This is a genomic window from Caballeronia concitans (genome assembly GCF_001544615.1).
GTDB classification, from domain to species: Bacteria; Pseudomonadota; Gammaproteobacteria; order Burkholderiales; family Burkholderiaceae; genus Caballeronia; species Caballeronia concitans.
Map to the genome: position 1 here is coordinate 57,672 of NZ_FCNV02000004.1, position 115,343 is coordinate 173,014.

Consider the following 115,343-nt stretch of genomic DNA (forward strand, 5'->3'; position numbering starts at 1 on the left):
AGAACGGCAATCCGGCGCTCGACCTGCCGGTCAGCGCGCTGCTGTTCCGCCCGAACGGCGTGACTATCGCCACGGTGGACGCGACTGGAAAGACGGCGCTCAAGTCAGTGACCGTGGGGCGCGACTTCGGTACGCACGTCGAGATTCTGACGGGGCTGCAAACCAGCGATCGCGTCATCGACAATCCAGGCGATGCCTTGGCCAGCGGCGAACCGGTGAAAATCGCCAAGGCGGGCCACGCATCGTGAAAGCGAAGACGATGAAGCTTCCATTGCGACGCGCGGCTTGCGCACTGGCTTGCGTATTTGTCGCGGCGTGTTCGACTGTTCCGGATTATCGGCCGCCCGAAGTCGCCGTGCCCGCGCACTTCGCGTCCGCGCCCGGCTGGTCCGTGGCTTCTCCGTCCGATCAGCAGGCGCGCGGCCCGTGGTGGACGCTGTTTCAGGACCCGACGCTCGATGCGCTCGAAGCACGCGTCGACGTATCGAACCAGACGCTCAAGAAAGCCGTCGCTCAGCTTCAACAGGCGCGAGCGATGGTCGACTATCAGCGCGCCGGTTTCTGGCCTACGATTTCGACGAGCCTCAGCCAGAACCGCACGCGGACATCGGCGAATCTGGAAGGGAAATCGCTCGCTGGAAAGACCGTGCCGGACTATGCCGTCGGCCTGTCGGCATCATGGGAACCCGACCTCTTCGGCCGGATCCACGATGCAACGCTCAACGCGCAGGCCAACGCGGACGCAAGCGCGGCGGATGTCGAAGCGGTGCGTCTTTCCGTGACGAGCCAGCTCGCGATCGACTACTTCAACCTGCGCTCCCTCGACACGCAAAAGAAGCTTCTCGACGATTCGATCGACGCGTATTCGGCCGCGCTCAAGCTGCTGGATCAGCAACTCGCGAACGGCGCAATCGACGCCTCGGCGGTCGCGCAGGCACAGGCGCAACTCGAAAGCACGCGCACGCAGGCGACCGAAACCGCATCGCAACGATCGCAACTCGAACACGCGATCGCGACGCTGGTCGGACAGCCCGCTTCGACCTTCTCCATTGCGCCGGTCGTCCAGCCATTTGCGTTGCCGTCGATTCCCGTCGCGCTGCCCTCGCAACTGCTAGAGCGTCGCCCGGACGTCGCCGCAGCCGAACGGCGCGTCTTCGCCGCCAACGCGCAAATCGGCGTGGCGCGCGCGGCCTACTTTCCGAGCCTCGTGCTCGGCGCGAACGTCGGCCTGGAAAGCACGTTCTTCGCGCCCTGGCTCACGGCGCCGAGCCTCTTCTGGTCGCTCGGGCCGCAACTGGCGGCGACGATCTTCGACGGCGGACGCCGGTCCGCGATGCTCGCCGATGCACGCGCGCAATACGAAGGCGCCGCCGCCGACTATCGCCAGACCGTGCTCACCTCGTTCCAGCAGGTAGAGGACGATCTCACTGCACTGACCGCGCTCGCGGACGAAGCCCGAAGCCAGCGGCGCGCATCCGATGCTGCGGCACTGTCGCTCAAGCTCACCAACAACCGGTTTCAGGCAGGCGCGGTCAGCTATCTCGATGTCGTGACGGCGCAGACGATCGCCCTGAGCAACGAAAGAACCGCGGATCAGATCGACGCGCGACGCGCCATCGCTTCCGTCGGTCTGCTCGTCTCACTCGGCGGCGACTGGAACGCGTCCGGCAGACGCGCCGCTGAATGACACATCAACGTCAAATCAAAGCTGGCAGCCATGAATCAACTCGAATCGATGCGAATCTTCGTCACGGTCGCGGAGTGTCTCAACTTCGGCGTCGCCGCGAAACAGCTAGGAATATCCAATTCGGCGGTCACGCGAGGCGTCGGAGCGCTGGAGCATCATTTGAGACTGCGGCTGATAAACAGGACGACGCGTAGCGTTTCGCTCACGCAAGCCGGTCAAAGCTACTTCGAGAGCTGCGCCGACGTGCTCTCGCAAGTCAAACAGATGGAAGAGAAAGTGCGCGCAGAAGCGCAATCCGCGACCGGCCGCGTGAAGATTGCCGTATCCGCGCTCTTCGCGGCAACGGACTTGCCCAGGCTGCTGACCGAGTTCCGCAAGAAGCATCCCCTCATCGCATTCGACGTGACGATCTATGAACAACAGGCGCAGATCTCACCCGAGGATTTCGAATTGTCCTTCATGGTCGAGCGCAAGCTCCGCGATTCATCGCTCGTCTGCAGAACGCTTGGTCGAACGCAGGATGTCATCGTCGCCGCGCCTTGCTATCTGAAGCCTCGCGCGTTGCTGCTCAGTCCGAGAGATTTGCCCAACTACGACATTCTTCTCGATTCCGAATCGTTGATGCGTTACTGGACGTTCAACGACAAGGACGGCGTTCACCGCGTCGCGCTCGTACCGACGATGACCGCCCGGAATACCTGCGCCGTCGTCCGGTCGGCGGTCGCCGGTCTCGGCGTAGCGCGGCTGCCTCGAATGCTGATAGAAAGCGAGCTGGAAAGCGGAAAGCTGCTGCCGCTTCTGGAAGATTTCGATCTCGACGGGAAAGACCGAACCATCAGCATGCTATATGCCGGCCAGCGTTACGCGACACAGGCGATTCGATCGCTCGTCGACTTTGCAATCGAGCGGCAGGCTGATATGTCGTTCGTTGCGCGCGGCGCTCCTGCCTGACGACTCGTGCAAATGTGCAGCAGATTTATTTACAAGCGTAGGCGCTTGCGTTTGCGCCTGGAATTGCATCACGACCGAATGTCCGAGGGACATCGCAGAACGCCGATGTCGACTCGGAACCATACGCTTTGTAGGCCCGAGGCTTTATTGATGAAAGTTGAGCGTCGGCATCGCCGAGCGGCCTGGTTCCCATGTGGCATAAATTGGATAGGCTTGCGAAACGCATTCTCGGTCGAAGATATTATTCACGTTCAAAAATCAGCGAGACGAACACCGACAAAGCCTAACGTCATTTCGTGCGGCCGCTTCCAGAGTGCTCCCGCCATTCGAACGACCGTATTGTGCGATGGGTAAAAGTCCGCAAGTGGCCCGACAAGCGCACGCTCGCCGGCCACCTACCGGCGATCACTCTTCGGTTTGCTCAGCCATTTCAAGTGCATCGTCTACCTCGATCCCGAGGTATCGCACGGTACTTTCAATTTTTGTATGACCCAACAGTAATTGGACCGCGCGCAAGTTCTTGGCGCGTCGATAGATCAACGACGCTTTCGTTCGACGCTTGATCTCTTGATTCAGACGCTCGAGCATGTTGGTCGACTTCAAATGCTTGTGATGCGCGCGCGGCAGCCGGTGGAACGTCAGCGTCTCGGCAATGTTGCCTTCAACCCAATCCACCAGCTTCGGATATTTGCCCTGCCATTTGATACTATCGCGACGATCCTGCCGCGCGTGATCGTGCAGAGCACGGTGGATGAAGGCGTGCTGCGCGCTCACACGATCACATCGCCGCCGATCGTGCGGCACGTCATCCAGGTCACGCATCCAAAGCGGCCGATCGGACCCGCCGCACAGGCGCTCATCCGAGAGTCACTGACGAGATAAAGCGCGTGACGACGGGTGTTTTGCGGAAACGAGGGGCTTAGCGGCCGCGTTCCAACGGTTCGCGCGTACTACTCGGAACGTCGCTGCGCGTGCCAAACAGCGTGTCGCAGATCGGGAATGTGAGGTTGAAGTTTTGTGTCGCCATCACTTCGGGATCGTGGTGTGTGGCGTGCAGGCGCCGCACTGTGTTGACGAGCGGAACCCGGTCGAGGAACGGGCTGTCGGTGAAGTGTGAGAGCGTATGCAGGCCCTCGTACATCAGAAAGTACGCCGCCATCGTGAACAGCGCGATGTAGCCTGCGTTGCGGGAGAAAACGAACCCAATCACGAGGGCGAACGGCACGGCCGCCAGCACAAAGGCAACCGGCGCGAAAGGCGGAAACAGCAGCGCGCGCCAGTGACGGTGGCCCTTGTATTCAAGCGTCATATGCGTGAAGAACCGGTGATGGACCGCGCAATGGCGCTTGTAGATCATGCTGAAATACTTCGTCGGACGATGCAGCACGTAACGGTGCGCCGCCCATTCGGCCCAGTTGCCGAACAGAAAGAGCGGAATGACCGCCAGCCATTCGGCGAGCGTCGGCGCATGAAGCTGCATCAGGCAATACACGATCACGCCGCCGGTGAAGAGCAATGTGAAGCCGAGGTGCATTTCGCCGCGATACCACCATGGCGTGGCATTGACATATTCATCACGGAACTTGTAAGAACGCGCACGAACGTCTTCTTCATATTTCATCGATGTCTCCGGCTGTTGTAAAAGGCGTGCGGCCGGAGCCGCTCGCCGTTATGCCCAATGATTCTGGAGGGAATGCGCGCGGAACCGCGTCTTGAGCTTCGCGAGCGTCTCGGGCAGGACGAATGCGCCCACGATCAAATCAGCGGCAGCGTAAGCAGGTTGTCCGTGAAGCCACATCGCGAAAGTTCATCAGCGTCTCCATGGGTCCCATGCGTTTTTGAGGCCGGAGCGCTGCGGCAAGGGATGAATCTAAGCGTAGCGAGATCGCGATATAAGTTCTAATACTGTTTTATGATGTTTTGAATCATTCACGTTGATATCAGCGTTAGCCCCGATGACACTGGTCTTTCAGATCGATATCGATAAGCCGGCGACGCCTCGACGCATTGCAGAGCATTTCGGGAAATGGCCGGCAAGCCAGGCGGCGGACGCCGACTGATCACGCGGTCGAACGTCATCAGTCGATCGATGCCAATCCGAACGAGAGATGGGGCGCAGTGATCGCACTGACGCACGATCCGAAGCTCGACGACCCAGCGCTGATGGAAGCGCCGAAAACGCCTGCCTACTGTGTGGGTGCGCTCGATTCGCGTCGCACCAATGCGGCACGGCGGAAGCCCTTGAAAAGTTCGTTTTCAACGATGAAGAACTCGCGCGCCTGCACGGACCGGTTGGCATCTACATCGGCAGCCGGACGTTCTCGTCCGTTCGCTGTATCGAACTCGACCGTAGGACAGCAATGCATTGCCGGGCTTCCGAATGGCCAATCAAGACGCACGTTACCGATGGGCCCTACACCGAGTGGAAGGAAGTCGTGGGCGGCCTGTTTGTCATCGAAGCAGATAGCCTCGACGACGGGTTGCGCATCGCGTCCATGCACCCGGCCGCCACGCTGGGCAAAGAAGGCGGATGGGCCGTCGAGCTCATCCCCATGGATTTCTACCTGGCTCGACAAGGGCCGCGACGCCTGTCAAGAATGGGTTCGCGTCTCCACGAACTCCTTCAAGGCTTCGTGAGTCGTCGCGGCGGTGTCCGTTCGATCCCGGCCGGACCTTGCCGGGCGACTGGCCCCGTCGACGCATCCGCGCCGTTCGGCCGAGCGCGCCGGCCTCGGCCGTTCCGAGAGACATTGCGGCCATTCAGACGACGGCCGACGCGCGGAGCTAGCCACCTGCGCGGCCCAACGAGTCATCGGGCTACCCTTCGATGCGTTGGAGAGTACCTTTGACCAGCGACGGAACTGCCCGTTTATACTGCGAAGGAGATTTCGGCGTATCACTTCTGATAACCCGCCTGCATCACAACGCGATTTGCGGCAGCGTTGCCCGCCTTCAACGCCGCGTCGACACTGATTTGCCCAGCGACGACGCCCGCAATTGCTTGTCCCACCACAGTCCCGAAAGACGGGAACTCGGGAATCCCTACGAATTGAATCCCGCTGTACGGCACCTTCTTGAGCGAAGAGTCGTTGGGGTCGGCCGATTCGATGGCTTTCAAGACGAATTCTCCAAATGGAACAGCCTGCTTGTACTCGGGACGGGCAAAGGTCGACCTTCTGCTCGGAGGAATGGATGCCCAACCCTCGTCCCTTCCAACCATCTCGATGTACTTTTTCGACGTTGCCCAAGTAAGGAATTTCTTCGCGGCACCTTGCGACTTCGAGGTCCTGGGGATCGCGAGCGACCACGACCAGAGCCAATGCGCCCCCTTCGGCGTCACCGCAACCGGCGCCGCGGCGAAGCCTATCTTGTCCGCCACTTTCGACTGCGCCTTGTTGTAGAGCGTGCCCGCGGCAGCCGTCGAATCGATCCACATTGCGCACTTCCCGGATGACATCAACGTCAGGTTCTCGTTGAAGCCGTTCGAACTCGCTCCGGGCGGCCCGTTGTTCTTCAAGAGATCTGCATAGAAGCCGATCGCCTTGTGCCACTCCGGCGTATCGATCTGGGCGTTCCAGTTCTCATCGAACCAGCGTCCACCGTAGGTGTTCACCACTGTCGACACGTACGCCATGTTTTCGCCCCAACCTGCCTTCCCGCGCAAACAGATGCCATATTGACCTTTTGACTTATCGGTCAGCGTGTCGGCGAATTGCTTGATCTGGTCGTAAGTCGGCTGATCCGGCATCTCAAGCCCAGCTGCCTGAAATAAATCCTTTCGATAATAGGTCATCGAGCTCTCAACATAGAACGGCAGTGCGTAGAGTTGGCCGTTGTATGAAAGGCCATCTCGCGCCGTTTTCACAACGTCGTCGGGGTCGTAATCGGCCGGCAGATCGGTCATCGGCACCAGCCAGCCGCGCTTTCCCCACAGCGGCGCCTCGTACGTACCGATTGCAACAACGTCGAACTGGCCGCTGTTCGTGGTGATATCAGTCGTTGCGCGCTGACGAAGCACGTTTTCCTCGAGAATCACCCAGTTCAGCTTGATATCGGGGTTCGCCCTCTCGAAGCTCGCGGAAAGCTTCTTGAGTTCCAGCATGGCCGGACCGTTCAGAGTAGCGATGGTGACGTTTCCCGCATTGGAAAGTTGTGCCGCGCAAACCGAAAGGCAAGCAAACGCAACCTTGGGAATCAGCGCGCGACGCATCGAGTTCTTCGTGTTCATGACATTCGCTCGATCATCTTCGCCTTTGTTTCTGGCCGCGATGCAAAGATCAGCCCGCTCGCAACGCAAAGCTCGCAATAGCGTGGCTCAGCCCGCTCGCCGCGCACAGGGGATCGACTCCAAGTATAGTTTTTCGACAGTGAAACGTAAGAAAAACTGTCAACGGTTATGTATAAAGCGCTCACAGACTCAGGAAGAACTGCAACAGTGCACGCCTTTCCTGGACGCCTTTTTTTCGAAGTGCCAACTAAATATTTAGATCGCGGTCGCCCCGACGGTCGCGTCGGCGCGACCTATCTCTGCGGGCTCTGGAGTTCGTAGCCGACGTTCGAATGTCCGTCAGCAAACTCGCGACAGTGGCCGAGCTTGGCCGATCCCGGAAGTAACTGACCAAGCAACCGACCGCGCCGTGACATCGGGTTGTCCGTGCGGGACCGACTCGCTTCCATCGATTCTCAGGTAGAGTCGATGCGCTTCAGCGGCGGCCTCTTCGTCGCGTCGCGCCGTAGTCGAACGATCGGACTTTGATACTAATAGTCACTGTCCCCTTGAGGACACAGGCTGGAATCTCGAGATGCGGCACCTTCTGGTCGTCGTTCAAGCTTCGCCAAGTCGACTCCCGTCGCGCCCATCGCAATCTGGTCCGCCAGTTCGAATGCCGCCCCTGACTGTGAACGTTCGCTTCCGACATTGAGCGCCCGTCGACAAAAAGCTCGCGCCACGTCGAATGAATCGTCTGGGCCATAGCCTGCAACGTGTCCCAGGCTTCCGAACTTGTGCAGGAAAACGACCCCGCATCCGCAATCAACGTCTCTGGGGTTGCGATGCGCGTGCCCTGCCGGTTCACAGCCATTGCCTGAACTCTAACCTGAACGCACACAAGCAAAGCATCTATTCGAAACCCGACATCTCTACTTGGCGGCAACCCCGAAATTTGAACTTAGCGGGGACATTGTGTTGTAGCGGCTATATCCTGATGTCGGGTTCTGGCTATTTACAGATGCCGGATCTTGACTCGCTGGCAAGCTGGCAGTTGAGTGATGCAGCGAGAGTCCACTAAAGAGACACGCCCCACCCGCGCCATCACCCGCCGTACTCAAACACCCCGCGCCCCGACTTACGCCCGAGCCGTCCCGCCGCGACGAATTCCCGCAACAGAATGCACGCGCGGTATTTCGGGTCGCCGAAGTCTTTCAGGAAAACATCCAGCACGGACAGGCACACGTCCAGCCCGACGAGATCGGCGAGCGCGAGCGGTCCTATCGGATGGTTCGCGCCGAGCTTCATCCCCTCGTCGATTTCCGCGGCGCTCGCCACGCCTTCATGCAGCACGAAAAACGCCTCGTTGATCATCGGCACCAGAATGCGATTGACGACGAAGCCCGGCGAATTGCGCACGCCAATCGGCGATTTGTCGAAGCGCTCGGTGAGCGCGCGCACGGCTGCCGCCGTTTCATCGCTGGTTTGCAGGCCGCGAATGATCTCGACGAGCGGCATCATCGGCACCGGATTGAAGAAGTGCATGCCGAGAAAGCGCGACGGTTCCGCGAGTTGCGCGGCGAGCGCGGTGATCGAGATGGACGACGTATTCGTCGCGATGATCGCCTCCGGCCGCGCGGCCGCCTCGATCTGCTTCAGAATGCGTCCCTTCAGCTCGACGTTCTCGGTCGCCGCTTCGATGACGATATCCACCGAAGCCAGCCGCGCATAGTCGGTCGATGTCTCGATGCGCGCAAGCGCCGCTTCCTGCGTCGCCGCGTCGAGCGTGCCCCTCGACACGAGCCGCTCCAGGCTCGACTTGACCGCCGCACGGCCCTTGCCGAGCGCGGCGTCCGTGACGTCGATCATCACCACGCGCAGCCCCGCGACGGCGGCGGTTTGCGCAATGCCGCTGCCCATCGTGCCCGCGCCGATCACCCCAATCGATTCGATGTTCATGTGTCTCCTTGCATTAGTCACTGAAGGTTTTCGAAGATCGCCGCGATTCCCTGACCGCCGCCGATGCACATCGTGACGAGCGCATAACGGCCGCCGATACGCTTCAGTTCATGGAGCGCCTTGACCGCGATCAGCGCGCCGGTCGCACCGACCGGATGGCCGAGCGAAATGCCCGAACCGTTCGGGTTGACCTTGGCGGGGTCCAGTCCCAGTTCGTTCGTCACCGCGCAGGCCTGTGCGGCGAATGCTTCGTTGGCTTCGATCACATCGAGTTGCGCGACGTCGAGACCGGCGCGCGCCAGCGCCTTGCGCGTCGCCGGAACGGGACCGATGCCCATGTAGGCTGGATCGACGCCGGCATGCGCATAGGAGACGAGCCGCGCGAGCGGCTTCGCGCCACTTCGTTCGGCCGCGCCGCGCTCCATCAACAGCACGGCCGCCGCCGCGTCGTTGATGCCCGATGCGTTGCCCGCCGTCACCGTGCCGCCCTCCTTGAGAAACACCGGCTTCAGGGTCGAGAAATCGCTGGAGCTGGCGTCCTGGCGCACATGCTCGTCGGTATCGAAGACGGTATCGCCCTTCTTGCCGGGCACGGTGACCGGCAGGATCTGGTCGACAAAGCGCCCTTCCGCGATCGCCCGCGCCGCGCGCCGATGCGATTCGAGCGCGAGCGCGTCCTGTGCCTCGCGCGTGATGCCGTACTTGCGCGCGACGTTCTCCGCCGTCACCCCCATATGGATGGTCTGGAACGGGTCGTGCAGCGCGCCGAGCATCATGTCGACGAGCCTTCCGTCGCCCATGCGCTGCCCAAACCGCGCGCCCGGCAACGCATACAGGGCGCGGCTCATGCACTCCGCGCCGCCGCCGATAGCGATGTCCGCATCGCCCAGCATGATCGTCTGCGCAGCCGACACGATTGCCTGAAGGCCCGAGCCGCACAGGCGGTTCACGGTCAGCGCCGGCACGTGCTGCGCAACGCCGCCGTTTATCGCCGCGACGCGCGCCAGATACATGTCCTTCGGCTCCGTGTGAACGACATGGCCGAACACCACGTGACCGACGTCATCGCCCGTTACGTTCGCGCGCTTGAGCGTTTCGCGCACGACCATCGCGCCCAGCTCGGTCGGAGAGAAATGCTTCAGGCTGCCGCCGAAGTCGCCGATCGCCGTCCGCACGCCGCTTGCCACCACCACTTCACGCGTTGCTTCGCCCATCGAGTCGCTCCTGTTCACATGTTCGGATAGTTGGGTCCGCCGCCGCCTTCCGGCGTCACCCAGACGATGTTCTGCGTCGGGTCCTTGATATCGCATGTCTTGCAATGCACGCAGTTCTGCGCGTTGATCTGCAAGCGGTCTTCGTCCGCATCGTTCTTGACGAATTCGTACACGCCCGCCGGACAGAAGCGCGCTTCCGGACCCGCATAGGTGCGCAGATTGACGGCGACCGGCACGCTTGCATCCTTGAGCGTCAGATGCGCGGGCTGGTCCTCCGCGTGGTTGGTGTTCGAGATGAAGACGGACGAGAGCCGGTCGAAGCTCAGCTTGCCGTCGGGCTTCGGATACGCGATCGGCGTGCATTGCGCGGCGGGTCTGAGCGTCTCGTGATCCGCGTGCCGGTGATGCAGCGTCCACGGCACCTTTCCGCCCAGCAACTTCTGCTCGAGGCCCACCATCAGCGTGCCGAGGTAGAGGCCCTTACCCATCCATTGCTTGAAGTTGCGCGCCTTGTGCAGCTCTTCGTGCAGCCAGGAACGCCTGAACGATTCCGGATAGGCCGTGAGTTCGTCAGCCTGACGGCCGGCCTGCAATGCGTCGAACGCGGCATCGGCGGCGAGCATGCCGGTCTTGAGCGCCGCGTGCGAACCCTTGATGCGCGATGCGTTGAGAAAGCCGGCGTCGTCGCCCACGAGCGCGCCGCCCGGAAACACGAGTTTCGGCAGCGACATCAACCCGCCTGCCGCGATCGCGCGCGCGCCGTACGACACGCGCTTGCCGCCTTCGAGGAACGTGCGGATCGCCGGATGTGTCTTGTAGCGCTGGAATTCCTCGAACGGCGAGAGATACGGATTCGAGTAGCCCAGGCCCACGACGAAGCCGACCATCACCTGGTTGTCGTCGAGGTGATATAGGAACGAGCCGCCGTACGTGTCGGTATCGAGAGGCCAGCCGGCCGTGTGAATCACGAGACCCGGCTGGTGCTTCGCGGGATCGATCTCCCAGAGTTCCTTGATGCCGAGGCCGTACACCTGCGGATCGACGCCATCGCGCAGGCCGAAGCGCTCGCACAGTTGCCGCGCGAGATGACCGCGCGCGCCTTCGCAGAAGAGCGTGTATTTCGCGTGCAGCTCCATGCCGGGCTGAAACGCATCCGTGGGCCGGCCGTCGCGGCCCACGCCCACGTTGCCCGTCGCGACGCCCTTGACCGAGCCGTCATCGCGATACAGCACTTCGGCTGCCGCAAAGCCCGCGAAGATTTCCACGCCCAGCGCTTCGGCCTGCTGACCCAGCCAGCGCGTCAGATTGGCGAGACTGATCACGTAGTTGCCGTGATTCCTGAAGTTGTCCGGGAGCGCCCAGTCCGGCACGGCCCGCGCGCCTCGTTCCGACAGGAACAGAAAGCGGTCCTCGGTCACGGGAACGTCGAGCGGCGCGCCCAGCGCTTTCCAGTCGGGCAGGAGTTCATCGAGCGCGCGCGGGTCCATGACGGCGCCCGACACGATATGCGCGCCGATCTCCGAGCCCTTCTCCAGCACGCACACGCCGAGTTCCACGCCCTGCTCCGCCGCGCGCTGTTTCAGGCGAATCGCGGCGGCCAATCCGGCGGGCCCGCCGCCGACGATCACCACGTCATACTCCATCGATTCGCGCGGGCCGTATTGCCCGATGCCGTTTTCAGGCGCGAGTGTGCCTGCCGTTTCCGACGTCATGCTGCCTCCGTTGCTCGTCAATACGTGAACACATGAACGTGTGGACGCGTCAGAACTGCGCGTCGCTCAGCGCGAACAGCGGATCATCGCCACGCGCGGACACAATGGCCGTCTCGAGCCCGCGAGCCTGCGTCAGCACGTATTCGGAGAAGCAGTGCGCGGTCGCGATCTTCGCGCCGTGGAACTGCGGGTCATCGGCCCGGTTGCGCTGCGCCACGAGCAGCGCGCGCGCCATCTGCCAGCCCGACAGCACGATGCCCGCGAGCTTCAGGTAAAGCACACTGCCGCCGAACACCGCATGCGGGTCGCGTTTCGCCGTTTCGAGCACGTACGCAATGACGTTCGCGAGCGCCTCGCGGCCTTCGGCGAGACGGCGGTGCATCGCGTCGAAAACGCGCGCGGCTTCGCCCGCATCGGCGGACTGCAACGCGGCGAGCGTCTCGTCGATCTGTTCGAGGATGACACGCGCCGTCGCGCCGCCGTCGCGCATGGTCTTGCGGCCGACGAGATCGTTGGCCTGGATCGCCGTCGTGCCTTCGTAGATGGACAGGATTCGCGCATCGCGGTAGAACTGCGCCGCCCCCGTTTCCTCGATGAAGCCCATCCCGCCGTGCACCTGCACGCCGAGACTCGTGACGTCGATCGACATCTCGGTGCTCCAGCCCTTCACGATGGGCACGAGGAATTCGTTGATCGCCAGATGCCGGGCGCGCGTGCCGGCATCGTCGTGATGATGCGCGATGTCCGCGTGCGCAGCGGCGACATAGGCCAGCGCACGCGCGCCTTCGGTCATCGCGCGCATCGTGCCGAGCATGCGCCGCACATCCGGATGCCGGATGATCGCGACGGCTTCCGCGCCGGAACCATCGACGGGACGGCTCTGGATGCGTTCCTGCGCATAAGCGGCGGCCTTCTGATAGGCCGCGTCGGACAGCGCGATACCCTGCACGCCGACACCGAAACGCGCCGCGTTCATCATGATGAACATGTACTCGAGGCCGCGATTCTCCTCGCCCACGAGGTAACCGGTCGCGCCGCCGTGATCGCCGTACTGGAGCACGGCGGTCGGGCTCGCCTTGATGCCGAGCTTGTGTTCGATCGACACGCACTGCACGTCGTTGCGCGCGCCGAGGCTTCCGTCCTCGTTCACGAGAAACTTGGGCACGATGAAGAGCGAGATGCCCTTCACGCCCGCCGGCGCATCCGGGGTGCGCGCCAGCACGAGATGGACGATGTTCTCGGCCATGTCGTGCTCGCCCCACGTGATGAAAATCTTGGTGCCGAACACCTTGTACGAACCGTCGTCCTGCCGTTCGGCGCGTGAACGCACCAGCGACAGATCGGAGCCCGCCTGCGGCTCCGTCAGGTTCATCGTGCCGGTCCAGGCGCCTTCGATCAGCTTCGGCAGATAGCGCGCCTTCAGTTCGTCCGAGCCTGCCGTCAGCAAGGCTTCGATAGCGCCGTCCGTGAGCAGCGGGCACAGCGCGAACGAGAGATTGGCGGCGTTCAGCATCTCGATGCACGGAGCCGCGATCAGCTTCGCCAGACCTTGTCCGCCGAATGCTTCCGGATGACTGATGCCTTGCCAGCCGCCAGCGATGAACTGCCTGTATGCGTCGCCGAAACCGGGCGTCGCGGTGACCGCTCCGTCGCGCCATTCGCTCGGCCGTTGATCGCCCGCTGCGTTCAACGGCGCGATGACTTCGGCGGCCAGCTTCGCGCCTTCATCGAGAACGGCCTGCGCCGTATCCGCATTCGAATCCGCAAGACCCGGAAGCTGGCTGATGCTTGCAATATCGGCCAGCTCGTTCATCACGAACATCATTTCCTTGACGGGGGGCGTGTAACTCATCGGTGACTCCAGGTGCCCAGCGGTCCGAGATATCTCGCGCTGCAGCGGCAGATGTTGATAGGGTGCAGTCCATACTATCAACGTCACCCCGAATTCCCTGTACCGGAATACGCCCTTTCACTGACAAAACCTGCCAAGGCGAATCGTCCGCATTCAACCGTCGTTTCTATGCCTGTACGCCGTGGGCGTGCTGCCGGTCCAGTGCCGGAACGCCCTATGGAACGCGGTCGGATTGTCGAAGCCGACGTCGTAGGCAATGGCCCCGATGGCATCGTCGGACCGCGTGAGCCGCTGGATCGCAATGTCGCGGCGCACCTCGTCCTTGATCGCCTGGAAGGTCGTTCCCTCCGCTTCGAGCCGCCGGCACAGCGTGCGCACCGAGTAGTTCAGTTCCTGCGCGACGGCATCGACAGTCGGCGTGATCGGCAGTCCCCCGGCGATACACTGCCTCACCCGGTGACACACCATCTCTTCGGTGAGCGACACGAAGATCCAGTCCTCCGGCGCGCGCTGAAGGAAGGCGTCGAGATCCGATTTCCGCTGCCGGATGCGGCGGTCGAGATAGGCTGCATCGAAGGAGATGAACGTGCGATCGCGCCCGAAACGCACCGGGCCCGGAAAGAGGTAAAGCAGATCGCCGGTCTGCGCGGGACGCAAGAACTGGAACGCCGCCTCGACCAATGGGATCTTCTCGCGTATGAGCCACGACGCCACGCCGTGCACCAGCTTCAGCATCATTTCGCGCGCGAGCGGGCTTGCCTGCGGCCCATGCGGGTTCGGAACGAACTCGACGTATGCATAGGGTCCTTCGCGGCGCGACACGAGCTGGAATTCATCGAGTACCAGATGAAAGAACTGCCCGAAGCGGTGGAGCGCGACCTCGAGCCGTGGCGCATCGAGAAGGCTCAGACAGAGGAACTTGAGTGTGCCGTTGCGCAGCGGACGCGCGAAGATGCCGGGCATTTCATCATCGAGTTCCTTCGCGAGCAAGCGGTAGAGCGTCGAGAACTGTTCCTGCGTGACTCGCGCTGCGGGTTTGCTCAAAAGCTCGTGCGAAATGCCGGACAGCGCCGCAAGCCGGACGACCGCCGCACGGTCCGCCCCCGACAGGAAACCGTTGACAACCGAAATGGGAACCGTGGCGGAGGGATGTCTCATAGGGAAACAGTGAAGGAACGAGAAGCACTGGCGACCGCAGAGTCGCATGGCGCCTCCCGTTCATGCAAGCCGAACCGGTCACATGCCGCCAAAGGGCTTCTTGACTGTCAACCCGTTAGTGACCGAAGTGACGCCGGGCACGCCCCTGACGATTTCCGAGACCCTGTTGACCTGAGACGCATCTCCGACCGTGCCGGTCAGCTTCACGGCACCGTCCTTTGCGACGACGCTGATATTCCCGGCATCGATGTCCTTGTTCTTCGCGATGGCGCCGTACACGCGCCGGCGCAGCGCGCGATTCGCCTGCCTGCCTGTCGCGGGTGTCGCAGGTGTCACGGAAGCGGATGCCGAACTCGCTCCCGCCATCGCGGACGCACTCGCCGGCTCGCTCGTCTGTGACCACGCCGTCAGGGACGCGGCGGCGATGATCGCTCCCATCGCCAATATGAACGTCTGCATGTTTTTCATTGGATACCCCTGCGGATAGCGGAATCAGAAAGCGTGGCGAATGCCGAGCATCGCCGCCGTGGTGGACGTGCCGGGGGCGACCGGCGCTCCGTAGATGATCGTCTGATTCATGGTGCCCTTGTTGTCCACGTATCCGACCTGCGCATAAGCCTTGGTCCTCTGCGAGACGTTGTATTCAGCGCCGAGCGAGACTTCGCTCGAGTGATTCGCCGAATGGTTCCGGTCCTTCAGGTAGTAGTAGCCCGAGGTGATCTTGAAGCGCGGATTGAACTGATAACCGAGGCCGCCCGATATCATTTCGAAGTTCGCTGCGCCGCTGTTCGACGGATTCTTGCCTATGCCGTACGATCCCGAGATCGAGAATCCGGCGATCGTGTACATCGCACCGAAGTAGTAGAAGCGGTTGTTGGCGAGGCCTGTTGCGGGGACGGCGGGCGTCGCCGGGTAAGTCAGCGGATACGGATTGGTATCGTGTCCGTTGTAATACACGGCGGCGAGGTTGAGGCCATAGTTCGAATACTTGAGCACCGCGGACTCGCGCGTGCCGCCTTGCGCCTGTCCCGCGACACCGCCCGGCGCGAACTCGAGCGCAAGCGAGGCGCCATAGAATTTCGGCGAGTTGTAGACCAGCGCGTTGCTGTCATAGAGCGCCCCGATCGGTGCATTCGTGCTCGTGCCCGGCCAGCCGGCAGCCTGATTGATGCCCAGCCACGCGGTCAGAATACTGCCGAAATACTGCGCGCCACGGACATCGGTTTCAGACATCGCGTAGATCATCGGGATGATCTGACGGCCGGCGTCGAATGTACCGAACGGGGTCGATGCGCCGATCGTCGCGAACTGGTTGAACACGGCGACCGAGCCGGGCGTATCGGACAGACCGACTCTGCCATTCGCAATGTTGAACGAGCCTTGCAGCTTGAAATTGATCTTGTACCCGCCGCCTATGTCCTCACTCCCCTTCAACCCCCAGATGCTGGAATAGATGCCGCCATCCTTGAGCTGATAGACATGTCCCTGGTTACGCGCGGTCGGCTGGAACGTCGCCGCCGAGGTGCTTTGATACAGCAGCCCGCTGTCGATAACCCCATAAAGCGTCACCGACGATTGGGCCTGGGCGGCAGCGGCGAACGTGACCAGCGCCGCGGCGCCGCTCAACTTCAACTCCAGTTTCATTCTGTCTCCTGCGGCTCGTCGTTTATTCGTGTTGGGTGATGGAAGCGGCGCTGCTGCCGGAGCGTTCCGTCAGGGCAGTCACGTAGTAATTTGCGTATTGTTCTCGCAACCGGTGTTTGAGTACCTTGCCGGTCGCGCCGAGCGGGATCGATTCGACCAACACCACGGCGTCCGGCCGCCACCACTTTGCAATCTTTCCATCCAGGAACGCGAGCAACTCACTGCCGGTGAGCGTGCTGCCCGGCCTCGTGACGATCAGCAGCAACGGCCGTTCGTCCCATTTCGGATGCCGCGCGGCGATGCACGCCGCCATCGTGACTTCGGGATGCCGGCTCGCGACGTTTTCGATATCGGCCGAGCTGATCCACTCGCCGCCGGACTTGATGACGTCCTTGCTGCGATCGGTGATCTGCATGAAGCCGTCCGCATCGATCTTCGCGACATCGCCGGTCGGGAACCAGCCGTCCTGCAACGGCGGCGGGTCGTCGGTGCCGAAATACTGCCGCGCGACCCACGGACCGCGTACGAGCAGGTCGCCGGTCGCGTGGCCGTCCCACGGCACTTCCGCGCCGTCCGGACCCACGATCTTCATGTCGATGCCGAACACGGAGCGGCCCTGCTTTGCCTGCACCGCATAGCGATGCTCCCCCGAAAGCGCCGACTGATGCCCCTTGAAGCTGCAGACCGTGCCGACCGGACTCAACTCGGTCATGCCCCACGCATGCAGCACCTCTACCTGGTAGCACTCCTGAAACTTACTGGTCATCGCCGTGGGACACGCCGCGCCGCCGATCACGGTCCGCCGCATCGAAGAGAAAGTGCCGCCCCGCTCGGCAACGTGCGATAGCAACCCCTGCCAGACCGTCGGCACGCCGGCCGACAGCGTGACCTGCTCGGCTTCGATCAGCTCGTAAAGCGACTTGCCGTCGAGCGCCGGTCCGGGGAACACCAGCTTCGCGCCGACCATGCACGCGATGTACGGCAATCCCCACGCGTTCACATGGAACATCGGCACCACGGGGAGGATCACGTCGCGCGCCGAGCAGTTCAATGAGTCGGGCAGCGCCGCGGCATACGTGTGCAGCACGGTCGAGCGATGGCTGTACAACACGCCCTTCGGATTGCCGGTCGTGCCGGACGTGTAGCAAAGCGACGACGCATCGTTCTCGTCGAGCATCGGCCAGTCGAAGGCATCGTCATGACGGTCGATCAGGTCCTCGTAGCACAGCAGCGCGTCGGCGTGCCCGAGCGCTTTCGGCATGTGCGCGCGATCGGTCATCGCCACGAAGCACTTCGGGCTTTTGACGCGCTTCATGAGACTTTCGATCAGCGGCAAAAAGGACAGATCGAAGAACACGACGCGATCTTCCGCATGTTCGATGATGTAGGACACCTGATCGATATGCAGTCGCGGATTGAGCGTGTGCAATACCGCGCCGGACCCCGAGACGGCGAAGTACAACTCCATGTGGCGATAACCGTTCCACGCCAGAGTCGCCACGCGCTCGCCCGGCGCGATGCCGAGTGCTGCCAGCCCGTTCGCCAGCCGACGCGCGCGTTGCGCCAGATCGCGATATCGATATCGGTGAATATCGCCTTCCACACGCCGCGACACGATCTCCTGTTCACCGTGATGGCGTTCCGCGTGCATGAGCAGCGAAGCCACCAGTAGCGGCTGCTGCATCATCAGACCTTGCATCTTTGTCTCCTCGAATATTCTGTATGGCGCCGTGTAGCGATTGCTTCAGTACGGCCTGTCCCCGACGATCCCCGCACGCTCCATCTTGCGATGACACGGCGGGTAATCCATCACGGCGTAGTGCTGCGTGCTGCGGTTGTCCCAGATCGCGATGCTGTTCGGCTTCCAGCGCCACCGAACCTGATACTCCGGCAGGTACGCCTGGCTGATGAGATACGCGAGCAATTGCCCCGCGCCGGGGTTCGCGTCCTGCCCGAAGCGCACGCGCGCAGGCGTGTGATAGTTGGTGAAGTGCGTCGTGAAGGCGTTCACGAACAGAATCTTTTCGCCGGTCTCGGGATGCGTGCGCACGACCGGGTGTTCCGCATCCGGAAACTGCGCCTTCAATGCGAGGCGCTTGTCGATGGGCATTGCCGCGCCGAAGCTCGCCTCGATGCTGTGGCGTGCGCGCAGATCCGCGATCTGCTCCTTCACATGCGCCGGCAAGTTCTCGTAGGCCAGCACCATGTTCGCCCACATCGTGTCGCCGCCGACGGGCGGGCACTCCACGCATCGCAACACGGCGCCGAATTGCGGCGCTTCGCGCCAGGTCGCGTCCGCGTGCCACGCGTTTTCGTAGCGGTCGTTGGGCTGGTCCGGCGACTTGTAGATGCGCACGAGTCCCGGATGCTCGGGATCGCTGCCTGCGACCGGATGATCTTCGAGCTCGCCGAAGCGTCGCGCGAATGCCACGTGCTCGGCGCGCGTGATGTGCTGATCGCGCAGGAACAGCACGCGGTGCTTGAGCAATGCCGCGCGTATGTCGGCAAAGAGGCTGTCGTCGCGGATCGCATCGGCGAGATTGACGCCCACGAGTTCCGCGCCGATCGAGCAGGTCAATTGTTCAACTTGCATGGCAAGCTCCTCAGATGATGAAAACCGACGAGCCCGTCGTCTTGCGGGATTCGAGATCGCGGTGCGCTTGCCCCGCGTCTTCGAGCGCGTAACGCTGATTGACTTCGATCTCGATGCGCCCCGCCGCGATGTGCCCGAAGAGTTCGTCGGCGAGTTCGCGTTTGTCGGCGGGGTCGGCGATATAGTCCGCGAGCGCCGGACGCGTCAGGAAGAGCGAGCCCTTCATGGCGAGGATCTGCGGATTGAACGGCGGAATGGGACCGGAGGCCGTACCGACGCAGACCATCAGGCCGCGACGCTTGAGCGAATCGAGCGAGCCCTCGAAGGTGCTTTTGCCGACGCTGTCGAACACGACCTGCACGCCCACGCCATCGGTGAGTTCGCGCACGCGTTTGGCCACGTCTTCGCGGCTGTAGTCGATGACGTGATCGCAACCGTGGGCGAGCGCGACAGCGGCTTTCGCATCGGACGACACCGTGCCGATCACGGTGAGGCCCATCAGCCGCGCCCATTGCGACACGATCAGGCCGACGCCGCCGGCAGCCGCATGTAAAAGGATCGTGTCGCCCGCCTTGAACGGATAGATGCGGCGCATCAAATAGGCCGAAGTCAGACCGCGCATGGTCATGCCCGCAGCGGTTTCGAAAGAGATCGCGGCAGGAAGTTTGATGAGCGGCGCGGCGGCGATCACCCGTTCGGTGCTGTATGCGCCGAGCGTGTCGATGAAACCGGTATAGGTGACGCGATCGCCTTCAGCGACGTTCGTCACGCCCTCGCCCACGGCCTCCACCACGCCCGCCGCTTCGACACCCATTCCGGCAGGCAGCGGAACGGGATAAAGACCGCTGCGAAAATAGGTATCGGCGAAATTCAGTCCTACGGCCTCATGGCGCAGGCGGACCTGACCGGGGCCGGGCTTGCCCACGTCGACATTCTCGTAGCGCAAGACTTCGGGTCCACCGGTTTCATGGATGCGCACTGCTTTTGCCATCTTGATCTCCTCGAGCATGGTGTTGCGTTCATGAGCATCGCGCCGATGCTCATGGACAAAATGAAAACGCCTTTCAGCGTGCGGACTGCTGGCGCAGCGCATCGAGACGATTCAGATCGCCGGTGTAGTTGCGCCTGCCGATAAAGAATGCGAACGCCGCGAGCAACGGTGCGAACGGAACGAGCTGCAACGCGCCGACGAGTCCGATCCGATCAGCCAAGACGCCGGTCAGAAACGCTGCGGGCGCGAGTCCCAGCAGGTTGTTCGCGAGTGTGAGCGTGGCGAATGCGGACGAATGGATCGACGGCGGCGTGAGGTTCGCGACCATCGCGCCGGACGGGCCGCTTGCGCCCGCGCTGAAGAACATGCCCGCGCCGATCAGCAGCAGTTGCAGCGGACCTGCGGGCATGCGAAAACCGACCGCGAGCAAGACGAAGCACGCGAGACAAAAGGCAATCGCCGTGCTCCACTTTCTTTCCCGCACATGCTTGCCGAGACGATCGGCCAACATGCCGCACATCACCATGCCGACGCCTGTAATGAGCACGAACAGCGCCGCGCTCATCGCCGCCTTCGCGGTAGACATGCCGTAATAGCGGCTCAGGAAACTCGGCATCCACGCCCATACGGCGGCAGGCACCAGCAGATGGATGCCGCTGCCGATGTAGGCGCACACGACCGACTTCGTCGAAAAGAGACCCTTCATCAGCGCCAGAAAACTCATGCGCACGCCGAGCGTCTGTTTGCGCGTGCTGAACGGTTGCAGCGGCGCGAGACGCTTTTCCGTGACGACGATCCGATACGCAATGACCAGCACGATGCCCATCGCCGCCATCGCGCCGAATGCCGGCCGCCAGCCCATGCGCGCAGCGATCGACCCGCCGAGCGCCATGCCCAGCACCGAGCCGAACGCACCGCCCGCCATGAACGTGCCGGTGAGCGTGGCGCGCAGCCGCGCCGGAAAGATGCTGAGCACGACCGCGATGCCGACACTCCCATACGCCGCCTCACCGATCCCGACGAAAGCGCGCGCCAGCAGCATCTCGCCGTAGTTCGTCGAGATCGCGCATCCGAGTGTCGCGAGACTCCACATCGCCGCCATCAGCACGATGCTCTTCACGCGGCCCCAGCGGTCGGCCAGCACGGACAGCGGAAACGTGAGCAAGCCGACCATCAATGCGACCACGCTGCTCAGCGATCCCAGCCGCGTGTCGGAGAGATTCCACGTCGCCTTGAGCAGCGGAAACACGGCGTTCAACACTTGCCGCGACATGTAGTCGGAGAGCAGCAGGCCGATCGTCAGGGCGAACACCACCCAGGCGTAGCCGCGTACATCGGCTTGTGTCGAAGAAGCATCGTCCGTGGCGGACTCGGCGTGCTGCATGAGCATCATTCATCTCCTTTGCCTGTCTCGATGGCAACTGCGTGCCTCGACAAAAGACGCCCTCTTGCGATTATCCGTCGCTCTCGGAGCGAGGGCCGCAGGCGTGTCAACGTATTGCCGGTCATGTGCGACGCGGCGAAAAATTTCTGAATCGGAACACAGCGTATGCAGGCACAATACGGGCATTGCGCACTGTTCTTTTACGATTTGCCGCCATACTTTTATCTATCGGTGCCACTGGGCGTAAACACGGGTGCCTGTCGATACCCGGTAAAACTCATGGAGGTAGGCGATGGAAACGATGCTGCGTTCGATCGCAATGAGCGGCTATTTCGATACTGCCCGGCGGCTCGGACTGAACCCCATCGATCTGGTGCAACGCCTCGGAATCGATCCCGCCGCGCTCGCGAATCCGGACGAGCGCGTCCCCGCTGCCGCGTGTTGCCGTCTGCTCGAACTCACTGCGGAAATGGCGTCGTGCCCGAGCTTCGCCTTGCGCATGGCCGAGACGCGGCAGAAATTCGGCACGGGCGTGATCAATGTCCTGCTCGCGCATAAACGCACACTGCGCGACGCTTTGCTGGCCGCCGCCGAATTTCGCCATTTGCTTAACGAAGCGCTGGCCGTCTATATCGAAGACGTGGGGGAAACGGTCACGATCCGCGAAGAACTGGTCGTCGATCCGGGCACGCCGACCCGGCAGGCAATCGAACTCGCAGTGGGCGTTCTCGCGCGGCACTCCAGCGCCTTGCTGGGCAACCACTGGAAACCGCGTTCCGTGCATTTCACGCATTGCGGTCCGGCCGATCAGACGTTTCATCGGCGCTTCTTCGCCTGTCCGCTCGAATTCGGCAGCGACTTCAACGGGTTCGTGTGCGCAGCATCCGAGCTGGATTACCCGAACCCGGCCGCCGATCCCGAACTGGTTCGATACGCGGAAAGCCTCGCCAAGCCGCTCAACGCAAGCAACGCAAGCAACGCGGATTCGATCGCGCTGGAAGTGCGCAAGGCGATCTACCTTCTGCTCCCGCTCGAACAGGGTACGGTCGAATACGCCGCGCGCCATCTGCGCCTGAGCGTGCGTACGCTGCAGCGCCGGCTTGCATCGGCTGATACGAGTTTTTCGGAACTGGTGGAAGAGGTGCGAGGCGAACTGGCGGTGCGCTACATGAGCAATGCGCGCTATCCGATCGGAAGGGTGGCCGCATTGCTGGGCTATAACCAGCAGGGCTCGTTCACGAACTGGTTCAACGCGCGGTTCGGCATGACACCGCGCGACTGGCGTAATCGTCAGGGCAAGTGAGACGAGCGGCGCACGGCGCGCCGCTTCGCTCAGCCTTCCCGATATCAGACGGCCTTGCGCAGAAACCCCTGCGTGGCGCCCACGCGATTAGGCGCGAAACCGTTGGCGAGAAGCGTCTCTTCCACCGTGTCGTAGAAGACGCCGATCTTGCAGATATCGCGCGCCTCCTGCGCCGTCGCAACCTTGCGGCCGAACTCGCGTGACATGCGCACGAGTTGTTCGATCTGCTCGACGGTGCTCATGCGTGCCGTGCGCGACTGGTTCCAGATATTGTCTTCGATACCGCAGCGCACATGCAGTCCCGTCGCAATGCCGATCATATTGACGGGCAGTACGTTGCGCATCGAACTTTCCACCGTCAGCACCGCGCCGTCGGGCGTGGCGCGCAGGAAGTTGGACAGGTTGTAGATGTTCGGCGCATCCATGCCGCCGCCGATCGCCACCCAGTTCATGACCAGCGGCCCTTTGTAGATGCCGCGCCGGATCAGACGCTCCACCGACTCCAGGCTGTTGATGTTGTAGCACTGAAACGCACTCTGGATGCCCGCCGCGTTCAGGCGGCGGATATGCTCCTCGGCCCATCCCGGTTGCGCCGGCACGGTCATCTCCTTGTAGGCGTTGTACACGTCGGGGTCTGCCATCGAGGTGCCTTCGACATCGGCATCCTCCCAGTGTTCGACGACGTTCATCTGCGACGTGTTGATGGTCACCGTCACCTGATCGGGCTTGGGATCGAGTTCGGCCAGCATGTGGCGCGTGTCGTCGCTGAGCCATTTGGCGGCGGCGCCTTCGGTCTCGGGGGCGAAGCTGATCGAGCCGCCCACCTGGATGATCATTTCGGGCACGGCATTGCGCACGCCGGCGATCAGCTCGTTGAACTTCGACAGCCGCTTGCTGCCCTTGCCGTCGAGTTCGCGCACATGCAGATGAAGCACGGTGGCGCCGGCGTTATAGCAGTCCACCGCCTTCTGAATCTGCTGCTCCATCGTGACGGGGATATCTTCAGGAAAATCGGAGGGCACCCACGCGGGCGCATAGGGCGCGGCCGTGATGATCAGGGGTTGCTGATTTTCGGTGTAGAGCGAGCCGTCGAGAAAGTTCATGACTTGGTCTCCAGAGAGAGTTGTGGAGAAGAGAACCGGGAGCATCCGGCGGGGAACACGTCGGCGACGAAGGACGCTCCCCGGCATGAACCCGTCTTGTCGCCTGCGCGTCAGGATGACGAGACGCACGGGATGCGACGATGCCGCGAAGATACGGCATCGCGGTCAAAGGCTTTGCGTATTCGATGCCATTCTTTTAGGATTGCGCGCCATCGAACGATGGCTACGGCCCCGGGTTTTCCCCGACGCCACGGATCGCGCGAGACTCCAACGCGCGACCGCGGTGTGATATCTCTCGCGTTCTGACGCCCCTGCTATTTGCTTACTCGTTCAGCTTCGCTTCGACGTGAGAGGACCGCCGTGAATGCGTTCAGAACCGTCATCGCAACATGCCTGACGCTCGTCTTCGACAGCGCGTTCGCCAGTCCAATCGATATCTCGAACGCACTGCCCAACTTCTTCGGCGCGGGAATCGGCTCGACAACCGAGTATGCAGGCGGCAAGGACCGCATCGTCGGCGTGCTTCCGGGCATGCGCTATGTGACCGGCGGCGGCCACCTTTTCGAGTGGTACGGCACTTACGCGCAATACAACTTCGGCGGACTCACCGGCCTGCAATGGGGGCCGGCGCTGGCGCTTCGTCTGGGCCGCCGCAATGTCGACGATGCGGTCGTATCGCAAGTCCACGACGTGTCCACCACGCTCGAAGGCGGCGGGTTCGTCGGCTACGAATACAGCCATATCGGCGACGTGCCGTATCGGCTGCGAGGAGAAGTCACGGTCGTCACCAACGCGGGCGCGGTCTATACGGGCGCACGCGTGTCGCTGAACACGAGCGCGTGGTTCCCGCTGCATTCGCGTGTGTTTATCGGCGCGGGCGCAGGGGCGACATGGGTGAGCGGCGGCTTCAACGAAACGTACTACGGCGTGACGCCCGAGGGCGCGCAAAAGAGCGGCCTTCCCGCATTCAATCCGGGCGGCGGCCTCAATCAGTTGACCGGCTGGGTTGCGGGCATCTACCGGCTGGCCCCGAAGTGGTATGTGGGTGCGATGATCTACTACCAGCGGCTGATGGGCGACGCGGCGGCCAGTCCCATCGTGATGCAACGCGGCACGCGCAATCAATTGACCTACGGCGTGGGACTCGCCTACGCGTTCAAATGAGAAGCACTCGTGCAATGGGCATTTCAGCCGATCACGCGAACTCGTAATATCAACTAAACTGCATGCGTTACGAATGTTTTCCCACTCCGCGCAATGCGCGCCGTGTTTCATTCGATGATGCTTCGATTTCGAAAATATCGGGTTGCCGGCATGGCATGTCTTCTTGTCGCCAACCTCGCTTGCGCCGCTGAACAAGCCCGCTTCGTATTGCCGGAAAGAAGCGGCTCGAGCCTTTTGTTTTTCTCGTACCCCGCCGCCCTCTCGCTCGGCAACGAGACGCCGCTGCGCCGCGTTCGTTCGCATCGGCCCTTCGATAACTTGACGCTCGATGCGAGCGCGAACCGCGTCGCACTCTTCGGGTCCGGCTTCGGCCCGAACGAATCGAAGTATCTGCCGACGCCCGCGCCCAGCGTCATTTCCAGCCGGAGCGCATCGCGCGATGGCTTCGCGAATCAGGACGACGACGAGTGGCACTTCTCCGCCAGTCCCCAACTCGGCGCGAATCACGACCATGAAAAAAGCGTGACGTTCTCCGTGCGGCGCCCTTTCTAGGCGTTCGCGCTGCCCGTTCGAACGTGGGTCCTGCTTGTATTCAGGCGCGTCTATCATAAGCTTCCTCACTGTAAGCGTGCCACAGTGAGGAGAGCGCCATGAGCGAAATCCCTGCACCGGAAGTCGCCGTCGATATTGATCCCGCCGCGAAAGAACAGGCATTCGCACACGACGTCGAACGCAATCTCATCTGCCGTCAGGCGCGTTATCCGGACATCGCCACGCAGCACGACTGGTTCATGGCGCTCGCCTACACCGTGCGCGATCGCATGCTCGCGAACTGGGCCGGATCGATGCAAACCTACTCCGCCCGCGACATCAAGGTAGCGTGTTATTTGTCTGCGGAATTTCTGATCGGCCCGCAACTCGGCAATAGCTTGCTCAACCTCGGACTGGAATCCGAAGCGCGCGAGGCCATGCGCTCGCTCGGTCAGAATCTCGACGAACTGCTCGCCGTCGAAGAAGAGCCCGGTCTCGGCAATGGCGGGCTCGGACGTCTCGCGGCCTGTTATCTGGATTCGCTCGCGACCCTGCAAATTCCGGCTATCGGCTATGGCATCCGTTATGAGTTCGGCATCTTCGATCAGGCGTTGCGCGACGGCTGGCAAGTGGAAGTCACCGATAAGTGGCTACAGAAAGGCAATCCGTGGGAGATCGTGCGTCCCGATGTCAGTTATTACGTCAGCTTCGGCGGACACACGCAATGCACGACCGATGAAGCGGGCAGGCTGCGCGTGCAATGGCATCACACGGGCCAGGTTAAAGGCGTGGCCTGCGATATGCCGATGCAGGGTTACCGCGTGAATACGTGCAACGTGCTTCGCCTGTGGAAGAGCGAAGCCGTCGAGTCGTTCGATTTTCAGGACTTCAACGCCGGCAAATATTATGAGGCGGTGGAAATGAAAGTCGTCTCGGAGACGCTTTCGAAAGTGCTGTATCCGAACGACGAGCCGGATGCCGGCAAGCGGCTGCGCCTCGCGCAACAGTATTTCTTCGTCTCGTGCTCGCTTCAGGACATGCTGCGTTTGAGCGACGCGAAGGGCCTGCCGGTCGAACGTTTCGCGGATCTCTTTGCCGCGCAACTGAACGATACGCATCCGTCGATCGCGGTCGCGGAACTCATGCGCCTGTTGCTGGACGAACGCGGTCTTTCATGGGACGTGGCATGGAATATCACGCAACGCGCGCTGGCTTATACGAATCACACGCTGCTGCCCGAAGCGCTCGAAACGTGGGGCTTGCCGCTGTTTCAGAGCTTGCTGCCGCGTCCGCTCGAAATCATCTATGAAATCAACCGGCGTTTTCTCGACGATGTCCGGCGCATTTATCCCGGTGACGACGCGCGCGTCATGCGCATGTCGTTCATCGACGAAGCCGGCGACAGAAAAGTGCGCATGGCGCATCTCGCGACTGTCGGCAGTCATGCGGTCAACGGTGTAGCCGCGTTGCATTCCGACTTGCTCCGTCAAACCGTCTTGCGCGATTTCGCCGAGATGTTTCCGGAGCGCTTCCTGAACGTGACGAACGGCGTCACCCCGCGCCGCTTTCTGATGCTGAGCAACCCCGCGCTCGCGCGCCTGCTCGACGATACATTGGGCACCGACTGGCGTCACGATCTTGCGCGCCTCGACGCACTCGCCGCTCACGCCGACTCGCCTGCATTGCACGATGCATGGCGCAAGGTCCGCCACGACAACAAGGCGGCGCTCGCGGTGCGCATCCACGCGACGACGGGCATCGAAGTGAATCCGGGCGCGCTCTTCGACATTCAGGTCAAGCGCATTCACGAATACAAGCGCCAGCATTTGAACGCGCTTTACATCATCAGCCTGTGGCGGCGGCTCAGCCGCAATCCCGATCTCGATCTCCCGTCGCGCTGCTTTATCTTCGGCGGCAAGGCCGCGCCGGGCTATGCAATGGCGAAGCTCATCATTCGCCTGATCACGGGCATTGCGGAAACAGTGAACGATGATCCCGCTATCGGCGGGCGCATCAAGGTCGTGTTTTATCCGGACTTCAATGTAAAGAACGGCCACGCGATCTATCCGGCGGCCGATCTCTCGGAGCAGATTTCCACGGCGGGAAAGGAAGCATCCGGCACGGGGAACATGAAGTTCATGATCAACGGCGCGCTGACCATCGGCACGCTGGACGGCGCCAACGTGGAGATACGCGAGGAAGCCGGCGCAGAGAACTTCTTCCTCTTCGGTCTCACTGCCGCGCAAGTGGATGAACTGAAGCGCTCCGATTATCGTCCGGCGGATTACGTGCGCAACGACGACACCCTTCGCGATGCACTCGATCAGATTGCCGAAGGACGCTTCTCGCGCGGCGACCGGGACATGTTCCGCCCGCTGCTCGACAATCTCATGCAGTCGGACCCGTTTCTCGTGCTGGCCGATTTCGCGGACTACGTGCGCTGTCAGGAGCGCGTGAACGAAGCGTGGCGCGATAAAGAGCAATGGACGCGCATGTCGATCATGAACACGGCGCGCTCGGGCAAGTTCTCGTCGGATCGCGCTATCGCGGAATACGCCGAGCGGATCTGGGCGACGCGGCCGGTCAGGATCGACCATGCGCGATCCTGACGCGCAGGCGCAACCTTCGCAACCGCGACCGCATCATCTTCCGTATGCGACGCGGCCCGGATCGCGTTTTCCGCCGGGCGCGTCGGTGCAAGCGGACGGCGTGAATTTCTGCGTGTTTTGCCGTCACGCGACGCACGTCGAACTGCTGCTGTACGACTCCGATGAAAGCGTGCAGCCGCTTCAGGTCGTGGCGCTCGATCGCGAAGAGAACCGCACGTTCTACTTCTGGCATGTGTTCGTCGTAGGGCTCGTGGCGGGATGCCGGTATACATGGCGCGTCTCAGGTCCGCACGGCGTGCCGCAAATGAGCGACGAAGCCGTGAGCCGCAAGGAACTGCTCGACTCGTACGCGCGCGCCGTGAGCGACCGCCTCTACGACCGCATGCAGGCGAGTCTCGCGGATGCCCCCGGCAACCCGTCTCTCCGCGCGATCGTGACGGAGCCGCTTGGCGCATCCGACGATCATGCAGACGTCCGCACGCTCGATGACGCCATCGTCTACGAACTGCATGTCGGCGGCTTCACGCGCGATGCGTCGAGCGGCGTGCGACATCCCGGCACGTTCGCCGGTCTGATCGAGAAGATTCCGTATCTCGTGGAACTGGGCGTGACGCATGTCGAACTGCTGCCCGTCATGGCCTTCGATGAAGCCGATCTGCCCGCGAGCGCCGCCGCGCGCGGCCTGCGCAATTACTGGGGTTACAGCACGCACAGCTTTTTCAGTCCGCATCCGCGTTATTGCGTGGAGCCTGCGCGCGCGCCGCAAGAATTCCGCGCATGCGTGGACGCGCTGCATGCCGCCGGCATCCTCGTGCTGCTCGACGTCGTGTTCAATCACACGTCCGAGGCCGGCATGAACGGCCCGGTGATCCACTTCAAGGCGTTCGCGAACGAGATCTTTTATCTGCTCGATCCCGCCGATGCGCGGCGTTATCGCGATTACACCGGCTGCGGCAATACCGTGAACTGCAATCATCCGCTGGTCTCGGCGTTCATCCTGCGCGCGCTCGAATACTGGGTGCGCGACATCGGCGTGGACGGATTCCGCTTCGATCTCGCCAGCGTGTTCGCGCGCGGCGGACAGGGCGAACTCATGGCGACGCCGCCCCTGCCCTGGGCGATGGAAGCATCGCCCGTACTCGCACGCGTGCCGCTGATCGCGGAAGCGTGGGACGCGGCGGGGCTGTATCACGTCGGTGCATTTCCCGGCATGGCGTGGGCCGAGTGGAACGGACGATATCGCGACGTGATCCGCCGTTTCGTGCGCGGCGAGCCGGGACTCATCGGCCAGGTCTGCACCTGCATGGCGGGCAGCGCCGACCTCTTTCAGGACGATGGCAGACTGCCCGCGAACAGCATCAATTTCGTGACCTGCCATGACGGCTTCACGCTGTTCGATCTCGTCAGTCACGACACGAAGCACAACGAAGCCAACGGTGAGGGCAATCGCGACGGCAGCAATGACAATCTCTCGTGGAACGGCGGCGTCGAAGGCGAAACGTCGGACCCGGCCATCGTCGCGCTGCGGCTGAAACAGGCTCGCAACTTCATGGCAATCCTGCTGCTCAGCCAGGGCGTGCCGATGCTGCTCGCGGGCGATGAAATCCTGCGCACGCAGCGCGGCAACAACAACGCCTTTTGTCAGGATAACGAATGTTCATGGATGAACTGGCGTCTCGCGGACGATGCGCGCGCCATGCTGCATTTCGTGCGCGATCTGATTGCATTGCGCAAGCGTCATGCGTGCCTGCGCCGCCGCCGCTTTCTCACCGGACGCCCCGAAAACGGGCATATGCAGCCGGACGTCGCATGGCACGGCGAGCGTCTGAACGAGCCCGCGTGGAACGATCCCGGCGCGCGCTTCGTCGCGTTCACGCTCGCAGGACATGCGCGCGGCGATGCGATGCTGCACATCCTGCTCAACATGAACGACGATTCCCGCGACGCTGCGATTCCCTTATTCGACGCTGACGCCACGCACAACGCATGGCGTCGCGTGGTCGATACATCGTCGGGATTCGCGCGTGCTCCGGACACGGCCGAACGCGAGCGCGAGCGGTGCCGGATCGACGCGCGCAGTATCGTCGTGCTCGAATCGTGTCGATCGTGATGATAGTGGTAATGGAGGGTTCTCCATGTGCGCATTCGCGCGGCGCATCGAAGCGGGCTGTTTCAGATGGATCGTCGCACTGACGCTCATCGCCGGATGCGCGCCGTTCACGCGCGGCGCACTGGCCGCGCCGCTGCCCGCGACGATGCAAGGCATCGTGTCGCTCACGGGCGCGTCGGGCACGGACGCGGCGTCCGCATCCGCGCCGGTGAACCAGGCGGAAATGGTGCGGTCGCTGAACAGTCTGATTAGCACGCTCGACAACGATGCATCGCGCAGCGCGTTCGTCGCGCAATTGAAGGCGCTTCGCGATGCCGCCGGGAAATCGCCGCCCGCCGCGCCCGCGCCGGCCAAGGGCGATTTGCTCGGCGCAATCGCGTCGGGCATTGCATCGGTGGAAACGAATCTGAATTCGGGGCTCTCGCCGATGCGCCTCTGGGAAGCGCGTCTGAGCGCCGCGTTCGGCGAATTGCGCGCCATCGCCACGGGCGCGAACGGCGTGTCGCCCGGACGGCTCCTGACCGGCATGGGCGCGACGCTGGCGGGCTGGCTGCTATGCGCGTTCGTGCTGGTCCACGTCAATCGCCGCCTGTTCGGCGATATCCCGGACATCGCGGCATCGCCGAATCCGGCTTCGGTGCAACTGCTCGCGTTTCTGTTGCGCCGGTCGGGACCGTGGATCGTCGCGTTCGTCGTCGTGGTGCTGTTCGTGCGCGCCATGCCGGATGCGCCCGGCCGCACGCTCGGGCTCGTCATCGCCTACGCGATTCTCGCCGGCTCCGTCTTTTCGACGCTTTGCGTGATCGTGTTCACGGTGTTCAGCACGGCGCACCGGCGCGTCGCCGTCCGGCAATTGCTGGCCCGCACGCTTTGGCTGCTCTTCGCCATCGGCGCATGCGGCGCGCTCGGCGACGCAGCCGCCAACGCCGACGTCGCGCGTCAGTTCGGGCCGAATCTCGCGGGGCTGGTATCGACCGCGGCCAATCTGGTCACGGCGCTGCTGTGCGGCTATTTCTCGGTGGCGCATCGCAGGCAGATCACGCATCTGATCCGCAATCGCCCGTTCGCAAGCCGGCGCGATCACCGCTTCGCCACGGAAGCGCTCGATATCCTCGCCTCGCTCTGGCATATCCCGATTCTCCTGATCGCCGCCGCCTCCGTGGTGGCGATTCTCGACGGGCGCGGCACGGAAGGCACGGTGCTGAGGCCCTCGCTGCTCAGCGCGGCGCTGCTCGTGCTGACGCTGTTTGCATCCGCATTGCTGATGCACCTCGCGCGCCGCCGCGATACCCGCGCGCAACGGCGCGCACCTCATCTGATGCGGCTCGGGCGTTTCGTCTGCACGCTGCTCGTCTTGCTGCTCTGGCTCGCGTATGCGCGATTCGAACTGGAAGTGTGGAGCGGGCCGCTGGCGCGGCTCATCAGGCACAGCACCCTCACGCCCGCCTTCAGGCAAGGCCTGATTGCGGTGACGGCGACGGTGTTCGGCGCGTGGTTCATCTGGATCGTCATCGATACCGTGATTCTCGAAGCGCTCGGCCCGAACAGTTCGCGCAACAAGGCGCTCAGTCCCGGCGTGCGCGCCCGCACGATGCTGCCGCTCGTGCGCAACGGCATCTTCATGACGGTCGCGAGCCTCGCGGCCATCGTCGCGGCGGCGAGTCTCGGCATCAACCTGACGCCGCTGCTGGCGGGCGCGGGCGTGATCGGCCTCGCGGTCGGTTTCGGCGCGAAATCGCTGGTGACGGATCTGATCACGGGGCTCTTCATCATCGTCGAGGAAACGATTTCGGTCGGCGACTGGATCGATATCGACGGCGGCCACGCGGGCACCGTGATGGACCTGACCATCCGAACGGTGCGCCTGCGCGACGGGCAAGGCGCGGTGCACACCATTCCGTTTTCGCAGATCAGGATCGTCAAGAACCTGTCGCGCGATTTCGCTTACGCGCTGTTCGAAATCCGCGTGCCGTTCGATGCGGATCTGGACGCCATCACGCGGATGATCGTCGATACGGGCGCGCAACTGGCGGCGGATTTCCGCTTTCGCCACGATATTCTCGGGCCGGTCGAAGTGCTGGGGCTCGAGCGTTTCGAGACCAACTGCATCGTCGTGAAAGGGCAAATCAAGACGCGGCCGCTGAAGCAATGGGCGATTGCGCGTGCGCTCAACGCGCGGCTCAAACTCAGCATGGAGGAAGCGGGTCTCGAACTGCGGCTGCCGCAGATGCACGTCTATTCGATGCCGCCGCGTGATGCCGAGAGCGGGCAGCAAGAACAAGAGCGCGTGGCGAATGCCGAACGGACGTAAAGCGCGGCGCTGCTACTGTCGGTTCACGCCTCCTCGCGCGCGATGAGCGCCTGCGTCCACGCGGGCAACGCGCTGCCCGGCATGGCTTCCGGAAACAGAAAGCCCTTCGATTCATCGCATCCGATGCCGCGCAACGTATCCGCCTGATGCGCGCTCTCGACACCCTCCGCGACCACGCGCAGCTTCAGTTCGGAGCGCGCGATCTTCGTTCACAAGTGCCGCTTCCCAGTCCGGCGTGCCCTTGGTTTCGCGGGGCGTGGGCGACGGATTATCATGCGAGCGATGTGTCTTCACAGGACAACGCATGGACTTCGATGCAATCGTATTGGGCGGTGGAATCGTCGGAACGTCGGTCGCCGTGCATCTTCAGCGGTGTGGCGTCAAGGTGGCGCTCGTTGACCGCAGAGCGCCCGGGAACGAGACGTCCCTTGGCAACGCCGGAATCATTCAGCGCGAGGGCGTGTACCCCTACGCCTTTCCTCGCGACCTTGCCAGCCTCGCGAGATATGCAGGTAACCGCGCAACCGACGTCAGGTATCACCCATCGGCCATGCCGAAATTGATGCCGTTTCTTTTCCGCTATTGGCATCACTCGCGCGCCGATCGCCACGCGGACATCGCTAAAACCTACTCCACGCTCATCGAACACAGCGTCTCTGAGCATCGCGAGCTGATCGAGGCCGCCAACGCCCAATCGCTTCTGAGAACAAACGGCTGGCTGAACGCATTTCGAACGAACAGGGCCTTCGAACTGGCGCTAGCGGAAGCTTCGCGTTGGCGGGAAGAGTACGGCATCCCCTTCGAAGCGCTTTCGAATGACGCGCTGCACCGGGCGGAGCCATCGCTCGGTCCGTCGCTACTGGCAGCTATTCGATACACGTCCGCAGACTCCGTGAGCGACCCGTCGGCGCTCGTCGCGGCCTACGCGAAGTTATTCGAAAAGTTGGGCGGCACTGTCTGCATTGGCGATGCATCGACGTTCGGGCCGGGATGGAAAGTCAGCACGGAACTGGGTGTCATTACCGCGAAGCAAGCCGTCCTTGCGTTGGGGCCGTGGTCGGGTGACTTGACTTCGAAGCTCGGTTACAGGTTGCCGCTTGAAGTCAAACGAGGCTACCACATGCATTACGCGTCGAAGTCTGGAGCAACCTTGAATCAGCCCGTTCTCGATGCTGAAATCGGTTACGTCCTGACGCCGATGGCCCGAGGTATCCGATTAACTACTGGCGTCGAGCTGGGCTACAGAGATACGCCGAAAACGCCAGTGCAACTCGACGCGGTCGAGCCTTTTGCTCGCGAAACATTTCCGCTCGGCGAGCGCCTCGATGCTGAGCCTTGGCTCGGGCGCCGTCCTTGCACTCCCGACATGATGCCTGTGATCGGCCCGGCACCCCGCCATGCAAATCTATGGTTCGCGTTCGGTCACGCGCATCACGGGCTTACGCTGGGGCCAATTACCGGACGAATCATTGCCGACCTCATGACCGGCGAGATGCCGCTCGTGGACCCAAGCCCATTCCGGGCAGACCGATTTTGATCGAATGGCGACGTGACATGCGCGCTGAACGATCCGGAATGCGTTTTGCTCTGCGGGAATAGGAGCAACAATAAAGAGGCGAATATGACAGACCAGCATAAGCCCGCGGCGACTAATCGCGAGTAACTATCGTGAGCGCAATACGCAAACACTTACTGATCGCCTTTGCGTCGGCATTCGTGCTCGCCGGTTGCGTGGTCGGCGAGATGCCGCCGCCAGGAAGGTATCTCACTGACGGCGAATGCCGCGACCTGACTGCACTAAAGACCAATGCGAACCCCACGATGGCTGAGCATCAGTCAGAGTTGGCAGCGTTGCGAAAAGCGGGATATGACCCATCCCCCTTCTGGGACGATCCCTACTATCCCGAGGACCTGCAGGCCGCACAGCGCCTCGTCGACTACTGGTTTCAGCACGAATGCACGCCGATACGAACGCAGTGAACCGGTGACCGACCGTCACGCGCCACGGACATGGCTGCTCGATGCGAGTCGATGACGGACGCCCGGAACTAGGCCTGTTCCTTGCACTACCGGTCATTCAACCACGAACGGAGGAAAATCCATGAAATCGCTGCGATGCCTCGCACTCGCTACTGTAATCGGCGCTGCAAGCATGGGCGCACAAGCTCAGGTTGCCGGGACTCAACCGCTGAGCGTCACGGTCGAGCAATCCCAAGCGTTGCTTCAGGGCTGGAGCACGAAGAAGAGCATCCTGGGAAAGGCTGTCTACAACGACAAGAACGAGAAGATCGGTTCGATCAAGGACTTGGTGATCTCGCCGGACGCAACGGTTTCGGCCGCCATCATCTCGACGGGCGGTTTCCTGGGCGTGGCCACGCATGACGTGGCCGTGCCGATCTCTTCTCTGGACATTCGCAACGGCAACTTCTATCTGGCGGGCGCGACCAAAGAGGCGCTGAAGAATACGCCGGAATTCGAGTACAACAAGGTGAAGGCGCCGCCGAAGCCGCATAAACTCAAAGAAGCACAATAGCGCCGGAAAAGACGAAGCCCCGACCGATGATCGGGCCGGGGCTTCGCGTGCCATCTCAGGACAACCACTGCTTCCCCGTAACGGCTAAGAATGCCCAATCGGAGTATCGGAGCGATGAAACACGAGCCGCTACGGCGACGACCGGTGGTCCGGAAAAAGTGTAGGTATGCCGGAATGCTCGGTGACTTTCCGTTGCGACTCGTCGTTTCGTTTCATTGCCACGGAAAGAAGTGTACGGGTCCGGCGAGGAGCGGGAAACGTCGAACAGAGGCAGAAGTAGCACGCTTTCCGCACGAAAGAATCACGCCTTGCGGCCGATGAGGCGGCCGGCAGAGGCAGCGCTTGAGTGAATCGAAGCTCGCGCCGCTCCCCGATTACATGCGATGTCCTGCGCCTGCACCCGCCCTGCACGACGATATGTCCGCGCAACGCGGCGGCATCGCCATCACCGCTGGCGAGCGCATCGACCACCGCCTGATGCTCCTCGAACGATTCGTTCATGCGGCCTTTCACGCGCACCTGCAGACCCCGATAACGACCCAGCAGCTTGATTGACGCAGGACGCCCATTCGTCCGACACCCGGCCTCTCCATTGCTCATTACAAGCTGCAAGAACAAAACCGGGACACAATCTGTCGAATCAGATCGGCTTTCCATTTAGCCGCGTATAGGAGTTGTAATGTCGGTTCGCTCAATACTTTCGCCTTTCACACTTGAGCCGGATTTCCGACTTCTATTCGAGGCCACGCCCGTTCCCTACCTGATTCTGACGCCGGATTTCACCATCGTCGCCGCTAACGAAGCCCGTCTTCGCGCCACCATGTCGACGCGTGCGCTGATTCTGGGAAAGAACGTATTCGAAGTGTTTCCCGATAATCCCGACGATCCCACCGCTACCGGCGTCCGAAATCTCCGCGCTTCCCTGTTGCGAGTACTCAGGAACAAGGCGCCTGATGCAATGGCGGTACAAAGATACGACATTCCCGTGCGTGATTCGGCCGAAGAAGAATTCGAAGTACGTTACTGGAGTCCGCTGAACACGCCGATACTGGATTCGTCGGGAGAGGTCGTCTACATCATTCATCAGGTCGAAGACGTCACCGAACGGGTTCTGAAGCAACAGGCCATTGAAGAAAGCGAAGCCCGCTTTCGGGAAATCGCCAATGCGATGCCTCAAATGGTGTGGTCGACTTCTCCGGAGGGCGATCACTACTACTACAACAAGCAGTATTTCGATTTCACCGGCGTTTCCGCAGATTCGACGACTGGCGAAAGGTGGGGCAACGTACTTCATCCGGACGATCAGCAGCGTGCGGCGCAGGAATGGGGAAAATGTCTCTCCACGGGCGATCCTTACCAGATCGAATATCGTGTGCGGCATCGGTCAGGCGAGTATCGATGGGTGCTTGCGCGGGCACTGCCTATCCGCGACGAATCCGGCAACGTCTTGCGCTGGATCGGATCCAGCACGGACATCCACGAGCAAAGACTGGCTGAAGAGGCGCGTGTCAGATCGGAATCCAAATTTCGGAAGATCGTCGAGTCCGACATCATCGGCATCTACGAATTCGATTCCCTCGGCGGAATAACGGCCGCGAATGAGAAATTCCTGCATATGCTCGGCTACACGCGTGAGGAGCTCGAGCAGCACGGTTTGTCCTGGCGGTCACTCACTCCTGCCGAATGGGAAAAGCCGGACGCATGTGCGTTGGCGGAACTCGAATCGAAAGGAAGAACGAAGCCTTTCGAGAAAGAATATTTCAGGAAAGACGGTGCGCGCTTGCCGGTCTACGTCGGCGCGGCGACGCTTGGAAACACCGACGCGGAAGCGATTGCATACGTTCTCGATATATCGGAACTGAAGAAAGCGCAGTCCGAGGTGCGCGAAAGCGAGATCCGCTTCCGGGCATTGGCTGAAAACATTCCGCAACTGGCCTGGATGGCAGATAGCGACGGGTCGATCTTCTGGTTCAACAATCGCTGGTTCCAATATACGGGCACGACGCTGGAGGAAATGCAGGGCTGGGGCTGGCGCAAAGTGCATCACCCCGACTATGTCGAAGCCGTCACGGCCAAGTATTACGACAGCATCGTAGTCGGCAAACTGACCTGGGAAGATACTTTTCCGCTGCGCAGTGCGGATGGACAGTATCGCTGGTTCTTGTCCCGCGCAGTGCCCATCCGCGATCAGCACGGGAATGTCGTGCGATGGTTCGGTTCCAATACGGACGTAACGGATCAGCGTCAGGCAGAAGAAGCCTTGCAGCAGGAAAACCGCCGCAAGGACGAGTTCCTGGCGATGCTCGCACATGAACTGCGCAATCCGCTCGCACCCATCAGCACTGCCGCTCAACTTCTCGTATTGGGCGAGCGCAATGAACACGACGTCAAACGATCCAGCGACATCATTTTCCGTCAGGTAAAGCATCTCACCGAACTCGTCGATGATCTGCTGGACGTCTCTCGCGTGACGCGCGGCCTGGCCACCATAGAAAAGGAAGAGGTCAGTATCAAGGAGATCATCAACAGTGCGATCGAGCAGGCCCGGCCGTTGATCGAAGCAAGACAGCACGACTTGACGATTCAACTCGCTTCGACCAACGCTGTCGTATTGGGCGATCGCACGCGCCTGATTCAGGTCGTAGCCAATCTATTGAACAACGCTGCGAAATACACGCCGAGAGGAGGCAAGATCGAGCTCGTCATGAAAATGACCGGCTCTCTCGTGTGCATGAGCGTGATAGACAACGGAACGGGTATCGATGCAAAGCTGCTCCCGCATGTCTTCGAGCTATTCACGCAGGCCGAACGTACTCCCGACCGCATTCAGGGCGGACTCGGCCTCGGACTCGCATTGGTCAAAAGCATCATGGAACTGCATGGTGGCACCGTGACCGCGAAGAGCGATGGTCTCGGCAAAGGAAGTGTGTTTCTCGTGACGCTGCCGATTCTTGAGACTAACAGACTAATCGCTGAGCGCCCTTTTGCTTCAGTCGAAGATCATGCAACGACGAATCCGTTGCGCATTCTTATCGTCGACGACAACGAAGATGGTGCGGAATCGCTGGCAACGCTGCTTCGACTGGGAGGCCATGACGTAGCGACGCGCAATACCGCGCTTGCCGGACTCGAAGAAGCGAGTTCTTTTCTTCCGCAGGTTTTCATTCTGGATATCGGGCTTCCGGATATGGACGGATACGAACTCGCGCGGCGCCTGCATCTGGATGCTGAAAACGATCATGCCTTGTTTGTCGCGCTGTCCGGCTACGGGCAGGCGCACGACAAAGTGCTCGCCAAGGGAGCCGGCTTCGATCATTACTTCGTCAAGCCGATCGACATCGGCGCGTTGCAAAAGGCGCTGGCGTCAGTGGATAGCCGCTAGCCCGATACCACTCGCCTCACCACCGTCATGTAATGATCGATCGAAGGCGTCTTGCGTGTGGGCGACTTCGCGAGATCGTCCCATCGGCGAAGCGCGAGCGCATCGTGCGAATACGGTTTCGACATGAAAGCGCCCGCCTGTTTCTCATCGAACACGCCGCCTTGCAGTTTGAGGCTGCGCACGGAATCCGCCGAGAGCTTGTCGACATACTCCGCATCCATCGCGCACAGGCAGCGCTTCGCATCGACGTGAAGACGTATCGGTTCGAGCACGGCATCGCCGAATAAGGGCCGCAAAAAAGGCAGCGCGTAATACTGATGCAGATCGTCGATGCCCCGCGTGCTCGGCGTATCGCCTTGCAGGTTCAGCAAGTGCCCGATATCGTGAAGCAACGAAGCCGCGACGAGCGCATCGCCGGCGCCGGCCTCTTCCGCGAGCGCGGCGGTCTGCAATGCGTGCTGCAACTGCGTGATCGGTTCGCCGCTATACGCCATGCCGCCGTGCCGTCCGAAGAGATGCCGGATATCGGCGAGTGAGAGTGACATGCGATTCTTCAGCTATCGATTGATGCGCAATCGCGGCGCCTTCGCGGCAATCAGCAGCAACGCGGCCAGCGACACGGCGAGCAGAATCAACGCGAGCGCCGACGCCGGCAAGTAATACCCGCGATTCACTTGCCCGACGACGACGATCGGCACCGTCGCGAATCCCGGCGGATACACGGTGAGCGTCGCACCGAGTTCGCCGAGCGACAACGCGAACGCGAGCGCGAGGCTCGCGCGAATGGCCGGCACGAGTTGCGGCAGCACGACGCGCACGAGCACCATCGCGGGCGGCGCGCCGAGACTTGCCGCCGCTTCGCGCAGCACGGTCAGCTCGGCGCGCAACGCCGCTGCTGCGCACCGATAACAAAACGGCAGCACGAGCGCCAGCTGCACCAGCACGACGATGGCCGCCGAGCCTGAAAGATCGAGCGGCTTCTTGTGATACGCGATCAACACCGCGAGGCCGAGCACGACGCTCGGCACACCGTTGGGCATCATCGCGATCATGTCCACCCACGCGCCGACGCCGCGCCGGTCGCGTCCTTCCAGCGCAAGCGCAAGCCAAAGCCCAAGCACGGTGCCGAGCACGGCGACGCCGAAGCCGATCTCGAGACTCGTGGTGACGGCATCGAAGTCGCTGCTGCTCAGGCGCTCGAACCAGCGCAGGCTGACGCCATCGGGCAACACGGTTCCCGACCAGTGCGCCGCGACGCTCGACAACGCCACGACGATCACCGGCAACACGAAGAGCCACACGCAAAGCAGCGCCGCGATGCCCGCGATCAGCCACGCGCCCATGCGTCTCACGGAGAACGGCCTCGCAGCCGATGTGCGCAGTTGCCATTCAGCGGCCATCACGTCCTCCCGCGCGCACGTTCACGCGCCGATACAACGCGTAGAGCGATAACGACATCGCGAGCATCGCAACCGCGCCTGCCGATGCCGCCGGCAAGTCGAGATCGACGGTGGCCGCGCTGTAGATCGCCGTCGGCAACGTGATGAGATGCGCGCTGCCGAGCACGAGCAGAATGCCGAACTCGTTCAACGTCAGCAGAAAGCAGAGGATGGTGCCCGCCGCGATGCCCGGCCACGCGAGCGGCAAGATGACCTTGAACGCGACCATCGACGAATCCGCGCCCAGGCTCTTCGCCGCTTCGACGAGCCGCATGTCGAGCGTTGCGAACGATGCGAGCGTCGGACGCACCACGAACGGCGCATAGAACACGACCTCCGCGAGTATCACGCCGCCGATGCCGAAGAGAAAATCGAGCGGCGGTGCCTGAAGACCGAAGAGCTTCTGCATGCCGATACTCACCGATCCTTGCGAGCCGTAGAGAAAGATCAGCGTGAACGCGACCAGAAACGAAGGGAACGCAACGAAGAGTTCGAGAAAGCGCGTGCCCAGCTTCGCACCGGGAAACGGCTTGAAAAACAGCATCGATGCAATCAGCACGCCGAGCAATGAAGCAAGCGTTGCGCTCGCGAAGAGAATGCCGAGCGTCGTCCCGATGACGCCGCGCGTCTCGGGATTACCGAAAAATGCGGCATACGCATGCAGTGTCAAGCCGTGTGCGCCGGTGACGCTGAGCGCGGCCAGGCGCATGAGCGGATAGATGACGAGCGGCCCGAGCACCACGACGAGAATGCACCACAACTGCCACTGCGCACGGCGCGCGCGACGCGCCTTGGCTCGCGCATGCGCATGGCTGTGGCCGGACAGTGCGTCACTCGCTGACAAGGACGACATCTTCGACCTCGTACTTCAAAGACACGCGCGCGCCCTTCGCAGGCATGCGGCCGTGGCCGCGCTGCATCGAAACGAGCACGGGTTCGTCGGGCAGCGCATCGAGCTCGACCGAGACCGACAACGCCGATCCATACCATTCGACGGATGCAATCGTGCCGTGCAAACGCGCATCGCCGAGCGGCACGATCGAGAGGCACTCGGGACGAATGCACGCGAGCTTCCTGCGCTCACCGTGACGCGCATCGCCGAGCGCGAACAGGATCGACGGCGGCAGCAGGTTCGCCGCGCCGAGATAGCGCGCGACGAACGCGTCGTTGGGCGCGTCGTACAGTTCGCGCGGCGTGCCGAGTTGCGCGATACGGCCATCGCGCATCAACAGTGTGCGGTCCGAGAGCACGAGCGCATCGTCGCGATCATGCGTGACGCAAACGATAGTGAGATTCGGCAGACGCTCGTGCAGCGCGTTCAATTCGCTTCGCACCGATGCACGCAGATTCGCATCGAGCGCGGAAAGCGGTTCGTCGAGCAAGAGCACATCCGGCTCGATGACGAGCGATCGCGCCAGAGCGACGCGTTGCTGCATGCCACCTGAGAGTTGCGCGGGCATGATGTGGCCCGCGTCGCCGAGTTGCACGAGCTTGAGCGCATCGGTGACGCGCCGCGTGATGTCCGCCTTCTTCAGACGCCGCGCGCGCAAGCCGAACGCGACGTTGTCGAACACGGAAAGATGCGGGAACAGCGCATAGCTTTGAAACAGCACGCCGAGATTGCGCTGAAACGGCGGCATGTGCGTGAGATCGCGCCCCGCGACGGTGAGCCGGCCCGCGAGACCATCGGCCTCGACGAAGCCTGCGATGAAGCGCAGCAACGTCGTCTTGCCGCAACCGCTGCGGCCGAGCACCGTGAGGAACTCGCCGCGCGCGATGCTGAGCGAGAGATCGTCGAGCACCGTGCGCGTGCCGAAGCGCACACTCAAGTGCTCGATGCGCACGCCGTCGAACGCACGCTCATGCGCAAGCTCAGTTGCGTTATCGCGGCTGCGCGGAGAAAGCGCGAGTGTGTTCACGACTTCGGCTTGACCACTTCGGTCTCTTTGCCCGAATTGCCGATCACGTCGTTTTTCCAGCGCGTCGTCCACGCGGCCTTCTTGTCCATCACGTGATTCCAGTCGACCGGAATCAGCTTCACGCCCGCGATAGCCTGCTTGACCGTATCGCCGTTCTTGCCTGTCAGCGGCACGTCGGTGCGGCCCGGAATGCCATAGATGTCAGGCACTTTCGCCTGCACTTCCTTCGACATGAGATAGTCGACGAGCTTCTTGCCTTCCGTCTGATTGGGACCACCCTTGATGAGGCCGATCGCATACGGAAGCTGGAACGTGGTCGGCGCGTCGCCGGGTTTCGCGGAAAGGAACACGGGCTTGAGCGAGAGGCCGCCGTTCGCGGCGTCGTCGAGATCCATCTGCAAGTCGCCGTTCGCGAACGCGATCTCGTTACGCGAAAGCAGCACGTCGAGATAGCCCGTGCCTTTGGTATGGAACTTCGCGTGCTTCTCCAGATCGCGCAGATACGAGAACGCGTTGTCCTCGCCCATCAACGCACTCGTCAGGATGATGACCGCCATGCCGTCGCCTGCGGTCGCCGGATTCGAATACGCGATGCGTCCGCCGTAGTCCGGATGCAACAAGTCCGCGAAAGTCTTCGGCGTGTTCTTCGTGACTTCCGGGTTGATCGCGAACGAGAAGTAGTTGTTCACGAAGGTCGCCCACGATGCATCCGGCGCCTTTGCAATCGCGGGCACGTTCGCATAGTTCGCGCTCGCGTAGGGCTGCAGCAGGCCGCTTTGCGACGCCTGCTGAATGAACGGCGGCAGCGTCACGAGCACATCGGCTTTCGGCGAATCTTTCTCCACCGTTGCGCGATTCACGACTTCGCCGCTGCCCGCCGTGACGATGTTCACTTTCACGCCCTCCTTCTTTTCGAAGGCAGGCAGCACGTCCTTGTAGAGATTCTCGAGACCGTCGGCCGTATAGAGAACGACGGCATCCGCCGCGAATGCGGACACCGGTGCAAGGCCGGTCATGACCGCGCCGGCGACGGCGAGCGCAATACGCGCTGCTGGGATATGCACGGCGCCGAGACGATTTCGCTTCATGTTGCAGGATCTCCGAAAGGATGCGGATGCGCGCAGGATTGGAATCGATGCGTCGCCAGCACGCTTGGTTCTCTTGCTGGCGACATCCTTCGAGCATCGCAGGCTTTCGTTACATCGGCGTGACCGTTCACGGAGTGCGTTTCACGCTCGCATTCGATTGCAATATCGGATGCGACTCGCCGGGAATGGGACGCCCGCGATTGTCGGTCGGCACGAGTTGCGTCTGGAACGCGACGAACAACGCCTGAAACTTGCCGTCCACTTCGACGATCACCGCTCCGTCCTGAAACACGCCGTTCTCATTCGAATGATCCCTCACGTGACTGCCCGGCGCGGGCTTCGGGTTGCCCTGATTCATGTGCGTTTCATGCAGGCCATCCTTGCCCGGCTCGAAGAGAAAGCCGAAGCCGTACACGGTCACGTCCTTAATAGGCTTCCATCCGAGGCGATTGTCGCGATAGCCCGGCGTCGGATAAACATAGTCGATTCCGTCCACGGACATGTCCAGTTGCAGCATCTCGTTGAGCAGTGCATTGATGTCGTTGTGCTCGTCCTTCGTATCGAGCGGGATGGGACGCATCGCGGTGAGATCGACGAGCCGCTTGTCATGCACATAGTCGAGTTTCGGGAAGCCCGTCGCCGTGACGCCCGCGGCGAGATTGTCGAGATCCGCGTTCATCGGATGCTCGAAATACTGGTTCCAGACATAGAGCACGAGATAACCCGCTGGCCCGGTGAGCGAGCTGTCGGACTTCACGTTCGTGACGATGCGAAACTCGTTGCCGCTCGGGTCCTCGCTGACGATCACATAATGCGGGTCGCCCTTGTAACCGTCCAGAAAGGGAACGCCGAGCCTGACCTTGCCTTTGAATACGACATACTCATTGCTTGCCATGCGTTTCTCCTTCGCGTGAAAACTCATTGGATGCGGGCGTTGCCGCGCTGTTCCGCACGCTCGATTGAAACCTTCCGTAAGCTCTGTCACGGCGAGGTCACACGCCTGACCATAATGTCTCCGAGACGAGAACGCATCGGTTCCCCACACGGAGATTAAGCATTCATGGTCAAGCATAACCAGCAGGATGAGGCATCGATCGCATCGCGCCGTGGTTTCCTCAAGCTCGCGGGCGCATCAGGACTCGCGACCGCCGCGAATGTCATGAGCGGGCCGGCGCTGGCTCAAACATCGAGTCCTGATGGAACGCCTGAACAGGTTCATTTGACGTGGGGCGAAGATCCGACGAGCGAGGTTGTCGTGAGCTGGGCGTCGCTTGCGCAGGCAATCAGGCCGCGCGTACGCATCATCGAACATAACGGCCATGCGCACGAGATTCATGCCGTGCAGCGCACGTACACCGATGGTCTCAACGGCGAAACCGTCTTCACGTATCACGCACGGATTCACGCATTACGCGCCGATACGGCCTATCGCTACGAAGTCACCGCCGACAACGACAGCAACGCCGCGCAGCCCTTCAGCGCGACATTCACGACCGCGCCGCGAGGACGCCGCAAATTCCGCTTCACGAGTTACGGCGATCTGGCCACGCCGAACACGGGATGGGTGTTGTCTTCACCGCAAAGCCGCTTCGCGGTGCAGGCGGTCGAACGGTTCCAGCCACTCTTTCATCTGCTCAACGGCGACCTGTGTTACGCGAATCTCAACCCCGCGCATCAGCCTGAAGTGTGGCGCGACTTCGGCAACAACGCTCAGACGTCGGCGGCGAACAGGCCGTGGATGCCCTGCCCCGGCAACCATGAAATCGAGTTCAACAACGGCAAACAGGGCTTCGATTCGTATCTCACGCGCTATACGCTGCCCGACAACGGCACGCATTTCCCCGGACGCTGGTATAGCTTCAGCGTCGGCTCGGTGCTCTTCATCTCGCTCGATGCCGACGATGTCGTCTATCAGGACGCCGCCGCGTTCGTGGCCGGCCCCGCGCCGCTCGTGCCTGCCGCGAGCACCGGCCATGCAGCCATTGCGCCCGGCACGTCGTTCTATGTGCGCGGCTACAGCAACGGCGAACAGACGCGCTGGCTCGAACGAACCTTGCGCGAGGCATCGCATGACGACGACATCGACTGGATCGTCGTGCAAATGCATCAGGACGCGCTGAGTTCATCGAAGACGGGCAACGGTTCGGACAAGGGCATTCGCGAGGCATGGCTGCCGCTCTTCGACCGCTATGGCGTGGACCTCGTGCTATGCGGTCACGATCACGACTATGAGCGCAGCCATCCCGTGCGCGGCTGCAATCATCACGCGGGCCGCGATGCAGTGACGGGCGAACGCGTCGATACCTTGCAGCCGCGTCCGGCGACGACTTCTCAGCGCGCCAACGATCCGATCGACACGACGCACGGCACCATCCATCTGATACTCGGCGGCGGCGGCACGAGCGCGCCGCTCGACGTGTACGGCACCGATCCGGGCAACGGCCTGCCGCAAGCGAAAGTGTTCACGAAGCCGAACAGGCCCGTGCCCGGCGCCACGGCGGGGACGTTCGTGCGCCCTGTCGCCGATGCCGTCGAAGATGCGATCTGGTCCGCGCAACGCGATACCGGCACGGGATACGGCATCGCCGTCTTCGATGTCGATCCCGGCGAACGTGGCGGCACGAGTTCGATCACGATGCGCTACTACCATGCGCCCGGCGCGGACCAGACGCCCACCGGCGAGTACGAACTGTTCGAGACCATCGTGCTCGAGAAGACGTGCCGCAGGTAGTTCGGGCATCGCGCATGACATCTGCATCTCACGCATGCGTGGCTCCATGCATGCACCACTGCGATGCATCGTGTCACAAACAATTCATTGAATTAAGCCGGCTCATGGCCGTTAAAGCCTGCATCTGACGCGTGCCTGCAGACCATCGCCACGCGTTCGCCTTTGCCCTACCCCGATGCAGGAGCTTCATGCGTAACATCACGGTTCGAACTCATCTAATCATCGTCAGCATCGTCGCGGCACTAGCACTCGCCGCGGCGGGCACAGCAGGACTGCTCGCCGCATCCAACGGCACGGCCGCGCTCAAGCGCATGTTCGAAGGACGCGCGCAGTCATTGCAGAACATCTCCATCATCAACGAAGGCACCACCGAGACCACGTTCGCCATCAGCGATGCGATCCTCGATCCATCGGCGGAAAAGACGAAACGTGTCGTGGATTCAGCGGCCAAACGCATCGACCAGATCGACCGCATGATGCAGCAGTATCTCGCTCATGATCTCGACGCCGCCGATCGCGCGCTTGCGAACCGCTTTGCCACGGACTGGCGTGCACTGCGTGACAAGGGCTTCAAGCCCGCGATCACGCTGCTTTCCGCGAACAATCTTTCGGAAGCGCAGTGGGTTCAGACGCAGAGCATCGAGCCGATGTCGAAGAAGCTTCAGGACGATGGCCTGCAATTGCGGCAGCGGCAACTGACGGCCGCCCACGATGAATACACTCGCTCGATCGTCGATGCACGCGTGCTTCAAATCGTCGTTCTCGTGTTGAGCGCTGTCGGTCTCGTGATCGTCGGCGTGTTGTGCGCTTCGCTCTCGCGCAACGTGCTGCGGCAACTCGGCGGCGAACCCGCCGTTGCCGCGCAACTCGCGAATCGCATTGCAGCGGGCGACCTGTCCACCGAAGTGCCCGCGAAGCATCCGCGCAGCCTGCTCTCCGCAATGGAAGCAATGCGTCAGCAACTCGCGACGATGATCGGCCAAATCAATTCGCTTACCGATGCAATGGCGCAGACCACGGCGACGTTCGCGAACGGCAACACGAGTCTCTCGCTTCGCACCGAGCAACAGGCGGCGAGCCTGCAACAGACATCGGCCAGTATCGACGAACTCGCCGCGATGGTCCGGGACAACGCGGGTCACGCATCGCGTGCACGGTCGCTCGCCAACGCGGCGTCAACGCAGGCAAGAGACGGCGACAAGGCCGCGAAGGAAGCGGTCTCGCGCATGCGTGGCCTCGTCGAGAATTCCGCGCGCATTCGCGACATCACGTCGGTCATCGAAAGCATCTCGTTCCAGACGAATCTGCTTGCGCTCAACGCAGCCGTCGAAGCGGCGCGCGCCGGCGCGCAGGGCCGAGGCTTCGCTGTGGTCGCTCAGGAAGTGCGCAGCCTTGCGAGCCGCACGGCGGCCGCTGCGCAAGAGATCGCATCGTTGATCAAGGGCATGACGTCGGAAGTGGACAACAGCGGTGTCGCCGTCGAAAAGGCAGGCAGCGCGACTTCCGGGCTCATCGGCACGATGGACGGCCTCGTCGGACTGATCGATTCGATTGCGAGTTCATCGGCGGATCAAAGCCGCGATCTCGACGAACTCAACGGCGCAATGTCGATGCTCGATCGCACCACGCAGGAAAACGCGGCCTTCGCTCAGGACGGCGTGCAGGCCGCACACGGTCTGCGCACGAAAGCCGAAGCCCTCACTTCGATGATGCGCGCGTTCACGCTCGAAGCGTGCTGAACGCGCGCGTTCATCGCCTGCCTGCCTCAGCGGTTAGATCAATCCGCTGAGGCGTTTTTCAACGACTGCATCCTCGCGCGCGGGTGCACGAATCGACGGTGGCTATGCCTTCTTCAACAGTGGAATGTGGGACGAGCTTCGAGCCGGTCATCTCGCGGCTCATCGAATCGTGCGCGTTGAAAGCGCTGTTTCAGCCCATCGTGCGGCTGTCGGACGGCGCGGTCATCGGGCACGAAGGCCTCATACGCGGTCCCGCAGGCGGCGCGCTGGAGTCGCCGGTCGCCCTCTTCGCCCGCGCGCACGATGAAGAGCTTGCCGTCGAACTCGAACGCGCCGCGGGCAAGGCGTGCATCGACGCCTATTTCGATGGCGCAACGAACAAGGACGCGCTTCTCTTCGTGAACTACAGTGCCGCGGCGATCAACTCGGCGCCGGACCGCGATGCATTGCTCCTCCATGCCGATGCAAAGCGGCTCGTCATCGAGTTGACCGAGCAGAGCCGGATTCCCGATCTCGATGTTTTCGCCGCGTCGGTCAACGCAGTGCGGGCGAGCGGCGCACGCTTCGCCGTGGACGATTACGGCGTGGCGAATGCGTCCTTGAGCTTGTGGGCACATCTCGCGCCTCACTACGTCAAGGTCGATCGATACTTCATTCACGGCATCGCGCAGAACGCCGTCAAATTCGAAGCGGTCAAATCGATGGTGTCGTTCGCCAACGCGACAGGCACCTTGCTGATCGCGGAAGGCGTCGAAAGCCCGGCCGACTTGCGGATCGTGCGCGATCTCGGCATTCCTTTCGCGCAAGGCTTCCTGCTCGGACGTCCATCGCAGACGCCGGCCACGCGTGTGTCGGAGTCCGCCGCTGCGCTCCTGCGATCGCAACAGATCGCGGTTTATCCCGCGACGAAGCATCGCCGCGCCGACGTGCACGAGAGCGCGAATCAACTTGAAGCCATGCGCATCGAAGCGCCCACGCTCAAGCCCGAAGCGTGCAACGACGACGCCGTGCATCTGTTCAACACGTTGCCTTCCATTCATGCGCTCGCCGTGGTCGATAGCGAAGGCACGCCCGTTGCGCTCATCAATCGCCGATCGCTCATGGACCAATTCGCGCTGCCTTACCATCGCGAACTCTTCGGCAAGCGGGCGTGCATGCAGTTCGCCAATCGCGAGCCGGTGTCGATCGAGCGCACGGCCAGCATCGAGACCATCGCGACGTTATTGACCGACGACGAACAGCATGCGTTATCCGACGGCTTCATCGTGGTGGATGACGGCAAGTATGTCGGGTTGATCGCGGGCGCAAGCGCGGTGCGTGCCGTGACCGAACTTCGGCTCGAGGCCGCGCGCCATGCGAATCCGCTGACGTTCTTGCCCGGCAATCTGCCGCTGGGCGCGCACATCGCGCGTCTGATCGACAGCGGCGTTGCGTTCGTCGCCTGCTATGCGGACCTCGATCACTTCAAGCCCTTCAACGATCGCTATGGCTATTGGCAAGGCGACGCCGTGCTGAAGGCCGCAGCGGACGCACTGTCATCCGCGTGCGATCCTGATGGCGACTTTCTCGGCCACATAGGCGGCGACGATTTCCTGATCCTCTTTCAAAGCGGCGACTGGTATGAACGAATCAGCCGGGCCGCCGGTGAATTCAACGAGAAGGTGCGTGGCTACTATTCCACCGAGGATCGCGCGGCGGGCGGCATCGTCGGCGAAGACCGCTTTGCCAGGCAAGCGTTCTTCGATTTCGTGAGAATGTCGATAGGCGGCGTCGCCGTGCGGCCCGGTCAGTTGCGCGCGGCCGCGCAATTGAGCAAGGTCGCATCCATCGCGAAGCAACGGGCCAAGCGCGACACCATCGGCATCGTCGTCATCGAATTCACCGGTGACGGTGGCATCGACTGACGCCGATGCGTATTCCCGCGCGCTTGCGTGCGTCACATTGCTTACACACGCCGTCGCTATTCTGCGAACGCTGAAAGCATCGCCCACGCCCGACGGAGAAGCAATGAATCACGCCAAGCAACGCCGCCTCGTCGCGGCGTGCCTCATCACGCTCGCGTGCGCAATCGTTGGCGGATGCGACAGCGAACACGACACGGCAGTCGACACGAGCACGGCCGCACCATCGCGTGCGGCGCAGACGGCATCCACGGCACCCACCGCACCGACGGCACAAACGAGCGAACTGCAGGACTGGGCGATGTCCGCGACATCGCACACGACTCGCCCCGCGCCCGCGCTGCCTGCGTCGAATGCGCTCGCTGCGCCCGTCATTCACACCGTCGACTGAAACTTTTCTCCTTGCCCTCGATACCCGGATGACAAACCAGAACAGACGTGAATTCCTTCGTGCCGCCGCGCAAACCGCCGGCGCCGCAGCCGCACTGAACATCGTTCCGCTCGGCATTCGCCAGGCGCTCGCGATACCGGCGAACAATCGTCATGGATCGATCGAGGACATCGAACATATCGTCGTGTTGATGCAGGAGAACCGGTCATTCGATCATTACTTCGGCACGCTGCGCGGCGTGCGAGGCTTCGGCGACAAGCGCGCGGTACGTCTACCCAATGGCAAGACCGTTTACCACCAGCCGATCGCGGCCGGTGCGGGCGAAGTGCTGCCGTTCCATCCGGGCGCATCCAATCTCGGCATGCAGTTCCTGCAAGACTTGCCTCACGACTGGACGAGCGGACAAGGCGCGTTCAACGGCGGCCGATACGATCAGTGGGTGCCGTACAAGGGCACGACGACGATGGCGTATCTGAAGCGCGACGACATCCCGTTCCACTATCAACTCGCCGATGCGTTCACCATCTGCGACGCCTATCACTGCTCGACGAACACATCGACGGACCCGAACCGCTATTACATGTGGACCGGTTATGTCGGCAACGACGGCACGGGCGGCGGTCCTGTCATCGATAACGCGGAAGCGGGCTATGGATGGTCCACGTTCCCCGAAGTGCTCGAACGCGCGGGCATCTCGTGGAAGATCTATCAGGACGTGGGAACCGGGCTCGATGCCAAAGGCTCGTGGGGCTGGACGCAGGACGCGTACATCGGCAATTACGGCGACAATTCGCTTCTCTACTTCACGCAGTATCAGAACGCGCAGCCGGGCAGCCCGCTCTACGAGAAGGCACGCCGCGGCACCAATGCAGCTGCCGGTGAAGATTACTTCGCCATGCTAAGGAAAGACGTTCAGGCCGGCACGTTGCCGCAGGTGTCGTGGATCGTCGCGCCCGAAGCGTTCTCCGAGCATCCGAACTGGCCGGCGAACTATGGCGCATGGTACGTCGATCAGGTGCTGCAAGTGCTGACGTCGAATCCGGACGTATGGAGCAAGACCGCGCTGCTCATCAACTACGACGAGAACGACGGCTTCTTCGATCACATCGTGCCGCCGTTCCCGCCGATGTCGAGCGCGAACGGACTCTCCACGGTTGATACGAGCGCCGAAATCTTCCCGGGCAGCCAGAAGTATGCGGCCGGTCCATACGGCCTCGGCGCTCGCGTGCCGATGCTCGTGGTGTCGCCGTGGTCGCGCGGCGGCTGGGTGTGCTCCGAAACTTTCGATCACACCTCGGTCATTCGATTCATCCAGAAGCGCTTCGGCCGCGCGCATCGTCTGGACGAGCCGAACATCTCGCCGTGGCGACGCGCGATCTGCGGCGACCTGACATCCGCATTCGACTTCCGCAATCCGAACAGCCGCGTGCCGTCGCTGCCGAGCACGGCCACTTATGCGCCGACCGACAAGGCGCGTCATCCGGACTACGTGCCGGTGCCGCCCGTCGTCTCCACGATGCCGAAGCAGGAGCCCGGCGTGCGTCCTGCGCGTGCGCTGCCTTATGAACTGTTCGTGCGCACGCAGGCCGATGCATCCGGACGCGCGGTGGCTTTCGACTTCGTGAACACGGGCGCGGCGGGCGCGGTGTTTCTGCTCTACCGCAACGGCAGCGCGGATGCGCCGAGAACATACACGGTCGAATCGAACAAGCGCCTGGCGGATCGCGTTTCCACGCAAGCGGATGGCCGTTACGACTTCGTCGTGCATGGTCCGAACGGATTTTTGCGGCACATTGCGGGCAAGGCAGCGGGTTCGTCGCACAGCTGGTGGTCGCGCGAGGAAGCGCTGCCCGAAATCGCGGAAGGCTATGACGTCGCGAATGGCAATCTCCAACTGCGACTGAAGAATCTCGGAAGCGGGCCGTGCACGTTCAAGATCGAGAACGCTTACGATGCCTCGAAGAACGTCACGCGAAAAGTCGCCGGTGGCGAGACGGCGCAGGTCTATCTCGACTTGCGCGCGTCGCACGGGTGGTACGACGTGCGCGTCACCGTCGATACGGACAGCACGTTCGAACGTCGTCTGGCCGGGCACGTCGAGACCGGACAAGACAGCATGAGCGATCCGGCGCTTGCCGACTGAGCGAAGCACGGGCGGCTTGCGCCGTCCGTGCTTCGTTGTAAGCGTGCCTGGCGCGTCCGGAACTTGAACCCCACGACTCAGCCGGAGTAGACTGAAATATCGCGGCGGGTTCGCTGCGAAAGGAGGTTCCCATGAGATTCGCTGAGCTATTCAGGCACGTGCGACGGAGCACTACCGCCGAGCATGAGCATCCCCACGACGAGGGCGCGAAGTCCGCGCAGAAAGAGTCGAAAAAGCTGTGGGATGTGATCGGCCGCAATCGCCATAAGAGAGCGAAATGGCAATAGCGGTGACTTCAGCGCAACGAGACCCGGGAAGCCGCCTTCCCGGGTTTTTTTATCGCTCATTTCCGCAAGCGAGCCGCGCATCATCCGCCGATCAAGCACGTTGCGTCATCCCGCCCACAGATCGCGCGCGCATCCATCTGCACAATCCACCCCGTGAAGCAGCGCCGCCCGGCGCCCGCCGTCTTTATGGGAGAAGCAATGGGTTGGAAGAGTCTGTTGACGGAGCTGCCGGTCTGGACGATCGGGCGCTTCAATCCGCCACGCCATGATCCGCAGCGCGATACGCCGCGCGAAATCCTCGTCCTGCGCCCGAACGATTTCGGCGAGCTGCTGACCACCACGCCCATCTTCGAGGCGCTCAAGAAGCGCTTTCCGGCGACGCGCATCGTCGCGGGCATCGGCAGTTGGGGGCGTCCGATTCTGGAGAACAATCCGTTCGTCGATGAAATCGTCGAGCTGGATGCGCCCTGGAACAACAAGCTCGTCCACGACCGCTCCGCGCGCAGCGTCCTGCGCTTCCTGACGAAGTCGCCGCAAATCGCCGCGTTGCGCAAGCGCGGCGGGTTCGATGTGGGCATCGACGTTCTCGGCAGCTACATGGGCGCGCTATTGATGATGCGCCTCGGCGTGCGATACCGCATCGGCGTGCGCGGCTATCGCGGCGGCCACAGCGGATGCCACGCGTTCATCGACTTCGCGCGCCGCCAGTCCGGGCGCGCCGCGCTCGCGCAAGCCGAACTGCTCGGCGCAACCGACCTGCCCGAAGCGCGTCCGCAACTCTTTCTCACCGCTGCCGAACGCGCGCACGCCGGGCACATCTGGAACACCGCCGGCCCGACTACGGTGCGCCTGCTGGTGGGCATCGGCGCGGGCGTGCCGACGAAGGTGTGGGACGCGCGTCAGGTGGGCGCGGCGCTCGCGCGCATCGCGTCCGCGTTGCAGTTGTCCGGCCATGTTTGCGATATCGTCATCGTCGGCAGCGAAGCCGACAAGACGCGCGCAGCCGATGCGATCGCCGCCGCCGGCAAGAACGTGCCGGTGCGTTCGGTCGCGGGCGATGTCCCGATGAGAACCGTCTTCGCGCTCGCCGAACAGGCGGACGTCGTGCTCACGAGCTCTTCGATGCTCATGCACGTCGCTGCCGCGTTTCATCGGCCGACCGTCGCGGTGCTCGGCGGCAGCATCACGAGGCCGGCCGTTCACGATGCGATCTGGGGCTATCCCGAGCACTATCGCAGCGTGTCGCCGGAGAACTACATCGAGAATGAGCCGGACAAGAACTGGCCGGGCGTGGAGCGCGTCGTGCATGCCGTGCTGGAATCGGTGAGCACGGAGCGCACGCGCGCAGGTCTCGCTCAGCCGATTCCGCCGCTGGTTCAGGGCGAAACGCTCAACTCTGCGCTTCCGGGAAGTCGGCGCCCAACGTCGTCTTCTCCCACGCGTCGAAGTCGCGTTTGAGCGAATCGAGCTTCTTGCGCGCGAGTTCGAGCGCGGTCTTCCCCAGCAGCAGACGCAGCGGCGGTTCATCGGCCGTCGCTGCCTCGATGATCGCGTGCGCCGCGCGCACCGGATCGCCCGCCTGATTGCCGCTGCGCGCGGCGGTCTGCTTGCGCCGCTCGCCCGCGGTCGATGCATAGTCGGCGATCTCGGTCGCGGAAGCCTTGATCGACGGTCCCGCCCAGTTCGTGCGGAACGGCCCCGGCTCGACGAGCAGCACGTCGATGCCGAGCGGCTTTACTTCCACCGCGAGCGACTCCGATATGCCCTCCACCGCGTACTTCGTGCCGTGGTAGTAACCGGTCGCGGCGAAGCTCGTGAGGCCGCCGATCGACGAAACATTGATGACGATGCCGCTCTTCTGCGCCCGCATCACCGGAAGCACGGCCTTGGTCATGTCGACGAGACCGAACACGTTGGTCTCGAACATGTCGCGCACGGCATCGTCCTCGCCTTCTTCTATCGCGGCGAGATAGCCGTAGCCCGCGTTATTGACGAGCGCGTCGATGCGGCCGAAACGCCGCTTCGTCTCTTCGACGACGCTCGCGATCTGATCGGCCTTCTGCACGTCGAGCGGCAACGCGATCGCGCGGTCCTCGTTTCCCTTGACGATGTCTTCCACCTTCGACACATCGCGCGCGGTCACGACAGCGCGCCAGCCGCGTTCGAGCACGGCCTTCGCCAGTTCGCGGCCGAAGCCTGTCGAGCAGCCGGTGATCAGCCAGACGGGATTGTCCCGGTTCATCATGTTCGAGCTCCTTGGGTTGGGAAAGCGCCTGCACGGCGCATCGGAAAGAAAAACAAAAACGGCACGCCGCGATGCATGCGCGAACTCACGCCAGCGTGGCCTGATCCAGATAAAGCTGGGCCATCGGCGTCGGCCGCACGCCATGCACGTTCGCGCCGGTGACGATGAGCGAATCGGCGAAATACGGGATCACGAGCGGCGTCTCGTCGACGAGCAATCGTTCGATCTTGCCCGCCACCTGCTTCTTCGCCGCGACATCGAGCGTGCCGATGTACTGCTTGACGAGGTCATCGTACGCGGGGTTGGCGAAGTGCGCCGCGTTCCAGGCGCCGCCGGTCAGAAGCGGTCCGCGCAGGAAGGCGTCCGGCACGCCGCGATGCGCGTAGTCCGTCATGCCGAGCGGCGAGTCGAGCCAGTCCGACTTGCCCGCCGTGCCCGCACCGTAATACGCCTCTTGCGATTCGACCTTCAGCGTGAGATTCACGCCGATGGCCTTGGCCGCGTTCTGCACGACGACAGCGAGATCCGGCATCTCCAGAAATTGCTCGGTGGTGAACGTGGCCGCGAAGCCATTCGGCACGCCCGCTGCGGCGAGCCGTTCCTTCGCCCCGGCGATGTCCTTGTTTCGCTGCGGCACCGAAGGATCGAAGGTCGCGAAGAACGGCGCGATCGGATGATCGTTGGCCGCGACGCCGCGCCCCTGAATGAGACCTCGAACGATCGCATCGCGGTCGAGACTCATCGCGATGGCCTGACGCACGCGCTTGTCCTTGAAGGCGCCCTGGTCCGTGTGCATGTGAATCTGCCGATGCGTGCTCGAACGCATGCCGATAATCCTGAATGACGGATCGTTCAGCAAGGCGAGTCCGCCATGCACCGTGAAGCGCGTGAGCAGATCGACTTGACGCCCGCGCATGGCGAGTATCTGCCCTTGCTGATCGCCATAGAACTTGAATTCGACGCGTTGAATGCGAGCCTTGTTGCCCCAGTAATCGTCGTTGCGCACGAACGATGCCCCGATGCGCGGTTGAAACCTTTCGAGCCGGTAAGGCCCCGTTCCCATGAACGACTGCTCGTAAGGCCCCTTGAAGTTCGCCGGAAGAATGACGGCATTGACCGTGTCCGACGACACGTACCACGGGAACGAACCGTTCGGCGCGTCGAGATGGAACTCGACCGTTTCGTCGTCGCGCGCCACCCTGCCGCCCTTCGACAACACACCGCGCATGATGGCACGCGCAGCCGACCCCGCCGAAGGATCGGTCAGGCGGTCGAAGGTCGCGGCGACGTCCTTCGCGGTCATCGGCTGGCCGTCCTGAAACCGCACGCCTTTGCGCAACTTGAACGTCCAGACATCGCCCTTTTCGTTCGGTTGCCATGACAACGCGAGCGCCGGATGAAGCGTTGCGCTCTCCGCATCCGCGTTCACCAGATACTCGCCGCTCTGATTGAGCAACGCGGGACTGGCGACATCGAATGCGGTCAACGGATCGATCGCGCCGGAAGGCATCGGATGCCCGACGCGAATCGTCGCGTTCGCGGGCGATGCCGCATCCGCCGCGCCCGCGATGCCCGGCATGACGAGCGACGAGCCGCCGAGCGTCCAGAGACCGAGCACGCTGCCCGCTTTCAGTAGCTCGCGACGCGAAAGGCGCCCGGCGAGATATTCATCGACAACGTGATTCTGTAGCTCGCTTCCATTCTGCCGAACTGCCCCGAACCTGCTTCTCCATGATTTCATCAGCTGCGTGCCTTGTAGTAGTGATGTCGTATCGGATGCCGACCGCAAGCGTATCGCGGATAGAAAGCGTTAGCCGGCCATCATCGCGATCGTGCGAACCTGTTTGCCGGTCGCGCGAGGCCTAGCTTGTCGCGCAAGGTCCCTTCGCGATAGCGCGTCTGTGCGACACCGCGCCTTTGCAACTCGGGAACCACCTTGTTCACGAAGTCCGCGCAATCCGTCGGAAGGATGGGGAACATGAGGATGAAGCCGTCGCAGATTCCCGCCTTGAACCAGGCTTCCATCTCATCGGCAATGTCGGTCGCGGTGCCCGCCATGACCTGCGCGCCGCCCGCATTGGCGAGCAAGCGGGCCACTTCGCGTATGGTCTTGTTCTGCTCCTTGAGGCCTTGCATGCGTTTGAGATTGGTGCGCTGGCCGTTGTAGTGCGCTTCGTCGGGCAAGTCGGGAAGCGGGCCATCGAGCGGCATGCCCGATACATCCACGCCGCACCAGCTCGACACCATGTCCACGCCCAGACGCTCGGGCACGAGCGATTCCAGACGCGCACGCTTTTCTTCGGCTTCAGCGGCCGATTCGCCGATGATCGGCTGAATGCCGGGCAGTATCTTGAGGCTTCCGGGCGCGCGGCCGAAGCGCGCGAGCCGCGCGTCGAAGTCCTGCCGATATGCGCGCCCGTCATCGATGCCTCGATAGCGCGTGAAATGCAGATCGGCGTAACGCGCGGCCAGGTCACGGCCGTCACTGGACGCGCCTGCTTGCGCGATCAGCGGATAGCCTTGCGGTGAACGCGGCACGTTCAGCGGCCCGCGTACCTTGAAATGCGCACCGTCATGATCGATGCGGTGAACTCGCGACGGATCGGCGAAAGCGCCGGTCGCTTTATCGACCAGCATCGCGCCGTCTTCCCAGCTATCCCACAGCGTCTCGACGACTTCGAGATACTCGGCGGCACGTTCATAGCGAAAGCGATGTTCGAGATTGGCATCGCGGCCGAAGTTCATCGCTTCTTCGTCCATACCCGACGTGACGACGTTCCAGCCAGCGCGGCCCTGACTCAGATGATCCAGCGATGCAAACATGCGGGCCGTGTTGTACGGCTCGCTGTAGGACGCGGAAACCGTGCCGATCAGACCGATATCACGCGTTACCGCGGACAACGCCGAAAGCAAAGTGATGGGTTCGAGACGAGCGTTGGCGTAATGCGCGACGTTGCTTTCATACGAATCCCACATGGCTACGTGGTCTGCAATGAACAATGCGTCCATGCACGCGGACTCGGCTAAAGCAGCGAGCCGTTGAAAGTACGAGAGGCCGAAGATGTCGGCGCCGGGCGCATCGGGATGACGCCATGACATCCGGTGATCGCCCTGCGGGTTGAAGAGAAATGCGCCCAAAACCATATGCTCGCGATTCATGCGCGTGTGTGCTCCAGTCCGGTTGCAGCGAGCCGACATTATGCAGGCGGTCCGCCCGGCGTGCTTTTCCCGCCAGTGAGTTTTAAGTGAGAGAGACGCGATTACCTAGGTAATTGACACGTATGGACCTACGTAATTTGAGGTCCTACTCTCCTTTCGATACCGCAAGGCACCGACACTTGATGAGGAGAGGCGACATGGCAGGCCAGCACACCCAGGAAGTCGACACCGGCACGCTAAGAAAAGTGATTGCGGCAGCCTCTATCGGCAATTTTGTCGAGTGGTTCGATTTCGCCGCGTATGGTTTTCTCGCCACCATTCTCACGCGCGAATTCTTTCCGAGTGGCGATCCCACTGTCGGCCTTCTGAAAACATTCGCGGTATTCGCGGTGGCATTCGCGTTCCGTCCACTCGGCGGAATATTCTTCGGCGTGATCGGCGACCGCATCGGCCGCAAGCGAACGCTCGCCTTCACCATCTTGCTGATGGCCGGTTCCACCACGCTCATCGGCGTGCTTCCGACCTACGCCAGCATCGGCTATTGGGCGCCGCTGCTGCTCACCATCATTCGCTGCGTGCAAGGGTTTTCCGCAGGCGGCGAGTATGCGGGGGCGTGCGCCTACGTGATGGAACATGCGCCGCGCCGTCGCCGCGCATTCTTCGGCAGCTTCGTTCCGGTCTCGACATTCTCTTCGTTCGCGTGCGCGGCGGTGGTTGCGTATCTGCTCGAATCGTCGCTGTCGGCACAAGCGATGATCGACTGGGGCTGGCGCGTGCCGTTCCTCATCGCGGCGCCTGTCGGTCTCATCGGCGTCTATCTGCGCGTGAGCCTGAACGAAACGCCCGCGTTCCAGGCGCTCGAAAACCGGCATGAAGTCGCGCATGCGCCGCTGATGGAAACCCTGCATTCGCAGTTGTGGAATATCGTGAAGCTCGGTGCGTTCGTGTCCGTCACCGCGCTTTCGTTCTATACGTTCACGACGTATTTCGCGACCTACCTTCAAGTCGCGGGACATCTGACGCGCGGCGCATCGCTGCTCGTGACCGTGCTCGCGCTCCTTTTCGCTGCCGCGTTGTGCCCTCTCGCCGGCTTGTTCTCCGACCTCGTCGGCCGCCGCGCGACGATCGCCACGACGTGTGTGTTCATCATCGCATCGGTCTATCCGGCGTTCTCGCTGGGCGGCTCGGGCGTGCTGTCTCATTCGCTGCTCGGCGTCGCGCTGCTCGCCATCGGCGCGGTGCTTTCGGGTGTCGTGACCGCGCCGCTCATGTCCGAAGTGTTCGCGACGAAGGCGCGCTATACGGCATCGGCCATTACGTACAACCTCGCCTACACCATCTTCGGCGGCACCGCGCCGCTCGTCGCCACGTGGCTGATTGCTTCGACCGGCACGAACCTCTCGCCTGCTTACTATCTGATCGCGGTATCGATCTTCGCGATGATCGGCGGACTCGCGCTGCATGAAACGTCGAAGACGGCGCTCGAAGATGCGGGCAATGCAACGGGAACGCGAGCGAGTGCGATCGAACGCACGTCGCGACAAACCATCTGACCGCGCTCGCCCTCGCCACGAAAAACTGAACGGACAACAGCAATGACCAGCCTTCACGACTCCAGCATCATCATCGACGGACTCAACATCTCGAAGTTCGAGCGCTCCGTGTTCGAAGACATGCGCAAGGGCGGCGTCACTGCCGTCAATTGCACGGTCTCGGTGTGGGAAGACTTTCAGAAGACCGTCGACAACATCGCGGAAATGAAGCAGCAGATCCGCGAATACAGTGAGATTCTCACGCTCGTGCGCACGACCGACGACATTCTCCGCGCGAAGAAAGAGAACAAGACCGGCATCATCTTCGGCTTCCAGAATTCGTATGCGTTCGAGGACAACCTGGGCTATATCGAAGTGTTCAAGGAACTCGGCGTGAACGTGGTCCAGCTTTGCTACAACACGCAGAACCTTGTCGGCACGGGTTGCTATGAAGCCGATGGCGGTCTCTCCGGCTATGGCCGCGAGGTGATTCAGGAGATGAATCGCGTGGGCATTCTGGTGGATCTCTCGCATGTCGGCGCGAAGACTTCCTCGGATGCCATTGCGTGTTCGAAGAAGCCCGTGACTTACTCGCATTGCTGTCCTTCGGGGTTGAAAGAACATCCGCGCAACAAGAGCGATGAACAACTGAGAGAGATTGTCGATGCGAACGGCTTCGTCGGCGTGACGATGTTCGCGCCGTTCCTGAAGAAAGGTCCGGACGCGACTGTCGATGACTATCTCGAAGCAATCGAATATGTGATCGATGTCGTCGGCGAAGACAAGGTCGGCATCGGCACGGACTTCACGCAAGGCTATAGCACCGAGTTCTTCGACTGGATCACGCACGACAAGGGCCGTTATCGTCAATTGACGAACTTCGGCAAGGTGGTGAATCCCGAAGGCATTCGCACGATCGGCGAGTTTCCGAATCTCACCGCCGCGATGCAACGCGCAGGCTGGAGTGAATCGCGCATCAAGAAGGTGATGGGCGAGAACTGGCTGCGCGTATTCGGCGAAGTGTGGAACGTCTGATCATGCAGCCTCAATTGCCTATCGAAGTCGATCCGGACACCGGCGTCTGGACCACCGACGCGCTGCCGATGCTCTACGTGCCGCGCCATTTCTTCACGAACAATCACGTCGCGGTGGAGGAAGCGCTCGGCCGCGAGACGTATGCCGGGATTCTCTACAAGGCCGGCTATAAGTCGGCCTATCACTGGTGCGACAAGGAAGCGGAGAAGCACGGCATCGCCGGCATGGCCGTGTTCGAGCACTACCTGAAGCGTCTTTCGCAGCGCGGCTGGGGCGTGTTCACGATCGCCGAGGCAGACCCGGCGACATCGCATGCGCGCATTCATGTGCATCACTCGTCGTTCGTGCTCGCACAGCCGGACAAGCACGGGAAGCTCTGCTACATGTTCGCAGGATGGTTCGCCGGTGCGATGGACTGGGTCAACGACACCGCGCCCGATAGCGCCGCGCGCGGCCCTCGCTCGACGTCCATCGAAACGCAATGCACGGGTGAAGGCCACGCCTGCTGCACGTTTCACGTCGCGTGATCGCGCGCGCAACGGCTACACTTACATAGGAGCCTACGTACCCTTCGAAAGATTGATAACGACATGCCCGCCATGACCGACACGACGCCCAGTCTCGACTACGAAGACCTCTTCAGGCATTTGCCGGTCGCCGTGATCGTGGCGCGCGAGCGCATCATGGTGGACTGCAATGCGCGGGCGCTCGAACTCTTCAGGGCAAAGCGAAGCGACATTCTCAATCAGTCGTTTTCGAAGCTGTATCCGCAGCAGAAAGACTTCGCGACGACCGGACGCCGGCTCGCGCCGCTCATCGCGAAGCGCGCCGTGTTCAGCGACGAGCGCATCATGCGTCGCGTCGATGGCAGTCACTTCTGGGTCACCGTGGGCGGTTTCGGCTATAACCCGAAGCGCCCTTTCGAACTGGCGGTATGGACCTTCACCGATCTCTCGAAGAACCGCAGGCAAGCCGATGTCGCGAGCACGCTGACCGAGCGCGAGCGTGACGTTGCCGCGTTTCTCGTGCACGGAATGACGAGCAAGGAGATCGGCAAGGAACTGAACATCAGCCCACGCACCGTCGATATCCATCGCGCGAGCCTGCTGCGCAAATACGAAGTGCGGACGACACCCGATCTCATCGCCCGGCTGCTAGCCTGAAGAGCGGCGCCGCAGTCGTGATGTTGTCCGCGATGTCAAAGCACGGCGAGCCAGCCGCCATCGACGTAAATGATTTGTCCGTTCACGTAGCTCGATGCCGCCGACGCGAGATACACCGCCGTGCCGACGAGTTCTTCGGGCTTGCCCCAGCGCTGCGACGGGTTGCTGCTCTTCACCCACTTGTCGAAGTCCGCGTTGTCGACGAGCGCCTGATTCATGTCCGTCAGAATGTAGCCGGGGCCGATGGCGTTCGCCTGGATATCGAACGGCGCCCACTCCGCGCTCATGGCGCGCGTGAGCATCTTGATACCGCCCTTCGCGGCCGTGTAAGGCGCAACCGTTGCGCGCGCGCCTTCGCTCGTGAGCGAACCGATGTTGATGATCTTGCCGCCCCGCTTGCGTTCGATCATGCGCCGCGCCGCTTCCTTCGCCACGATGAACGCGCTCGTGAGATTCGTATCGATCACGCGTTGCCAGTCGGCGAGCGCGAGATCGATCATCGGCTTGCGGAACTGGATGCCCGCGTTGTTCACGACGATGTCCACTTCGATGCCTTCCGCATCCCAGGCGGCGAATGCAGCGGCAACGGATGCTTCATCGGTGACGTCGAAGGCTTTGCCGCGTGCGTCGAAGCCTTGCGCCTGCAAGCGGATGACGGCGGCATCGACGGTTTCTTCCTTAGTGCCGTTGACGATGACGCGCGCGCCCGCCGTCGCGAATCCTTCAATAAGCGCATGGCCGATGCCGCGCGCCGAACCCGTGACGAGCGCCGTGCGGCCGCTGAGATCGAACAGCTTGTTCATGCGTGTTTCCCGGTGAAATGCTTTCGAAAAGAAGACGCGCAGCTTCTATCGACAGGCTGCGTCCGTAAGACGTTGAACGTAGCAGACAGGGATGCAGGGAAATATCAGGGTTCGCCCGCGTGCGAGTGGATGAGGTTTTAGGCCTCGTCGCGAAGAAATAACCGATGCCAGAAGATCACGAGATCGGTCTGCGGGTCTATGCAATGCGCGCTTTGATCTTGCGCAGTTCGATGCGCGGCGCACGGGCCGCGTCGAGACACTGAATCAGCAGGACATCCGCGCTGTACGAGCCGACGGATGTCCCTCGAACGTGACTACCGTTCGCTATTACGCCGTGACCGGATTCGCCGCGATGAAGTTCTTGAACGTGGCGTACGCCGGAGTTTTCGTCACGCCGTCGCCCTGAATCAGACCGTAGCTCGGGTCGATCACCGCGTACATCATGATGCATTCGATGTTGTACTTGTCCTTGACCGCATAGTAGCTTGCGATCGTTTCCTGCACGTACGCCGATTGCGCCGTTGCAGAATCCGCCGAACCGGACCAGCCCCATTCCGTCAACCAGATCGGCACGTTGAACGAGTCCTTCAGCACTTGCAGCACGTTGATGCACGCGTTGTTGCGGCCCGCGCATTCGATCTTGCCCGAGCTGTGATACCAGTGATACGTCGTGTAATCCCAGCGCAGCGATGCCGAATCCGCGACGCCCGTTGCCGTGCCGTTCGGCGAGATGCCGTTCCACAACATCTGGAGCGCGCGATACGCCATTGGAATGCCGACGTTCACGCCGCATTTGATGGTCGGATCGACCGCCTTCACGCCCGCGATCATGCCGCGAATCACGCCACGGAATGCCGGCCATTGCGACGGGCTCCAGTCGGACGACTGGCTGCCGTCCCCGCCGATCTGCAGGCCGACCGTGTCGAGTTCATTGCCGCATTCGATGTGCGTCACGAGGCCGACCAGCGGCTGCGTGCAACGCACCGCGAGGTCATAACCGAGTTGATACGCGGCGGCTTCGGTGCCGGTCGGATTCCAGCCCGCCGAGCGCGGGTTCAGCACCGGCATGATGCCGACGCCGCTGTTCGCGAAGCAGCCGCGCAGGGCCATGGCGAGCGTCGTCGACATGCCCGCGTCGGCGGTGTCGCAACGATACATCGTCACGCCGAGGTCCTTGAGGATGGCGAGTTGCTGCTCCGCCGTCATCGTGTAATAGATGCCCGAGCCCCACGCCATGTGGCCGTTGATGCCATAGAACAGCGACGTGTTGGACGGCTTGATCACGGTGCGCGGGTCGGTCGTGCCGATGTTCTTCCACGGCGAACCGTTCAGGTACCAGACACCGCTTCCGTTCTGCGCGTAGATGATTCCGTTGAAGTACAGGATTTGCACCAGTGCGACGCTCGATCCGGTCGAGACGCCCGCGCCGTTCTTCATCACGCGACCGCCGACGAGCGTCCACACGGCGCCCGCGCTGTCGGTAATGGATGCCGCTGGCGGAATGGTCGTGCCGGAAGCAGAGGCAGTCGCCGCCTTGGACACGCTCTTCGCCACGCCGCCCGCTGCGTCGCCTGCGGAATCCAGGCTGCCGCCGCATGCAGAAAGTGCCGCGCCGCCTGCTCCGGCCATCAGGAAAGAAAGGAACTTCCGGCGGGTTAAAGCCGAATCGGTAAAAGATGCGGATAAAGATGCTGCAGTGGCTTGTTTAGGCTTATTCATGGCAGGTAAAGAAGTCCGGTGAGTTCAATGGAATGAACTCTAACCGTTCCTTTTTTACCTGAAACCGTTACATTTTTTTAAGCAGGAAAATAGGTTAAAAATGATCAGAAGAATAGATCACGAGGAAGAACTACTTATCTAAAACTAACTATGTGAAACGTTTGCTATGTGACAGTTCGCAATGGGTAAGCAATACTTGAGTGCCGTAGAGGGATTACCTAAAGTTTCGAATTGCTCGTTTTTTGATCGATAACATTTACCGATAGATTGGTTTCTGAACGGATTGCAGTTAGTCAGTAATATTTGCTGTTAAAAGTAACTAACGATGTCTGAAGCGCAAGGGCGGCAACGGTTCTCGGTACCCGGCCGCGCTCCTTCGCATATCTAACTAATTTAAGGAAGCCCGTGCACGTCCTGCTCTCGCGGGATCTACTGTACGGCACCGAGCCAACGACGCTTGACCGGTTCGAACTACCTGTCGCAATGGCGACGCGGCCATCGTCCGCAGGCATGTCGTTCCATGCGCCGCATGACGTTGGCCGCGTGCGAAGGTCAGGAGCCTTTATAGACGTTGCAGGGCAATCCCGCCGGGCAGTCCGACGGATTCCGGCTGCGCACCCATTCGCCATAGTTGCGTGCGCCCGCGCCGCTCGCGCCCGTATACCCGGACCCGCCATAGTCCGAGCCGCTATAGGTGGAAGCACCGTAAGTGGACGTGCTGGCATCCGTGGTATGCGATGCGCCGCTCATCGGCGCATTCTGTTGCTGAGCGAAAGCCGCGCCGCTCGAAATAAGCACGCCAGCGGCGCCTACCGTGAAAAGATGACGGAGTTTCATTGTCGGTTCCTCTCGAAAGTGGGTTGACGTGACGTATCGCGCGAGCAGCCGATATGCGCGCCGTCAGCCGTATTCATCTGAGCAAACCGTGTTCCCAGCTGCGCGAGTAGCGGCGGATGCGGAGGGTATGGCGAGGGTGTCGGCGCTGCGTCCCGATTCGAACACAAGGATATTAATTCGCTATCCGAATCATGATGAAAGCGGCTTTTCAGACGTCCGGGACTTAAGAGGACCGCGGTCCCAGGCGCGGCGAAACGCGCCACGGGCCACCGCGACGCAAAGAGATGATGTTCCTCGGCGGAGCAGCGCAAACGCACTGGCACGACCAATACGTTTGCTCTCCGACGACATGCTTCGTCAAGACGCATTCATCGGCACAATCGTCGCTCTGGCAACCGAAGACCGCGCCCTCGCCGGTATCGGATGCGAGCACGCACCATACATCGCATGAGCCGTAACGTGGCGATCGCAATGTCTCTCTCAGCACCGATGGATATTCCGAGCGCTGCAGCGCGCGAACGACCGTCTCGCCGTCCTGAAAGGCGACAGTCAGGAGCTTGCCGACAATTTTGACCATCCGACAAACCCTCCGGATGCAAAGTGGGTTATTCCAACTTAGTTGGCGCGCGGGGCCGCCACCAATCATTTGCGCCAATCACCTATATTGAACGTGGCTATGAATCCGTCATAGAAGACCGCTATTGCATGGATTGCCCGAATCGACTTTTATCTCGATGCGCGCCGAACTATATTCACCCTACGTGGCGCAGAAGAATCGATCGGGGACTTCGAATTCGTCATGTCTCTCATCGCGACGCGCCAACGATCGAAAACGTCGACGTGTTCCCAGGAGACAGTTCATGGCCAGCGAAGGAAAGTGCCCGTTCAACCATACTGCGGGCGGCGGCACCACCAACCGCGACTGGTGGCCCAAGCAATTGCGGCTCGACTTACTCAGTCAGCACTCCGCTAAATCGGACCCCCTAGGTAAGGAATTCGATTACGCGGAAGCCTTCAACAGTCTCGACTATGCGGCGCTCAAGAAAGACATTGCCGCGTTGATGACGGATTCGCAAGACTGGTGGCCTGCGGACTTCGGCCACTATGGTCCGCTCTTCATCCGCATGGCGTGGCATAGCGCGGGCACGTACCGCATTGGCGATGGACGCGGCGGCGCGGGCCGTGGCCAACAGCGTTTCGCCCCGCTCAACAGTTGGCCGGACAATGTCAGTCTCGACAAAGCCCGTCGTCTTCTATGGCCCATCAAGCAGAAATACGGGCAGAAGATTTCGTGGGCGGACTTGCTCGTGCTCACCGGCAACGTCGCGCTGGAGACAATGGGTTTCAAGACTTTCGGCTTCGGCGGCGGACGCGCGGATACGTGGGAGCCGGATCTCGATGTGTATTGGGGCAACGAGAAAACCTGGCTCGGCGGCGATCTGCGTTATGGCAAGGGAGCCGCCGGCAAGGACGATGACGAAGGCGTGATCGTCGCGGATGAAGAGATTCACGGCACCGAAGCGAGCCGCACCGACCCCGGCCGCAATCTGGAAAATCCGCTGGCCGCCGTGCAAATGGGCCTCATCTATGTGAATCCCGAAGGCCCGGATGGCAATCCAGACCCGCTTGCTGCGGCGCACGACATCCGCGAGACATTCGCCCGCATGGCAATGAGCGACGAAGAAACCGTCGCGCTGATCGCGGGCGGCCATACTTTCGGCAAGACGCACGGCGCGGGACCGGCCGACAACGTCGGCGCCGAACCGGAAGGCGCGGATCTGGAGAATCAGGGGCTTGGCTGGAAGAGTACGTTCGGCACCGGCAAGGGCGCGGATACGATCACGAGCGGTCTGGAAGTCACCTGGACGAGTACGCCGACGCAATGGGGCAACGGTTACTTTCAGAATCTCTTCGGCAATGAGTGGGAACTCACGAAGAGTCCGGCCGGCGCGAATCAATGGATCGCGAAGAATGCGGGCGAATCCATTCCGGCCGCGCACGATCCTTCGAAGAAGTTGCGTCCGACGATGCTGACGACCGATCTTTCGCTGCGCCTCGATCCGACGTACGAGAAGATTTCACGCCGTTTCATGGAGCATCCCGACGAACTCGCCGATGCCTTCGCGCGGGCGTGGTTCAAGCTCACGCATCGCGACATGGGGCCGCGCTCGCGTTATCTCGGCCCCGAAGTGCCGACGGAAGAACTGCTGTGGCAAGACCCGGTTCCGGATGTCGATCATCCGCTCGTCGATGACAACGACATTGCATCGCTCAAGAAGAAGATCGCCGAATCGGGGCTGACGGTGGCGCAACTCGTCGAGACGGCATGGGCTTCCGCATCGACCTTTCGCGGTTCCGACAAGCGTGGCGGCGCGAACGGCGCGCGCGTTCGCTTGACGCCGCAAAAGGACTGGGCGGTGAATCGCCCTGACGAACTGCAGAAGGTACTTGCATCGCTGGAAGCCATTCAGCGTGACTTCAACGGCGCGCAGTCGGGCGGCAAGAAGATATCGCTTGCGGACCTGATCGTGCTCGCGGGCAGCGCGGGCATCGAGCAGGCGGCGCAAGCGGCCGGGCATCAATTGACCGTGCCGTTCACGCCGGGGCGCACGGATGCATCGCAAGAACAGACGGACGTGTTGTCGATGTCCGCGATGGAACCCGCCGCCGACGGCTTCCGTAACTATCTGAAGGGACGTTTCAGCATTCCGGCTGAGCATCTGCTGATCGACAAGGCGCAACTCCTGACGCTGACCGCGCCGGAGATGACCGTGCTGATCGGCGGACTGCGCGTGCTGGACGTCGGCACGAAGCACGACGCGCATGCATCGTTCACCGCGCGGCCCGGCACGCTCAGCAACGACTTCTTCCGCAATCTGCTCGACATGAAGACGGAGTGGAAAGCGCTGTCCGACAATGAGTTCGAAGGCCGCGATCGTCAGACGGGTGACTTCAAATGGAAGGGTAGCCGCGTCGATCTCGTGTTCGGATCGAACGCCGTGTTGCGCGCTTTGAGCGAGGTCTATGCGAGCGACGACGCCGAGGAGAAGTTCATCCGCGACTTCGTTGCAGCGTGGGTCAAGGTGATGGACCTCGATCGCTTCGACGTGCGTAATCGCGTGGGTCGCGCGGCTGCATAATCGCGATGCTTACCGCGAGCCTTCATGCCGGGGGCTCGCGGTGCGAGCGCACATCGTTCAAGAAGGATCGAGCACGCGTCGAATTGCGGTCTCGAGCGAAGCCGTATCGTAGGGCTTGCGCAGCAACACGACGCCTTCGATAGACGGCGCATCGTTCTGGCCGGTGGCAAAGATGACGGACAAGTCCGGTTGCCGCTCGCGTGCGACCCGTGCGAGTTCATCGCCGGGAACGTCCGGCAAGCCGATATCCGTCAGCAAGACGTCCACGTCATGCTTGTCGAGTAAAGCAAGCGCGGAAGTGGAATCCGTCGCTTCATGGACAACATGACCGAACGTTTCGAGTAGTTCGACTGTCACGGCGCGAATGAGGTCATCGTCTTCCACATACAGAATGTGCAGCGCCGGCGACGCTTTGCCTGCGCCGCTTTCGACAGCGTGCATGCCGAAGGATGGACGCGGCGCGGTCCGGTCGATGGGAATATCGCTAAACGCATCGCCGCGCTTTGCAGAGCGATTACCCAGCACGCGGCGTATCTTGCGCGCGAGCGCTTCACGCGAATACGGCTTGCTCAACAATTCGACGCCCGGATCCAGCCGGCCGCCGTGAACGATCGAGTTCTCCGTATAGCCCGACGTGTACAGCACCGCGATGCCGGGAATGCGTTCTCTCGCCTTGCGCGCGAGTTCGGTGCTTTTCATGGGACCGGGCATCACGACGTCCGTGAACAGCAAGTCGATATGCACGCCGCTTTCGACGATTGCGAGCGCACTGAGCGCATCGTTCGCGCGCAACACGCGATAGCCCAGATCGTTGAGCGTCTCGATGACGGTGGTCCGAACCTGCTCGTCGTCTTCCGCGACGAGTACGACTTCCGTCCCTCCTTCGGCGGGACTCACTTCGGCCATCACGGGCTGAACTTCCGATTCGAGCGTGCGCGGCAGATAGAGCTTGACCGTGGTTCCGTGGCCCTGCTCGCTATAAAGCTTGATGTGTCCACCGGATTGCTTCACGAAACCATAGACCATCGATAAGCCGAGCCCTGATCCCTTGCCTTCGGGCTTCGTCGAAAAGAACGGTTCATAAGCCTTGTTCATCACATCCGGCGTCATGCCGCTGCCCGTGTCCGTCACTGCAATCATCACGTACTGGCCAGGCTCGACTTCGGGATGGCTGTAGGCGTAGGTATCGTCGAGATAGGCATTGCCGACTTCGATCGTCAGTTTGCCGTTGCCTTCCATCGCATCGCGCGCGTTGATCGCCAGATTGAGGATGGCGTTCTCCAGTTGCCCCGGATCGACGAACGTATTCCACAGTCCGCCGCTCGTGACGGTTTCGACTTCGATGGCGTCGCCGAGACTTCGACGCAACATGTCGTCCATTTCCGCGACGAGCCGTGCCAGCCGCACCGCCTTCGGTTCGAGCGCCTGCCTGCGTCCGAATGCAAGCAACTGACTCGCGAGCCTGCCGCCGCGATTCACGCCCGCGAGCGCCTGTTGCAGACGACGCTCCGCCTTCTCGTTGCCCTGCACGTCCTTCGTCAGCAATTGCAGATTGCCGGATATCACCTGAAGCAGATTGTTGAAGTCGTGAGCAACGCCGCCCGTGAGCTTGCCGATGGTCTCCATTCTTTGCGATTGCTGCAGCGCGAGTTCCGTTTGCCGCAGCGCTTCGGTGGCTGCAACGTCCGCGCTGATATCGCGGCCCACGGCGTGAATGAAGCCATTGTCGGGAACAGCGGTCCACGATAGCGTGCAGTATCCGCCCTCGCGCCGGCGAAAACGGTTCACGAACTTCATGGTCCGGTTTCCGTCTGAGAGACGCTGGATTTCGTCGAGCGTGGGCGCGACGTCGTCGAGATGAATGAGGTTGATGAACGACTGGCCGATCAATTCGACTGCGGTCCACCCGAGCAGATCGGTCCATGCGGGATTGACGGACACGATCGACGCCTCGAGATCGGCGACCAGCATCAGGTCGGTCGAAAGACGCCACATGCGCTCGCGATCCGCGGCGCTCTCGGCGACCTTCTGTTCGAGGTCCTGGTTCACGCGTTCGAGAAAGTGGGCCGCCGTCTTTTGATCGTGTATGTCCATGTTCACGGCGATCCAGCGCGTAATGTCGCCGTCCGCGTTGCGAACCGGAAGCGCGCGGCACAGATGCCACCGGTATACGCCGTTGACGCTGCGCAGCCTCACTTCCCGTTCGAACGCCTCTTCCGCGCGGACCGCCTTGTTCCACAGCTCTTCCGCACCGGCAATGTCTTCCGGGTGCATCACCGTCGACCAGCCTTCGTCGCGCAGACTGCCTTCGTGCATGCCGGTGTATTGATAGCTTCGCTCGTTGATCCAGTCGACGCGTCCCGATGCATTCGCCGACCACACCTGGCACGGCAATGCCTGAGCGAACGTGCGGAAGCGCTCTTCGCTTTCGCGCACCGCTCGCTGCGCTTCGATATGCGCGGTCACGTCGTTGCCTTGCACGAACACGCCGACGATCTCGCCAGCCGCGTCCCTCACGGGCTGATAGCTGAAGTCGAGATAGCGCGTCTCCGTCCCCATGCCGGCTTGCCGGTCGAGCGTGATCGGCTCTGCAAGACGCGTCGTGGATAAGCCTTCGGCGAAAGCGGCATCGAGCAATTCGAAGAAGCCTTGACCCGCGACTTCGGGCAATGCGTCCTTGACCGCGCGGCCGATCAGGTCTCGCTTGCCGACGAGTTCCATATACGCGGGGTTCGCGAGTTCGAACTCATGCTGAGGCCCCCCGACAATGGCAATGAAACCCGGCGCCTGTTCGAACATGCGACGCAAACGCTCGCGGTCGTCCTGCAACGCGCGCTTGGCGCGAACCTTCGCGGTGGTCTCGACGACGACCGCCATCACCGCGACCGGCGTGCCCGCTTCGTCGTGGATGGGCGAATAGTCGAGATTCATCCACACCTGTTCGGGCGCGCCATTGCGATGCAGCGTGAGTTCCTGATCTTCGTAGCGCAGCGTTCCACCGCGCAGGCCGACTTTCATGACGTTGTCGTTGAAGTCGGCGACTTCGGGCCATCCCTCGCGTACGTTGGACCCGAGCAGCACCGGATGCCGTCCTGCTGCAAAGCCCGAGTACGCATCGTTGTACAGCATGACCCCTTCCTCGCCCCACAGCGTGACGATGGGAACCGGCGACGACATGATGACCGACAGCGTGTTCTTGAGAATGGCGGGCCAGGCGGATATCGGGCCAAGCGGAGTTTTCGACCAGTCACGGAACGCGATGATGTCGGAACAATTTCCACCTCCGGTGAGGAAAGGCGGCATCGCATCGGTAGTTTTGGAAGAAGTCATCGAGGGGCGGCGTAAAGCGCTTCTATTGCAGGCGGAATTGGCGAACGATTGTACCTTTGCACCGCAATCGCGGCGCGAGCGCCTGACGCCGGCGGGCCCGGGAACAGATTTTGGTTACATCGCATTCCTATTTATTTGCGACCCGCCAATTCTCGCAGCGAGCATAAAAAAACCCCGCCGTTATTCACGACGGGGCTCTTGCCAAGCGAATACCGCTTACTTGCAGTGACGTTCCCAATGATGATGAACGTGCACCTTGTGGCATACCACGTGGTGATGCGGAGCTGCAAAAGCGGACGCAGCAGCGAAGAACGCGGTGCCTGCAACGAAAGCGGCAAGAACGGCCTTTTTCATATGTTCGAGATGTGTGAGATGGAAGGAGCCGTCATCCTAGCAGCGCGAGTTTACGGACTCTTTGCAGGCACCCGCTTTCGCTGTAAGGCGCGGCTCCATGTCGCGCGAAGACCACACACCGGTCCCCAGTCCGCTCAACGCGCCGGCCCGGGCCTCAAGGGCCACGAACTATTCCGTAAATATTGCTGATGTGATCGCAGAAGAGTAATGGCACCCTGTGCGTTGTGCGCGCGCGAACGCATGTTGGGGCTGGCCCCATTCAAGCATTCGACCAGAGTGCCACGACATATTGCTCTTGGAAATATTGAAGAACCTATAACCGCTCAAGGAAATTGCGTGGGTCGCGGCCGGCACGCACTCGGCCGCCGCGACTGCAAGACAACACATCGGCAAAGACTTAGTGACTCGCGCCCTCCACTGCGCCGATGCCCGTTTCCGAACGCACGGTTTGAGCATCGAAGCCAGCTTGATCGATGCGCGCCCGAGCAGACTTGTCCGTTATCGAGAAAATCCAGATGCCGAGGAAGCCGATCGCCATGGAGAACAGCGCGGGCGATGCATACGGAAACGGCGCATCGGCGAAGTGGAACACGTCCACCCATACGGCTTTCGAGAGCACCGTCAGCACCACAGCCGAAAGCAACCCGAGAAAGCCACCGACCGCTGCGCCGCGTGTCGTGCAGCCGCGCCACAGCACCGACATGAACAGCACCGGAAAGTTGGCCGAAGCCGCGACCGCGAACGCAAGCGACACCATGAACGCAATGTTCTGCTTCTCGAAGACGATGCCGAGCACGACCGCCACGATACCGAGCACGATCGTCGTCACGCGCGATACATGCAGTTCGCTCTTGCTCGATGCGTTGCCGTGCTTGAACACCGTCGCATAGAGATCATGCGATACCGCCGATGCCCCCGCGAGCGTCAGCCCCGCGACGACCGCGAGAATCGTGGCGAACGCGACCGCCGAGATAAAGCCCAGAAACACGTTGCCCCCCACCGCGCTCGCCAGATGCACCGCCGCCATGTTGGTCCCGCCGAGCAGCTTGCCGCCCGCATCCTTGAACACCGGATTCGTGCTCACGAGCACGATCGCGCCGAAGCCGATGATGAACGTGAGAATGTAGAAATAGCCGATCCACGTCGTCGCCCAGAACACGGACTTGCGCGCCTCTTTTGCATTCGGCACCGTGAAAAAGCGCATCAAGATGTGCGGCAAGCCCGCCGTGCCGAACATCAACGCAATGCCGAAAGAGATCGCGGAGATCGGGTCCTTGATGAAATTGCCCGGACCCATGATCGACGTCTTTTTCTCATGAACGTCAACAGCTTTCGCAAACAATGCTTCGGGGCTAAAGTGAAATTGCCAGAGCACCATGAAGGCCATGAACGATGCGCCCGCAAGCAACAGACACGCCTTGATGATTTGAACCCACGTGGTCGCGGTCATGCCGCCGAAGAGCACGTACACCATCATCAGCGCACCGACGATCACCACCGCGATCCAGTATTCGAGACCGAAGAGCAGCTTGATGAGTTGCCCCGCGCCCACCATCTGCGCGATGAGATAGAACGCCACGACGACGAGCGTTCCGGACGCGGCGAATGCACGAATGGGCGTCTGCTTGAAGCGATACGCCGCGACGTCGGCGAATGTGAAGCGGCCGAGATTGCGCAGCCGCTCGGCCATCAGGAACGTGATGATCGGCCAGCCGACGAGAAAGCCGATGGAATAAATGAGACCGTCATAGCCGTTCGTATAGACCGCAGCGGAAATGCCCAGGAACGAGGCCGCCGACATGAAATCGCCCGCAATCGCAAGGCCGTTCTGAAAGCCGGTGATTCCGCCGCCCGCCGTATAGAAGTCGGAGGCCGAACGTGTTCTCTTGGCGGCCCATTTGGTGATGAACAGTGTCGCGACTACGAACGCGATGAACATGCAGATAGCGGTCCAGTTCGTCGGCTGTTTGACCGCCGGTCCGAGGTCGCCGCCTGCCGCGAATGAACCGACCGATACCGCGAGAAGCGCGCTTGCGGCGAGAATATGTCGAGCGTTCATTCGACCTCCAGCTTGATCTTGTCAGTAAGTTCGTCATACGTGCGATTCGCATGCCGCACGTAAAGTCCCGTGATCGCAACGGTGAAAACGATCACGAAAAGGCCGATCGGCATGCCCCACGTCATCACGCCGGCGCCCATCTTCGCTGCAAGCAGGTCCTTGTTGAACGCGATCAGCAATACGTATCCGTAATAGACGACCAGCACGAGCGCCGTCAGCGTCCAGCCGAGCGTCGAACGTTTCCGAACGAGTTCGCGATACGTCGCGCTCGATTTGATGGTCTCTGCAACCTGCATGTCCATAGGCGTCTCCTGCCGGGAAGTGTCGATATGCGCGCCCATGCATTGCATGCCGATAGTTTTTCTACGGTGCGCTGATGCTTAAGGTAAATGCATGGGCTTACCCGTTTCTTACGCGAAGAGGCTGGCCTTGGCGGGGTTTACGCTGAGCATCGTCATACCCGTCGTCTGTCCGACTCAGTGAGATGTGACGATCGCGCGCGAATGACCTATGGTTGTTGATGGCACTGGTAAGTGCTGCGCGCGGGCGCCGGTCCGATCGATCGTTCGACATTGCTGACCTTCTCGCGCGCCGAATGCCGTCTCGCTCACTTCAACAAGGGAGAAGACCATGTGCAATCACGCCCGACATGATCGAGTCCATCCGATCTACTGCATCCTTCCGCCGCATATGCTGAAGGAAATTGCCAAGAACGGCACACCGCAACAGCGTTCGCTCGCCATCGACACATTAAGCGCCGACCACACGTTCCGGCAGATTCGCTCGGTGCAGGCCGCGATGCTCGCGCCAAGACGCGGCGCCGCCGTGGCACCGGTGGCCGCCGCGCCTTCCGTTCACCGAACCATCTACACGGCCAACCAGACCGAGACCTTGCCCGGCACGCTGGTGCGAAGCGAAGGCTCGCCCAAGTCGAACGATGTCAGCGTGAACGAAGCCTACGACGGCCTCGGCGCGACCTTCGAGTTCTATCAGGAGATCTATCACCGCAATTCCATCGACGATGCAGGGATGCCGCTCATCGGCACGGTGCATTACGGCGAGCAATACGACAACGCGTTCTGGAATTCACAGCAGATGGTATTCGGCGATGGCGACGGCACGCTCTTCAACCGATTCACCGTCGCGCTCGATGTGATCGGTCATGAACTTACTCACGGCGTCACCGAGCACGCGGCCGCGCTTGCTTATTCCGGACAACCGGGCGCGCTGAACGAATCCGTATCCGACGTGTTCGGCTCGCTCATCAAGCAATACACGCTCAAACAGACTGCGGACAAGGCGGACTGGATCATCGGCGCGGGACTGCTCGCAAAGGGAGTGAAGGGCGTCGGGCTGCGTTCGATGAAAGAACCCGGGACCGCCTATGACGATCCCGTGCTGGGCAAAGACCCGCAGCCTGCGGACATGGCCCATTACGTGCAAACCGCGCAGGACAATCACGGCGTTCATATCAACTCCGGCATTCCGAACCGCGCGTTCTGTCTGGCGGCGATCGACATCGGCGGTTATGCGTGGGACAAGGCCGGACGCATCTGGTATGAGACGCTGAATGATTCGCACATCAAACCCAATACGACGTTCAAGACTTTCGCGAAACTCACTGTCTCCAATGCAAATCGGCTTTATGGCGCGAATAGCGCCGAGTCGAAGGCGGTCAGCAAGGCGTGGGATACGGTCGGCGTATTGTGACGGACCGCGCGTATCATGCGTCTGTCCGCACGCGTGTTCGCCGGACTTATTTGCGCCTGCCAGCTGACGGCAGGCTGCACTTCGGATCGCATGCAGAAGGAGCTGCCGATGCGCGCTGAACTCACTATCGAAGGGGGCGTCGGCTTCTTTCCGGGCTTGGCCCGGCCCATCGTCGTTGAAGCGAACGAATTGTCGCCTGCGGACAACGAGGAGCTGTCGCGCCTCGTGTCCGCCGCGCGCGCGCAATCGGCCGCCGCGCCGCGAGCCGCGCAAAAACCGGTGCCGGATGGACGAACCTATCGCATCGTCATTGTTTCGGATGACGGAAGCACCGAACTGGGATGCGCCGATCCCTCCGTTCCGCCCGCGTTTTCCGCGCTCATGGTCTTCATCAAAAAGCATGGGCATCGGTGAATGTCGGATCTACACGCTGCGTTGTAAGGCGGAGTAAGTTCGAAGGCGGCAGCGCGTCTTGTTCGCATGAGGGAGGGCTGGCATCGAGTTTGCTCATATCAATCGTCATGCCTCGGTGCGTGCGTCGAGGCATGTTCGAGCGCCATCGAGAGAGCCGCGAAGGCCCCAACGATATGAGACAAGACGAGATTCCATTGGAACGCGACGCATACTCTTTGGCCGCCGCGCGCCGCGCCGGCGATCACGCCGCCTGATGTCCGCCTTCACCGGCGGCATATGGCGATCCCTCGCGGCCATCCTCGCGGCAACGCTTGCGATGACGCTCTCCGCGCGCGCCGATGAGTCCGCGCACGAGCCGTCCATCGCGCTCTTTTATGGCGCGCCGGTTCCGGTCGGCCAGTTGTCCGCGTTCGATGCCGTGGTCCTCGAGCCGGACAGCGGCTTCACGCCGTCCACGCATGCCGCCGATTCACCGCCGTCAAAGTGGTTCGCTTACGTGAGCGTCGGCGAAGTGACGCCCGCGCGCGCTTATTACAAGGACATGCCGCCTTCGTGGCTCAAGGGCAGCAACGCGGCGTGGGCCTCGCGCATCGTGGATCAGTCCGCGCCCGGCTGGCCGCAGTTTTTCGTCGATCATGTGATCGCGCCATTGTGGGCGCGCGGCTTTCGCGGCTTCTTTCTCGATACGCTCGATTCGTATCAGTCGATTGCCCATACCGACGACGAACGCGCGCGTCAGCAAGCGGGTGTCATCGCGGTCATCCGCGCGATCAAGGCGCGCTATCCGGAAGCGCGGCTCATCTTCAATCGCGGTTTCGAGCTGATGCCGCAAGTTCACGACCTTGCTTATGCAGTCGCGTTCGAGTCGCTATATCACGGATGGGATCAGACGAAGAAACGCTATGTCGCCGTGCCCGAAGCGGATCGTCAGTGGCTGCTCGCGCAAGCGCGCACGTTGCGCGAGCAATATCGCTTGCCGGTGTTGTCCATCGATTACTGCGCGCCTGCCGATCGTGCGTGCGCCCGCGATGCCGTCGCGAAGATCAGCGCGCAAGGGCTCATACCGTATGTGACGGACGGTGCGCTGCAAACCGTTGGCACAGGACCCGCTCGCGCGACCCTGCCCTTGCCGCGAAGCACGTCACGCGGTAACGTGCCGCGCACGATCCTCGTCGTGCAGGACATTGGGCCCGGCGCCAGTCTCAACGTGACGCCCGGTGTGCGTTATATATCGATGCCGCTCAACTGGCTCGGCTATCGCGTCGAATTCGCGGATGTCGCAAAGCCGCTTCCCGAAGGCGATTTATCGGATCGATATGCAGGCGTCGTCGTGTGGCTCGACTATCCGGTGCCGGACCCGTCGGCGTTTCGCGACTGGCTCGAAGCGCAGATCGATCATCACACGCCCGTCGCGATGCTGACGACCTTCGGCATCGACGTGAACGGCGATCTCGCGCGAAAGCTCGATCTCGTGCCCGTTGCGGGGCGCGCAGGCAAACGATTGCGTGTCGAATCGATGGATGCGTCGATGATGGGCTTCGAGATGCAACCGCAGCCCGATCCGCACGATACGGCCAACGTCCGCGTCGGCGAGCATAGCCATTCACTGCTGCGGCTCGCATCGGCGGATGCGGGCAACGACTTCACCATCGACGCTGCCGCGATCACGCCGTGGGGCGGCTACGCGATGCGCCCCTTCGCGGTCTTCGACATGCCGATGGCGAATCAGGCGCGCTGGGTCCTTCAGCCCATCCGCTTCTTGCGTGCGGCCCTGCGCTTGCCCGACGACATGCCCGCCCCCGATCCGACGACGGAAAACGGACGACGCCTTCTGATGACGCACATCGACGGCGACGGCCTCGCCTCGCGCGCCGAGTTCGATGTGAACGGCGGAACGATGAAGGCATCGACGGCCACGCCTCCGCAATATTCCGGCGATGCGCTTTATCGCGTGATCCGCGAATTCGGCTTGCCGACGACCGTATCGGTCATCGAGGGCGAGATATCGGATGAAGGTCCTTATCCGAAGGACGCGCCGCGTCTGCGTGCAATCGCACGCGCATTGTTCGCACTACCGAACGTTGAAGTGGCGAGCCACACCTACACGCACCCGCTGCAGTGGATGCGCGTGACGGGCCTCGGAAAATCGAGCAGCGACGACACCGCCGAGGGCGGCAGCCGCGCGAACTACAACGGCTTGTCGATCGACATTCCCGGTTATCGCTACAACACAGACCGCGAAATCGAAGGCTCCATTCGCTATATCGACACACTCGCGCCCGCCGGCAAGCGCGTGAAAGTGATGCTGTGGAGCGGCGACTGTCAGGTTCCCGCGAGCGTGATCGAAGCGGCGGACAAGGCAGGCGTGTACAACATGAACGGCGGCGACACGCTCATCACGAAGCGGTATCCGAGCTGGGCCGCCATCGCGCCGCTCGGCGTGAACAAGGACGGCTTCTTTCAGGTGTTCGCGCCGAATCAGAACGAGGAGCCGTACACCGCGCTTTGGCAGGGACCGTACTACGGTTATCGGCGCGTGCTCGAAACGTTCGAGATGACCGAAACGCCCATCCGCTTCAAGCCGGTCGATGTCTATTACCACATGTTTTCAGGCACCAAATACGCATCGGTGAAGACGCTGTCGGATGTGTATCGCACGTTGTCGGCGCAACCGTTGATGCCCGTCTATGCATCCGAATACGCGCAAAAGGTACTGGATTTTCAGCGCATGGAAGTGTCGCGCGATGGCGACTTCTGGCGCATTCACGGCGACGGCGCATTACGCACCGTGCGGCTGCCCGAAGGACGCGTCCCCGATCTCGCGAGCGCAGAAGGCGTGATCGGTTATCTCGCGGGTCCGGGCGGCGTGTATGTCCACTTGAGCGGCGCGGATGCGCGCTTTCGCGTGATCGATGCAACGCGCGCCGCGAAGCTGCCTTACCTCGCTGAAGCGAATGGCGTCGTGAATCGTTTCGCACGCACGGCGCAGGGCTTTTCGTTCGATCTCGCATCGCATGTCGCGCCGCACTTCGCCATCGGCGGCGAGCCGCACGCGGGCGCATGCATCGTCAAGGCGAACGGCCGCATGCTCGCGCCTGCCATCGCGCAAGGGCGGCGCGTGTATTCGCCGGCCGCACTCGCTCGCAACGGACCGGATGCCGTCCATGTCGATGTCGTCTGCGCAACCTGATCGCCAGCGGCTCTTCTCGCCGTTCGTCATCGCGGCTTTCGGGCTGCTGGTGATGCTCATGCTCGTGCTCGCGTTTCCGCGCGAGCGTCTGCGTGAGCGGCTGCTTCAGGGCGATCACGCCGATACGCTTTCCGTCGCGTATCTCGAAGCGTGGCTGCGGATCGAACCGGACAATGCGGAAGTGCTGAGCGAACTGACGCGCGAGTATCTGAAGGTTCAACGCATCGCGGATGCCCGCAAGATGCTCGCGCGGCTGTCCGTGTCGGGCGATCCGGAAGTGCAGTCGCGCGCGTTGAAGGTGCGTATCGATCTCGCCGAGGCGCAAGCGTATGCATTGAATCCCGCCGATCCGAAGCGGACCGCCCGGCTTGCCGAACTCGATGCGCTCCTCAAGCAGGCCGTCGACAAGCCGTGGGAAGCAGCGCAACTCGAAGCGTTTGCGGCGAAGGCGCGTGCGTTGAACGATGGCGCGCTCGCGGGCCGGTACTACGAACGGCTCGCGCAAATGAAGCCCAATGAGGCATCGCGCTGGCTCGCGCAGGGCGCGCAACTCAGACTTGCTTCAGGGGATCATGCGGGCGCCGCCGATGCATTCTTCGCCGCGCAGACGCATGCCGCGACGCGCGACGACGAGCGGCGCTTGTTTCTCTCGGGCGTGCAGGCATTGCAGGCGGGCAATCGTCTTGCCGATGCGCTCGCCGCTGCAGAGGCGCATATCGGATCGTTGGAGCGCGATCGTGAAACGCTGCGCTATCTGACGAGGCTCGCGCTAGCGGCGGGAAGACCGGATATCGCGGATTGGTATGCGAAGCGGCTATTGGATATGTCGTCGGGCGATGGCGCTAAAAGTGGCATACGTCGTGCGCGATTCGCGTCGCACGCGATCGAAGGCATCGGCAGGAAGGAGGCATCGCATGCGATGTTTTGCGCGCGCAGTTGCATGAACGCCAACGCGCAATCCGATAACGCGATCACCCAACGCGTCGCCGCGACGGACTCTCCCGATGCCGCCGACTACGAACTCGGCTTTAAAGTGTTCCTCGCGAACGGCGATCTTTCAGCGGCGCAACGCATTGCGCAGACGGTCGTGAATCGCGATCCTTCATCGATCGAATGGCGCGAACGCCTCGCGCAAGTCGCCGAATGGAATCACGCGCCGGACGTCGCGCTCGCGAACTATCTCGTGCTCGCGCGCGCGCGCCACGATGACAAATACTGGAAGCAGGTCGAACGCCTCGCGCCCGCCTTGGGCGATAACGACGCGATGCTTGCCGCCGCCATCCACGAGTCCGACCATGCGCCCGGCGACATGAAGCAGCTCGATCGCGTCGTCGCCGCATACGAAGCCAAGGCGGACCCCGACGCCGCTCTGCGCTTCCTGCAGGCGCGCGCGCACGGCGCTTATCGCCGTGCGGTGCTGGAACGTTATGCGCGGCTCGCTGAACGCAACGGCGACGACGATCTCGCGATGCAAACCTACGAGCGCCTGATGAGTGAGTTCGGACCCGATCCGGCCTACGCGCTCAAGCTGAGCCTCATGTATTACACGCGCGCCCGCTTCGACCGTTCGCTCGCCGTGCTCGATGCCGCGAAGTCTCACGCAAACGCGCAAGACGGTGATTTCTGGCGCTTCTACGCGATGATCGCGACGCTCGATCAACAAGACCGCAAGGCGCGCGAAGGCTACGACACGCTGGTCGAAGGAGGCCAGGCGACGCCCGACGATCTGACCGCGATGGCCACGCGCTACGAGAACGAGCCGCTGGAAGCGGGACGTATCGCCGAGTTTGCATATCGCCAGACGGGCCGCGAGCGCCTGCTCGAACTCGCAATCTACGACTATCTGCGCGCTCACGCGACCGCACGCATTCGCGCATTGCTGGCATCGCTCGACGCCGCAGAGCGAGCAGAAGCGGAGCGTTCCCCGCGCTTTCTGCTCGCGCGTGCGCAGTATCTAAGGCGTGCAGGCGATCCCGATGGCGCGCTCGCCGACACGCGCGCGGCGCTCGCCATTGCACCGGGCGATCAGGAAGCGCGCGCCGCGTTGATCTGGGCATTGAACGAGCGCGGCAGCGATGCCGAACTGCGCGCCGTCCTCGCGCGCCATGCACGCGATGCTGAACACGACGGCGCGTTGTGGGCGCCTTATGCGGCCGCGTATCTGCGTTTAGGCAATGCGCGCGGTGCGCTGCACATGATGCACAAGGAGGCTGCATCGCGTCGCGACGATCCGCTATGGGCGCTCGGCTATGCGGATGCGCTCGAGTTGAATGGCCGTATCGACGATGCCTGGCGCGTGCGCAACGCCGTGTGGCGCAAGCAAATGGCGCTGCGTGCATCGGGCAAGCAGCCCGCCGGACTCGACGATGAGCAGCGTGAAGACCTGCGCGCGCGCATGGTCGGACTGACGGATTCGTTCGCGGGCGGCGATGCATCGCGGCAAGTGCTGATCGAGCTTCTACGCGCGGACGTGAACGATGACGGCAGCATTGAACAGACCACCGACGCATCGACCGATGACGTGCTGCAAAGCGTCGTGCATCGCGAGGAGAAGAAGCAGCGCGTGTATTCGGCCGTGGCTCGCGAGGCCGCGCTCGGCTGGCTGCAATCGCACGACGCATACGATGCCGAGAGTCTCTGGCTGCTGCGCCAGTACATCGATAGTGCAACGCGTCCCGTCTATGCCGAAGTCACGATCGCGCTCGCCGAGCATGATCGCGCCACGCTCAACCGCCTGCTCGATACCGAAGCGGACTGGATTCCGCGCCAGAACCGGCTCGATGCGGAAGCCGCGACGGGCCGCTTCGGCGACGTGCAAACACACGCATACGAACAGCAATTCGCGTTACCCGACGATGAAATCGTGAACCAGATTTTGCGCGAGCAACTGCTGCGTAACGCACAGGCGATCGCACCGCATTTCAGGGTCGTCGATCAGGGCGGCTTGTCTTATACGGAGACGGGCATCGGCGCGGGACTGCGTTTGTCGCCGACGCAATCCCTCATGCTCGACTACGCCGATCGCAATCAGCACGGCGACGCCACGCTCGTCAATGTGCCGCGTCACGACCGGCAGTTGTCGCTTGCGTGGCGGCATCTCGGGCTCGATGACACCGAACGCGTGAGCATCGGCCGCCGCAATGCGTTCGATGATTTCACGACGTTTCTCATCGAAGGCATTTGGTTCGAACAACGAAATATGAGCTTCAACTATGCGCTCGGCATCAATCAGGCGGCGACGGAAACGAGTCAGCTCATCGTCGGCGGGATGAAGGATCTGGCGAGCGTGGGCTTCAACTATCGGCCTGACCCGCACGTTTTCGTGGGCGGACGCGTGGAATACGACCGCTTTCATGGACAGGACAAGTCGTTTCTCGGCACGGGCACGGTGGTCGATTTCAATGCGGGCTACAAGCTGCGCGTCGATTATCCGGACTACACCATTCGCGCTGTCGTCACGCATGGGCAATACAGCGCGTCGGGCAATCCCGGCGGCCAGCTCGCGCGCCTGTTGCCTGCGGGCACGCCGCTGACTGCGCGCCAGTTCATGCCGCAAACGTTCACACAGGAAGGCGTGCTGTTCTCTTTCGGCGACGATCTTCCCGAAGGTTATACGCGCGCCTGGCGACCTTTCTTCGCCGCAGGACCGCTTCACGATTCGAACCAGGGCTGGACCGCGCAAGTGCGCGTGGGACTCGCGGGCAGCGTCTTCGGCAACGACCAGGCGCTCGTCTATTACGAGCACGCGGGCGCGACGGCCGGGCGCACGCAGGCGTTCACGGAATATGGCGTGCGATATCGCTGGCTTTACTGATGGCGCATACACGAAGACATGCAGAGGGAATAACGATGAGAACGTCACGACGATTCATACTGAGCGCCGCGAGCATCGCACTTGCGCTCAGTGCGTGCGCGGTGGTGGACCGCAGCGACAGCACCGCCGCCGCGCTCGAACGAAACGCGAGCTGGACCGTGCTGCCTATCGCCAATCGCACGGAAACGCCGCAAGCGGGCTTGCGCGCATCGGCGATTGCGCAGAGCCTGCTTGCATCGGGCGGCATGCAGGTCACGCGCTATCCCGACACCGGCGATGAAGAAACGCTCTTCGACACGGCCAAACCCGATGCGAACGCGAAAGCGCTTGCGTGGGCGCGATCGCAGAACGTGCGCTATGCGTTGACCGGCACGGTGACGGAATGGCGCTACAAGGTCGGCGTGGATGGCGAGCCGGCCGTGGGTCTCACCTTCGATGTCCTCGATGTCGCGAGCGGCAAGGTCGTCTGGAGCGCAGCGGGCAGCCGCACAGGATGGAGCCGCGATGCGTTGTCGGGCGTCGCGCAGAAGCTCGAAAAAGAGCTTCTCGGCACGTTGACGAAGTAGCCCGTCATGCGCGCCATCGAAGGCAAGCGAAAAGCATCGGGCGATGCGGATAACGCCGCTCAATCGCGACGCACGCGCGCCGCGCAAAGCGGACAGTCCGTCGCGCACGACATGCCGTGGGCGCGTGTGTTCGCGCCATCGGGCATCTCGCGCAGGCGCGCTGCGTTCATCGCGATGGAAGTCGTCGTCGCGACTATCGCGCTGCTCGTGGTGTGCCGCTTCGTCGATCCCGCCGATCCCCTGCTCGCACGCACCGGCTTCGGATGGGTCTGGCTCATGCCCGTCGTCTTTGCGCTGCGTTACGGCACGCTTGCGGGCACGGCAAGCGCCCTCTTGCTGCTGCTTGCGTGGTATGCCCCGCAATGGCTTCCCGACGCGCACGGCCACGCCGCGTCTCCATTTCCCGGCGGCTTCTTCTTCGGCGGCTTCGTGCTTACACTGCTGTGCGGGCAGTTCGGCGATATCTGGATCGGCCGTCAGCGGCAAGCACGCATTGCCAACGATTATCTCGCCGAGCGGCTTTCAATCCTCACGAAGAATCAGTTCCTGTTGCGTCTCTCGCATGAACGGCTCGAACAGGATGTGCTCGCGCGGCCCGCTACGTTGCGCGACTCACTCGCGCGGCTTCGCACGCTCGCGCTCAACGATGAAGACGGCGGTCCGCTGCAAGGCGCCGCGCGTTTTCTGAAGACGGCGGCGCAAGCATGCCAGCTCGAAACCGCGAGTCTCTTCGCATGGACCGACAACGCCGTGGCGCTTACGCCCGTTGCCAGCGTGGGCGAACCCTTCGAACTCGATGCGAACGATCCGCTCGTCAGCGAGGCGCTGGACAAACTCGTGCTGACGCATCCCGAAGCGAATGCAAACGATGCCGGCACGCGTTATCGCGCGGTCGCGCCATTGCTCGATGCAGGCGGCCGGCACGTTGCGCTGCTCGTGGTCGCGCGCATGCCGTTCCTCGCAATGACGCGCGACAACTTGCAGTTCCTGCTCGTGCTGTGCGGCTATTACGCCGACAGCGTGCGCCATGCGGAAGTCAGCCGCTCGATTCTCCAGGCGTTCCCGCGCTGTCCCTACGATTTCGCGCTCGACTATGCACGCCTCGTTCATCTGCTGCGCGATACGGGCGTCGAGTCGTCGCTCGTCGCGCTCGTGTTCGATACGACGGAGTTCGGCGCGTCGCTGCATGAACACGTGCTGCGTATGCGGCGCTCGCTCGATGCACAATGGCCCATCGTCACGCCGAAGCATCGTGTCGTGCTCACGCTGATGCCGCTCTCGGGCGAGAGCGCAGTCGCGGGCTATCTGTTGCGCATCGAAGAGAACCTGCGCGCGCAGTTCGGCGCGGACTTCGAATCGGCACACGTCGCGACACACGCGATGCATCTCGACGCCGATGCACCCGTTGATTCGCTGCATCACTTCCTGAGGCTGTGCCATGCCGAAGACTGAGCGCACCGCGAGCCGCATCGTCACTGGGCTTGCGTCGCTGGCGGCGCTCGTCGGCGTCGTCGTGCAGATGGTTGTGTTCGTGCTCGCATCGCGCGGCGGCGATCCCACGCGCGTGCTGCTCTCATGCTTGACCCTTCAGGCGGCTGCGGCCGCGCTGATCGCGTTTGCGTGCTGGCGGACCTTGCCGCATCGCTATCGGTCGAAGGGTGCGTTGCTTTATATCGGATTACTAACGTTCGCGGTGCCGGTGGGCGGCGCGCTGGTCTCCGTCGGCGCGATGGTGCTCGCGCTCGCGTTGCCGCGCCGCGTGCCGGCGAGGGACATCGCTTACGTCGAAGAGCCGGAGTTCGCCACGCATCTGATCCCGCACGTTTCATACGGACGCGGCGCGCGGCTCAAAGCCGAGTTGCAGAACAACGAAGGCATCACGTCGTTGCGCATGACCGCCCTTCTCGCGATGCAGTCCATGCCCGCGCACACCATCAGTCCGCTCTTGCGCGGCATGTTGGCCGATCCGCTCGACGATATCCGCCTGCTCGCCTACGGCATGCTCGACAGTCAGGAGAAGCAACTCACGCAGCGCATTCTGGCCGAGCGTCCGAAACTCGAGGCCGAGCTTGCGCCGAAGGAACGTTATGAGGTCAACAAGACGCTCGCCGAACTCTATGGCGAGCTCATCTACGCGCATCTCGTTCAGGGCGATGTCTACCGCAATGCAGCGGATCAGGCCGACGCCTACGCCGCCGCCGCGCTCGACATCGAACCCTCCGACGCCGCGCTATGGCGCATGCGCGGAAGGCTCGCACTGGATCGCGGCGATCTCGACGCCGCCGATACCTTGCTCGAACGCGCGATCGAAGAAGGCTTCGCGCGCGACCGCATGCTGCCTTATCTCGCGGAAGCGGCTTATTTGCGCGGCGATTTCGCGCGCGTGAAGACATTGCTCGCACAGATGAGTCCGTCCGCGATCCTTCCCGTCATGAGACCCGTGCTCGACTACTGGCGCGGCTCGCTTGCCACGCTTCGCAAAGGCTCGACATGAACACCGTTGCCGATACGGCCATCAACAAGGCATGGCCCGCGCTCAGCACGAACTTGCCCAAAGCGCCGCACGCCGATGTCGTGCTGTTGCTCGAAGGAACGTTCCCGTATGTGAGCGGCGGCGTATCCAGTTGGGTCAATCAGATGATCCGCGCGTTTCCCGATCTCACGTTCGCGTTGTGCTTTCTCGGCAGCCGACCCCAGGATTATCCGAAGGCGTCGTATGCATTGCCCGACAACGTCGTGCATCAAGAGAATCACTTTCTCTACGACTTCGAAGCCGCGCCCGAAGCCGCGAAGCGCCGGGGCGACCGTATGGCGTTCGCGCAATCCGCGGAGCTGCACGAAGCCATGCGAAATCCCGCGATGCGCGCCGCCGCAGGCCCCATGCTGCGCGACATGCTGAAAGACCTTGCACCGGACGGCCGCTTGTCCGAGCGCGAATTCCTCTATTCGCGCGAGGCGTGGAACTACGTGACACAGCAGTATCGCGAACGCTGCACGGACCCTTCGTTCGTCGATTACTTCTGGACCGTGCGCGTGATGCACAAGCCGCTATGGCTGCTCGCACGCATTGCGAACGGACTGCCCGATGCAGGCGTGTACCACACCGTATCGACAGGATATGCGGGCTTTCTCGGCGCGCTCGCGCACTTTCGAACCGGACGGCCGCTGCTGGTATCCGAGCATGGCATCTATACGAAGGAACGGAAGATCGATCTGTTCCAGAGCCAGTGGATACGCGATAACCGCAGCATCTTCGAACGCGATGTCTCGCAAGTCGGCTATTTCCGCGATCTGTGGGTGCGCTTCTTCGAGACGCTCGGTCGCGTGTGTTACGACGCCGCCGACGACATCATCGCGCTCTATGAAGGCAACCGTCAGCGTCAGGTCGCCGATGGCGCGCCCGCGCAAAAGACCGCGAGCATACCGAACGGCGTCGATCTGCCAAGGCTTTCGGCGCTACGCAACAAGCGCGCGGCGGGCGTGCCGAAGACCTTGTGCCTGATCGGCCGCGTGGTGCCGATCAAGGACATCAAGACCTTCATTCGCGCGATGCTGACTGTCGTGCGCAAGGAGCCCGATGCCGAAGCATGGATCGCCGGTCCTGAAGACGAGGACGTCGAATACGCCCGCGAATGCCGCAGTCTCGTCGAAAGTCTCGGGCTTCAGGGCAAGGTCAGATTTCTCGGCTTTCAGAAGATCGACGAGCTGCTGCCGAAATGCGGCGTTCTCATACTTAGTTCGATATCCGAAGCATTGCCGCTGGTCGTGCTCGAAGGCTTCGCGGCGGGCGTGCCTTCGGTGACGACGGATGTCGGCTCGTGCAGGCAACTGATCCACGGCTTGCCCGGCGACGACGCGGCGCTCGGGGCGGCGGGCCGCGTCGTGCAGATTGCCGATCCGCGCGCGCTCGCCGATGCCGCACTCGATTTGCTCGACGAAGACAACTGGCGTGCGGCGCAAGCGGCGGGCATTGCGCGCGTCGAACGCTTCTATACGCAGGAACGGATGGTGGGCGCCTATCGCACGCTGTACGAGCGGCTCATTAACCGCGAATAACCGAATCAGAAGAGGCAGGGGAATCGTCATGGCGGGAATCGGCTTCGAACTGCGCAAGATGCTTCAGCGCGAAACGCTGGTCGGCCTCATGCAGGCGTATGCGTATGCGGGCCTCATCAGCGCAGGACCGTGGATTCTGTCGATCATCGGCATGTTGCTGATCGGCATTCTAAGCCTGCCCTTCGTGTTGCCGACCGGACTCATCACACAGTTTCAGGTATCGGTGACCTATTTGATATCGCTCTCGCTCGTGCTGACCGGACCGCTGCAACTCGGCTTCACACGCTTCACGTCTGATCGTTTGTTCGAGAAGCGCGGCGACATGGTGCTGCCGAACTATCACGGCGCGGCGCTCGTCGCGACGATCGCCGCCATCGTGCTCGGCGGACTCGCGGTCGTGTTCCTGTTTCCGGCGCAGTCGGCGGCGTACCGAATGCTGATGCTCGCGGGCTTCGTCGTGATGAGCAACATCTGGCTCGCGACGATTTTTCTGTCCGGCATGAAGCAGTACACGTCTATTTTGTGGGTGTTTTTCGTCGGCTATACGTTGACGGCGGGCGCCGCCATCACACTCAATATCTTCGGACTGACGGGACTGCTCGGCGGCTTCGTGTTCGGGCAAACGGTGCTGCTCGCGGGACTGCTGACGCTGATCTATCGCGACTACACGAGCGAACGTTTCATCTCATTCGAGTTCTTCTCGAAGCGATACCGCTATCCCACCCTCATGGCGACGGGCTTTCTCTACAACCTCGCCATCTGGATCGACAAGTTCATGTTCTGGTACGCGCCGGGTACGGGACAGGATGTGATCGGTCCGCTGCGGGCATCGATCATCTACGACATCCCCGTGTTTCTTGCGTATCTCGCGATCATTCCCGGCATGGCGGTGTTTCTGATGCGCATCGAAACCGACTTCGTCGAGTACTACGACGCGTTCTATGGCGCGGTTCGCGAAGGTGCTTCGTTGCAGCATATCGAACGCATGCGCAATGCAATGGTGGAAGCGCTGCGCAATGGGCTTTATGAAATCGTCAAGGTGCAGGCGACGGCTGCGCTACTGCTTTTCGCGGTCAGCACCGCGCTGCTGGGATGGCTCGGCATCTCGGCGCTGTATTCGCCGCTGCTTTATATCGATGTCATCGCCGCGAGCCTGCAAGTGCTCTTCATGGGCGTGATCAATGTGTTCTTCTATCTCGACAAGCGCCGTGTGGTGCTGGCGCTCGTGTTGTTATTCGTGGTGTCGAATGTCGTGCTGACGGGCGCGACGCTTGCCGCGAACCCGGGATGGTACGGATACGGCTTTGCAGGCTCGCTGTTGATCGTGCTGCTCGTCAGCCTCGCGTGGCTCGACCGTAAGCTCGAGCTGCTGGAATACGAAACGTTCATGATTCAATAATGGATTGGTCCTTGACGCTCGCGAAGAACGTTCGTTCGAAAATCCGTTTGTACGCTATCACACACAATTTCGTTCGCTATTCTAAATAGTGGATTGAATGTTAGGTAACCTTGTCCATACTTGATTTGCTCACTGTGGAGGGCAATACCACTGCGTCGCCCTTGCGGCGTCGCAGCGCAAGCCAGTCGCTCGTTCCACCTGGCCTTTCCACGTTCACGAGGCTCTGTATGGAATCCACTTCACTTAAGCGGCGCGCGTTCGTCAAGGGAACGGCGTCAGCGCTCGCGCTCGCATCCTTTCCAGAACTCGGCGCGGCCGTCACCCCGGTCATCCGACTCGAATGGCAAACGTTCAAAACGACGCAGCAATTTTCATCGTTTTACGACGCCGTGCGTACGATGAAAAGCAACACCAATGGCAGCTCGCCCGCATCGTGGCAATACTGGGTCAATGTTCATCGCAACTATTGCCCGCACAGCGAACCCTATTTTCTGGCGTGGCATCGCGGATACATCTATTGCCTGGAACAGCAGTTGAAGACCATATCGGGGGATAAGAATCTCACCCTTCCCTACTGGGATTACTACACGTATCCGGTCATTCCGTCCGAATTCACCAATAGCGCGAGCGCCAATCCGCTCTACGTACCGCGGGTGAATACGAATGTGTATCAGGCGCTCGATCTGAGCCCTTTCGCTTCGACCGTCGTCAACATGCAGCGCGGCACCAAGAACGCGTTCGAGACGAAGCTGGAGAATGCACCGCACAATCCGGTGCACGATCTTATCGGCGGCTACATGGGCGACATCAATACGGCGCCCATCGATCCAATCTTCTATCTGCATCACTGCAATCTCGACCGCTTATGGAACGCGTGGGAGCATCGTTCGACGAGCAAGGTGCCCGCGGCGACCAATAGCTACTGGAACGGCAGCTTCACCTATGCAAGCGGCCTCACGATGGCGAAGTCCAAGACGCGCACCCCGGCGAATCTCGGCTACGACTACGCCAACGACACCATGCCGCGGTCGCTGCCGCCACAAGCGCAACGAGGAGGAATCGTGCGAGTACAGGCGCAGATATCGGGGATACACGGGCGGCCGCCGGTCGGCAACTTCCCATCGAGCCCGGGCCGCAGCGTGTCCGCGACGCGCCGTTCGCTGGGCGGCGCAAAGGGCGTCCATCTGGGCAATGCATCCGTGAGCGCGCTCGTGGCGCTATCGTCGTCCAATGCGACGGCACTGAAGGACACGCTCGCTGTATCGCCGGCGGCGAGTCCCGGTGATTCGCTCGAGACGCCGCAAGCGATGGCGCCGGGCAAGGCATCCTTCCGTTTCGTGAAGCTCGTGCTCGATGGCATCGCGCTTTCGGCGGCGGCGCAGAACGGCGGCTTCTTCTATAACGTCTATGTGAATCTGCCCGCGACCGGCGATATCGATTCGGTCAAGGCCGATTACTTCGTCGGCACGATCGGCGCATTCGAGATCTCGACCATGAAGCATCACGGCATGAAGATGCTCTCGTACGACGTGACCGAGCAACTCGCGCGCGGCGGTCCCGGCAATGCAGCTCAGATCGTAGTCTCATTCGTGCGCATCAGCGGTCCCAATTCGCCGAATGGCGACGCGGTGTCCGTCGACGAAGTACGCGTGGAACTCGGCACGGACGCGCCCTGAGCGCAAGCACCCTATGAAGCGGCTCGTCATGATGAATCGAAGACGAGCCGCTTCGTTCGTCACGCACGCGCATTCTCCGCACGAATGAAATCGACGAAAGCCCGCAGCGGCCCCGGCATATGCGCGCGGCTCGGGTAATAGAGCGATGGCCCTGGAAAACTCTGCCACCACGGCTTCAGAATCGGAACGAGCCCGCCGCGTTCGATATCCGCGCGCACGAATTCCTCGAACGTGTAAGTGAGTCCGAGTCCCGCGAGCGCGGCGCTTCGGCTCAGTTCAATCGATGTCGTCGCCAGCGGCCCGCGCGGCGCAATGCGCATGATTTTGTCGCCCCGCTTGAATTCCCACGACGCGAGCACGCCGCTTTCAAAGCGATGCCCGATGCATGCGTGATTCACCAGCTCGCGCGGATGCTTCGGCTCACCATGCAGCGCGAGATAAGCCGGCGCGGCAGCGGCGACGAAGCGCTGCGTGCGCGGACCGATCGGCACCGCGATCATGTCGCGCTCGATGCGCTCGTCGTAGCGAATGCCGGCATCGAAACCGGCGGCGAGCACATCGATGAAGTTATCTGTTGCGCTGACTTCGAGCGTGATGCCCGGATGCGCGGTGAGAAAGCGCGGAATGATCGACGGAAGAATCTCGCGCGATGCGATGGTCGGCACGTTCAGACGCAGCGTGCCCGTTGGACTGTCGCGATACACGTTGACGGCGTCGAGTGCGCCCGCAATCTCCGCGAACGCGGGCGTGAGCCGTTCGATCAGCCGCTCGCCCGCCTCGGTCGGCGTGACGCTGCGCGTCGTGCGGTTCAGAAGGCGCACGCCGAGCCGCGCTTCGAGCCGGCGCACCGCATCGCTCAATGACGATGCCGATACGCCGCGCAACAGCGCCGCCTGACGAAAGCCGCGGGCGCGCGCCACCGCGAGATACGCGTGGAGATCGGAGACATCCGGTTCGCTCATTGTCCGCCTCGGCGCACAGCCCATTCGAATTGAGGCGGATTATCGCACGGGCATTTCGAACACATAATGCAATCCGACGCCTGCACATGCGGGCCAACGGAACCTCGAAAGGAGATGGAACATGGAACAACGACAGTTGGGCAAGACCGGACCGCAATCCTCCGCCATTGGGCTCGGCTGCATGGGCATGTCCGGCATGTACGGGCCGTCGGACCGCGCGGAAAGCATCGCGACGATCCACGCGGCGCTCGAAGCGGGTGTCACGCTGCTCGATACCGGCGACTTCTACGGCATGGGCCACAACGAATTGCTGATTGCCGAGGCGTTGAGAACCGCGCCGCCGTCGCGCCGAGATGCCGCGATTCTCAGCGTGAAGTTCGGCGGCATGCGCGATCCGGCGGGCAACTGGACCGATTACGACGCGCGTCCCAACGCGGTCAAGAACTTCCTCGCCTATACGCTGCAGCGCCTGGGCGTCGAGCATATCGACATCTATCGCCCCGCGCGGCTCGATCCGAAAGTGCCCATCGAAGACACCGTCGGCGCGATCGCGGACATGATCCGGGCGGGCTACGTGCGTCACGTCGGGCTGTCGGAAGTGGGCGCAGCGACCATTCGAAAGGCGGCGCAAGTGCATGCAATATGCGATTTGCAGATCGAATACTCGCTGATCTCGCGCGGAATCGAGGACGCGATTCTGCCCGCCTGCCGCGCGCTCGGTATCGGCATCTCGGCGTATGGCGTGCTGTCGCGCGGACTTATTAGCGGACACTGGACGAAGGAATCGGCGCAAGCGGGCGACTGGCGCGCGCATAGTCCGCGCTTTCAGGACGGCCATGTCGAACGCAATCTCGCCCTCGTCGATGCGCTCGCGCAGATTGCGCAAAGCAAGGGCGTGAGCGTGGCGCAGATCGCGATTGCGTGGGTGCTCGCGCAGGGCGACGACATCGTGCCGGTCATCGGCGCGAGGCGGCGCGACCGGCTGAGCGAATCGCTGGGCGCGCTCGATGTCACCCTTTCCGCCGATGAACTCGCCGCGATCGAATCGGCCGTGCCGAAGGGCGCAGCATCCGGCGACCGCTACGCCGCCGTGCAGATGGCGCATCTGGATAGCGAGAAGCATTGAGCGCATCGGGCGCGCATGAGCCAGCACGGAGCGGGTCCGCCGGTTGCAACGCACGCGACGTTTGCATTTTGCATGCATCATGCACATCGACCGATTCATTGCCGCTATCCGGCGAAGGAAAACTTCATGAAGGCATTCACACTCCGCGCGCCCGGCGGACTCGACAAGCTCGAAATCCGCGACATTCCCGATCCCGGCGCGCCCGGGCCGGGCCAGATTCGCGTCGCATTGCACGCGACATCGCTCAACTTTCATGACCTTCTGGTCGTGAGCGGCAAGAGTCCCGCCGCCGATGGCCGCGTGCCGATGTCCGATGGCGCGGGCGTCGTCGAAGCCGTCGGCGATGGCGTCACCGAGTTCAAGGCCGGCGATCACGTCGTCTCGTGCTTCTTTCCGCAATGGGCCGATGGCCTGCCGCAAGCGGAAGTGGGCAACTTCGCGGGCACGCCGGGCGACGGCATCGACGGCATGGCGGCGATGCACGTCGTGCGCGCGGCCGGCGCCTTCACGCATGCGCCGCGCGGCTGGAGCCACACCGAAGCGGCCACGATCACGACAGCCGGCCTCACCGCATGGCGCGCGCTCGTGGTGGACGGCGGGCTCAAGGCGGGCGACACCGTGCTCGCGCTCGGCACGGGCGGCGTGTCGATTGCGGCGCTGCAGATCGCGAAGGCGATGGGCGCGCAGGTGATCGTCACGTCGTCGTCGGACGAGAAACTCGCGCGCGCGAAGGCACTCGGGGCCGATCACGTCGTCAATTACCGCACGCACGAGCAATGGGCCGGGCCCGTGCGCGAATTCACGGGCGGGCGCGGCGTCGATCACGTGATCGAAGTCGGCGGGCCGGGCACGCTCGCGCAGTCGATCGAAGCGGTGCGCGTCGGCGGTCATATCGCGCTGATCGGCGTGCTGACGGGCCGCGAAGGCAACGTGCCGACATCGCTACTGATGGCGCGTCAGGCGAAGCTGCAGGGCCTGATCGTCGGAAGCCGGAGACATCAGCAAGACTATGTGCGCGCGCTCGAAAGCAATGGCGTGCGGCCCGTCATCGACCGGACATTCCCCTTCGATGCCCTGCCCGATGCGTTCCGGCATCAGGAAAGCGGCTCGCACTTCGGGAAGATCTGCGTGGAGTGGTGAAGATGCGATAGTGCGACCGCGCCGGGCGGCATGCGCATTGCAGTGCATCTTGGATCGACACAACGAGCAGTCAACCATGATCGACAAGCGCACGCGACGTTTCGTATCGATGCTCTCGGCCGCTGCTGCTGTGGCCGCCTTCGCCACCGCGCCTTCGCTCGTTCTCGCGCAGGCCGCGCCCGGCAACCAGCAGCGCAGCGAAGGCTTCGGCGTCCGCGGCGGGCAGTCCGGACAAGCCGGCCAGGGCGCGAGCCCGCAAGGCGGTCAAGGCGGCGCGACGCAAGTCGGCACGCCGCCCGCTCAGTTGAAGCGCGAGGAAGAAGCGCGTCAGCGCGGAAAGACGGGATCGGCAGGCGCTTCAAGTACGGGCGCGAAGTAGCGACGCACCGCGCATTCTTTCAACTCATGCGACGGCGTCTTTTCATGCGGATTACATTTCGGCCACCGCTCTTCTATGATGAGGAAGCGCGCCCGTCGCAACGACGATAAATAACGGCTTTAGCTCACGTTCACGCGCGCTGCTCCCATTCATCGGCGGAGAACAGCCTTCATGAGCATGCGTTCGACCGAAAGCGAAGCCGCCCGCGACGATGCGTCCCTCGAAGATGCCAGCGTGCGCGATCATCCCCGATACGCGCAGATGTTTCCCGTGCTCTCCGCCGCCGACATCGAACGGCTGCGGCGCTTCGGTCACACGGAGCATCATGAAAAAGGCACGTTTCTGTATCGCGCTGGCAGTCTTTGCCCCGGCTCGTTCGTGCTGCTGTCGGGCAAGGTGAGGATCGTCGCGCGTGAAGGTTTGCTGCGCGAACGCGTGATTCATACTTACACGCAGCGCGGCGAATTCACTTCCGATGTCGCGCAGTTGTCGAACAAGCCCGCCGTCGTCGATGCCTATGTGATCGAGGACGTCGAAGCCATTCTCCTGCGCCCCGATGCGCTGAGAGCCGTGATGGTCGCCGAAGCGGATCTCGGCGAGCGGATCATGCGCGCGCTCATCCTGCGGCGCGTGCTCGTCTTCGAGCGCGGACATGGCGTGGTGCTGGTGGGCGCATCGGGCAGTGCTCGGCTGCGGTCGCTGCAAAACTTTCTTAGCCGCAATGTCTTTCCGAGCATCACGCTGGATGCCGAACACAACGCGGACGCGCTCGCGCTGCTCGAGCGTCTCACGCCGCAGCCCGACGACTTTCCGCTCGTCGTCTGCCCGAGCGGGACCGTGTTGCGCAATCCGGATGAAGGGCAACTGGCGTCGTGTCTCGGTCTCGTTCCCGAGTTCGATCCGGCGCACGTGTATGACACGCTGATCGTCGGCGCGGGTCCGGCGGGACTCGCTGCGGCGGTGTATGCGGCGTCCGAGGGATTGTCGGTGGCGGGCATCGATTGCCGCGCGCCCGGTGGACAAGCGGGCAGCAGTTCACGCATCGAAAACTATCTCGGCTTTCCGACCGGCATCACGGGACTCGCGCTCGCGGGCCGCGCCTTCGTGCAGGCGCAAAAATTCGGCGCGCATATCGGCATTCCATGCGAAGCCGAGGCCTTGCATTGCGATGCGGCCCCGCTCGCCGTCGAACTGCGCGATGGCCGGCGCGTCGCCACGCGCACCGTCGTCATTGCGAGCGGCGCGGATTATCGGCGTCCGGATGTCGATGGTCTCGCGCGTTTCGAAGGCAGCGGCGTCTATTACTGGGCCACGCCGATCGAAGCGCGGCTCTGTCGCAAGGAACCGGTCGCGCTCGTCGGCGGCGGCAATTCGGCGGGACAGGCCGTGGTCTTTCTGGCGTCGCACGCGGAGCATGTCCACATGTTCTTCCGCGGTCCGAGTTTGAAGCACAGCATGTCGCATTATCTGATCGAACGCATTGCGGGATTGCCGAACGTGACGTTGCATTCCGGCACGGCGCTGACTGCGCTGGATGGCGATGCCCGTCTCGAACGCGTGCGATATCGCGATAAAGACGGCATCGAAAACGCACTAGACACGCATCATCTGTTCGTCTTTATCGGCGCGCAGCCGAGGGCGCATTGGCTCAAGACATGCGGCGTCGCGCTCGACGCGAAAGGCTTCGTGCTCACCGGTGCAGATGTGCCCGGCAGCGACGCCCGCGCAATGTCATTGCAAACGAGTATTCCCGGCGTGTACGCAATAGGCGATGTGCGTTCCGGATCCATCAAGCGCGTGGCGTCGGCTGTCGGCGAAGGCGCGGCGGTCGTCGCACAGATTCACGCTTATCTCGCGGTTCATGCGTGAGCGATATCACTCGACGTTAATGAGCACCGGCGCAGGTATCGACGCCTTCGAGTCCGCGCGCACGCTTGACCGCTTCCAGGCGCGCCTGGGCAGCCTGCAGGTTGCGCGGATAATAAAAATCCTCTTCCCACGGTTGATGGCCCACGCTTTCCAGCTCGCGCAATTCACACAACTGACGCGCGCGCGCCGCCGACATTTGTGCAGACGATTGACATGCACTGAGCGTGGACAGCGCTAGCGCGACGACAACCGCATGAAGCATTGGACGAAGCGCGAAAGCATGCACAAGAATTGCTCCTTTCTGTCGTCGTCGCCAGTAACAAGCGGCTCTTTTCACGCTCGCCCCGGCAATCCCTGTTCCCTCTCAAGCCGCTTCTTTGCGTTACGACAAGACAGAACCCATCCTTAGCGTACGCCTTTCACGTCAGCTAAAGGGCCTATAAATGATGGTGTAGTCGAGAGTAACGATCATGGTCATCAACTGTGTCCATTGCGGCAAGCTGTATTTTCTTGATAGTGAAGATCGCAAAGTCAAGACATGCCCCGTCTGTGGGGCGGAAGACGCCGAGTACGTTGCAATGACGATCTTCTTCGCTCAAGCAAGCAGTGACGCACGGCCTGTCATGGGCAGCAATGGACAGGAAACGCAACGGCCGCATTCCTGAGTTTCTTGCGGGATCTTCGCCTATCGCTTGACGAATGGCGCGCCGTACGGAAACGCCGACAGACATCGCGTAAGTGATGTCGATCGGCGTTTTTTGTTTGAAAAACCTACGACTGCACGAATGCGAGTAAGTCGGCGTTAAGCACATCCGCATTGATCGTCAACATTCCGTGCGAAAAGCCGGGGTAAGTCTTGAGCGTCCCGTTCTTGAGCAGCTTGACGGACTTGAGCGCCGAATCGGCGATCGGTACGATCTGATCGTCTTCGCCGTGGAGAACCAGCGTCGGCACCGTGATCGACTTGAGGTCTTCCGTCTGGTCGGTTTGCGAGAATGCCGTCACGCCGTCGTAATGCGCCTTCGCACTGCCCATCATGCCTTGTCGCCACCAGTTCTGAATGACGCCCTGATGCACGGTCGCGCCCGGACGATTGAAACCGTAGAACGGACCGGCCGGAACATCGATAAAAAACTGCGCGCGATTATCAGCGACAGATTTGCGGAAACCGTCGAAGACTTCCATGGGAAGCCCTTCCGGATTCGCCTCGGTTTTCAGCATGAGCGGCGGCACCGCGCTGACGAGCACGGCCTTCGCCGTGCGTCCGGACGGCTCGCCATGCCGTGCCACGTAACGCGCCACTTCGCCGCCGCCGGTGGAATGGCCGATATGCACCGCATTGCGCAGATCGAGCGCTTCGACGACAGCAAAAGCATCGGCTGCATAGTGGTCCATGTCATGACCGTCGGGGACTTGTGCCGAGCGGCCATGACCGCGTCGATCATGCGCGATCACGCGATATCCCTTCAGAACGAAGAAGAGCATCTGCGCGTCCCAATCATCGGAAGACAACGGCCAGCCATGATGGAAAACAATGGGCTGACCATCCTTCGGGCCCCAGTCCTTGTAGAAGATTTCGACGTTGTCCTTCGTTGTGACGTACGGCATGGAATTCTCCTTTTTCGACGGTATCGGGCAATACGGCAAAGCCGGGCATCATCATCCGGCGCGATTGTTACAACCGCCACCTTCGTGGCGAGTGACATCTACGGCGAACTGCGGGAAGCGACGGGAGAAGAATACGGATATCAGACTTCTGGCGAAATAGCGCCAGATGCAACGTTGCGTTGCGCAAGTGGAATGCTAGACGACTTCAAAATTATTGGCGCGGAACGTGGCCAATCTGTTTGCCGGGTACTGCTTGTGACGTCGTTCGATTCTCTTATTATTTTAATTTGAATCAACCGGCGTGATCGTTTCATCTTTCGAACCGACGTCACGCCGCGTCAAGTCACTCGTCGACTTCGCTTTCGTCGACGAGATGCGCAATCTCATCTACCTCGATACACCGTCCATTCCGATTCTTGACGCCGTAGCCCCACGCGTGGACATGCGCGCCGGGAGCGAGATAGTCGGAAAGCGCCTCGGCCGCGTGGGGCGGCATGCGCAGCGACGTGCCATCGTCGAGCAAGGCGCCGCGCAGCTCGCCTTTGGGACCGAATAACGAAAGCCGTACTGCGCCGGATGCTTCCATCGCTCGCTGCACGACCTCCGCATGGCGATGCTTCGCATCGTGGTCCGGGCCTTCATCGATGATCGCGCGGCCATCCTTCGTGGTCACGGCGACCGCCGCGATCATATCCACGCCGCGTGGCTTGATTCCGCGCACCGTGACGGCATCGCCGATCGCGATACGACGCGCGATCTGCTTCGAAAGATGCGGCGGGAAATGTACTTGCCGCGACTGGCCGAGGACGAAACCGTCGAGTTCGCCATGCGGGTTCAGCAGGTAATGCGTGACGGTGCCACGCGTTTCGGGCAGACAGTCGGGGTCGATCCAGTGCATCGAGGGTTCTCCTTTATTGGGCCAAGGGTCGCTACGCATTTTGCACGCAGCATGCTGCATTCATAATGCAGCTAGCAAATCCCTCGCCTTACAAGCGGAAAAGCCCGCGAATCAGGTTGCGTCCGAGGCCTTCGACGATGCTTCTTGCGCGCGCCGAAGCCGCTCGCGGCTGTTCGACAGATGCATGCGCATCGCCGCACGCGCGGCTTCGGCGTCCCGGCGCTCGATCGCATCGTAGATGTCTTCGTGTTCGCGATTCACGCGGTCCAGATAGCTGCCCGGATCGTTATGCGCGAGCGCGGCCGAATTGACGCGCGTGCGCGGGATGATGGTGTTGCCGAGCTGACTCAGAATGCTGTGGAAATAGCGATTACCGGTCGCCTTCGCCAGTTCGAGGTGGAACGCGACGTCGGCCGCCACCGCGTTGCCGGTGCCTTCCGCGATGTGCCGCTCGAACTCGTCGAGCGCGCGGCGCATGTGCGCGAGGTTGTCGTCGGTGCGGCGCATCGCGGCCAGGCCCGCCGCTTCGGCTTCGAGGCTGATGCGCAGTTCCAGGATCGCCATGACGTCGCGCACGGTGAGGTCGCCGGCGGCATCGATCTGGAACCGGTCCTGATCGCTCGCTTCGAGCACGAAGGTGCCGATGCCATGACGCGTCTGCACGAGCCGCGCCGCCTGCAGCCGCGAGATCGACTCGCGCACGACGGTTCGGCTGACGCCGAGCTGGGCCATGATTTCCGATTCCGTCGGCAGCTTGTCGCCGGGCTGCAGCGCGCCGCTGCGGATGCGCTCGGACAGTTCGGCGACGACCTCCTCGGTCAGATTGCGGGAACGGCGAAGCGCGCCGGTTGCGGGTGCTGGAGACATTGAAGAGCCGATGGTTTGAATGCTGATGGCCCATTATAGGGCGCGACGATGCTTGTACGACGACTATCGATGCGCGGCCCTCGCTTGCAGCGCTTACCCGGGCTTCTATTGATCACGTGATTGCATGCAAAGAACAATTCGTTGATACACGAAGCAGTGCGGCGTAGAGTTCAAGTACCGCATGAAGTGACGTACGCGCGGCCGTTTTGAGAAAAGCATGAGTCGGCTCGTTTTGACTCAATGCCGAAGCGGCATGCACGACGCAAGACAGCAAGACTGCAGCAGAGATTTGGAAAGAAGCCACGTGGGCCGAGCACGGCGCGGACGCCCCTGGCCTGGAAGGAGACGAGCAATGATGCGAGAAGTAACCGGGGCGTTCTGCGGTGCACGCAGACTGGACGAAGCACTCGAAGATCTGCGGGCGGAAGGCATTGCTACCGACCGTATCCGCGTGGCGAGCATGAGCGGCTTCGCCGACTTTCAAATGTCGATTGCACTCAGCGCGAGTTCGCCGACGCAATGGATCGTCGCGGAGCACCTCGGCGTTGCCGACCCGTACGTCGCGCCTTTCGATGTCGAATTATCGGGCGACGACATTCTTCCCGCCTTCGCACGTGACACCTCGCACGAGTCCGACGACTGCGCCGCCGGTATCACGCGAGTCATCGTCAGCATCCGCGACGATGCCGAGATGCGCGCTGTCTGCGATATCTTCTCGCGACTCGGCACCGACGACATCGACGCGGAAAGCCCGGTAGCCTGAACTATCCGGCTGGCGGACACGCGTTACTGCGGCGCCGTCTCCACCGGCTTCGCTTTCTTCTTGTGCTTGAAGTGGAAGCCGCCCTTGTGCGTGCTTCCCGGCGTCGACGTATTGTCCCCGCCGACCGTCGGTGCGGCTGTCGCTGCGCCGTGCGCATTGCCGCCGCCCGCGCCACCATTGCCGTTCCCGCCGGCCTGTGCCATCGCGACACCCGAAGACAGTGTTGCGCCCGCCGCCAGTACGACCAGCCACGTCAGTCTGTTTTTCCTCATTTCACTCCTCTCTTGCTGGATTAGGTTAGTCGCCGCGTGCTTGATGGCATTCTGCATGCAGCGTGCAGAATGCCGCATGCATTCGTTTGCACGCGGCGGTTCGGCGAGCGGCGTCCTGTTTCACTTGGTGCCGCCATGCCGCAAGACCTTCTCAGCAGGTTTCGTGCGCGTTCCTATGTGATCGTCTCGGACCTTCGTTCAGACCGGTACTTCGCCTTCGGCGTACGCTGCGTCGAAGAGTGCTTCGAGCACGGGATGAACGCCGCGCATCGGATCGACCACGCGCCTTGCCCAGTTGAAATAGTCCCGTTTCCTCTCTGAATCCCAATCCGCAGGCGGCATGGCCACGATGTCGCGCAGGTTGCAGATCTTGTCCGCGAGCTTGACGAGCTTGCCTGATCGCTGATTCGCGCCGCGTGCTCGATCTGGAGGCGCTTGCGCTCGGCCTTCGGTAATGACTTGTCGTCGGTCACTTCCATCACGATCGGCGCGACGTCTTCCCCGAAAATCTCCGCCAGTTCTGCTGGAGACGTGTCGGTGTCCTCGACCGTGTCATGGAGAACCGCCGAGATCAGCACGGCTTCGTCTGTCACGCCGGCTTCATTCGCAAGCACGTTTGCAAGTGCGATCGGGTGATTGATGTAGGGCGACGCCTGCGCGTCCTTGCGTCGTTGGTTGCGATGCTTGGCCGCCGCAAACGCCATCGCTTGAATGAGTCGATTCATCAATTGCTCTTCCCCTGTGTGGTTCATCGTACAGAAAATTCAGACGCCGTCTCCGACTAACTAGTGCGATTCATTCCTTATTCGCGCGTCGATAGACTTTCTTTAATATTAATTTTCGCGCGCATTTCATTTGCCTTGCACTGCGCAAATCAGAATTGCAACTTACTCCACGCGTAGCGGTAAAAAAGCACAGTGCAATAACTGACTCAAAGCCAACGCGATTTCCGTCGCGGAAAAGCGAAGACGTCCGTCCGGCAAGACGCAGCGCTCATGAAGGACCACCGTGCGCCATCGCACGGACGGCTCCCCCTTTTAATTCGTTAAATACGATAAAACTACCTCGACGGTGCGTGCGAGGGCTCTTCGAGCCTAAACAATTCTTTGAGCAAATCACCACCACCTGTACACCCCGGCCTAAATAACCTTAAAGGGCCCTTGAAACGTAGACCCGTTTCGAACCCGATTGGCCAATACGCTTTGGCCATGTACAAGGGAAACCGACACAAATGAAAACTGAATTGCGCCGCATCCTTTCCGAGTCCGCACGCCTCGACGTGCCCATCGACACACTCTCCGACAACGACGATCTCTACGCCGCCGGTCTCTCATCGCTCGCCACGGTTCACGTGATGCTCGCAATCGAAGATGAGTTCGGCGTCGAGATTCCTGACCACATGCTCACGCGCCGTCTGTTCTCCAGCGTCGATTCGCTCGCCGCCGCTGTCGACGAACTACGTCGTTCGCAGGCGGCAGCATGAACGCCGCGACGCAGGAGCTGGAAGCGTCGCAACTCGCGCAAGCCGATCGCAGCGCGGCCCCACGCAGCGAAGCCGAGTTGCTGGAAGCCGCGCATCGCGTCGCGGCAATCGCGGCCAAGCATGCGGATGCAGTCGACAAGGATGCACGCTTTCCTGCCGAAGCGATAGCCGCCATGCGCGCCGAGCGGCTTTTTTCCGCGATGGTCCCGACCGCTCATGGCGGCGATGGCCTCACGCTCAGCGGCGTCGCGCACCTGTGCGAGACGCTTGCAAAAGGCTGCGCTTCCGCCGCCATGATCTACGCGATGCATCAAACCCAGGTCGTATGCATCGTCGATCATGGCGTGAACGTGCCGTGGCAACGCGACTTTCTCGCGCGCATGGTGAGCGAGCAGTTGCTTCTCGCATCGGCGACATCCGAAGAAACGATTGGCGGCAACATGCGCACGAGTGCCTGCGCCGTCGATCTCGTCGATGATGCGTTCACTATCGAGAAGCTCGCGACCACCATCTCGTACGGCAATTATGCCGACTGCATTCTGGTGACGGCGCGCCGCCATCCCGATGCACCGGCATCCGATCAGGTGTTGATCGTGGCGCCGCGCGAGACCTGCACGCTGGAACAGCGCGGGACGTGGGACACGCTCGGCATGCGCGGCACATGCAGCGAAGGGCATCGGCTTATCGCGAAAGGATCGGCAGAACAGATCCTGCCTGTGCCCTTCTCGAAGATCGCCGACGAAAGCATGTTGCCCGTATCGCATACGCTGTGGTCGTCGGTATGGACCGGCATTGCATCGGATGCCGTGCACCGCGCGCATCAGTTTTTCCGCAATCAGGCGCGCGGCAAGCCGGGCGCATTGCCGCCCAGCGCATCGCGGCTTTCGCAAGCCGTGACGCTCGTGCGCATGATGCAGGCGCGTTTGCGCGAATCGCTCGCGGCCGTCGAAGCGGCGCAACGCGAACGTGCAACGCGTCAGGCCAGTCACGCCGAAGATATCGATGCGCCGCTGACCGCGTCCATCGGCCTCGCGTCCGACCTCAACATGCTGAAGCTCGCCATTTCTCAAACGGCGGTGAACGTCGTGCAGGAAACGCTGATGATCTGCGGCATGGCGGGCTATAAGAACGACACGCCTTTTAGCGTCGGGCGGCACTTGCGTGACCTGCATTCCGCGCCGCTCATGATCAGCAACGACCGCATCGAATTGAATACGGCGAACCTGCTGCTTGCGCAGCGCGCCGCAACCGGGGACCTATAACGATATGAACATGCCGACCGAACAAGCCGCGATCATGGCTGACGCAGAATCAAAAACGACGCAGGCTGCTTACGACAAATCAGACCTGACTCTGCGCGACCGATTGATCGAAGCGGGCATTCTCATCGACACGGGCGAAGATGGACTCTATGGCCGCAGCGCGATCTTCGAAGATATCGTCGAGCGCCTGAATCAGGCCATCACGCTGCTCGGCGCGGACCAGCACGCCGAAGTGCTGCGCTTTCCGCCGGCCATGCGTCGCCGTGATTTCGAAGATAGTGAGTACCTGAAGAGCTTCCCGAATCTGGCCGGCACGGTTCATTCGTTCGCGGGCAACGACCGCGGGCATCATCGCCTGCTCGAGGCGCTCGACAAGATCGTGCATATCGGCGAAGAAGAAGAGCGTTCGGATGAATGGATGGATCAGCAAAAGCCGACACGTCTCGTCCTGACGCCGGCCGCGTGCTATCCGATTTATCCGCTCGTTGCGAAGCGCGGAAATCTCGCTAAAGACGGCGCAACGTTCGACGCATTCTCGTACTGCTTCCGTCATGAGCCGTCCATCGATCCGGGCCGCATGCAAATGTTCCGCATGCGTGAGTACATTCGCGTCGGCAGCCCTGAGCAAGTCATGGCATTCAGACAGAAATGGATCGAGCGCGGATCGCTGCTCGTGAAATTGCTGCAATTGCCGTTCGAGATCGACCTCGCCAACGACCCGTTCTTTGGACGCGGCGGCAAAATAGTCGCGGATAGCCAGCGCGCACAAGAGCTCAAGTTCGAATTGCTCGTGCCAGTGGCCACGCCTGACCGTCCGACCGCATGTCTCTCGTTCAACTATCACATGGAGCACTTCGGCGAATTGTGGAACATTCGCCAGGCGGACGAGAGCGTCGCTCATACGGCATGCGTGGGCTTCGGCATGGAACGCACGACGCTCGCCCTCTTCCGTCATCATGGCCTCGACGTGAAGGCATGGCCCGCACCGGTACGTGAACTGCTGTGGGGCAATGCAGCGCCGATCATCGCCGATGGTCTTTCCAACCTGGGCAAAGCGGCATGAACGCACGCTCGCCCGCTGAAGCGCTGACTGGCACAGACGACGAAGCAAGCCGCCATGCATTGCATCGCGGCGAGCGTGTCTGGCTCGAAACCAACTGCTATGTCGATTTGTGGATCGAGCTCTTGCACCATCTGGGCTGCGATCCGCATGCGGCGCTCGGTTTCACCGTGACGCAGGCATTCGAGGGGGATCAGTTCACGTTTCCGAAGTTCTCGCTCGATGACATAGGCAGGCTCTACGGCCTGCAAGCGCAAGAGCTTGCCATTTACGACACGCTCGAAGCACACGTGTGCGAACAGACGAAACGCGGGCATGTCGTGGTCGCCGAAGTCGACGCATTCTATTTGCCCGATACGCGCGCCACCGCTTATCGGCAAACTCACTCAAAGACGACCATCGCAGTCGATTCGATCGACGCTCAGGCCAAACGCATCACGTATTTTCATAACGCCGGCTATTTCGCGCTATCGGGTGAAGATTACGATGCGGTATTCAGACTGACGCCCGAACTGGCCAGCGACGTGAACGTGCTTTTCCCTTACGTCGAATTCGTCAAGCGCTTGCGGGCGCCGCTGGAAGGCGACGCGCTCGTGCAACGCTCCGTCGACTTGCTCAAGCTGCGTCTCGAGGATCGTCCCGCGACGAACCCGATTTCGCAATGGCGCGCGGAATTTCCCGATCATTCACGTGCCCTGCTCGAGCGCGATGTGGCGTACTACCACCTGTACACGTTCAACGTGATGCGTCAGCTTGGATCGAACTTCGAGTTGCTGTCGAAGTATCTTGCGTGGCTGAATGCGCACGGCGTCGATATTCCAGTGGATATTCAATCGAACGCACAAGCCATTGCAAGCGAAGCAATGGTGATGCAGTTCCGTCTCGCGCGTGCGCGCATGCGCTCGCGTTCCGATCCTTGCACGGATTGCTTCGACTCACTCGAAGCAGCGTATGACAAGGTCATCGAGCCGCTTGCCGCGCGCTTTCTTTGAACTCACCTAAAGCCTGAGCCTCGCGTACGCACGGCTCAGGCTTGCTTTTAGAAAAAAAACAACTCGAAGGAAATGCCATGCACGTCTCGCCGCTCGCGCCGCGCCGTCTGGACGCCGGCTGGCAATGCGTGAGCACGCCCGCAGGCGCGTGCCCGACACCTGAAACGCTCGATACGTTCACGAACTGGCTCGACGCGCCCGTGCCGGGAACCGTCGCGTCCGCGCATCGCGCTGCAGGCATTCAAGACGACTCACTCGCGCAACCGTATGCGATGTTGGATCACTGGTATCGCACCACGCTCGAAGTGAACGGCAAGCGACGCCTGCGTTTCAACGGACTCGCGACCATCGCGGAAGTGTGGATCGACGGCCGCAAGGTGCTCGATTCGGATTCGATGTTCGTCGCGCACGATATCGACATCGAAATCGCGGGCAAAGCGACGCTCTTTCTTTGTTTCCGCTCCATTGCTCCGGCGCTTGCTGCAAGACGCGGTCGCGCACGCTGGCGTCCCAAGCTCGCTCAACCCGCGCCCCTGCGTAACGTCCGCACGACGCTGCTCGGGCATATGCCCGGCTGGTGTCCCGCGATACAGCCTGCGGGTCCTTGGCGTGCAGTGGAAATGATCGGCGAGTCTTCCGCATCGATCGACCGCGTGGAGATGGCATCGAATGTGGATGGCAGCGACGGCCTGCTCGATGTCACCGTGCGGTTCTATCACGCCCAGGCGCCCGAAGATCTGCGCCTCCAATGCGGTGAGGCATCGGTGGCGCTTCACTGGCGCGATGCGCATACGGTGACAGGCCGTGTGCGCGTGCGCGATGCACGCTTGTGGTGGCCGCATACGCATGGCGAAGCGGCGCGCTATGCAGTGAAAATCGCGGGTGGATCGTTTGGGGAAATCTCACTCGGTCATACTGCTTTTCGTTCGATCGAAGTGGATCGCGGCGCGGATGGCGCGGGCTTTCAACTCGTCGTGAACGGCGTACCCGTGTTTGCTCGCGGCGCATGCTGGACGTCCGCCGATATCGTCGCCCTCGACGCACCTCGCGAGAAGCTGAGCGCGATATTCGAAACGTGCCGTCAAGCGGGCCTTAACATCATTCGTGTGAGCGGCATAACGCTCTACGAATCGGATACCTTTTACGAACTGGCCGACGAGCACGGCATGCTCGTATGGCAGGACTTCGCATTCGCCAATTTCGATTACCCGACCGACGAAGCATTCGAGCGAAGCGTGCAACGCGAAGCGGAGCAATTCCTTGCGCGCACGCGGCGCTTCGCATCGCTCGCCGTCTTGTGCGGCGGAAGCGAAGTGCATCAGCAGGCGGCCATGCTCGGCCTTCCCTTCGACGCGTATCAGCAGCGGCTCTTTACCGAGCAATTGCCTGCGATCATCGCAACGATGCGGCCGGATGTGCCGTACGTCGTCAACTCACCGAGCGCAGCACCCGGCGACACGCGATCGATGCCCTTCGGAACGCGCGGCGGCGTCACGCATTACTACGGCGTCGGGGCCTATCAGCGTCCCTTCGACGATGCACGTCGCGCACAGGTCCGCTTCGCATCTGAATGCCTCGCGTTCGCGAACGTCCCCGACGACGTGGCGTTGCGCGCAGTGCCCAACGCATCGCGGCCGCATGAGCCGCGATGGAAGATCGGCGTACCGCGCGATCCGGGTGCGGCCTGGGATTTCGACGACGTACGCGAGCATTATTTGCGAACGCTCTATGACGTCGACGTCGCCCGCTTGCGATACGAAGATCCCGAGCGCTATTTGACGCTCTCGCGCGCCGTGGTCGCCGATGTCATCGGTGCAGTGTTTTCCGAATGGCGTCGCAAGGGATCGATATGTGCGGGCGGCATCGTGTGGAACATGCTCGATTTGCGCGCGGGCTCGGGGTGGGGTGTGATCGATGTATTCGGCGTGCCGAAGAGCGCCTTGCATGGCCTGGCACGCGTGCTTCAGCCCATTCAGGTGCTGATCACCGACGAAGGCCTCGACGGTCTCGATGTGCATCTCGTGAACGAAACCGCGCACGACATTTGCGTTCGCGTGGACATGGCGTGCTTGCGCGATGGCGCGCTCAAGGTTGCGGGCGGCTCACGCGAACTCACGCTCAAGGCACGCAGCGTCGAGCGAGTGAATTCGAGTGAGTTGAATGGCGCCTTTTTCGATATTGCGTATGCGTACCGTTTCGGTCCTCGCGCGCATGATGCAACGCATGTGCGGCTAAGTGATTTGGATACCGGCATCGTACTGTCCGAAGCCTTTCACTTTCCGGACATGACTGTTCGCGAGCGACGGGATGTGGGTCTAAGCGTTGCAGTCGAACAGAACGATGGCAAGTGGACGCTCGAGATCAGTGCAACGGAACTTGCACGCTGGGTGCACGTGGTCGATCCGAATTACTATGCCGCCGTCGACTGGTTCCATCTGGCGCCCGGCAGCACGCGAACGGTCCCGCTCATTGCCCGCAACGCCAACGTGCGCCAGGCGCCGGAAGGCGATGTATTCGCGATCAACGGTATGCGCGGCGCTACGTATCGCGCTTGAGCAAAACGAGAACAGCACGGGCGAGAAGGACTGTCAGCAAACGTTTTCTAAAGAATTCCTTAAGCGCTTCCGTTATCCGCTGGCTGCAAGACAAGGCGGACAGGCTGCGCTTTTATCCGATCGTCAAGGTCGGCGTGACGTATCGCTTTTAAGCGATTGCGCGAATCGGCGGCGAACCGTAAAGCCAAGCAGCGATTTTTGTCTTGCTAAGATTTTCGCGTCCGTCGCCTAGAGGTCCGCGTATGTCATCCCGCTTTTCGCTCGTCCTCTTCGACATGGAAGGCGTGCTGACTCACTATGACCGCACTGCGCGCGTCGTGCATCTTTCCTCTGCAACGGGTTGCGATGCCGCCGCCATTCGTCACGCTATCTGGGATTCGGGGCTCGAAGCGCGTGCCGATGCCGGCGAAATAAGCGAGGACGAGTACCTTCGCCTGCTTGGCGATATGTTGCGCTATCCCATGAGCCGCGAGCAATGGCTCGCCTCGCGCCGCGCATCGATTACGCCCAATGCACAGACGCTCGCGCTCGCGGAAAAGGTTCGCAATCGGTGCCGCATTGCCATTCTCACGAATAACTGCGGTCTCGTCACCGATCATCTCGACTATCTGAATCCGCCTGTAGCGGCGCTTTTTAAAGATGCAGTGCATTCGTCGGCGACATTCGGCGCGACCAAGCCGGCAGCGCGAGCTTATCTCGGCTGTATCGAGCGCATAGGCGTGCAAGCCGGCGAGACGCTATTCATCGACGACACCGAGGCCAACGTGCAAGGCGCCATCAACGCGGGCCTTGCGGGCTATCGGTTCGTCGATGCGGAGTCGCTTGCACGATTCCTCGCACAACACGGCCTGCTTTAAGGCGCTATTGAACGTACGACGCCAGTCCGTTCCCGAACGACCAGTCCTCGCGCCGATTCGGTGCAAGCACGATCAGCACGTCGTCGGGCCGCAAACCTGGCGAAGCGGCAAGACGTGTTGCAAGCGTCTTGTAGAACGCCTTCTTGGTTTCGAGATCGCGCCAATCGCTTGCAGTAATGTGGATGAAAACAAGATCGTCGCTTCGCTCGACACCGAGATAATTCGCGTCGTAAATGAAGTCGTCTCGGTCGCGTTGTTCTATGAGTTGAAAGCGATCCGTAGCCGGAACCTGAAACGCTTCGACCAATGCCTCATGGATCTGATCGGAAATAGCGCGAACGTACTCGCGCGATTTGCCTTTGATGAGTGAGATTCTAACGAGGGGCACGATGATTCCCCGGTGACATGACGTGACTCACTCTACGCCGCCGCGCGGTCATCGAAAATTCAAAAGTTTCGAACCGAAAGCATCACGGAATCGAACGATCAACGCGCCCGCAACGCATCGACGATACTCAAGCGCGACGCCCTTAGCGCAGGAAGGAAGCCACCCACGAAGCCCATCAAGAGCGAAAACAGCGCGGTACGGACGACGACCGATGGCGTGAGAATGAAGCGGAAGGACAAGTCGGCAAACGTCTGAAAATTGGTGGTGGAAAACGAGGCAAACTGCATGAGCGCGGCACAGCACAGACCCGCCACGCCGCCCACCAACCCGAGCAAAAGCGCTTCGAGCAGGAAGGCAAGCAGCACGTCCACGCGCTTGAAGCCGAGCGCGCGCAATGTGCCAATCTCAGCCACGCGGTTGGCCACCGACGCGTACATCGTGATCATTGCGCCGATCATCGCCGCAATCGAAAAGATGATCGTTAGCGTGAAGCCGAGAATATTGATAAAGGTCGAAAGCGCCTTGGACTGATCGCCATAAAAGACCTGTTCGCGCTTCGCTTCATCCGCGAGGCGCGGGTCTATGTCGATATCGCTTTTGAAGCGTTCGAACGCATCGCTGCGCGCGAGGCGCACGATCATCGACGAGTAAGTCGTGCGGCGAAACGACTGCATCAGTTGATCGACATCGCCCCATATTTCCGAGTCGAACCCACTGCCGCCTGCATCGAAGTGCCCGACGATCGTCCAGTCGCGCTGCGCAAAGCGCAAATGCTCGCCAATGCGCGTGCCACCGAAGCCTTTGGCAATGCTGCTGCCGACGATGATTTCCGACGATCCATGCCGGAACATGCGCCCCGCCGTGAGCTTTACCTGAGGACGCAACTCGACGCCCAATGAAGAGACGCCGCGAATCACCACATTGGCCGGCGTGTTCGTGCCGAGCTTGGTGAGTGAAATCAGCACGACCGTCTCTTTCGATGCAAGCGGCTCGCCATCGCCATTGAGCGCGACCGAAGGATGCATCTCCATGACATTGGCCTGCGCGCGATCGATCGAGCTTTGTATTTCCGTTTCCGCGCCCTTGCGAATGACGACGACGTTGTCGCGCTCGCCCGTTGAGACGAGTGTCTTCTTGAGGCCCGCATCGAGCATCAGCACGGTGGCAAAAACGAATACGACGAGCGCGAGGCCGCCCGCGGTCAGCATCGTCGTGAGGCGGCGCGCCCATAAGTTGCGCGCGACATAGGAAACGGGAATGGCCATCGTCGCGTGTCCTCAGCCGATGGCGCGCAGGCCTTCGACGATCCGCACGCGGCTCGCCTGCACCGCCGGCACGATCGCCGCCGCGAGCGCAACGGCGAGCGCACACGCGGCCTGCAAGAGCATGGTCTCGCGTGACACCTTGAAGACCGGAAACACGCCGCCCGTCGCGTGCTGGAACACGACGGCGGCGGGCGGTGTCAGCAGCATGCCGATGCCGCCGCCAATCGCGCAAATGGCAAGCGATTCACCGAACACGAGCACGGAAAGAAACGTGGGGCCGAAACCGAGCGCCTTGAGCGTCGCATATTCGACGGTGCGTTCGCGCGCGCTCATCGCCATAGCATTGGCCATCACCGCCATGATGATGAGAATCACGACATATGACACCACACGTATCGCCGCGATGATCTGATTCGACATCGCGACGAAGCCGAGTTGAAACGCCTGTTCCGTCTCGGTCAGCGTCTCGGCGAGTGAGTTCTTGAAGACACCGTCGATATTGCGTGAAATGACTGCGGCCTGATCCGGATTATCGATTCCGACGACATACACGCCCACCTGATCGACATTGCGCTTCGTGGTCTTGCGAATCGTTTCATTCAGGTATTCCCAGTGAAACACGAGTTGCCGCGTGATAGTGGATTCGTCGCGCCCTTCCATGATGCCGCGCACTACGAAATCCCACGTGCCCGGATAAATGGTGCCTTTGAGCGGAATCACGTCGCCGACCTTGAAGCCGTACTGTGTCGCCAGTTGCCGTCCAATAAGACAGCCTTTGCGGTCGCGGCGATAATCCGAAAGCGCTTGCGGCGAAACGATGAACTCGGGATACAGATCGAGATAGTTATCCGACACGGCGAACTGCGCGAAGAAATTCTTCGGATCGCGATAAATGCCGCCGAACCAGTTGGAACGCGCGACGATGGTGACGCCGTCCACGCCGCGTATGCGATTCTCGTAAGCAAGCGGCAAGGGAAAGACGAGTGAGATTGCATTGCGCGTGACGAGTCTTGCATTCGATGCCGCCGCCGCGCCCGCATACCACGCATCGACGACCGTATGCAGCAAGCCATACGCAAGCACGGCGATGGTCAGCCCGAGCACGGTCAACGCGGTGCGCAGCTTGTGGCGCGTCGCGTTGCGCAGAATCAGCTTGAGCGCGTACATGGCTTAGCGCGCCTCGCCATCGATCAATTCCCCTTTCTCCAGATGCACGAGCGCTCTGGCCGCGTTCGCTGCATGGGCATCGTGTGTGACCATGATGATGGTCTTGCCCAGGCGTTCGTTGAGGCGCTGCATCATCGTGAGCACTTCGCCTGCGGATGTGCGATCGAGGTCGCCGGTCGGCTCGTCGGCGACGATCAATTGCGGGTCCGTGATCAACGCACGCGCAATGGCCACGCGCTGCTGCTGCCCGCCCGAGAGTTCCGAAGGATAGTGACTCGTGCGCTCGCTCATGTTGACCATGTCGAGGACCATCGCGACGCGCTCGCGCCGTTCCGCGCGCGAGAGACGCGTGAGCATCAACGGAAGCTCGACATTCTCGAACGCGGTGAGCACGGGCATCAGGTTATAGAACTGGAAGATGAAGCCGACATGCGATGCACGCCAGTCCGCAAGTGCGGCTTCAGGCAAGCGCGTGATATCGAGTCCGCCGACGAGCAGCTCACCGCTATCCGGCCGGTCGATGCCCGCGATCAGATTGAGCAACGTACTCTTGCCGGAGCCGGACGGACCCATCAACGCGACAAAATCCCCTTCTGCGATGGACAGCGTGATGTCGGTCAACACCGGCACCGTTTGCACGCCGCGACGATACGACTTCGCGACGTGGCTGATTTGAACGAGCGGCGCGGTACTCACGTTACTTCTTCGCCACGGTGATGCCGGCGCCGTCCTTGAGCGCGTCGCCGGGCGCGAGCACGAGCGTGTCGCCCGGCTTCACGCCCGATACCGCCAATAAGTCTCCGATGCGCTCGCCGGTTGTTACCGGTATCTCGCGCGCCTTGTCGTGATCGACGAGAAACACGACGCTCTTGCCGCCGCGCGTGACGACAGCCGTCGGCTGCACGGCCACCACGGCCTTCTTTTCCTCTGGTGGCACGGGCTTCGAGAGAAACGCGATCTTCGCGCTCATATCCGGCAACACGCGTTGGTCGCGCTCGACGAAACGCACTTTCACGAGCACGGTTGCCTTGGAACGATCGACTGTCGGCACGATGCGCGATACACGGCCCGCAAAGCGCGTGTCGGGCAATGCATCGAGTTGAATCTCGCACGGTTGATCCACTGTAATGCGTGCGATGTTCGACTCCGCGACATCCGCTTCCACTTCGAGCGTCTTCATGTCCGCGATGGTGACGACCGCGCCCTTGCTATCCGACGCCGACGAGAACGGCGTGATGTTGTCGCCCACGTTCGCGTGCTTTTCGAGCACGACGCCATCGAAGGGCGCGCGAATCACGGTCTGATCGACCGCGACTTGCGCCGCACGCGCGTTGGCTTGCGCAGAGAGAATCGCGGCTTCGTCGCTGTTGATCGATGCTTTCGCTTTGTCATAGCGCGCGCGATCGGCATCGTATTGAGAAGCGGAGATCGCGCCGTGTGGTGCAAGCACGAGCGAGCGTTTGAGATTGGCCGCAGCGTTCTCCAGCTCGGCACGCTGCAACTGGAGATTGGCTTGCGCGACCTTCACTTGCGCCTGTGCCTGTGCAAGCGCCGCCGCGACATCCGCGCTTTCCAGCCGCGCGATGATCTGCCCTTCCTTGACGACCGTCCCTTCGAGCACGCCGAGCCATTCGACGCGCCCCTGCGCCTTCGACGCCACCGCCGCCTTGCGTTGCGGCACGACATAGCCGGTTGCATTCAAAAGCGTGTAGCGCTGCGATGGATACACCGACGTGACCGTCGCCGTTTCCACTGTTTGCGGCCCCGCGAGCTTCAATCCGACGCCGATCAGCACGAGAACGATCGCCGCGATGACGGCATAGCGAAGCCAGTTGCGCCGGCGACGCGGCATGACCGTGGCCGCAGCCGGCCCACGGTCGATCCTGAGTTTTTCTAGGTCGTGTTCAGCCAATTTTCTTTGGACCTGCGGCGCCGTTTTCGCTGCTTTGCGCAGCGGTTGGCAGGTGGTACGTGAAGGGATGCTCAGTATAGCGCCGCGGCTTGCGGCGCTTTCAGCTTCGTTACATGAAGGATCATCCGCTATGCGCCTCTTTCAGATCGAGTGCAATGAAGTCGACGAACGCCCGAATGCGCGCCGACATCTGATGGCGTTTTGAATACACCGCGTAGATGTCGGCGTTGGGCGTCTCGTGGTCCGGCAGCACGGCAACGAGCCGGCCATCGGCGAGATAGTCTTCAATATCCCATTCCGCGCGCATCAGAATGCCATGTCCTTCGAGCGCCCACTTCACCGCGATCTCGCCGTCGTTGGTCGTCAGATTCCCCTTGATGCGCACGGCTTCCGTCTTGCGCGATGCACCGCGACCCGTCGTCAGCCGCCACACGCCATAGGCTTCGTCGCCCTGGCGAATGCCGATGCAGTTGTGCCGCGCGAGATCGTGCGGCGTCGCGGGCATGCCATGCGCCGCGATATACGCGGGCGACGCGCACAGCACGCGCCGGTTCGCCGCGAGGCGGCGCGCGATCACGCGCGTGTCCGGCGGCTCGCCGAATCGAATACAAACGTCGAAACTGTCGTCGGTGAGCGGCGGCGGTGCGACCGATAGCTGCAGTTGCACCGACACCTGCGGATGCCGCGCGACGAAACGCGAAATGGCCGGCGCGACGTGACTTCGCCCGAAACCGAGCGTCGCGTTCACGCGCAGCAAACCCTTCGGGCTCTTTTTCGCGCTGCCGAGCAGCTCGGCCAGTTCGTCGATCTGATCGAGAATGCGGCGCGCGTGATCGAGATACAGCTCGCCCTCCGGCGTCAGCATCATGCGGCGCGTGGTGCGGTTCACGAGCGGCACGCCCGCGCGGCTTTCCATCTGCGTCAGACGCTTGCTCACCGCCGCGGCCGTCAGCCCCAGTTCGCGCGCCGCCGCGCTCAGGCTGCCGGACGCAGCAAGCGTCGAAAAGAAGCTCAGATCGGACGGCTGCACGGTTTCGGCCACGATTCACTTGTGAAATGAAGTTAAAGATGCTTTGAGTCTAGCACCGGTTCCTGCGGCCGAAGTTAGGTAGAGTGGTCTCACGCTGCTGACACATTCAACCCCATAGAGGAACGGAGACATGAAGACCTATCGCATCGCAACCATTCCTGGCGACGGCATCGGCAAGGAAGTCGTGCCCGCCGGCCAGCAAGTGCTCGAAGCGCTCGCGCGCAGCACGCGGAATTTTGCATTCGATTTCGAAAACTTCGACTGGGGCGCGGACTACTATCGCCAGCACGGCGTGATGATGCCCGCCGATGGCCTCGACGCGCTGCGCGACAAGGACGCGATTCTCTTCGGCTCGGCGGGCGATCCCGAAGTGCCCGATCACGTCACGCTGTGGGGCCTGCGCCTGAAGATCTGCCAGGGCCTCGACCAGTACGCGAACGTGCGCCCGACGCGCATCCTGCCGGGCATCGACGGGCCGCTCAAGCGCTGCAAGCCCGAGGATCTGAACTGGGTGATCGTGCGCGAAAACTCGGAAGGCGAGTATTCCGGCGTGGGCGGGCGCGTGCATCAGGGCCATCCGATCGAAGCCGCGACGGACGTGTCGATCCTCACGCGCGCCGGCGTCGAACGCATTATGCGTTTTGCATTCAAACTCGCGCAGTCGCGTCCGCGCAAGCTGCTGACCGTGATCACGAAGAGCAACGCGCAACGTCACGCCATGGTCATGTGGGACGAAGTCGCGCTGGAAATCTCGAAGGAATTTCCGGACGTGAAGTGGGACAAGGAACTCGTCGATGCCGCCACCGCGCGCATGGTCAACCGTCCCGCGACGCTCGACACCATCGTCGCCACCAATCTGCATGCCGACATCCTGAGCGACCTGGCCGCCGCGCTCGCGGGCAGCCTGGGCATCGCGCCGACGGGCAACATCGATCCGGAGCGCCGCTATCCGTCGATGTTCGAGCCGATCCACGGTTCCGCATTCGACATCATGGGCAAAGGTCTGGCGAATCCGATCGGCACGTTCTGGTCGGTCGTGATGCTGCTCGAACATCTCGGCGAATTCGAAGCCGCGAAGCGCGTGATGGCCGCGGTCGAAGCCGTGACCGCCGACGCATCGCTGCACACCGGCGACCTCGGCGGCAAGGCCACGACCGCGCAGGTGACCGCCGCCGTGTGCGCCTTCGTCGAACGCGTGGAAGCGGCTGCCGCCTGATTCTTGTCCCGCCGTTCAGAAAAGAGCCTGATTCC

Annotated in this window: 91 protein-coding genes and 4 pseudogenes (1 of these 95 only partly in view); 50 read left to right on the top strand and 45 right to left on the bottom strand. The window is 61.9% G+C overall.

Annotated elements, in window-relative coordinates; translation table 11 throughout:
• The 3 genes in view from AWB72_RS12610 to AWB72_RS12620 are tightly spaced (at most 30 nt apart) and all read left to right on the top strand, a layout consistent with a single transcriptional unit that may run on beyond the window.
• Positions 1-248 carry the 3' end of an efflux RND transporter periplasmic adaptor subunit gene (locus AWB72_RS12610; RefSeq protein WP_244285608.1) on the top strand. It extends 931 nt beyond the left edge of the window, so the window shows 248 of its 1,179 coding nt (coding positions 932-1,179); the start codon falls outside the window, past its left edge; its stop codon occupies positions 246-248.
• 11 nt (positions 249-259) lie between these two features.
• A complete protein-coding gene (locus AWB72_RS12615; protein ID WP_052450084.1) occupies positions 260-1,687 on the top strand; it encodes an efflux transporter outer membrane subunit in 1,428 nt (475 codons plus the stop codon).
• Between the two features lie 30 nt (positions 1,688-1,717).
• Positions 1,718-2,638, top strand: a complete 921-nt coding sequence (locus AWB72_RS12620; RefSeq protein ID WP_052450060.1) for a LysR family transcriptional regulator — start codon at positions 1,718-1,720, stop codon at positions 2,636-2,638.
• 405 nt (positions 2,639-3,043) lie between these two features.
• Here AWB72_RS12620 and AWB72_RS29780 read toward each other — a convergent pair whose 3' ends face one another.
• Complete coding sequence (locus AWB72_RS29780; protein ID WP_374728896.1) at positions 3,044-3,442, bottom strand: transposase; 399 nt, start codon at positions 3,440-3,442, stop codon at positions 3,044-3,046.
• Between AWB72_RS29780 and AWB72_RS29390 the strand changes: the two are divergent.
• Positions 3,347-3,561: pseudogene (locus tag AWB72_RS29390) on the top strand (LysR family transcriptional regulator); the annotation flags it as partial. The gene AWB72_RS29780 and the pseudogene AWB72_RS29390 sit on opposite strands and share 96 nt — an antisense overlap.
• Here the strand turns inward: AWB72_RS29390 and AWB72_RS12630 are convergent.
• Positions 3,558-4,259: a sterol desaturase family protein gene (locus tag AWB72_RS12630; protein ID WP_040052420.1), complete on the bottom strand. Its 702-nt coding sequence runs from the start codon at positions 4,257-4,259 to the stop codon at positions 3,558-3,560. The pseudogene AWB72_RS29390 and the gene AWB72_RS12630 overlap by 4 nt on opposite strands.
• A gap of 494 nt (positions 4,260-4,753) precedes the next feature.
• Here AWB72_RS12630 and AWB72_RS29150 point away from each other — a divergent pair.
• Together AWB72_RS29150 and AWB72_RS12640 are read left to right on the top strand one after the other, a co-directional pair.
• Positions 4,754-4,956, top strand: a pseudogene (locus AWB72_RS29150) (XdhC family protein); the annotation flags it as partial.
• 72 nt (positions 4,957-5,028) lie between these two features.
• Positions 5,029-5,211, top strand: a pseudogene (locus tag AWB72_RS12640) (YciI family protein); the annotation flags it as partial.
• A 323-nt stretch (positions 5,212-5,534) separates the two neighbouring features.
• Here AWB72_RS12640 and AWB72_RS12645 read toward each other — a convergent pair.
• From AWB72_RS12645 to AWB72_RS12705, 12 genes are all read right to left on the bottom strand, one after another.
• Complete coding sequence (locus AWB72_RS12645) at positions 5,535-6,848, bottom strand: ABC transporter substrate-binding protein (RefSeq protein WP_040052667.1); 1,314 nt, start codon at positions 6,846-6,848, stop codon at positions 5,535-5,537.
• A 1,101-nt stretch (positions 6,849-7,949) separates the two neighbouring features.
• Entirely contained in the window at positions 7,950-8,804 is an 855-nt protein-coding gene (locus AWB72_RS12655) for a 3-hydroxybutyryl-CoA dehydrogenase (protein ID WP_040052422.1), read from the bottom strand.
• Between the two features lie 17 nt (positions 8,805-8,821).
• A complete protein-coding gene (gene bktB, locus AWB72_RS12660) occupies positions 8,822-10,018 on the bottom strand; it encodes a beta-ketothiolase BktB (RefSeq protein WP_040052423.1) in 1,197 nt (398 codons plus the stop codon).
• A 14-nt stretch (positions 10,019-10,032) separates the two neighbouring features.
• Positions 10,033-11,730 carry an electron transfer flavoprotein-ubiquinone oxidoreductase gene (locus tag AWB72_RS12665; RefSeq protein ID WP_040052424.1) on the bottom strand — a complete coding sequence of 566 codons (1,698 nt, stop codon included), beginning with the start codon at positions 11,728-11,730 and terminating at the stop codon, positions 10,033-10,035.
• Positions 11,731-11,779: 49 nt separating this feature from the next.
• Entirely contained in the window at positions 11,780-13,582 is a 1,803-nt protein-coding gene (locus tag AWB72_RS12670; protein WP_040052425.1) for an acyl-CoA dehydrogenase, read from the bottom strand.
• A 153-nt stretch (positions 13,583-13,735) separates the two neighbouring features.
• Positions 13,736-14,740, bottom strand: coding sequence for an AraC family transcriptional regulator (locus AWB72_RS12675; RefSeq protein ID WP_084593073.1), 1,005 nt, complete (start codon positions 14,738-14,740; stop codon positions 13,736-13,738).
• Between the two features lie 78 nt (positions 14,741-14,818).
• The gene (locus AWB72_RS12680; protein ID WP_040052426.1) at positions 14,819-15,208 is read right to left on the bottom strand and encodes a BON domain-containing protein; all 390 of its coding nucleotides are present in this window, start codon (positions 15,206-15,208) and stop codon (positions 14,819-14,821) included.
• Positions 15,209-15,232: 24 nt separating this feature from the next.
• Positions 15,233-16,378, bottom strand: coding sequence for a porin (locus AWB72_RS12685; RefSeq protein WP_040052669.1), 1,146 nt, complete (start codon positions 16,376-16,378; stop codon positions 15,233-15,235).
• Between the two features lie 28 nt (positions 16,379-16,406).
• Entirely contained in the window at positions 16,407-18,083 is a 1,677-nt protein-coding gene (locus AWB72_RS12690) for a 3-(methylthio)propionyl-CoA ligase (RefSeq protein WP_052450061.1), read from the bottom strand.
• A gap of 45 nt (positions 18,084-18,128) precedes the next feature.
• Positions 18,129-18,977: a TauD/TfdA dioxygenase family protein gene (locus tag AWB72_RS12695; RefSeq protein ID WP_040052427.1), complete on the bottom strand. Its 849-nt coding sequence runs from the start codon at positions 18,975-18,977 to the stop codon at positions 18,129-18,131.
• A gap of 10 nt (positions 18,978-18,987) precedes the next feature.
• On the bottom strand, positions 18,988-19,968 hold the full coding sequence (locus AWB72_RS12700; protein ID WP_040052671.1) for a quinone oxidoreductase family protein: 981 nt from the start codon (positions 19,966-19,968) through the stop codon (positions 18,988-18,990).
• A 73-nt stretch (positions 19,969-20,041) separates the two neighbouring features.
• Positions 20,042-21,358 carry an MFS transporter gene (locus AWB72_RS12705; RefSeq protein WP_040052672.1) on the bottom strand — a complete coding sequence of 439 codons (1,317 nt, stop codon included), beginning with the start codon at positions 21,356-21,358 and terminating at the stop codon, positions 20,042-20,044.
• 286 nt (positions 21,359-21,644) lie between these two features.
• Here AWB72_RS12705 and AWB72_RS12710 point away from each other — a divergent pair, with 286 nt between their 5' ends.
• Entirely contained in the window at positions 21,645-22,655 is a 1,011-nt protein-coding gene (locus AWB72_RS12710; protein ID WP_040052428.1) for an AraC family transcriptional regulator, read from the top strand.
• 44 nt (positions 22,656-22,699) lie between these two features.
• On the opposite strand, the gene AWB72_RS12715 is transcribed toward AWB72_RS12710, so the two are convergent.
• Positions 22,700-23,758, bottom strand: a complete 1,059-nt coding sequence (locus tag AWB72_RS12715) for a beta-keto acid cleavage family enzyme (protein ID WP_040052429.1) — start codon at positions 23,756-23,758, stop codon at positions 22,700-22,702.
• 360 nt (positions 23,759-24,118) lie between these two features.
• Between AWB72_RS12715 and AWB72_RS12720 the strand changes: the two genes are divergently transcribed.
• From AWB72_RS12720 to AWB72_RS12740, 5 genes are all read left to right on the top strand, one after another.
• On the top strand, positions 24,119-24,922 hold the full coding sequence (locus AWB72_RS12720; RefSeq protein WP_052450062.1) for a MipA/OmpV family protein: 804 nt from the start codon (positions 24,119-24,121) through the stop codon (positions 24,920-24,922).
• A gap of 234 nt (positions 24,923-25,156) precedes the next feature.
• Entirely contained in the window at positions 25,157-25,474 is a 318-nt protein-coding gene (locus tag AWB72_RS12725) for a hypothetical protein (RefSeq protein ID WP_143754623.1), read from the top strand.
• A gap of 98 nt (positions 25,475-25,572) precedes the next feature.
• Positions 25,573-28,062 (top strand): glycogen/starch/alpha-glucan phosphorylase, encoded by a 2,490-nt coding sequence (locus AWB72_RS12730; RefSeq protein WP_087128104.1) that lies wholly within the window; start codon positions 25,573-25,575, stop codon positions 28,060-28,062.
• A complete protein-coding gene (gene glgX, locus AWB72_RS12735) occupies positions 28,049-30,172 on the top strand; it encodes a glycogen debranching protein GlgX (protein WP_052450063.1) in 2,124 nt (707 codons plus the stop codon). Before AWB72_RS12730 ends, glgX begins: the two co-directional genes overlap by 14 nt.
• A gap of 25 nt (positions 30,173-30,197) precedes the next feature.
• Positions 30,198-32,483: a mechanosensitive ion channel family protein gene (locus AWB72_RS12740; protein ID WP_084593074.1), complete on the top strand. Its 2,286-nt coding sequence runs from the start codon at positions 30,198-30,200 to the stop codon at positions 32,481-32,483.
• A gap of 23 nt (positions 32,484-32,506) precedes the next feature.
• Here AWB72_RS12740 and AWB72_RS28545 read toward each other — a convergent pair whose 3' ends face one another.
• Positions 32,507-32,659: a hypothetical protein gene (locus AWB72_RS28545; protein WP_159459364.1), complete on the bottom strand. Its 153-nt coding sequence runs from the start codon at positions 32,657-32,659 to the stop codon at positions 32,507-32,509.
• Between the two features lie 128 nt (positions 32,660-32,787).
• Between AWB72_RS28545 and AWB72_RS12745 the strand changes: the two genes are divergently transcribed.
• The 3 genes from AWB72_RS12745 (at position 32,788) to AWB72_RS12755 (ending at position 35,016) form a co-directional block, all read left to right on the top strand.
• On the top strand, positions 32,788-34,020 hold the full coding sequence (locus tag AWB72_RS12745; protein ID WP_040052432.1) for an NAD(P)/FAD-dependent oxidoreductase: 1,233 nt from the start codon (positions 32,788-32,790) through the stop codon (positions 34,018-34,020).
• Between the two features lie 131 nt (positions 34,021-34,151).
• Positions 34,152-34,463, top strand: a complete 312-nt coding sequence (locus AWB72_RS12750; RefSeq protein WP_040052433.1) for a DUF4148 domain-containing protein — start codon at positions 34,152-34,154, stop codon at positions 34,461-34,463.
• A gap of 121 nt (positions 34,464-34,584) precedes the next feature.
• A complete protein-coding gene (locus AWB72_RS12755; protein WP_040052434.1) occupies positions 34,585-35,016 on the top strand; it encodes a PRC-barrel domain-containing protein in 432 nt (143 codons plus the stop codon).
• 129 nt (positions 35,017-35,145) lie between these two features.
• Here AWB72_RS12755 and AWB72_RS29785 read toward each other — a convergent pair whose 3' ends face one another.
• A complete protein-coding gene (locus tag AWB72_RS29785) occupies positions 35,146-35,673 on the bottom strand; it encodes an FCD domain-containing protein (RefSeq protein ID WP_143754625.1) in 528 nt (175 codons plus the stop codon).
• A gap of 22 nt (positions 35,674-35,695) precedes the next feature.
• Here AWB72_RS29785 and AWB72_RS12765 point away from each other — a divergent pair, with 22 nt between their 5' ends.
• Positions 35,696-38,398 carry a PAS domain-containing hybrid sensor histidine kinase/response regulator gene (locus AWB72_RS12765; protein WP_084593076.1) on the top strand — a complete coding sequence of 901 codons (2,703 nt, stop codon included), beginning with the start codon at positions 35,696-35,698 and terminating at the stop codon, positions 38,396-38,398.
• Here AWB72_RS12765 and AWB72_RS12770 read toward each other — a convergent pair.
• From AWB72_RS12770 to AWB72_RS12795, 6 genes are all read right to left on the bottom strand, one after another.
• Positions 38,395-38,943, bottom strand: a complete 549-nt coding sequence (locus AWB72_RS12770) for a phosphonate degradation HD-domain oxygenase (RefSeq protein WP_040052436.1) — start codon at positions 38,941-38,943, stop codon at positions 38,395-38,397. The two genes, AWB72_RS12765 and AWB72_RS12770, sit on opposite strands and share 4 nt — an antisense overlap.
• 12 nt (positions 38,944-38,955) lie before the next feature.
• Positions 38,956-39,741: a 2-aminoethylphosphonate ABC transport system, membrane component PhnV gene (phnV, locus tag AWB72_RS12775; RefSeq protein ID WP_040052676.1), complete on the bottom strand. Its 786-nt coding sequence runs from the start codon at positions 39,739-39,741 to the stop codon at positions 38,956-38,958.
• A 46-nt stretch (positions 39,742-39,787) separates the two neighbouring features.
• Positions 39,788-40,690 carry a 2-aminoethylphosphonate ABC transporter permease subunit gene (locus AWB72_RS12780; RefSeq protein ID WP_040052437.1) on the bottom strand — a complete coding sequence of 301 codons (903 nt, stop codon included), beginning with the start codon at positions 40,688-40,690 and terminating at the stop codon, positions 39,788-39,790.
• Positions 40,668-41,681, bottom strand: coding sequence for a 2-aminoethylphosphonate ABC transport system ATP-binding subunit PhnT (gene phnT / locus AWB72_RS12785; RefSeq protein WP_244285626.1), 1,014 nt, complete (start codon positions 41,679-41,681; stop codon positions 40,668-40,670). The genes AWB72_RS12780 and phnT overlap by 23 nt, the downstream gene beginning before the upstream one ends.
• 71 nt (positions 41,682-41,752) lie before the next feature.
• Positions 41,753-42,844, bottom strand: coding sequence for a 2-aminoethylphosphonate ABC transporter substrate-binding protein (gene phnS / locus AWB72_RS12790; RefSeq protein ID WP_040052439.1), 1,092 nt, complete (start codon positions 42,842-42,844; stop codon positions 41,753-41,755).
• A 127-nt stretch (positions 42,845-42,971) separates the two neighbouring features.
• Positions 42,972-43,739 carry a DUF2278 family protein gene (locus AWB72_RS12795; protein ID WP_040052677.1) on the bottom strand — a complete coding sequence of 256 codons (768 nt, stop codon included), beginning with the start codon at positions 43,737-43,739 and terminating at the stop codon, positions 42,972-42,974.
• A gap of 165 nt (positions 43,740-43,904) precedes the next feature.
• Between AWB72_RS12795 and AWB72_RS12800 the strand changes: the two genes are divergently transcribed.
• From AWB72_RS12800 to AWB72_RS12825, 6 genes are all read left to right on the top strand, one after another.
• Positions 43,905-45,575, top strand: a complete 1,671-nt coding sequence (locus tag AWB72_RS12800; RefSeq protein ID WP_040052440.1) for a purple acid phosphatase family protein — start codon at positions 43,905-43,907, stop codon at positions 45,573-45,575.
• Between the two features lie 188 nt (positions 45,576-45,763).
• Positions 45,764-47,314 carry a methyl-accepting chemotaxis protein gene (locus AWB72_RS12805; protein ID WP_040052441.1) on the top strand — a complete coding sequence of 517 codons (1,551 nt, stop codon included), beginning with the start codon at positions 45,764-45,766 and terminating at the stop codon, positions 47,312-47,314.
• A gap of 104 nt (positions 47,315-47,418) precedes the next feature.
• On the top strand, positions 47,419-49,218 hold the full coding sequence (locus tag AWB72_RS12810) for a GGDEF domain-containing protein (protein WP_040052442.1): 1,800 nt from the start codon (positions 47,419-47,421) through the stop codon (positions 49,216-49,218).
• Positions 49,219-49,321: 103 nt separating this feature from the next.
• Positions 49,322-49,606, top strand: a complete 285-nt coding sequence (locus tag AWB72_RS12815) for a hypothetical protein (protein ID WP_040052443.1) — start codon at positions 49,322-49,324, stop codon at positions 49,604-49,606.
• Positions 49,607-49,634: 28 nt separating this feature from the next.
• Positions 49,635-51,749, top strand: coding sequence for a phosphocholine-specific phospholipase C (locus AWB72_RS12820; RefSeq protein WP_040052444.1), 2,115 nt, complete (start codon positions 49,635-49,637; stop codon positions 51,747-51,749).
• 485 nt (positions 51,750-52,234) lie between these two features.
• Positions 52,235-53,494 carry a glycosyltransferase family 9 protein gene (locus AWB72_RS12825; RefSeq protein WP_084593078.1) on the top strand — a complete coding sequence of 420 codons (1,260 nt, stop codon included), beginning with the start codon at positions 52,235-52,237 and terminating at the stop codon, positions 53,492-53,494.
• Here the strand turns inward: AWB72_RS12825 and AWB72_RS12830 are convergent.
• The 3 genes from AWB72_RS12830 to AWB72_RS12840 all read right to left on the bottom strand — a co-directional run bounded on the left by AWB72_RS12830 (position 53,427) and on the right by AWB72_RS12840 (position 57,440).
• The gene (locus tag AWB72_RS12830; RefSeq protein ID WP_040052445.1) at positions 53,427-54,281 is read right to left on the bottom strand and encodes an oxidoreductase; all 855 of its coding nucleotides are present in this window, start codon (positions 54,279-54,281) and stop codon (positions 53,427-53,429) included. The genes AWB72_RS12825 and AWB72_RS12830 overlap by 68 nt on opposite strands.
• Positions 54,282-54,366: 85 nt before the next feature.
• Complete coding sequence (locus AWB72_RS12835; RefSeq protein WP_087128107.1) at positions 54,367-56,022, bottom strand: ABC transporter substrate-binding protein; 1,656 nt, start codon at positions 56,020-56,022, stop codon at positions 54,367-54,369.
• Between the two features lie 80 nt (positions 56,023-56,102).
• A complete protein-coding gene (locus AWB72_RS12840) occupies positions 56,103-57,440 on the bottom strand; it encodes an LLM class flavin-dependent oxidoreductase (RefSeq protein WP_087128109.1) in 1,338 nt (445 codons plus the stop codon).
• A 197-nt stretch (positions 57,441-57,637) separates the two neighbouring features.
• Between AWB72_RS12840 and AWB72_RS12845 the strand changes: the two genes are divergently transcribed.
• The 4 genes from AWB72_RS12845 to AWB72_RS12860 all read left to right on the top strand — a co-directional run bounded on the left by AWB72_RS12845 (position 57,638) and on the right by AWB72_RS12860 (position 61,170).
• Positions 57,638-58,993, top strand: a complete 1,356-nt coding sequence (locus tag AWB72_RS12845) for an MFS transporter (protein ID WP_040052448.1) — start codon at positions 57,638-57,640, stop codon at positions 58,991-58,993.
• A gap of 42 nt (positions 58,994-59,035) precedes the next feature.
• Positions 59,036-60,007: a dipeptidase gene (locus AWB72_RS12850; protein WP_040052449.1), complete on the top strand. Its 972-nt coding sequence runs from the start codon at positions 59,036-59,038 to the stop codon at positions 60,005-60,007.
• Between the two features lie 2 nt (positions 60,008-60,009).
• On the top strand, positions 60,010-60,534 hold the full coding sequence (locus tag AWB72_RS12855; protein ID WP_040052679.1) for a DUF5943 domain-containing protein: 525 nt from the start codon (positions 60,010-60,012) through the stop codon (positions 60,532-60,534).
• 63 nt (positions 60,535-60,597) lie between these two features.
• Complete coding sequence (locus AWB72_RS12860; protein WP_087128110.1) at positions 60,598-61,170, top strand: PAS and helix-turn-helix domain-containing protein; 573 nt, start codon at positions 60,598-60,600, stop codon at positions 61,168-61,170.
• Between the two features lie 35 nt (positions 61,171-61,205).
• Here AWB72_RS12860 and AWB72_RS12865 read toward each other — a convergent pair whose 3' ends face one another.
• From AWB72_RS12865 to AWB72_RS12875, 3 genes are all read right to left on the bottom strand, one after another.
• Positions 61,206-61,973: an SDR family oxidoreductase gene (locus AWB72_RS12865; protein WP_040052451.1), complete on the bottom strand. Its 768-nt coding sequence runs from the start codon at positions 61,971-61,973 to the stop codon at positions 61,206-61,208.
• A gap of 327 nt (positions 61,974-62,300) precedes the next feature.
• Entirely contained in the window at positions 62,301-63,602 is a 1,302-nt protein-coding gene (locus AWB72_RS12870) for a glycosyl hydrolase (RefSeq protein ID WP_244285610.1), read from the bottom strand.
• A gap of 642 nt (positions 63,603-64,244) precedes the next feature.
• Positions 64,245-64,529, bottom strand: a complete 285-nt coding sequence (locus tag AWB72_RS12875; RefSeq protein ID WP_040052453.1) for a hypothetical protein — start codon at positions 64,527-64,529, stop codon at positions 64,245-64,247.
• An 860-nt stretch (positions 64,530-65,389) separates the two neighbouring features.
• Between AWB72_RS12875 and katG the strand changes: the two genes are divergently transcribed.
• Positions 65,390-67,669, top strand: coding sequence for a catalase/peroxidase HPI (gene katG / locus AWB72_RS12880; protein ID WP_040052454.1), 2,280 nt, complete (start codon positions 65,390-65,392; stop codon positions 67,667-67,669).
• A 57-nt stretch (positions 67,670-67,726) separates the two neighbouring features.
• Here the strand turns inward: katG and AWB72_RS12885 are convergent, their stop codons facing one another.
• On the bottom strand, positions 67,727-70,846 hold the full coding sequence (locus tag AWB72_RS12885) for a PAS domain S-box protein (RefSeq protein ID WP_244285611.1): 3,120 nt from the start codon (positions 70,844-70,846) through the stop codon (positions 67,727-67,729).
• Here AWB72_RS12885 and AWB72_RS29400 point away from each other — a divergent pair.
• Positions 70,845-71,228 carry a hypothetical protein gene (locus AWB72_RS29400; RefSeq protein WP_244285612.1) on the top strand — a complete coding sequence of 128 codons (384 nt, stop codon included), beginning with the start codon at positions 70,845-70,847 and terminating at the stop codon, positions 71,226-71,228. The genes AWB72_RS12885 and AWB72_RS29400 overlap by 2 nt on opposite strands.
• 522 nt (positions 71,229-71,750) lie before the next feature.
• Here AWB72_RS29400 and AWB72_RS12890 read toward each other — a convergent pair.
• Together AWB72_RS12890 and AWB72_RS12895 are read right to left on the bottom strand one after the other, a co-directional pair.
• The gene (locus AWB72_RS12890; RefSeq protein WP_040052456.1) at positions 71,751-73,412 is read right to left on the bottom strand and encodes a cation acetate symporter; all 1,662 of its coding nucleotides are present in this window, start codon (positions 73,410-73,412) and stop codon (positions 71,751-71,753) included.
• Positions 73,409-73,714 carry a DUF485 domain-containing protein gene (locus AWB72_RS12895; RefSeq protein WP_040052457.1) on the bottom strand — a complete coding sequence of 102 codons (306 nt, stop codon included), beginning with the start codon at positions 73,712-73,714 and terminating at the stop codon, positions 73,409-73,411. The genes AWB72_RS12890 and AWB72_RS12895 overlap by 4 nt, the downstream gene beginning before the upstream one ends.
• A 328-nt stretch (positions 73,715-74,042) precedes the next feature.
• On the opposite strand from AWB72_RS12895, the gene AWB72_RS12900 reads away from it, so the two are divergent.
• The 10 genes from AWB72_RS12900 to AWB72_RS12945 all read left to right on the top strand — a co-directional run bounded on the left by AWB72_RS12900 (position 74,043) and on the right by AWB72_RS12945 (position 90,237).
• Positions 74,043-75,122: a M4 family metallopeptidase gene (locus tag AWB72_RS12900; RefSeq protein WP_087128114.1), complete on the top strand. Its 1,080-nt coding sequence runs from the start codon at positions 74,043-74,045 to the stop codon at positions 75,120-75,122.
• Between the two features lie 108 nt (positions 75,123-75,230).
• Positions 75,231-75,536: a protealysin inhibitor emfourin gene (locus tag AWB72_RS12905; RefSeq protein WP_040052680.1), complete on the top strand. Its 306-nt coding sequence runs from the start codon at positions 75,231-75,233 to the stop codon at positions 75,534-75,536.
• Positions 75,537-75,789: 253 nt separating this feature from the next.
• Positions 75,790-78,726: a bifunctional glycoside hydrolase/polysaccharide deacetylase family protein gene (locus AWB72_RS12910; RefSeq protein WP_052450065.1), complete on the top strand. Its 2,937-nt coding sequence runs from the start codon at positions 75,790-75,792 to the stop codon at positions 78,724-78,726.
• Positions 78,701-82,540, top strand: a complete 3,840-nt coding sequence (locus AWB72_RS12915) for a tetratricopeptide repeat protein (RefSeq protein WP_040052682.1) — start codon at positions 78,701-78,703, stop codon at positions 82,538-82,540. The genes AWB72_RS12910 and AWB72_RS12915 overlap by 26 nt, the downstream gene beginning before the upstream one ends.
• A 35-nt stretch (positions 82,541-82,575) precedes the next feature.
• The gene (locus AWB72_RS12920) at positions 82,576-83,106 is read left to right on the top strand and encodes a hypothetical protein (RefSeq protein WP_040052459.1); all 531 of its coding nucleotides are present in this window, start codon (positions 82,576-82,578) and stop codon (positions 83,104-83,106) included.
• Between the two features lie 6 nt (positions 83,107-83,112).
• Entirely contained in the window at positions 83,113-84,558 is a 1,446-nt protein-coding gene (locus AWB72_RS12925) for a PelD GGDEF domain-containing protein (protein WP_040052460.1), read from the top strand.
• On the top strand, positions 84,545-85,600 hold the full coding sequence (locus tag AWB72_RS12930) for a tetratricopeptide repeat protein (RefSeq protein ID WP_040052461.1): 1,056 nt from the start codon (positions 84,545-84,547) through the stop codon (positions 85,598-85,600). Before AWB72_RS12925 ends, AWB72_RS12930 begins: the two co-directional genes overlap by 14 nt.
• Positions 85,597-87,162, top strand: a complete 1,566-nt coding sequence (gene pelF, locus AWB72_RS12935) for a GT4 family glycosyltransferase PelF (protein WP_052450067.1) — start codon at positions 85,597-85,599, stop codon at positions 87,160-87,162. The genes AWB72_RS12930 and pelF overlap by 4 nt, the downstream gene beginning before the upstream one ends.
• 28 nt (positions 87,163-87,190) lie before the next feature.
• Positions 87,191-88,561 (top strand): exopolysaccharide Pel transporter PelG, encoded by a 1,371-nt coding sequence (gene pelG / locus AWB72_RS12940; RefSeq protein WP_040052462.1) that lies wholly within the window; start codon positions 87,191-87,193, stop codon positions 88,559-88,561.
• A gap of 227 nt (positions 88,562-88,788) precedes the next feature.
• Entirely contained in the window at positions 88,789-90,237 is a 1,449-nt protein-coding gene (locus tag AWB72_RS12945) for a tyrosinase family protein (protein ID WP_040052463.1), read from the top strand.
• Between the two features lie 59 nt (positions 90,238-90,296).
• On the opposite strand, the gene AWB72_RS12950 is transcribed toward AWB72_RS12945, so the two are convergent.
• A complete protein-coding gene (locus AWB72_RS12950) occupies positions 90,297-91,199 on the bottom strand; it encodes a LysR family transcriptional regulator (protein ID WP_040052464.1) in 903 nt (300 codons plus the stop codon).
• 121 nt (positions 91,200-91,320) lie between these two features.
• On the opposite strand from AWB72_RS12950, the gene AWB72_RS12955 reads away from it, so the two are divergent.
• The 4 genes from AWB72_RS12955 (at position 91,321) to AWB72_RS12970 (ending at position 95,713) form a co-directional block, all read left to right on the top strand.
• The gene (locus AWB72_RS12955) at positions 91,321-92,325 is read left to right on the top strand and encodes an aldo/keto reductase (protein ID WP_040052465.1); all 1,005 of its coding nucleotides are present in this window, start codon (positions 91,321-91,323) and stop codon (positions 92,323-92,325) included.
• Between the two features lie 126 nt (positions 92,326-92,451).
• Positions 92,452-93,465, top strand: a complete 1,014-nt coding sequence (locus AWB72_RS12960; RefSeq protein WP_087128132.1) for a zinc-dependent alcohol dehydrogenase family protein — start codon at positions 92,452-92,454, stop codon at positions 93,463-93,465.
• 76 nt (positions 93,466-93,541) lie between these two features.
• Positions 93,542-93,844: a hypothetical protein gene (locus AWB72_RS12965; protein WP_040052466.1), complete on the top strand. Its 303-nt coding sequence runs from the start codon at positions 93,542-93,544 to the stop codon at positions 93,842-93,844.
• 171 nt (positions 93,845-94,015) lie between these two features.
• Entirely contained in the window at positions 94,016-95,713 is a 1,698-nt protein-coding gene (locus AWB72_RS12970; protein ID WP_040052467.1) for an FAD-dependent oxidoreductase, read from the top strand.
• Between the two features lie 16 nt (positions 95,714-95,729).
• Here the strand turns inward: AWB72_RS12970 and AWB72_RS12975 are convergent, their stop codons facing one another.
• The 4 genes from AWB72_RS12975 to AWB72_RS12990 form a co-directional block, all read right to left on the bottom strand.
• A complete protein-coding gene (locus AWB72_RS12975) occupies positions 95,730-95,999 on the bottom strand; it encodes a hypothetical protein (RefSeq protein WP_143754626.1) in 270 nt (89 codons plus the stop codon).
• A 485-nt stretch (positions 96,000-96,484) separates the two neighbouring features.
• Entirely contained in the window at positions 96,485-97,321 is an 837-nt protein-coding gene (locus AWB72_RS12980; RefSeq protein ID WP_040052469.1) for an alpha/beta fold hydrolase, read from the bottom strand.
• Positions 97,322-97,664: 343 nt separating this feature from the next.
• Positions 97,665-98,219 (bottom strand): hypothetical protein, encoded by a 555-nt coding sequence (locus tag AWB72_RS12985; protein ID WP_040052470.1) that lies wholly within the window; start codon positions 98,217-98,219, stop codon positions 97,665-97,667.
• A 111-nt stretch (positions 98,220-98,330) separates the two neighbouring features.
• Positions 98,331-99,086 carry a FadR/GntR family transcriptional regulator gene (locus AWB72_RS12990; protein ID WP_040052471.1) on the bottom strand — a complete coding sequence of 252 codons (756 nt, stop codon included), beginning with the start codon at positions 99,084-99,086 and terminating at the stop codon, positions 98,331-98,333.
• Positions 99,087-99,438: 352 nt separating this feature from the next.
• Here AWB72_RS12990 and AWB72_RS12995 point away from each other — a divergent pair, with 352 nt between their 5' ends.
• Positions 99,439-99,849, top strand: coding sequence for a hypothetical protein (locus AWB72_RS12995; protein ID WP_040052472.1), 411 nt, complete (start codon positions 99,439-99,441; stop codon positions 99,847-99,849).
• 23 nt (positions 99,850-99,872) lie between these two features.
• On the opposite strand, the gene AWB72_RS13000 is transcribed toward AWB72_RS12995, so the two are convergent.
• Both AWB72_RS13000 and AWB72_RS13005 read right to left on the bottom strand, forming a co-directional pair.
• Positions 99,873-100,121 (bottom strand): hypothetical protein, encoded by a 249-nt coding sequence (locus AWB72_RS13000; protein WP_040052473.1) that lies wholly within the window; start codon positions 100,119-100,121, stop codon positions 99,873-99,875.
• A gap of 198 nt (positions 100,122-100,319) precedes the next feature.
• Positions 100,320-100,846, bottom strand: a pseudogene (locus tag AWB72_RS13005) (HD domain-containing protein).
• 506 nt (positions 100,847-101,352) lie between these two features.
• Here AWB72_RS13005 and AWB72_RS13010 point away from each other — a divergent pair.
• From AWB72_RS13010 to AWB72_RS13035, 6 genes are all read left to right on the top strand, one after another.
• Positions 101,353-101,604 (top strand): acyl carrier protein, encoded by a 252-nt coding sequence (locus tag AWB72_RS13010; RefSeq protein WP_040052474.1) that lies wholly within the window; start codon positions 101,353-101,355, stop codon positions 101,602-101,604.
• Complete coding sequence (locus AWB72_RS13015; RefSeq protein ID WP_040052475.1) at positions 101,601-102,866, top strand: acyl-CoA dehydrogenase family protein; 1,266 nt, start codon at positions 101,601-101,603, stop codon at positions 102,864-102,866. Before AWB72_RS13010 ends, AWB72_RS13015 begins: the two co-directional genes overlap by 4 nt.
• Positions 102,867-102,870: 4 nt before the next feature.
• Entirely contained in the window at positions 102,871-103,929 is a 1,059-nt protein-coding gene (locus AWB72_RS13020) for an amino acid--[acyl-carrier-protein] ligase (RefSeq protein WP_040052685.1), read from the top strand.
• A complete protein-coding gene (locus AWB72_RS13025) occupies positions 103,926-104,918 on the top strand; it encodes a DUF1839 family protein (protein WP_040052476.1) in 993 nt (330 codons plus the stop codon). The genes AWB72_RS13020 and AWB72_RS13025 overlap by 4 nt, the downstream gene beginning before the upstream one ends.
• Before the next feature lie 77 nt (positions 104,919-104,995).
• Complete coding sequence (locus tag AWB72_RS13030; RefSeq protein WP_040052477.1) at positions 104,996-107,473, top strand: glycosyl hydrolase 2 galactose-binding domain-containing protein; 2,478 nt, start codon at positions 104,996-104,998, stop codon at positions 107,471-107,473.
• A 242-nt stretch (positions 107,474-107,715) separates the two neighbouring features.
• Entirely contained in the window at positions 107,716-108,330 is a 615-nt protein-coding gene (locus tag AWB72_RS13035) for an HAD family hydrolase (RefSeq protein ID WP_040052478.1), read from the top strand.
• Between the two features lie 4 nt (positions 108,331-108,334).
• Here the strand turns inward: AWB72_RS13035 and AWB72_RS13040 are convergent, their stop codons facing one another.
• The 6 genes from AWB72_RS13040 to AWB72_RS13065 form a co-directional block, all read right to left on the bottom strand.
• Positions 108,335-108,718, bottom strand: a complete 384-nt coding sequence (locus AWB72_RS13040) for a tautomerase family protein (RefSeq protein ID WP_040052479.1) — start codon at positions 108,716-108,718, stop codon at positions 108,335-108,337.
• Between the two features lie 98 nt (positions 108,719-108,816).
• Positions 108,817-109,983 carry an ABC transporter permease gene (locus AWB72_RS13045; protein ID WP_040052480.1) on the bottom strand — a complete coding sequence of 389 codons (1,167 nt, stop codon included), beginning with the start codon at positions 109,981-109,983 and terminating at the stop codon, positions 108,817-108,819.
• A gap of 12 nt (positions 109,984-109,995) precedes the next feature.
• Positions 109,996-111,150, bottom strand: coding sequence for an ABC transporter permease (locus AWB72_RS13050; protein ID WP_040052481.1), 1,155 nt, complete (start codon positions 111,148-111,150; stop codon positions 109,996-109,998).
• A gap of 3 nt (positions 111,151-111,153) precedes the next feature.
• Positions 111,154-111,846: an ABC transporter ATP-binding protein gene (locus AWB72_RS13055; protein WP_040052482.1), complete on the bottom strand. Its 693-nt coding sequence runs from the start codon at positions 111,844-111,846 to the stop codon at positions 111,154-111,156.
• Between the two features lies 1 nt (position 111,847).
• Positions 111,848-113,002, bottom strand: coding sequence for an efflux RND transporter periplasmic adaptor subunit (locus AWB72_RS13060; RefSeq protein ID WP_244285613.1), 1,155 nt, complete (start codon positions 113,000-113,002; stop codon positions 111,848-111,850).
• A gap of 181 nt (positions 113,003-113,183) precedes the next feature.
• Positions 113,184-114,104, bottom strand: a complete 921-nt coding sequence (locus AWB72_RS13065) for a LysR family transcriptional regulator (protein WP_040052484.1) — start codon at positions 114,102-114,104, stop codon at positions 113,184-113,186.
• Positions 114,105-114,222: 118 nt separating this feature from the next.
• Between AWB72_RS13065 and AWB72_RS13070 the strand changes: the two genes are divergently transcribed.
• Entirely contained in the window at positions 114,223-115,308 is a 1,086-nt protein-coding gene (locus AWB72_RS13070) for a tartrate dehydrogenase (protein WP_040052485.1), read from the top strand.
• The last annotated feature ends 35 nt before the right edge of the window (positions 115,309-115,343 follow it).

Excerpts from the sequence above, each read along its gene's own strand:
- AWB72_RS12655 (WP_040052422.1), bottom strand. The coding sequence starts at position 8,804 with ATGAACATCGAATCGATTGGGGTGATCGGCGCGGGCACGATGGGCAGC.
- AWB72_RS12965 (WP_040052466.1), top strand. The coding sequence starts at position 93,542 with ATGATCGACAAGCGCACGCGACGTTTCGTATCGATGCTCTCGGCCGCT.
- pelF (WP_052450067.1), top strand. The coding sequence starts at position 85,597 with ATGAACACCGTTGCCGATACGGCCATCAACAAGGCATGGCCCGCGCTC.
- AWB72_RS12875 (WP_040052453.1), bottom strand. The coding sequence starts at position 64,529 with ATGAAACTCCGTCATCTTTTCACGGTAGGCGCCGCTGGCGTGCTTATT.
- AWB72_RS12780 (WP_040052437.1), bottom strand. The coding sequence starts at position 40,690 with ATGTCGTCCTTGTCAGCGAGTGACGCACTGTCCGGCCACAGCCATGCG.
- AWB72_RS12890 (WP_040052456.1), bottom strand. The coding sequence starts at position 73,412 with ATGAACGCTCGACATATTCTCGCCGCAAGCGCGCTTCTCGCGGTATCG.
- AWB72_RS12615 (WP_052450084.1), top strand. The coding sequence starts at position 260 with ATGAAGCTTCCATTGCGACGCGCGGCTTGCGCACTGGCTTGCGTATTT.
- AWB72_RS13030 (WP_040052477.1), top strand. The coding sequence starts at position 104,996 with ATGCACGTCTCGCCGCTCGCGCCGCGCCGTCTGGACGCCGGCTGGCAA.
- phnV (WP_040052676.1), bottom strand. The coding sequence starts at position 39,741 with ATGGGCGCGTGGCTGATCGCGGGCATCGCGGCGCTGCTTTGCGTGTGG.
- AWB72_RS13060 (WP_244285613.1), bottom strand. The coding sequence starts at position 113,002 with ATGCCGCGTCGCCGGCGCAACTGGCTTCGCTATGCCGTCATCGCGGCG.
- AWB72_RS12715 (WP_040052429.1), bottom strand. The coding sequence starts at position 23,758 with ATGAACTTTCTCGACGGCTCGCTCTACACCGAAAATCAGCAACCCCTG.
- AWB72_RS13015 (WP_040052475.1), top strand. The coding sequence starts at position 101,601 with ATGAACGCCGCGACGCAGGAGCTGGAAGCGTCGCAACTCGCGCAAGCC.
- AWB72_RS12910 (WP_052450065.1), top strand. The coding sequence starts at position 75,790 with ATGTCCGCCTTCACCGGCGGCATATGGCGATCCCTCGCGGCCATCCTC.
- AWB72_RS12630 (WP_040052420.1), bottom strand. The coding sequence starts at position 4,259 with ATGAAATATGAAGAAGACGTTCGTGCGCGTTCTTACAAGTTCCGTGAT.
- AWB72_RS12770 (WP_040052436.1), bottom strand. The coding sequence starts at position 38,943 with ATGTCACTCTCACTCGCCGATATCCGGCATCTCTTCGGACGGCACGGC.
- AWB72_RS12840 (WP_087128109.1), bottom strand. The coding sequence starts at position 57,440 with ATGAATCGCGAGCATATGGTTTTGGGCGCATTTCTCTTCAACCCGCAG.
- AWB72_RS12830 (WP_040052445.1), bottom strand. The coding sequence starts at position 54,281 with ATGATGAACCGGGACAATCCCGTCTGGCTGATCACCGGCTGCTCGACA.
- AWB72_RS13010 (WP_040052474.1), top strand. The coding sequence starts at position 101,353 with ATGAAAACTGAATTGCGCCGCATCCTTTCCGAGTCCGCACGCCTCGAC.
- AWB72_RS12805 (WP_040052441.1), top strand. The coding sequence starts at position 45,764 with ATGCGTAACATCACGGTTCGAACTCATCTAATCATCGTCAGCATCGTC.
- AWB72_RS13025 (WP_040052476.1), top strand. The coding sequence starts at position 103,926 with ATGAACGCACGCTCGCCCGCTGAAGCGCTGACTGGCACAGACGACGAA.
- AWB72_RS13000 (WP_040052473.1), bottom strand. The coding sequence starts at position 100,121 with ATGAGGAAAAACAGACTGACGTGGCTGGTCGTACTGGCGGCGGGCGCA.
- AWB72_RS12995 (WP_040052472.1), top strand. The coding sequence starts at position 99,439 with ATGATGCGAGAAGTAACCGGGGCGTTCTGCGGTGCACGCAGACTGGAC.
- AWB72_RS12755 (WP_040052434.1), top strand. The coding sequence starts at position 34,585 with ATGAAATCGCTGCGATGCCTCGCACTCGCTACTGTAATCGGCGCTGCA.
- pelG (WP_040052462.1), top strand. The coding sequence starts at position 87,191 with ATGGCGGGAATCGGCTTCGAACTGCGCAAGATGCTTCAGCGCGAAACG.
- AWB72_RS12980 (WP_040052469.1), bottom strand. The coding sequence starts at position 97,321 with ATGCCGTACGTCACAACGAAGGACAACGTCGAAATCTTCTACAAGGAC.
- AWB72_RS12850 (WP_040052449.1), top strand. The coding sequence starts at position 59,036 with ATGACCAGCCTTCACGACTCCAGCATCATCATCGACGGACTCAACATC.
- AWB72_RS13045 (WP_040052480.1), bottom strand. The coding sequence starts at position 109,983 with ATGGCCATTCCCGTTTCCTATGTCGCGCGCAACTTATGGGCGCGCCGC.
- AWB72_RS12675 (WP_084593073.1), bottom strand. The coding sequence starts at position 14,740 with ATGAGACATCCCTCCGCCACGGTTCCCATTTCGGTTGTCAACGGTTTC.
- AWB72_RS12765 (WP_084593076.1), top strand. The coding sequence starts at position 35,696 with ATGTCGGTTCGCTCAATACTTTCGCCTTTCACACTTGAGCCGGATTTC.
- AWB72_RS12700 (WP_040052671.1), bottom strand. The coding sequence starts at position 19,968 with ATGGCAAAAGCAGTGCGCATCCATGAAACCGGTGGACCCGAAGTCTTG.
- AWB72_RS12820 (WP_040052444.1), top strand. The coding sequence starts at position 49,635 with ATGACAAACCAGAACAGACGTGAATTCCTTCGTGCCGCCGCGCAAACC.
- AWB72_RS12925 (WP_040052460.1), top strand. The coding sequence starts at position 83,113 with ATGCGCGCCATCGAAGGCAAGCGAAAAGCATCGGGCGATGCGGATAAC.
- AWB72_RS29400 (WP_244285612.1), top strand. The coding sequence starts at position 70,845 with ATGATGACCGACAGCGTGTTCTTGAGAATGGCGGGCCAGGCGGATATC.
- AWB72_RS12930 (WP_040052461.1), top strand. The coding sequence starts at position 84,545 with ATGCCGAAGACTGAGCGCACCGCGAGCCGCATCGTCACTGGGCTTGCG.
- AWB72_RS12900 (WP_087128114.1), top strand. The coding sequence starts at position 74,043 with ATGTGCAATCACGCCCGACATGATCGAGTCCATCCGATCTACTGCATC.
- AWB72_RS12870 (WP_244285610.1), bottom strand. The coding sequence starts at position 63,602 with ATGGCCGGAGCAGGCGGCGCGGCACTTTCTGCATGCGGCGGCAGCCTG.
- katG (WP_040052454.1), top strand. The coding sequence starts at position 65,390 with ATGGCCAGCGAAGGAAAGTGCCCGTTCAACCATACTGCGGGCGGCGGC.
- AWB72_RS12815 (WP_040052443.1), top strand. The coding sequence starts at position 49,322 with ATGAATCACGCCAAGCAACGCCGCCTCGTCGCGGCGTGCCTCATCACG.
- AWB72_RS12670 (WP_040052425.1), bottom strand. The coding sequence starts at position 13,582 with ATGAGTTACACGCCCCCCGTCAAGGAAATGATGTTCGTGATGAACGAG.
- AWB72_RS12945 (WP_040052463.1), top strand. The coding sequence starts at position 88,789 with ATGGAATCCACTTCACTTAAGCGGCGCGCGTTCGTCAAGGGAACGGCG.
- AWB72_RS12855 (WP_040052679.1), top strand. The coding sequence starts at position 60,010 with ATGCAGCCTCAATTGCCTATCGAAGTCGATCCGGACACCGGCGTCTGG.
- AWB72_RS12960 (WP_087128132.1), top strand. The coding sequence starts at position 92,452 with ATGAAGGCATTCACACTCCGCGCGCCCGGCGGACTCGACAAGCTCGAA.
- bktB (WP_040052423.1), bottom strand. The coding sequence starts at position 10,018 with ATGGGCGAAGCAACGCGTGAAGTGGTGGTGGCAAGCGGCGTGCGGACG.
- AWB72_RS12710 (WP_040052428.1), top strand. The coding sequence starts at position 21,645 with ATGGAAACGATGCTGCGTTCGATCGCAATGAGCGGCTATTTCGATACT.
- AWB72_RS13050 (WP_040052481.1), bottom strand. The coding sequence starts at position 111,150 with ATGTACGCGCTCAAGCTGATTCTGCGCAACGCGACGCGCCACAAGCTG.
- AWB72_RS12970 (WP_040052467.1), top strand. The coding sequence starts at position 94,016 with ATGAGCATGCGTTCGACCGAAAGCGAAGCCGCCCGCGACGATGCGTCC.
- AWB72_RS12860 (WP_087128110.1), top strand. The coding sequence starts at position 60,598 with ATGCCCGCCATGACCGACACGACGCCCAGTCTCGACTACGAAGACCTC.
- AWB72_RS12620 (WP_052450060.1), top strand. The coding sequence starts at position 1,718 with ATGAATCAACTCGAATCGATGCGAATCTTCGTCACGGTCGCGGAGTGT.
- AWB72_RS12665 (WP_040052424.1), bottom strand. The coding sequence starts at position 11,730 with ATGACGTCGGAAACGGCAGGCACACTCGCGCCTGAAAACGGCATCGGG.
- AWB72_RS12885 (WP_244285611.1), bottom strand. The coding sequence starts at position 70,846 with ATGTCGTCGCCGGTTCCCATCGTCACGCTGTGGGGCGAGGAAGGGGTC.
- AWB72_RS12745 (WP_040052432.1), top strand. The coding sequence starts at position 32,788 with ATGGACTTCGATGCAATCGTATTGGGCGGTGGAATCGTCGGAACGTCG.
- AWB72_RS12845 (WP_040052448.1), top strand. The coding sequence starts at position 57,638 with ATGGCAGGCCAGCACACCCAGGAAGTCGACACCGGCACGCTAAGAAAA.
- AWB72_RS12905 (WP_040052680.1), top strand. The coding sequence starts at position 75,231 with ATGCGCGCTGAACTCACTATCGAAGGGGGCGTCGGCTTCTTTCCGGGC.
- AWB72_RS12985 (WP_040052470.1), bottom strand. The coding sequence starts at position 98,219 with ATGCACTGGATCGACCCCGACTGTCTGCCCGAAACGCGTGGCACCGTC.
- AWB72_RS12795 (WP_040052677.1), bottom strand. The coding sequence starts at position 43,739 with ATGGCAAGCAATGAGTATGTCGTATTCAAAGGCAAGGTCAGGCTCGGC.
- AWB72_RS12895 (WP_040052457.1), bottom strand. The coding sequence starts at position 73,714 with ATGGACATGCAGGTTGCAGAGACCATCAAATCGAGCGCGACGTATCGC.
- glgX (WP_052450063.1), top strand. The coding sequence starts at position 28,049 with ATGCGCGATCCTGACGCGCAGGCGCAACCTTCGCAACCGCGACCGCAT.
- AWB72_RS12990 (WP_040052471.1), bottom strand. The coding sequence starts at position 99,086 with ATGTCTCCAGCACCCGCAACCGGCGCGCTTCGCCGTTCCCGCAATCTG.
- AWB72_RS12920 (WP_040052459.1), top strand. The coding sequence starts at position 82,576 with ATGAGAACGTCACGACGATTCATACTGAGCGCCGCGAGCATCGCACTT.
- AWB72_RS12740 (WP_084593074.1), top strand. The coding sequence starts at position 30,198 with ATGTGCGCATTCGCGCGGCGCATCGAAGCGGGCTGTTTCAGATGGATC.
- AWB72_RS13020 (WP_040052685.1), top strand. The coding sequence starts at position 102,871 with ATGAACATGCCGACCGAACAAGCCGCGATCATGGCTGACGCAGAATCA.
- AWB72_RS12950 (WP_040052464.1), bottom strand. The coding sequence starts at position 91,199 with ATGAGCGAACCGGATGTCTCCGATCTCCACGCGTATCTCGCGGTGGCG.
- AWB72_RS13070 (WP_040052485.1), top strand. The coding sequence starts at position 114,223 with ATGAAGACCTATCGCATCGCAACCATTCCTGGCGACGGCATCGGCAAG.
- AWB72_RS12690 (WP_052450061.1), bottom strand. The coding sequence starts at position 18,083 with ATGCAAGGTCTGATGATGCAGCAGCCGCTACTGGTGGCTTCGCTGCTC.
- AWB72_RS12865 (WP_040052451.1), bottom strand. The coding sequence starts at position 61,973 with ATGAACAAGCTGTTCGATCTCAGCGGCCGCACGGCGCTCGTCACGGGT.
- phnS (WP_040052439.1), bottom strand. The coding sequence starts at position 42,844 with ATGAAGCGAAATCGTCTCGGCGCCGTGCATATCCCAGCAGCGCGTATT.
- AWB72_RS12730 (WP_087128104.1), top strand. The coding sequence starts at position 25,573 with ATGAGCGAAATCCCTGCACCGGAAGTCGCCGTCGATATTGATCCCGCC.
- AWB72_RS12955 (WP_040052465.1), top strand. The coding sequence starts at position 91,321 with ATGGAACAACGACAGTTGGGCAAGACCGGACCGCAATCCTCCGCCATT.
- AWB72_RS12825 (WP_084593078.1), top strand. The coding sequence starts at position 52,235 with ATGGGTTGGAAGAGTCTGTTGACGGAGCTGCCGGTCTGGACGATCGGG.
- AWB72_RS13035 (WP_040052478.1), top strand. The coding sequence starts at position 107,716 with ATGTCATCCCGCTTTTCGCTCGTCCTCTTCGACATGGAAGGCGTGCTG.
- AWB72_RS12810 (WP_040052442.1), top strand. The coding sequence starts at position 47,419 with ATGCCTTCTTCAACAGTGGAATGTGGGACGAGCTTCGAGCCGGTCATC.
- AWB72_RS12645 (WP_040052667.1), bottom strand. The coding sequence starts at position 6,848 with ATGCGTCGCGCGCTGATTCCCAAGGTTGCGTTTGCTTGCCTTTCGGTT.
- AWB72_RS12915 (WP_040052682.1), top strand. The coding sequence starts at position 78,701 with ATGTCGATGTCGTCTGCGCAACCTGATCGCCAGCGGCTCTTCTCGCCG.
- AWB72_RS12835 (WP_087128107.1), bottom strand. The coding sequence starts at position 56,022 with ATGAAATCATGGAGAAGCAGGTTCGGGGCAGTTCGGCAGAATGGAAGC.
- AWB72_RS29785 (WP_143754625.1), bottom strand. The coding sequence starts at position 35,673 with ATGGAAAGCCGATCTGATTCGACAGATTGTGTCCCGGTTTTGTTCTTG.
- AWB72_RS12705 (WP_040052672.1), bottom strand. The coding sequence starts at position 21,358 with ATGCTCATGCAGCACGCCGAGTCCGCCACGGACGATGCTTCTTCGACA.
- AWB72_RS12695 (WP_040052427.1), bottom strand. The coding sequence starts at position 18,977 with ATGCAAGTTGAACAATTGACCTGCTCGATCGGCGCGGAACTCGTGGGC.
- AWB72_RS12680 (WP_040052426.1), bottom strand. The coding sequence starts at position 15,208 with ATGAAAAACATGCAGACGTTCATATTGGCGATGGGAGCGATCATCGCC.
- AWB72_RS12800 (WP_040052440.1), top strand. The coding sequence starts at position 43,905 with ATGGTCAAGCATAACCAGCAGGATGAGGCATCGATCGCATCGCGCCGT.